The sequence below is a fragment of the Bacillus sp. DU-106 genome (assembly GCF_004799705.1).
GTDB lineage: Bacteria > Bacillota > Bacilli > Bacillales > Bacillaceae_G > Bacillus_A > Bacillus_A cereus.
On the sequence record NZ_CP026607.1, the window covers coordinates 637844 to 727500 of the forward strand.

Below are 89657 nucleotides of genomic sequence, written 5' to 3' on the forward strand. Positions count from 1 at the left end.
ATGACGAATCCTAAATTTGAGTCCATCGAGCAATATCGTGATGTGGAATCGTTAAATATATACGATATAAAGCTAAAAGAAGGGCTATCAAAAGAAGAGATTATCGGGATTTTAAAGCAAAAATCTCGTGACAACTCTCGCACTCCGATGCAGTGGAATGAAGAGATGAACAGTGGTTTTACAACAAGTACACCTTGGATTTCAGCGGCTGAAAACTTTAAAGAAATAAACGTAGAGAAGGCATTAGAAGATAAAGAGTCCGTATTTTATCATTATAAAAAGTTAATAGAACTTAGGAAAACGTATGATGTAATTACAGAAGGAGAATATGCTATTTTGGATAAAAATGATCCTAAGATTTGGGCATATACTCGTACTACAGAAAGTGAAGTGCTGCTTGTTATAAATAACTTCTATGGAGAAGAAATAACGTACTCTGTACCAGCGCACGTTCAATTAGATGGAATGAAACAAGAAATACTACTGTCGAATTATAAAGATGCTAGCAAGGATATTACAAAACTTAGCTTAAGACCATATGAATCAATTGTGTATCGATATACGAAATAAAAAGGTTGTATGCCCATGCGGCATACAACCTTTTATTTTAGGACACCACTGTACAAAATGTTTACCTCTACCTCAGGTTTGAATTTTACTTTTGCATAATCTTTATTCCAATTTTTCTTCTTCCATAAGTCAGGGTGGTAGGCGATAAGGTGTCTGCCGATACCGAAAGCATCACAGTTTGCTTTTTGTAACTTTTTCGTTATCTTTTTAGCTTCTTTCGTAAGTTGTTTAGACAATTCTTTATTTAGTTTTTTTCTTTCATCCATTTTGTAAAGATTATCTCTCGGAGCTTCAAGCGCTATAACTTTTAGTTGGAGCTTAATGTGAGCATAAACATTTCCTTTTTTATCTGTTGTTATTTTTAAGTCTCGTTTTAACTTTCGGTTGCTAATTTCCATTGTTAAATAATCAGATGTTTTCTCTGATTCATCGCTAGTAAGCTTCTGGGTTATACGGGCACTTGTTCCCATTTTTCCGGTTAATAATACGAATAAAACAGATTGTTTCAAAGGTAAATGCCCAGTTAATTTATCATTGTTAAATAAAGCTAGACCGTTTGTAATTACTTCTTTTCCTTTTATTTTTATAGAAGGGAGGGTAAAGTCTTTACCGGGATCTAACATTTTTGTAGCAGCTGTCTCTAAAGTTTCTTTTGGAAATACACTCATATCTTCTAAGCTTTTCACTTTTTTCTTTAGAAAATCTCCAATTAGTAAATTTCCTACTTTCTTTTTTTCTAGTATCTCGGATGTTTCACCATCTACTGCAATAAGTTTTACTAAAGCAGTTGGGTTTGTTGGGTCCCGAAAGCTGACATCTAAAAAAGGTAATATACCTTTTTTTAGGATTTTGGTTCCTAGTAATTGAACACCATATTTAAAATAACGAATATTCCCAGTAACATTTTTTTTTAGGGCATCGCTTGTATCCCTTATGTTATGCCCCGTTGCTGAATGTATTTCATTTTCGAATGAAGATTGCTCTCCGCTTGAACTTTTTACGAGCTCGATTGTTTGCTGGAGTTGATTCTCTTCCGTAATATCAGATCCAATACTATAAGCTAACCTTGCCTCCCTTAATGGTTCTTGATCCCAGCATCCAGAAAGGAGGGAACTAGTACATAATACAAAAAGTAATTTAACTCTTTTTTTGAACATACTGTTCTCCTTTCTTATTTCGTATCACAGAATAAAGTAGAAATAAAAGAGGAAGGACAACTATGAAAATATAGGTGAACTTATCAGTGAAAGTTGAGATTACTTTTAATTCTTCAGGTGTATCTATAAATAAGGCTACACTAAAAGCAATAATACCAATGATTGGAACAGCTTTTTTATGATTAGCAAGATTGAATATATGTCCTATTCCGATTGAAGCAGCGCAATAATAACTAGCGATAGAAGCTGCAACAGTTATCATCCAAATTGGTATAAATAGTAAATCAGTTCGGTCTATAATTCCGATATGTAAGGAGCGTAATAAGTAAGCAACTGGTTCTGGAATAAGCTCAATTTGTTTTGGACTAAATACGATAAAGCAAATCCAAACAGTAAAAGTATAAAAAAGTGTTACAAATCCATTAGCGATAGAAATGGCCTTCAGTTTTGCGACAGAACTGCCATTTACTTTTGGAAAAGCGATAAGAATGATTTCAAAACCATACATGGCTGTAATTGTTTCCTTGGATGCTTGAATTATATTCCACCAGCCGGCTTCTGTAATGGGAAAAATATAAGAGAAATCAGCTCGGGAAAGCCCTAGGGCAATTAAAAGGGCCATTGGAATAATGAGGATAGAGGCCATGACATAAAATCGTACGATGACTTTAAATGTATTATAGGCTATATAGCAGCAAGCTATCGTAAATAGCATGAGAATGGCAGACCAAGGAGTAGCTTGTAATATCCATACTTTAATGACATTACAAGCATTCAACATAACCGTCATACCAATAAGCGTAAAATAAAAAACATAAGCAAAACCTAATAGTTTTCCAAACTTATTACCAAATAGCATACAAACGCTTTCATACATATCTGCATCAGGAAATCGCTTTAAGAAAAGCCACATAAGTAAAATAATAAGTTGAATTGCAAGCCCAGCGACGAGAGCGGAAATCCATCCACCTCCTTTTGCTATTGGGTGAAGACGGTTAGGTAGAGAAAGGATACCAACTCCGATTTGGCATTGAATAACGAAAAAGGTAAATTGAACGAGCGAAATTTTACTTTGCGTGTTTGTCACCGTCCTCATCCTCTCTCGTTACATGTTGTCGTTGCATTTTTTTCGGTTTTGGATCATGTGGTCGTTCCCAAAACGACCAAATTGGAAGTCTTACGAAAGAATCTTTCATATCTTTTATCCGCATCGGGGCAACAGGAGAAAGATATGGCGTATGAAATGAATGTAATTGACATAAATGAACGAAAGTTATAATTAGACCGAATGATATTCCGACGTATCCGAATATAGCAGCAAGAATCATTAATGGAAAACGAAGAATTCGAACTGCTGAACTCATATCGTTTGATGGAACGAGAAAAGATGAGATGGCAGTTAAAGCTACAACAATAATCATCGTATAAGAAACAAGTCCAGCTTTTACAATTGCATCACCAATTACTAAACCACCTACAATACCGATTGTTTGTCCAACTCGGCTTGGTAAGCGAATACCAGCTTCCCGTAATAATTCAAAGATTAATTCCATTAAGAGAGCTTCAAAAATAGGAGGAAGTGGTACTTTCTCTAATGAAGCTTTAATTGTATACACAAGTTCGAGCGGCAATACATCAGGATGAAAGGCTACGGTTGCGATATATATAGCTGGTAAGAGAAAAGCAATCAAGAAACTCACTAAGCGAATCATTCGGACGAAAGAACCGACAATCCAGCGGTTATTATAATCGTCTGGTGATTGATAGAAAGCAAATAACGTAACAGGAACGATAAGCGCTGTGGGATCTCCATCAGATAAAATAGCAACTCGTCCTTCCATTAAATTTGCAGCGGTCCTATCTGGACGCTCTGTATTTAATTGCTGCGGAAATGGTGAGAAAGACGTATCCTCTATAAATTCTTGTATATATCCTGGAGGCATAAGTGCATCTGTCTTAATCGTTTCTAACCTTCTTTTTACTTCTGTAACTAAATCGTCATTCGCTATGTTTTGCATATAAGCAATTGCCACTTTCGTATGCATTTCTTCACCAAGTGTGAAATATTTAACGACGATATTTGGACTTTTTATGAGCTTACGAATCGAAGCTAAATTAGTTGCTAGATCCTCTACAAAACCAGTATGTGGACCGCGCACAATCCCTTCATTATCAGGCTCTGCTATATCTCGCTTTAAAGATAAAGCTGTTTCGAAAATAAAAAAACTGTCGACGTGTTCATGAAAATATAAGGATTTACCTTGTAATAAAAGCTGCACACCATAATTTAAATTCGTTTCTTTTTTCATATTTAATGTGGCAAAAGCTTTATCTAAAGCCAAATCCGACCGAGTTAATAAAGGCTCAAGAGCTAATTGGTGAATCAAATTTGGGTCTGCTAAAGATTCGATATATAAGATTGTTCCTTTTCCGTTTTGAAATGGGACATCTAATTTTTTTATATCATCTGAGTGACATAGCTTATTTTCAATGTAATTAATATTTTCCGGAAGTGATGGAAACATATGCTTTTTGTTATTATCTTGTTGTGAGTGCTTCTGTTCGGTCATACTTTCCATCTCCTTTACATTGAAATTACTTCTGTTAATTTTTGTTTTTTGTGAGAAATTTATGCTTGGATTATTTTTGACAAAGTAGCTTGAAAGTTACGTTACGTCATCTTTTATACTATAGAAAATAGGGTATAGGGGATGATATAAATGACTTTGAGGGATATGTGGGGATGGAAAGAAATTTTATATTTATTTATGTTTGTATTTGTTATTGTTCCAGTAACTATTGAATCTCTTTTTTATAAATATATTTTAGAAATAATAGGTAACTCACTATATGCTGGAGTATTAATGGGCTTTATAATGGCAGTGATATTTACTACTGTAGTTTATCTTTTTTGTATCAAAAGATATAAACTCTCGTGGAAAGATATTGGAATTCGGAAGCTTTCATGGAAAGATCTTTTATGGACAGTTGGAGCGGTTATTTTCTTAATTGTAGCTAGTATTGCTGTATTAGTGATAATGGAGAAAATGGGTATTTCCTTTGAAAATAGTAAGACGGAGACGGTCCAAAATGATAAATCAATCTATTCATTCTGTATCGTGGTAATTGGAGCAGCAATTATATCACCAATCTATGAAGAGATTTTATATCGAGGTGTTTTTTATACATTTTTTCGTGATAGATATGGCATGTGGGGCGGTATGTTTATTAGTTCCATAATATTTACCGTTGTCCATATCCCTACATATAACACATTACTGGTGAATTTTTTGAGTGGGGTAGTATTTGCATGGTTATATGAGAAAACAAATTCTATTTTATCAGCTATGATTGCCCACGCATTATTCAACTTCATAGCAGTACTTCTAACATTTGTGTCGAATTAAGAAGATATATAGGAGGGATATATATGGAAATAGCTGTAGAACGTGTTTTTACGAAAGAGATTTTAAAAAGAGCAGCGAATTTGTTTCATGTAACAGTAGAAGAAAAGCCACTTGGAGATTTTGAGAATTATATTTTTAAGGCGAAGGGTGATAATGATGAAGATTATGTATTACGTTTAACACATTCTTCTCATCGTTCTAAACAAGAGGTAGAGGCTGAACTAGATTTTTTACGATATGTTGCGGAGAATGGGGCAAAGGTAGCAGGACCTCTTTATTCAACGTCTCGAAATCTCGTAGAAGAAATCGTAGCAGAGGATGGGACTTTCTTTTTCGCTTCTTTATTTATATATGCAAAAGGTGAGCAAGTAAAAGGAGCAGAATCGCCTTATTGGGGAGATGCTTATTTTGAAGCGTGGGGAAAAGCGATTGGGCAACTGCATCGCCTTACAATGGATTATCCTAAAACAGACTACCGTGATACGTGGGAAGAAGACGAAAGTGGAATTGTTAATGAATTAGAAGATGGTCAAGTGAAAGAGATTGCAGCGGTATTAATGGATGAAATTAAGGCTCTTCCAGTTGAAAGAGAAACGTTCGGTCTTATGCACGGTGATATTCATCAAGGCAATTTTCATTATGATGGTAAAGAGCTAACAATCTTTGATTTTGATGATGCTGCTTATAATTACTTTATACATGATTTAGCGATGGTTTTATACTACTCTGTTCTATTTACACCGTGGACAGCAGAAGAGAAGACAGATTTTGCTCGTAAACAGTTACAAGTGTTACGAAAAGGATATGAGTATGAGCACAGGCTGGCGGATAGTTGGTATGAATCGTTACCACTATTTTTACGTTTACGTGATATAGGTTTATATGGAACGCTTCAAAAGAAGTTTAAAGGGAAAGATATGCCTGATAACTTCTTGAAATTATCAGAAGAGCTATACGAAAGAATTATTAAAAGAGAAGCAATTGTGAATATATAATACATTTAGTTCAAAACAAAGTATATAAAACAAATATATACTTTGTTTTTTTATACAAAAATATGTTTACTTTATTAAAATAATATTGTCCTAGATTCGGTATACACTTATAATTTTATATATATTCTGAATATTCTTTATAAAAAGGAGGGGGAATGTTGGAAGCTTTCGTAAATTGGTTAAATAATATTGTTTGGAGTCCAGCACTTGTTTATTTATGTTTAGGAGTAGGTTTATATTTTTCTATTCGAACGAAGTTTTTACAAGTAAGACATGTAGGAGAAATGGTGAAGCTGACATTTCAAGGGGAAAAATCAGAAGCTGGTGTTTCTTCATTCCAAGCGTTAGCACTTTCGTTATCAGGACGTGTTGGAACAGGGAATATCGCTGGGGTAGCAACAGCGGTTGCATTCGGTGGACCAGGAGCTGTATTTTGGATGTGGGCAGTAGCCTTTTTAGGAGCAGGATCAGCTTATGTAGAATCAACACTCGCGCAAATATATAAGACGAAACATCAAGGGCAGTTTCGTGGTGGACCTGCTTATTACATTGAAAAAGGTTTAGGTGTGAAATGGTATGCTTTAGTATTCGTTGCAGCGACAATTCTTGCAACGGGGCTTTTACTACCAGGTGTACAAGCAAATAGTATTGCTGTAAGTTTAGAAACTGCTTTTGGTATTAATACTACCGTATCAGGGGCTATATTAGTTGTCGTATTAGCTCTTATCATTTTCGGTGGAGTAAAGCGAATTGTTAACGTAGCGCAAGTTGTCGTACCGTTTATGGCAATAGGCTATATTTTAGTAGCTTGCGTCATTGTTGCTATGAATATTGAAAAATTGCCAGAAGCATTTATGTTAATTATAAGAAGTGCATTTGCATTAGAAGCTGCTTTCGGTGGTATTATCGGTTTAGCAATCTCTTGGGGGGTAAAACGTGGTATTTATTCCAATGAAGCAGGACAAGGGACTGGACCACACGCAGCAGCTGCAGCCGAAGTATCACATCCAGCTAAGCAAGGTTTAGTACAAGCATTTTCCGTTTACATTGATACATTATTTGTTTGTTCAGCAACAGCATTTATGATGATTATTACAGGCATGTATAACGTATTTGATGCAAGCGGAAAAAACTTTATCGTTAATAAACTAAACGGCGCTCAGCCAGGACCAGGATATACACAGGCGGCGGTAGAATCTGTTTTCCCTGGATTTGGAAATGGTTTCGTTGCAATCTCGTTATTATTCTTCGCGTTTACAACAATTATGGCGTATTACTACATTGCAGAAACGAATATCGCGTACTTAAATCGTGATAAAGATCGCCCTTGGATGTCCATGGTACTAAAGTTTGTATTTTTAGGAGCTGTATTCTACGGCTGTATAAAAACAGCAGCAACGGCTTGGGCTTTAGGCGACATTGGGGTAGGAATTATGGCATGGGTAAATATCATTGCGATTTTATTGTTACAAAAACCTGCATTAGTCGCATTAAAGGATTATGAAAAACAGAAAAAAGAAGGAAAAGATCCAGTATTCGATCCAGGGCCATTAGGAATTAAAAATGCTGATTTTTGGGAGCATGAATACGGGAAAGATAAGAAAGAAGAAGTATCTTAATCGAATAAAAATGAAGAAGCAAAGGGGAAACCCTTTGCTTTTTTTATGGACAAATTGAAGCTAAAAGTTATTTTTGGGACTATTTTTGAATATAAAAAGAATGTACATGCATTGTTAGGGGAAGGGGGAGTATGTTGATAGAATTTCGTAATGTAAATAAATATTATGGTAACTTTCAAGTTTTGAAAAATATTAATGTGCAAGTGAAAAAAGGCGAAGTGGTAGTAGTTGTCGGGCCTTCAGGATCAGGAAAAAGTACATTGCTTCGATGTATAAATCAATTAGAGGCAATTACAGATGGAGAATTAATTGTACAAAATACAGAGGTACACAATAAAAAAACGGACATGAATGAATTGCGGCGAAATATTGGGATGGTCTTTCAACATTTTTATTTATATCCACATAAAACGGTTCTTCAAAATATTACATTAGCACCGATTAAAGTAAATAAAGTTTCCAAAGAAGAAGCAGAGAAAACAGCAATGTTTTATTTAGAGAAAGTAGGAATCCCTGAGAAGGCTAACGTATATCCACATCAATTATCCGGAGGACAACAGCAACGGGTGGCAATTGCTAGAGGACTTGCAATGCAGCCGGAAATTATGCTATTCGATGAGCCTACGTCTGCTCTTGATCCAGAGATGATTGGAGAGGTACTTGATGTTATGAAAGCACTGGCTAAAGAAGGGATGACAATGGTCGTTGTCACGCATGAAATGGGATTTGCTAGAGAGGTAGCAGATAGGATCTTATTTATGGATGATGGCCAAATTATTGAAGATACAACACCGGCGAACTTTTTTGCAAACCCTGAACAAGAAAGAGCCCGTTTATTTTTAAGTCGGGTGCTAAATCATTAGAGGAGGAATTTCATGCTTAAAATGAAAAAGTTATTTACTTTAATCGTATTTTCATGTTTATTCGTGCTTGTTGTTGCTGGATGCGGAAGTAAGAAAGATGAGGCAAAGGAAACAAATACGAAGCAAGGCGGGGCTGTTGAGCAAATTAAGAAACGAGGGAAATTAGTAGTTGGGGTGAAGAATGATACGAATTTATTTGGATTAAAAAATCCTTCAACAGGGCAGGTAGAAGGATTCGATGTTGATGTCGCCAAGGCACTGGCGAAAAAGATTCTTGGAGATGAAAAGAAGCTAGAGCTGAAAGAAGTAACGTCTAAAACACGCATTCCAATGCTGAAAAATGGTGATATTGATGCAATTATTGCAACAATGACAATTACGGAAGAACGCAAAAAAGAAGTGGATTTTTCAGATGTATATTTTAAAGCAGGACAATCGTTACTTGTGAAAAAAGGAAGCAATATTAAGAGCGTCGATGATATAAAACAAGGCGTTAAAGTATTAGCTGTAAAAGGATCAACATCTACAAATAACATTCGTCAAAAGTCACCAGAAGCGACTGTATTAGAGTTTGAAAATTATAGTGAGGCATTTACAGCGTTAAAGGCAGGTAAAGGTGATGTGTTAACGACAGATAATGCGATCCTTTACGGAATGGCAAAACAAGATTCTAATTATGAAGTAGTAGGAAAAATTTTCACAGATGAACCGTATGGAATTGCAGTGCAAAAAGGGGCAGATGATTTAACGAAAGAGATTAATACTTTAATTAAAGACATGAAAGCAAGCGGGGAGTATGACAAATTATATGAGAAGTGGATTGGACAAAAACCAGAAAAGTAGATAGTAAAAGTGAGAGGATGAGAGTACTCATCCTCTTCTTGTAAAGAAAGAGGGGAGAATATGTGCCTGATTTTTCTATATTAACGAATAACATTGATATGTATTTAGAAGGGTTTAAATATACAGTTATGTCTAGTGTAATTGCATTGATAGGTAGTTTTATTTTAGGAGTAATTTTGGCAGTAATGCGTATTGCACCTATTCGCATTTTAAATTGGATAGGATCAGCTTTTGTGGAGTTTGTAAGAAATATTCCACTTGTATTAATTGCATTTATATTCTATTTTGCTTTACCTGTAATAGGAATTACTTTAAATGGTTTTGTAGCAGGAACAGTTACGCTTACGGTATATACGGCAGCTTTTATTGCAGAAGTAATTCGCGCTGGTATTTTATCAGTTGCGAAAGGGCAGATGGAAGCTGCTCGCTCTTCAGGGCTAACGTATGTGCAGGCGATGTATTATGTTGTCTTACCCCAAGCAGTGAAAATTGTAATTCCCCCTTTAGGAAACCAGTTTCTCAATTTAGTTAAAAACTCTTCAATACTTGGAATTATTGCTGGTGCTGATTTAATGTATCAAGGAGATTTAATTTCAACGAAGACGTTTGTTACGTTTGATGTTTATATATTTGTCGGGATGTTTTATTTAATATTAACAATTCCGCTCAGTATGCTAGTGCGTTATTTAGAAAAACGCTTAGCAAAGGAGGCGGTGTAAATGGATTTCAAGGGAGCAATTACAGGAGATCATATTCTATTTTTATTAAAAGGATTACTTATAACATTAGAGGTAGCGCTCATAGCAATTGTACTTAGTTTTATTATTGGAAGTGTAATCGGTATATTGCGCTACACGAAAATACCTGTCGTCTCACAAGTATTAGGAGTTATAGTTGAAGTGATTCGAAACTTACCACTACTGTTAATTATATTTTTCACGTATTTTGCACTTCCAGAAGCAGGCTTGAAATTAGAAATTATAACAGCTGCAATTGTTGCTTTAACAATATTTGAGGCAGCAATGATATCTGAAATTGTTAGAAGTGGTCTATTGTCTATTGAAAAAGGGCAGGTTGAAGCTGCAAGATCTTCGGGATTAACGTATGTTCAAGCGCTTTGGCATATTATTTTGCCACAAGCATTAAGGAGAATGGTTCCGCCGCTTGTCAGTCAATTTATTTCATTGCTGAAGGATACGTCGCTAGCGGTTGTTATATCACTCCCTGAGCTTATGCATAATGCTCAAATTATTAGCGGGCAAAATGTGAATTACATGATTCCGACGTTTATAGTAGTAGCTTGTATGTACTTTATCGTAAATTATAGTTTATCAATTTTATCGAGAAGATTAGAACTCCGTTGACTCTTACAATATATGTAAGGGTTTTTTCCTTGTTTATCCTTATTTTCCTCTAAATAGAATCTAAATCTTGCAATAATTCGATTTTTATATTGTTTTATCAGAAAAGTTTTAATTTTATATAGAAAATGTAATCGCTTTCGTGTATATTTTTATTATCAGAAAATTTTAACAGGATATAGGGGTATGGTAGGGGGAGGATTTAGATGCAGCAACCAACGAATGAGAAATTACATCGTACGATGAAGAGTAGACATTTATTTATGATCGCACTTGGTGGTGTAATCGGAACTGGTTTCTTCTTAGGTTCAGGTTACACCATTAATCAGGCTGGACCAGGGGGAGCCATCCTTTCATATTTAGTAGGCGGATTTATTATGTATTTAACAATGCTTTGTCTTGGAGAGTTAACGGTAGCGATGCCGGTTTCAGGATCTTTCCAAAAGTATGCGACGAAGTTTATTGGACCAGGAACGGGCTTTATGATTGGCTGGTTATACTGGCTCGGCTGGGCAGTAACAGTGGGTCTAGAATTAACGTCAATCGGTTTAATGATGAAAAGATGGTTTCCAAATGTTGATGTTTGGGTATGGTGCCTTGTATTCGGTGTTATTTTATATGCTTCAAACGCAATTTCGGCGAAAAGTTATGCCGAATTAGAATTTTGGTTCTCTAGTATTAAAGTAATTACAATTCTTGCATTTGTTGTGCTTGGTGGTAGTGCATTATTAGGATTTATATCATATGACGGAAAAGAAGCAGCACCTCTTTTCTCTAACTTTGTAAGCGATGGTGGACTTTTCCCGAATGGACTAGCTGCCGTATTACTTACAATGATTACAGTTAACTTCTCGTTCCAAGGAACAGAGTTAATCGGAATTGCAGCGGGAGAAAGTGAAAATCCAGAAAAAACAATTCCACGTGCAATCCGTAATACAGTATGGCGCATTATGTTATTCTTCATTTTAACAATGACGATTTTAGTAGGATTAATTTCTTGGAAAGAAGCAGGCGTAATTGAAAGTCCATTCGTAGTCGTATTTGATAAAATTGGTATTCCATACGCAGCTGATATTATGAACTTCGTTATTATTACTGCGTTATTATCTGTAGCGAACTCTGGATTATATGCAGCGACGCGTATACTATGGTCACTTGCAAATGAGGGAATGGCACCAACTTCCTTCCAGAAAGTAAATAAGCGTGGTATTCCAATTACAGCGCTAGTCGTAACGATTGCGGTAGCTGGATTATCTCTATTCACAAGTTTCCTTGCAGAAGATACAGTATACATGTATTTATTATCGATAGCTGGTTTATCGGCTGTTTCAAGTTGGATCATTATTGCTCTATCGCAACTTCGCTTTAGAAGTCAGTATATAAAAGGCGGAGGAAAGTTAGAGGACTTAAAGTATAGAACACCACTATACCCAATTGTCCCAATTTTAGCCTTAATTACAAATAGCATCGTTGTTATTAGTTTAGCGTTTATTCCTGAACAAAGAATGGCGTTATACTGTGGTATTCCATTTATCATTTTCTGCTATATATATTATTATATTAGTAAGAAACGGCAGAAACCGATGAAAGTGGAGATGGAAAAAACAAATGAAACTAACAATCAAACACGATGATATAGAAGCAGATTTATCGTATGGTCAATTAGTGATTGGAAAAGAAAACGGGTATTCACCGTTACAATTACTCATTTCTTCTATCGCAGGATGTAGTGCAATTGTCTTTCGAACAATTTTAGAAAAGAAACGTATTACATATGATACGTTTACAATCGAAACTGAAATTGGTAGAAGTGAAGCTTTATCGAAGCCAGTTGAAAGTGTTCATTTGCACTATAAAATTAAAGCAGAAAACATTACAGAAGAGCAGCTGGACAAGGCGCTGCAACTTGCAGTGAAAAATTGTACGATTGTTCAATCTGTAAAAGATAGTATAAAGGTTACGGAAACAATTGAACTAATAAAATGAAACATAAAAACGTGAGAATACGGCTCTCACGTTTTTATGTTTTTAATAAAGGGAGAAAGTATGATGGAATGTTTAGGTTGTAAATTAGCAAATGAAGAGGAAAAAATATATAGAGTATACGAAGATGAGTATGTAACATGTTTTTTAGATCATGAACCTTTCTATCCAGGTCATACTTTAATTGTGCCGAAGCAGCATGTTGTAGAAGTAGATGAATTAAATGATGTTGTAGCAAAATCTGTTATGGATGCTTCTAAGCTTATTGCAAAAGCGATTAAGGCATTATACAAACCAGATGGAGTTACAGTTTGTCAAAATGGTGGAGTATTTAACGAGTTAACACATTACCATATGCATGTCGTACCAAGATATAAAGAGCGCCCGTTTGCTGAGTTTTATATGGTACAATCGGGAGAAAAACAGAATCATAACTTTGAAGAGACAAAGCATTTGTTAAAAGAAGCGATAGAGCAAATAATACATATTGAAAAGGTGTAAAAGAATTTTTCTTAGAGATACAGTCAGGAAAATTCTAATATTAAAAAGCCCAATTTCTCAGTTAAAATAGAGAAATTGGGCTTTTGTTTATTCTATTATTAAATTTTATCTATAAAAAGATTTTGCAGTGTCACAAAGTTACAGTGCTCATTCGTTATATAGAGTGAGAGGAGGAATTATATGAAAGTTACAAACAAAGATTATGAAAAGATGGAAGAGCTATATGAGTTGTATGAACAAAAAATTTATTATGTAGCTTATTCTATTTTAAATAATATTCAACAGGCTGAAGATACGGTTCAAGAGACGTTTATTACTCTTTATAAGGACTTGGAAAAGCTCCATAGCTTGAGCACTGAAGAGCTTAAACGCTATATTTTGAGGATCGCGAAAAACAAGGCGATTGATAGTTACCGGAAAAATAAACGACATGAAACATTTTTAGAAGAATATGAAAGAGAATCAATAGAAGCAGTAGATGAAAATATTGAAGAGTGGGAAAAACGTAAAATGTCTGAGGTTCAAATTGATACATTGCTAAAAGAGTTAAATGAATCTAACAGACAGGTGTTTAAGTATAAAGTCTTCTATAACTTAACGTATCAAGAAATTTCAAGTGTAATGGGGATTACGGAGGCTAATGTCCGCAAGCAGTTTGAACGCGCTCGAAAACGAGTCCAAAATATGATAGGAGGTATACAACATGACGAATTCAAAGAACTCCAAAGAAATATATGAACTTGCTGAAAAAATTGCTTTAGATGATTTTGATAAATCCGAAGAACAACATGAATTTTCACATACATATACGCGCAAAAAGAAACTGTTTATGGAGGAAATGAAGCTGAAGGGCGAGCGACCACAGAAAAAGAGTAAAAGACATCGTATGTTAATCGCTGCTGCCTGCTTATTGATTGGTATGCCGACAACCGTTTTTGGTGCAGTAAAAGTCTATAATATGATTGTTCAAAAACAAAATTATGAAGTAAATGTTTCCTTAACAAATAAGGATTCGAAAAAGAGTGATCAGTGGTATAAGTTGAAGGTTGGTAAATTGCCAGAAAATATGGAAGCAATTGATGACTCTGCTATGAAATATTCATTTAAAGATAACTATGCAAATGGAGGCTTTTCATTCGTTCTTTGGAGAGTAGGGGGAAATTCAGATTTTCCAACTCTGTACTCGAAAAGTTATGAAGAAAAAGAGATAAATGGTAAGAAGGCAGTAATTGTCCATAGAGAAACTGGTAACAAAGATTTAATGATGGACAGGGTAGTTTTTCTATTCTTTGAGGAAGAAGGGATCATGTTACAAAGTTATATTGGAAACGATATAAATGAAGAACAAATGGTGGATGTGTTAGGGAGTATTTCACTTGAGCCTACGTCAAAAGAAAAGGCATCACATATAACAGATTATGATAAAAAGTATTTTAGCGACGAAAGTAAGCCTAAAAAAACTAAGGTGATTCCTTTGAAAAAAGATAGTAAACGACTATTTCATATAGGACAAAAAGTTCCAGTAACGATTATCATGGATAACAGCAAAATTGAATATGTGATAGAAAAGGTTGAAGTTTTTGATTCAATCAAAGATTTTAAACAAGAAAACTTTAATGAACTGGGCTTAGGAATACTAAGTAGGAATCAGGCTTTGGATCAAGCTGGACAATTGATACCATATAGACGGGATGAATATAAAGTTGGAAATGGTAAAGATTCAATTGATCAATTAGTAGAATCAAAATTAATTCATCCTAAATTTGTCTACCTGACAACAACAGTGAAAAATATAGGTAAACAGGCGACAGAAGAAATCTATATGCATCCATCCATACAAGTGCTTAAAAGTAAGGGGAATGTATGGAATTACGCTGAAAGAGATGGAATTACAGAAAAAAATATTATGACGGGCGAAGTTGATTATTTAGAACCTCACGGAGAAGGGAAAAGCTTTTACAATATTGGCAGTATCACACCAGGACAAACGGTGAAGGTTAACTTAGGTTATTTTGTAGATGAGGATAAGCTAGATTCAATCTTCCTTGATGCTTTCCGTTACAGTGGGTTTAGTGGCAATGAGAATATGAATGAGAAAAATCGTTGGTGGTTCGATATTCGTCAACAATCAAAATAATAGAAACAAATCGACGAAAAAGCTGCTTATATTTAGCAGCTTTTTTCGTCTCCATACATATGTAAAATTTCTTTCGCACGTATACGTAAACCATCTATCAATTCTGTCGGTTCTAAAACTTTTGCATTTTTTCCGAGTCTATAAAATAAAGGGGTAATAAAATTGATTTCTCCTTTATCAATTGTTGAATTTATATATCCTGTCCCATCCTCGTTTATTATAACGAATTCCTCAAGATAAGGGACGCTTTTACATTGGCGTACGCCTTCTGTTGTCAGTAAAACATGTAACTGAGTAGGGATGTGTACTACGTTAGAGTTAGAGGCAAACCACTCTTCTAAATTCATGAATGTATCCTCATTTTCTTCCGTTGATAATATGGAAAGAATACGATCGATGCGATATAGTAATACTTTTTTCCTGCCATAGTCATAGGACGGTAAGTACCATAGCCCGTCATGAGCATATACACCGATAGGATGAACATGTTTTGTTTTTAACCCCGATTTAGATTCGTATTGAAAGTGTAAATTTTTATTTTCAATAGCCGCGGTTAACACTTCGTTTAAAAGAGGTGTATCAATTGTGCGCTTCGGATTCCAAAAAGCGATGTAAGAACGTATTTTATCAACTTTCACTTTCGCATCATGTTGTAGGGAGCTATACAGTTTATGTGTAACGGAATTGATTTCTGTGTTAAAAGGTAAGTCGCGATAGTAACTTAAAGATTGAAAAGCAAAAAAGATAGAGACTGCTTCTTCTTCCGTAAATAAAATAGGCGGAATTACTCTATTCGTTAATACTTTATAGCCGCCGTTACGACCTTGTTCTGCGTAAATGGGCAACCCCATATCACTTAAATCTAAAATGTATCTATGAACCGTACGAACGGAAATATTAAATTCATCAGCTATTTCTTGAGCTGTAAATGTTTTTTTCGCAGAAGCAAATATAAGAATATCTAATAAGCGTTTAGCTTTTGACAAATGTATCACCTTTTCTTTTTAACGTGACATAAATTGTCATGTTTTATTGTTAGTATATTGTTTACATCATATGTTATCAAGATGAGATACAAGGAGGAAAAGATATGTCACGTGAAATAGTTTTATTTATAGCGGCGAGTTTAGATGGATATATTGCGAAAGAAAATGATGATTTAGAGTGGTTAATGGAAACGGAAGGAGAGGGAGATAATGGTTATACAGAAATGTACGAAACGATTGATACAATAATTATGGGAAAGAAAACGTACGATTATGTAGTAGAGCATACGGAAACATTCCCGTACTTAGATAAAGCATGTTATGTTTTTTCTCGTTCAGAAAAAGGTTCAGACGGAAACGTGGAATTTGTAAATGAAGATGTAGTGGAGTTTACAAAAAGGTTAAAAGCACAAGAAGGGTCTAAAATATGGATGGTTGGTGGAGGAGAGCTACTGAGAGAATTCTTTAAAAATAATCTAATTGATGAATATATTGTTACGATTACACCGCATATATTAGGCTCAGGTGTCCCATTATTTAAAGAAAAGAATCCAGAAATTAATTTAACTTTAACGGATACGAAACGTTTTGGGCAATTTGTAAATTTATATTATAAAGTAAAATGATAAAGTGAAACTTTAATCAGTGGGGGTTTTGTTCATCTCCCACTGATTATTAGTTGAACCAATCGGGCTTTTACGGGCAGTTGATCCCCCACCTAACTTCTTTGCTTCCGCTGAATTTTGATGTAGGGGGTCTTACTGCCCGTTAATGCGGGATAAAGAAACACGACTACTGATGGTAGTCGTGTTTCTTTACAGATGGTAATGAAATGATAAAACAAGATCCATGATCAACTTCACTCGTGACAGTAATCGTCCCGCCGTGTAGCTCTACAATTTCTTTCACGATAGATAGTCCTAAACCAGTTCCACCTGTAGCTCGTGATCTTGCTTTATCAACTCGATAAAAGCGTTCGAAAATGTGAGGGAGGTCTTCAAGCGGAATACCTTCGCCTTCATCTTCAATTGCAATGGAAATATGTTTATGTTCTTCTGTAACAGAAATGTTTATATGAGAATGCTCTTTTGAATGTCTATAAGCGTTATTTAAAATATTCACAACAACTTGTTCGAATCGTTGTTCATCTAAGTTTACTAGCAGTGTAGGAGGACAAGAGAAAGAAACTTTAATGTACCTTTCTTTATACATGGCGTTTACTTTTTCACATATACGCGTAAGGAAGGTGTGTAAATGCACTTCCTTTACTTGAATAGAAAAGTTATGTTGTTCCATTTGTGCAAGTGAAAATAAATCTTGAACTAAGTTTGTAATGTAATCAGACTCATCTTTTATAATTGATAAATATCGCAAACGTTGTTCAGAAGGGGTGCTTTCTTTTAAAGCAATGTCAGCATAACCTCTTACGTATGTTAACGGTGTTCGTAATTCGTGAGCAACACTTGCTAGAAATTCACTTCGCTCTGTTTTCATATAATGTAGATCATTTGCGAGCGTCTGAATAGATGATGCTAGTTCACCAATTTCATCATTTCGAGTAGTTGTTAATGAAACAGATAAATCACCTTTACTCATTTTTTCAGTGGCATGTTTCATGTGTAACAATGGTTTTGTTAATAATCGAGATAATAGGAAAATTGTGATGACTGTGAGTAGAAACGTGATGGCACCAGCAATAATGAATTGTTTCGTTAATCCATTAACTAACTTTTCAATTGATTCTGTTCCAAGAAACATGTACACATAGCCTTCATGTTTTCCATCTACTACAATGGGGCTAACTGTACATATATAATTAGATGTTTTCCAATGATTTTCTATAATCGCTCCATTATGGTCTGTTCGAGTTTGCATTTTACTAATATGATCGTTTATAGTCGTGTTTATTTCGTTAGATTTAGCTAGTATTTCTTTATTTGCATTTGTAATAACGACAGTTGTTTCAGCTTCAGATTCCATTAATGCTACGTGAGAGATGGTTTGCTCATCGTAATATTTTTCAAGTACATCTCGATGACTATTTCCTCGCTTTAATAAAGCTGTCATTTCTTCATTTACTCTAGTGTTTACAAGACTATAATAGAGCAAAATAAAGAGAACACTTTCAATTAAAAGTGTAACAATTAAAAAATAAAATCCGAATTGAATTGAAATTCGTTTCATCGTTTTGCCCCTTACTGTTCAGTATTAATCCATCGATAACCTACTCCATACACGGTTTTTAAATGATGATCAATAGGGAAATTTGCTTTTCGCAATTTATCACGTAAATTACGAATATGTGAATCGACTGTGCGATCTTCTGTATTTGTGTTTAACCCCCAAATTCGTTCGATGAGCTGATCACGGTTTAATACGTAGTTCACATGGCGTAAAAATAATCCGAGTAAAGAAAATTCAATTGGTGTGAGAAGGAGTTCTTCATTATGGACAGAAACGAAGTGTTTTGTTTCATCCCATACAATACCGTGATATTGGATTTGTTTATGTTCATTTGTACGTCTTAAAACGGCTTCAATTCTTGCGAAAAGTTCTTCTTCATGGAAAGGTTTCGTTACGTAATCATCGGCTCCAATTTTTAATCCTTGAACGACATCTACTGTTTGATCACGAGCTGTAACCATAATAATAGGAATGTTACTAAAAGATCGGATTTTTTTGCACGTTTCCCATCCGTCCATCTTTGGCATCATAATATCGAGTAAAACAAATTTAAAGTTTCGATTTTCTATATGTAAAATAGCTTCTTCTCCTGAAGTCGCACATACGCAGTTATATCCAATTGGTGTAAGATAAAGCGTTAATAATTCAAGCATTCTCGGTTCATCGTCTACGAGCAGTATATCAATCATAGAGAGCCCTCCATATTTATAATCGTTACTTAAAGTGTAATGCAAAATCATGAAGAAATGGTGCAGATTATGATGTGTCTGCATAATTTCTTCAGAATTGCTTGTTATTGTGGAGTTGAAATTACATTTTAGGTAATCATATTGGCTCAAAAATGATTAATACGGAGGCGGTATAGTGAAAAAAATGACCCGAATTTTTGGGATAACAATAATTACAGCAGTTGGTCTTGCTGCATGCGGACAAACGAATACAGACCATAAAAACCATGAATCTACAAAAGAGAAGAAAACAGAGCAAAAGGAAATGAAAATGAATCAGGAGGTAACGGCGCCAAAAGAAATGAACCAAGGTGCATCTAATGATTTATTAACGACAAGTTTAAAAAATGTAACGAGATTAAACACAAACGACCCTTTGCAAATGGCAGTATTAACTTCACAAACGATATGGCCAGTAACTCATAAGGAGAACCAGCCAGGTGCTGTTATTTTAGTACCAGCAAGCGAGTGGCAATTAGGTATTGCGAGTGCAGACCTTATTCATCATCCGAATAACGGGCCGATTTTATTTATAGAAAAAGAAAAGATACCGGAAATGACGTTAAAAGAAATAAAACGATTAAATCCAATCGGAACGAAAGATGGAACACAAATTATGGTGATGGGGGATGTAGGTACTAGCGCGCTTGAGCAATTAAAAGGTTATAAAGTAAAACAAATAAAAGAAACAGATCCAGCTATATTTGCGAAGGATGTTGATAAGGAGTATGCCGATATAACAGGAAGCTACCCAAATAGTGTTATTATTGGTTCGTCTGAAGAAGAAGGACGTTTATATACAACACCAGCTGTAAACTGGATTTCTCATATGCCAGAACCGCTTTTATATACAGAAAAAGATAAGGTGCCAGAAGCGACAATAGAGGCATTAAAAATGAGAAAAGATAAAGCAAATATATATGTATTAGGGCCAGAAAAAATTGTTTCAAAAGAAGTAGAAAAAGAGCTAAGCAAATACGGGAAAGTAACGCGTATTAGTGGAGAGACCCCTACAGAAAACTCGATTGCGTTCGCTAAGTTTAAAGATGAAAAAACAAAATTTGGCTGGGGATTCACAAAACCTGGTCACGGTTTATCATTTGTTTCAAGCAAAACACCAGATTTAGCAGTTGCTGGGGCACCTTTTTCACATATGGGTAAACACGCACCTGTTGTATTATTAGAAGAAGGTAAAGCTTCACAACCAGTGTATGACTTCCTTGCAAGCATTCAGCCGAAGTTTAAAGATGATCCAACACTTGGACCATATAATCACGGTTTCTTATTAGGAAGTACGAGTGATATTTCATTTGAAACACAAGGAATACTAGATGAGAGGTTAGAAATTGTTCAGGAAAGTGGTCAAGGACACGGTGGACATTAATGAAATGAGAAAAGATGCTACTGATATAGCGTCTTTTTTTATTTTCCTCGACAAAATATGACAAAAAAGTTGTAACTGTTTCTGTTATGATAGTTTCGAAAATCTTACATTTTACATAATCGGAGGAAAAAGAATGTATAAAAAATTGGGTACTATTGCTTTAACAGGTGCACTTGCTTTTAGTTTATCTGCTTGTGGTGAAACTGAAGTTAAAGAAGTGAGTAAAAACGATGCTCCTAAACAGGCTGAAAAGAAAGATAAAAAGGAAAAAGCTGAAAGCAAGATTTATAAAATTGGAGATACTGTAGAAGTTAATGGTCTACAACTTACTTTCAGTTCAGCTAAATTCGTTGAGCCTAACGAATACGTAAAAGCTGAAAAAGGGAAAGTACTAGAAATCGGTTTTAACGCTAAAAATAATGGCAAAAAAGATATATATTTTGGAACTTCTGAATTAAAAATTGCTGATACTAACGGCAACCAATTCAAAGAGTACTTTGGTGGGGAAAATACGTTTATAAATGAAAATATTGCGCCAGGTAACCAAATTACAAACAAAATGTTATTTGATGTACCAGAAGGCGATAAGTTTGTTGGTACATTTAAACCTACATTTACATTTGACGAGAAATCAGTGAAATTTGAATTTGAAGTTGCTAAATAAGGAGAGATTGAAATGAAAAGAACAGCTGAATTTGTATTAGGTCTTATTGGAGGTATTTTTGGTATTATTTGTGCATTTGTTGCTTTATTGATCGGCGGTATGGGAGCTGCTTTTGAAGCTGATGGAGCAAATACTGTTATTGGTTTAGGTTGGGGAGCTGTGGCTCTATCAATCTTAGGAATTGTTGGATCTGTTATGGTAAGAAGTAAAGCGAAGGTTGGCGGTATTATGATGACTGTGGCTGCTATCGGTGGATTTATTTGTATTTCTATAATTTACTTATTACCAGGCGTATTACTATTAATCGGTGGGTTAATGGGTATATTCCGTAAGGATAAAGCAACTGTATCTGCATAAAATGAGCACTCGAAAGAGTGCTCTTACTATTTTCATTAAATTAGTATAAACTCCTCTAACCCTAAACTATCCAAACTAAACCTCATATATGAAGTGGAAATATCTATAGAACTTTAAATGAACTAAATTACATGTGCATTTTTCATCCATCCAAACAAAGTTTTCTTCATTTGACATACTGTAGAATCCGAAATCATTGTACGTTAAATCAACAATAGGTGATAGTATATTTAAAGTTTCCTAAAAAAGAAGCTACGAAGGTAATATCATTTTTAGGAAACTTTTACATAGCAAAAAATCTTCTACTCGTTATATAATAGCTTTCGTGCAGTCGGCTAGATTTTCTTATGGAGAAAATCAAATTATAAAGGAGTAGAGGAGTGATATTTTGTTTCAAACGATAAAAAATGACTGGTTTTCTAATGTGAAAGGGGACGTGTTATCAGGAATTGTCGTTGCTTTAGCGTTAATCCCTGAAGCGATAGCCTTCTCTGTTATTGCAGGCGTGGATCCGACAGTTGGACTATACGCAGCCTTTTGTATTGCAGTTACCATTTCATTTGTTGGCGGAAGAACTGGAATGATTTCAGCTGCAACAGGTGCAATGGCATTATTAATGGTAACGCTTGTTAAAGATCATGGTTTGCAATATTTATTTGCTACAACAATATTAACAGGTATTGTCCAGATTATTTTTGGCGTGTTCAAACTGAGCTCATTTATGAAGTTTGTTCCGAAATCCGTTATGAGTGGTTTTTTAAATTCACTTGGAATTTTAGTTTTTACAGCGCAATTGCCACATTTTAAAAATGCAACTTGGCAAATGTATGCACTCGTTGTATTAGGACTTGCAATTATATATTTATTTCCACGTATTACAACGGCTGTACCTTCTACGCTTATTTCAATTATTATTGTGACGAGTATTGCACTTATGAGCGGATTACAGTTGAAAACAGTAGGAGATATGGGAAGCCTGCCGAAAGAATTACCGTTCTTTAGTATTCCTGACGTGCCTTTTACACTTGAGACATTAGGGATTATTTTACCTTATGCAGTTATGCTTGCAATTATCGGTTTACTAGAATCATTATTAACAGCTTCAGTTTTAGATGATATGACGCATACGGAAAGTAATAAGCATAAAGAGGCACGTGGACAAGGGATCGCAAACATTGTTGCTGGTTTCTTCGGAGGAATGGCAGGTTGTGCAATGATCGGTCAATCTGTTATTAATATTAAATCAGGTGGACGAGGTCGCCTATCAACATTTGTAGCGGGCGGATTTTTAATCGTATTACTATTCGTTTTAGGAGATTATGTCGTTCATATTCCGATGGCAGCTTTAGTTGCAGTTATGATTATGGTTTCAATCGGAACGTTTGATTGGAACTCTGTAGCAACGATTCATAAAGTGCCAAAAGGGAACGCATTCGTCATGATCGTAACAGTCGTGGTCGTTCTTATCACTCATAATTTGGGATTAGGTGTAATTATCGGAACAGTAATTAGTGCGGTTTTATTTGCATTCAATATGGCAAAGATTCACGTGAAACATTTATATATTGAAAATAAGAAAATATACGAAATTCACGGTCAACTCTTCTTTGCATCTACAGCAGATTTTATAAATGCTTTTTCATTGGATGAAGATATAAAAGAAATCGAAATGAACTTTACTCATGCGCACGTATGGGATGATTCGGCAGTGGCATCAATTGATAAAGTTATTATGAAATATGAACAAAGTGGCGTGAAAGTAAGTATAACAGGATTAAATGAACGTAGCTCAAAACTTGTTGCAAATTTAGCTACTTATAATAAAAGAATTGCTAGTTAAAAGCCTCCTTTTTAGGGGGCTTTATTATATAATACGAGTAGGATAACGAAAAGGGGATTCAGCATATGTACAAACAAATTATATTAGCATGTGATGGTTCTGAACATGCACTTCGAGCAGCGGAACATGCAACATATATTGCAAAATGTAGCGAAGAAACAAATGTTGAAGTTGTGTACGTAGTAGATAATAGAACGGCAAAATCAGATATTATACAAGGTCAAACAGATTTAGAAACAATATCAGCTAGTCGAAAAGATAAATTAAAAGAGATTGAAGGTTTATTAAAGAAAGAGAACATTTCTTATACAATTACGATATTACATGGTGATCCTGGAGATACAATTGTTCAATATGTGAATACAGGAGATATAGATCTTGTCATTGCTGGAAGTAGAGGGCTCAATACACTGCAAGAAATGGTGCTGGGAAGTGTAAGTCATAAAATAGCAAAGCGTGTGAAATGTCCAGTGATGATTGTAAAATGAAATAGAATGTAACGAAGACCTTAGTATAACTGAGGTCTTTTTTTATGTATAAATGACTCTTATTTGTGGAAATACTAGATATATAAGTTGAAAAGATGTTAACTTACAAATTTGTAAGTTAGTTGTTAGAGAAATCGATGTTATGAAATTTTTCCCATTGGTAAAATAAAAGTATCAAAGGGGAGATAGGGAGGATGGAAGTAATGAAATCATTTCAAAATTTGTCATATAGCCAAGGTGTCAGTCTTATTTGTTTAGGGGGATTTGCTGCATCTGTTACGTTAGCCGTTTTAATAAAGGTGTTTCATCAAATCTTTTAATCTTATAGTAGGGAAGGAATGGGTTGTTATCATTAGTAGGAACAGCAATGAAAATAAAAAATAGCTCTTAGCATGTATGTAAATGCTAAGAGCTATTTTTATGCTTGTTATATATTATTTAAGCTTGTTTTGATTTTACTGACCCTGTATTTAAAGTAAGAGCAAGGAAGAACATTGCAAGTACGCAAGATGCAAGTAATAAGATGAATCCGCCATCCCATCCGAATGCATCTACGATAAAGCCCATAGCTGCACTAGCGAAAGCTGCTCCGCCTAAGTAACCGAAGAATCCAGTTAAGCCTGCTGCAGTTCCAGCAGCTTTCTTTGGTGCTAAATCTAGAGCGTGTAGACCAATTAACATAACCGGTCCGTAAATTAAAAATCCAATTGCGACAAGTGCGATACTATCAACCATTGGATTACCAGGAGGGTTTAACCAGTAAACAAGAACTGCGATAAATACACCAACCATAAATAGAATACCAGCAGGTGCACGACGTCCTTTAAATAGTTTATCACTCATCCATCCGCAAAGAAGTGTACCTGGAATACCAGCCCATTCATATAGAGCGTAAGCAGTACGTGAGCTACTATGAGTAAAGCTTTTTTCTTCTACTAAATAAGTAGGAGCCCAGTCTACAACGCCGTAACGTACGAAATATACGAAAACGTTCGCAATAGCGATGTACCATAAAAACTTATTGTTTAATACGTATTTAAATAAAATTTCCTTTACTGAAAGTTCGCGTTCGCGATCTTTTACTTTTTCATCTGGTGGATATTCCCCAGTATGTTCTTCAATAGAAGGTAGTCCACAAGATTGAGGTGTATCTTTCATCGTAATTAATACATAAATACCAACTAAAATTGAAAGAATACCTGGGAAGTAAAAAATACTTTTCCAGTCATCTGCGAAGAAGTATAAGCCTAATGTTACAAGGGAAGGCATAAGCGCTCCGCCAACATTATGAGCGACGTTCCAAATAGACATTTTTGTACCACGTTCGCTAATAGAGAACCAGTGCACCATCGTACGACCACAAGGAGGCCATCCCATACCTTGTACCCATCCATTTAAAAACTGAAGTACAAACATAAGTATAATGCTCGTTGTAATGAAAGAAAATGAGCCGAAAATAATATTAATGATACCTGATAAAAATAGCCCAGCTGCTAAAAAGTAGCGAGGATTACAACGATCGGATACGATACCCATAAGAAATTTACTTAATCCGTAAGCAATAGAAACTGCTGAAAGGATAACCCCAAGTTCCCCTTTACTAAAGCCTTGCTCGATTAAGTATGGCATTGCTAGTGAAAAGTTTTTTCGAACAAAGTAGTAGCCTGCATAACCGATGAAGATACCTAAGAATACTTGTAAACGTAATTTACGGTATTCGCTATCAACGCGATCAGCTGGTAAGCGTTCCGCGTGGGGCGCAGGTTTAAATAATTGTGTGAAAAACATAAAATGAAAATCCTCCCCTAATTAATTCGAAGCGTTTTAAGACAGAGAATATAAAAAGGCCATGAAATATAAAAAAGTTTCCTTTTTTATGATTCATAGCCGTGTACTCCGTTTCTCCGTGACTGTCAATATTAACTTCGTCGAAAATTATACAACTTTGTGACAAAAATGTAAACGTTTTTATGAATAAAAGTATTGACGGATTTTGTTCGCGGGATTAATATTTAAATACGTTAAATATTTTATTGTTTAAATAAGAGGTGGATAACATGCCAAATGATATGACGCATATCGATAAAATTCAAGCTCTTGCCTTTTCGATTGGAAAGAAAATGCAGACGGAGTTATTAGAACAAATGCAAGCAACAGGACTTACACCACCGCAGTTTTATATTTTAAAGATTTTAGATCATTATGGGGCTTCAAGAGCGACAACATTAGCAAAAAAGATGTATGTGAAGCCTAGCGCGATTACAGTGATGATTGATCGTCTAATCGATCAAGAACTTGTAGAACGCTATCACGACAAAGATGACCGTCGTGTTGTCATCATCGAGTTAACGAAAAAGGGGAAAGCTAGAGTAGAAGAGGCAATGACAGCTCGCAACGAGCATATTGCAAAATACTTTTCACATTTAGAGTTGCAAGAAAGAGAAGATTTATTACGTCTCTTTGAGAAGTTAGAAACCATTATTTGCGGGACACAAGAGAAAAAAGAGAATAACTAAGAGGAATTGAGGAGATTACATGGAGCAACAAGAAAATCAAAATAGAAAGTTGTTGTTAATCGGTTTAGTAATCGCGATGCTATTTGCTGCATTAGATGGAACAATTGTTGGTACAGCAATGCCACGTATCGTCGGTGACCTAGGCGGATTAAGTTTAATGACATGGTTAACGACAGCTTATATGTTAACATCAACGACAGTTGTACCAATTGCAGGTAAATTAGCGGATTTACTTGGTCGTCGTAACGTATATATAACAGGGCTAGTTATTTTCATGATTGGTTCGGCGTTATGTGGTATGGCGAATGGTATGACAGAATTAATTATTTTCCGTGGTATTCAAGGTCTTGGTGGCGGTATTATGATGCCAATGGCTATGATTATTATTGGAGATATGTTCACGGGAAAAGAACGTGCGAAATGGCAAGGTATTTTTGGTGCGTTATACGGTCTTGCTTCTGTAATTGGACCGCAAGTTGGTGGTTGGATTGTAGATGCAGTGAACTGGAGATGGGTATTCTACATTAACTTACCGGTTGGTATTTTAGCAACAATCTTTATTGCAATGGGATTAAAATCACATAAACAAACAGGACCAATTAAAATTGATATCGCTGGAATCTTTACGATGATTCTAGGTGTTGTAAGTTTATTACTTGCGCTAACGTTTGGCGGAAAAGATTATGCATGGGATTCTTGGCAAATTATCGGTTTATTCGCACTAGCTGTAATTGGTATCGTTAGCTTTGTTATTGTTGAAACGAAAGCTGAAGAGCCGATTTTACCAATGCATTTCTTTAAAAATCGCACATTTACAATACTGAATGCGATTGGATTCTTTATGAGTATTGGAATGTTCGGCGCGATTATGTTCGTACCATTCTTCATGCAAGGTATTGTAGGAGTAAGTGCTGCTGAATCAGGAACAATTATGACTCCAATGATGATTACAATGATTGTAATGAGTATTATCGGTGGGCAACTTGTATTAAAAGTTGGTGTAAAACCACAAATTATCGCAGGTATGCTTATTATGGCCGGTGGTTTTTGGTTATTAACAACGATGGATATGCACACAACGAAGCTTACAGCTACTTCTTATATGATGGTTATCGGTTTAGGAATGGGTCTTGTAATGCCGACATTAACATTAGCGTTACAAGAAAGCTTCCCGAAAAAAGACCTTGGTGTCGTAACGTCATCAAGTCAGTTCTTCCGTCAAATTGGTGGAACATTTGGTATTACAATTTTAGGATCAATTATGAATAACACTTCAGGTACAACGTTAACAAATAAATTAGTACCTGTATTAGATACATTCCCGAAAGAAGCGGGACAAATGGTAACGAAATTTAAAGATATGATTCACACAGATCCACAAGGTTTATATTCGATGCTATTTAGCCCAGAGGCATTAAAACAAATGCCAGAAGCGTTTGCTAACAGCATTGTACCTATTTTGAAAAACTCTTTAGTAGACTCGCTTCATACTGTATTCTTAACAGGATTAGTATTTATCGTAGTAGGTGCCATCTTTACGATTTTCTTACAAAAAATTAAACTATCAGATCGTAAAAAAGATGCTGAAGAGCCTGCTGTTGAAGAAAAAGAAAAAACTGTATCATACTCGTAATGAAGAAGCATCGCCTTATGGCGGTGCTTTTTTGAGTATAACCTTAAAAGCTTTTTAGTGAGAAATGATTGACGTATTTTTAGAAATACGTTATATTATTTTCTGTAAACGGTTACATGAAATGAGGAGAAAAGAGAATGAGTACGATTAAAGACGTTGCGAAATTAGCGGGAGTATCTGTTGCGACCGTTTCCAGAGTTCTAAATAAAAATGGATATGTTCATGAAGATACATTAAAAAAGGTAGAGCGTGCAATAGAGATGTTAGATTATAAGCCTAGTACAGTAGCGCGTTCACTGTATAATAAAAAGTCTCGTTTAATTGGCTTAGTTGTTCCGAATATCGTGAATCCGTTCTTTCCAGAAGTTGCACGTGCCGTAGAAGATGTAGCACATAAACAAGGTTACACAGTTGTTCTTTGTAACTCTGATGAAAGTTTAGAAAAAGAGAAACAATACATTGATGTACTTAGACAAAATAATGTAGATGGATTTATTGTAGCAACGAATCCACAAAATAGTGTTAATTACATGAATTTATCTGTTCCGGTTGTTGCGATTGACCGTATGTTTAATGAGCGTATTCCTACTGTATATGCAGATAACTATGCAGGAAGTCAGGCTGCGACAAAGTTGTTACTAGATAAAGGATGTAAACATATTGCACATATTCGCGGACCACGTGATGTGAGTACTGCAAATGAACGTTTTGAAGGTTTTGTAGACGTTATTACGCAAAATAATCTTTCGTATATGATTGCGGAGAGTACGTTTGAGCCAGCAAATAGTGAGCGTGTAGCGATGGAATTATTAGAAGAATACCCGCATATTGATGGTATTGTTGCTGGGAATGATTTAATTGCGATTGGTATTGTAAAGGCTGCACTTCAAAAGGGGATTGCCATTCCAGATGATTTACAAATTATCGGATTTGATGGCATTTCTTTAACGGAAATGATGTATCCATCTATTACAACAGTTGCACAACCGATATATGAAATGGGGAAAATTGCAACAGAGTTGTTGTTAGAGCAAATGGAAGGAAATACATTAGAAGAGAAACACTATCGTTTGCCAATTGAAATTATAGAACGAAATACAACGAAGTAAGGAGATGAAACAGATGCCAAATATTGCAGTAGTAGGAAGCATTTCAATGGACTTAGTGGCTGTTTCAAAAAAACGGCCGAAAGCGGGAGAAACAGTAATTGGTGAAGCGTTTCATACAATCCCAGGAGGGAAAGGGGCAAACCAAGCAGTTGCTGCAGCTAGGTTAGGAGCAAATGTAGCAATGGTTGGAGCGGTAGGAAATGATGATTATGGAACAGTAGTTAGAAAAAATTTAGAGAACGAACGCATTTTTATCGATTATGTGGTACCGGTTACAGATAGAACGACAGGAATTGCTCATATCGTTTTAGCAGAAGAAGATAACAGTATTGTTGTCGTACAAGGGGCAAATGCTCTTGTAAATAAGTCAGTTGTAGATCGCTCCAAAGACCTTCTTGTAAAAGCGGATATGGTTGTTCTTCAACTAGAAATTCCACTTGAAACAGTAAAATATGTATTGGCTATTTGTGAGGAACATAATATTCCTGTTATGTTGAATCCAGCGCCAGCACAAGTTTTATCAGAAGAAATTTTAGAAAAAGCAACTTATATTACGCCAAATGAACATGAGTGCCGCATCGTATTAGATGATTTTACATCACCAATTGAAGATTTATTGGCGAAGTATCCAAATAAATTATTGATGACAGAAGGTTCTAACGGTGTTCGTTTCCATAATGGAACAGAGATTGTACATGTTCCTAGCATTGCTGTTGATGTAGTGGATACAACTGGAGCTGGTGATACATTTAATGGTGCGTTAGCAGTTGCACTTTCTGAAGGAGAGACACTTCAAAAAGCAATTCGTTTCGCGAATATTGCCGGTGGTCTTTCTGTAACGAAACTTGGGGCACAGGGCGGTATGCCAACGAGAGATCGAGTACGTGAAGTGCAGGTGATTGTTGGATGAAAAAGCATGGTGTATTAAACAGTGAAATCGCGGCAGTCCTTGCTTCACTTGGGCATACAGATACGGTTGTAATTGCTGATTGCGGTTTACCAATTCCTGACGGAGTAAAACGAATTGATTTAGCTGTTGAGATTGGAAAACCGAGTTTTTTAGAGGTGTTACAAGTTGTAGCTGATGATATGGCAATCGAAAAAGTGACGTTAGCAGAAGAAGTCATTATAAATAATGCGGAAGTAAATAAAGAGATCGAACAGAAATTAATAGAGCCAGCATTTGAGTATGTATCTCATGAACAATTTAAAGAGCATACAAAGAAAGCGAAGGCAATTATTCGTACAGGCGAGGCTACGCCTTATGCAAATGTAATTTTACATGCAGGCGTGATTTTTTAATAAAGGGAAGTGATGGGAATGCATATTGAAATGAAAAACATTTCAAAGGCGTTCAATGGCAATCCTGTTTTGAAGAATGCACAGTTTATGATTGAAACAGGAGAAGTCCATGCATTGATGGGGGAAAATGGAGCGGGTAAATCAACGCTCATGAAGATTTTAACAGGTGTATACAAAAAAGATGGTGGGACAATCAAGATTGATGGGCAAGAGCGCACCTTTAAAAATGCGAAAGAAGCTGAAGAGTACGGCATCGCATTTATACATCAAGAACTAAACATATTGCCGAATTTAACAGTAGCTGAAAATATGTTTCTCGGTAAAGAGTTAATGTATGGGAAAACAGGTATTTTACGCACTCGACAAATGAACGCGATTGCGCAGCAGCAACTAGCAGAGCTAGGGCTGCATGTAAGAGGCGCTATGTTAGCAGAGGAATTATCGGTTGGACAACAGCAAATTATCGAAATTGCGAAAGCATTAATGACAAACGCGAGCGTTATTATTATGGATGAACCTACTGCGGCACTGACGGATCGTGAAATCGAAACGCTCTTTACAGTAATCAATAAGTTACGTAAAAAAGGTGTTTCATTCGTGTACATTTCGCATCGTATGGAAGAGATTTTCTCAATATGTGATGCTATTACGATTTTGCGTGATGGAGAATACGTGGGAAAGAGATTAATTCCAGAAACATCATTTGATGAAGTAGTGAGTATGATGGTGGGGCGCAGCATTGGTGAACGTTACCCAGAGCGAAATAGTCAAATTGGTGATGTCATTTTTGAAATGCGTAATGGAACGAAGAAAGGGAAATTTGAAAATATTTCGTTTCAAGTGAGGAAAGGTGAAATCCTTGGTGTAGCTGGTTTGATGGGGGCTGGTCGCACTGATATTATGAAAGCGATATTTGGTTATGAACCTTTAGACTCTGGACAAATTTTTATAAATGGACAAGAAGTAAAGATTGATAGTCCAATAGATGCAATTAGACAAAGAATTGCTTTCATTACAGAAGATAGAAAGTCTGAAGGATTAGTGTTAGATTTTTCAATTCGAGAAAATTTAGCTTTACCGAATTTAGAAAATCTTTCAAAGGGAAGTGTTCTAAGCAATGAGCTAGAACAACAGTTTACAGAGGATATGATGAAGCTTCTTAATGTGAAAGCATCTAGCGGAGAGCAGGCAGTGAAATCTCTTTCTGGTGGAAATCAGCAAAAGATTGTAATCGCAAAATGGCTAGGCATTCATCCGCAATTACTCATTTTAGATGAGCCAACAAGAGGTGTCGATGTTGGAGCGAAAAAAGAAATTTACTCTATTATGAATAAGCTTACAGAGCAAGGCGATGCCGTTATTATGGTATCATCTGAGCTTCCGGAAGTTTTAGGGATGAGTGATCGAGTTCTTGTTATTCATGAAGGAAAAGTCGGCGGAATTTTAGGGAAAGATGAGGCATCACAAGAGTCTATTATGGCACTAGCTACAGGGGGAGAGTAAGGATGGCTAAGAAGGGGAATGTATTACAACAACTCGGTTCTTTAATCGGTTTAGTATTAATTATCGTCGTAATTACAGCTTTAAATCCAGCGTTCATTGAAATTCCAAATTTATTTAATATACTGCGTCAAGTATCGATTAATGCGCTTATTGCATTTGGAATGACCTTCGTAATTTTAACAGGGGGTATTGACTTATCGGTAGGTTCTATTTTAGCATTATCAAGTGCACTTGTTGCTGGAATGATGGCAAGTGGCATGGATCCGTTCCTTGCAATGGTAGTTGGACTATTAGCAGGTCTTGTAATGGGAATTGTAAACGGTATCATCATTGCGAAAGGAAAAGTAGCTCCATTTATTGCAACTTTAGCAACAATGACTATTTTTCGTGGGTTGACGCTTGTTTATATGGACGGACGTCCGATCACTGGTCTTGGTGATCATTTAATGTTCCAAATGTTTGGCCGCGGTTATTTTCTTGGTATTCCGGTACCCGCTGTTACAATGATGATCGCTTTCGCAGTACTGTACTTCATTTTGAAGAAAACGACATTTGGTCGCCGTACATTTGCAATTGGTGGAAATGAAGAAGCAGCAGCACTATCAGGTATTAATGTTACGAGAATTAAAGTAATGATTTACGGTCTTTCCGGAATTTTGGCAGCGCTTGCAGGTATTGTCTTAACATCACGATTAGATTCTGCACAGCCGACTGCAGGTACTTCTTATGAATTAGATGCAATTGCAGCAGTTGTATTAGGTGGAACAAGTCTTTCTGGGGGAAGAGGATGGATTGTTGGTACATTCATCGGTGTACTTATTATCGGTGTACTAAATAACGGTTTAAATTTATTAGGTGTATCTTCTTTCTTCCAACAAGTTGTAAAAGGACTTGTAATCTTATTAGCTGTATTAATTGATCGTAGAAAAGAAGCGTAATGGAGGGACAGTTCATGAAGAAATGGTTACTTATACTCGTTGCATGTATTATGGTCATTACTGCTGGTTGTTCAATGGAACCGCCAGAATGGGCAAAGGATTCTAGCGATAAAGGTCGAAATAAAACTATTAAAGTTGGATTCTCTGTTTCAACTTTAAATAATCCCTTCTTTGTAACTTTGAAAAAGGGGGCAGAAAAGAAAGCGAAAGATAGTGGCATCGAATTGATTGCTGTTGATGCGCAAAATGATGCAGCAAAGCAAACGAACGATGTTGAAGATTTAATTCAAAAGGGTGTCGATGTAGTTGTTATTAATCCGACCGATTCAGATGCTGTTGCTTCAGCAGTAAGTGCAGCAAACGCAGCAAATGTTCCTGTTATTACAGTAGACCGCGTTGCGAATTCAGGTAAGGTTGTTTCTCACATTGCATCTAATAATATCGAAGGTGGTCAAATGGCTAGTGATTACATTCGTGAATTAGTCGGCGAAGGAGCAAACGTTGCTGAGTTAGAAGGAATCCCTGGATCGTCTGCTGCTCGTGAACGTGGGAAAGGATTCCATAACGTAGCCGATAAGTCTTTAAAAGTAGTTGCCAAACAAGCGGCTGATTTTGATAGAGCGAAAGGATTATCTGTTATGGAAAACATTTTGCAAGCAAATAGCGATATTAAAGCCGTGTTTGCTCATAACGACGAGATGGCATTAGGTGCACTTGAAGCATTGAAGTCTGCTGGAAAAACAGATGTAGTAGTTGTTGGATTTGATGCAACAGAAGATGCTGTGAAAGCGGTTAACGATGGGCGTATGGCTGCAACAGTCGCTCAAAAACCAGAATTAATCGGAGAGAAGGCGATGCAAACAGCAAAAGAGATAACACAAGGTAAAAAAGTGGACAAATCTATTCCGATTGAATTAGAGCTTATTAAGAAAAATAAATAAATATAAAATGAAAATTAGGAAGGAAGAACAACAAATGAAATTCTTTATTGATACAGCAAACATTAACGAAATTAAAGAGGCAAATGAATTAGGCGTATTAGCTGGAGTAACGACAAATCCATCACTTGTAGCAAAAGAAGGCGTAGATTTCCACGAGCGCATTCGTGAAATTTGCAACGTTGTAGAAGGACCTGTAAGTGCAGAAGTAATTAGCTTAGAAGCTGATAAAATGATTGAAGAAGGAAAAGAATTAGCGAAGATTGCTCCAAACGTTGTTGTAAAAGTTCCAATGACAACAGAAGGTTTAAAAGCAGTAAAAGCGTTCTCTGATTTAGGAATTCGTACAAACGTTACATTAGTATTCTCAGCAGTTCAAGCATTACTTGCTGCTCGTGCTGGTGCAACGTACGTTTCACCATTCTTAGGTCGTTTAGATGATATCGGTCATAACGGTATGGATTTAATTCGTCAAATCGCAGAAATCTTTGCAATTCATGGTATCGAAACAGAAATCATCGCAGCATCTGTACGTCACAGCGTTCACGTAACTGACGCAGCATTAAACGGTGCACATATTGCAACAATCCCAGCAAACGTAATTGCTTCATTAGTGAAGCACCCATTAACAGATCAAGGAATTGAGAAATTCTTAGCTGATTGGGAAAAAACACAAGAGAAATAATAGAAAAGTAAGAATCCTAGTTTAATTGACTAGGATTCTTTTTTATTTAAAAGAATTTTCATGCAATTTTGCATATTGTCTTTTAAATTTGTTATATAAGATATTTAATATATATCACATAACTCTTTATTTTTAATATTTCGACATAAAGTGAAACTTTAATCAGTGGGGGCTTTGTTCATCCCCCCACTGATTATTAATTGAACCAAGGGATAAAAAGATAGAGGGTCTGACCAGAAAACTGGAGGGCATGATTCTATAACAAAAAGCTTAATGTTTATAGAATTATGTCTTTTTATATAGGGAGGGTAGTAAACAGAGATTTGGACAAAATGCACCGATTTATCTGAATTTTAAGTTTTATAAAGGGGAGAAATGGAATGAGAAGAAAAGCACCATTTAAAGTGTTGTCATCATTAGCAATTGCGGCAATTATCGGATGTACATCTGTAATGAGTGCTCCGTTAGCATATGCAGAAACGGTAGCAAAAGAGAAAGATAGTGTATCTACAACACCAATTGATTACAATTTAATTCAAGAAGATCGTTTAGCGGAAGCTCTGAAAGAAAGAGGAACAATTAATCCAGCATCTTCTAAAGAAGAGACGAAAAAAGCTGTTGAGCAATATATTGAAAAGAAACAAGGAGATCAGGCGAATAAAGAAATTCTTCCAGATGCTCACTCACAAGAAACATCTGATTTCACAAAAAAAGTAAAAGAGAAAAAGATGGAAGAAAAGGAAAATGTAAAAAAGGCTGAAAAAAATGTTAGCCTTGAGCAAAAGCCAGAACCAAATAAAAAGCAATTGAATGGGCAAGTTCCAACTTCAAAAGCAAAGCAAGCCCCATATAAGGGATCTGTTCGATCGGATAAAGTATTAGTGTTACTCGTTGAATTTAGTGATTATAAACATAATAATATTGATCAAACACCAGGTTATATGTATTCGAAAGACTTTAGTAGAGAACATTATCAAAAGATGTTGTTCGGTAATGAGCCGTATACTTTATTTGATGGTTCAAAAGTAAAAACGTTTAAACAATACTATGAAGAGCAGTCTGGTGGTAGTTATACGACAGATGGATATGTAACGGAGTGGCTAACTGTTCCAGGAAAAGCATCTGATTATGGAGCTGATGGTAGCAGTGGTCACGATAATAAAGGTCCAAAGGGTGCACGTGATTTAGTGAAAGAAGCTTTGTATGCAGCTGCTGAGAAAGGACTAGATTTATCTCAGTTTGATCAATTTGATAGATATGATACAAACGGGGACGGGAATCAAAATGAACCTGACGGTGTAATTGATCATTTAATGGTAATCCATGCTGGTGTTGGTCAAGAAGCTGGTGGCGGTAAATTAGGTGATGATGCGATCTGGTCACATCGTTCAAAATTAGCAGTAGATCCAGTAGCGATTGAAGGTACGAAATCAAAGGTAGATTACTTTGGTGGTAAAGTAGCAGCACATGATTACACAATTGAACCAGAAGATGGAGCTGTAGGTGTGTTTGCACATGAATTTGGACATGATCTTGGATTACCAGATGAATATGACACGAAATATACTGGAAATGGTTCACCAGTCGAAGCTTGGTCATTAATGAGTGGAGGTAGTTGGACAGGGAAAATCGCAGGAACAGAGCCGACTAGTTTTTCACCACAAAATAAAGACTTCTTACAAAAGAATATGGGTGGCAACTGGGCAAAAATATTAGAAGTAGATTACGATAAAATTAAGAGTGGTGTGGGAGTTCCTACCTATATTGATCAAAGTGTTACGAAATCAAATCGTCCAGGCGTTGTACGTGTTAACTTACCAGGTAAAAGTGTTGAAACGATTAAACCGGAGTTTGGAAAGCATGCATATTATAGTACAAGAGGCGATGATATGCATACAACGTTAGAGACACCATTCTTTGATTTAACAAAGGGAACAAATGCAAAATTCGATTATAAAGCAAATTATGAGTTAGAAGCAGAGTGCGATTTCGTCGAAGTACATGCAGTAACAGAAGATGGAACGAAAACATTAATTGATAGACTTGGGGAAAAAGTAGTCCAAGGAGATAAAGATACAACAGATGGGAAATGGATTGATAAATCATATGATTTAAGTCAATTTAAAGGCAAAAAAGTGAAACTACAATTCGACTATATTACAGATCCGGCTGTAACATATAAAGGTTTTGCGATGGACAATGTAAATGTAACTGTTGATGGACAAGTTGTATTTTCTGATGATGCAGAAGGACAGTCTAAAATGAATTTAAATGGTTTTGTTGTTTCTGATGGGACAGAGAAGAAAGCTCATTATTACTACTTAGAGTGGAGAAATTATGCGGGATCAGATAATGGTTTAAAAGCAGGAAAAGGTCCAGTGTATAATACAGGTCTTGTCGTTTGGTATGCAGATGATAGTTTCAAAGATAACTGGGTTGGGGTGCATCCAGGTGAAGGATTCCTTGGTGTTGTAGATTCTCATCCAGAAGCGCTAGTTGGTAATTTAAACGGAAAACCAGCATACGGTAATACAGGCATGCAAATTGCAGATGCAGCATTTTCATTTGATAAAACACCAGCATGGAGTGTAAATTCATTAACACGTGGTCAGTTTAACTATTCTGGATTACAAGGTGTTACAACTTTTGATGATTCAAAAGTATATAGTAACAAGCAAATTGCAGACGCAGGAAGAAAAGTTCCAAACCTTGGACTTAAATTCCAAGTTGTTGGACAGGCAGAAGATAAATCGGCAGGCGCTGTTTGGATTAAACGTTAATAACATAAAAGCACATTCTTCATATGAAGAGTGTGCTTTTTAATTTGTACAGTAAGTTATTATTTTAGTTTATCCCGCATTAACGGTCAGTAAGATCCCCACCTCAAAATTCAGTGGAAGTAAAGAAGTTAGTTGGGAGATCAACTGCCCGTAAAAGCCCGATTGGTTCAACTAATAATCAGTGGGGAGGAACAAAACCCCCACTGATTAAAGTTTCACTTTATGTAATACAAGTGTTTATTCATGTGTACTGTATCAAATTATGTGGGGAAAGGAAATATTTCCGAGGAAATTGTCGAAGTATCGTCAGTATTTATAAACTTTCTGTTTAAAAGAAGAGATGTATTATTGCCTTTACGGCTCAATTTATTTACATTGTTATTTGGTTATACACAAAAGTAATATATTGGGCAAAAAGAGTTCTATTCGATAGGGCTCTTTGGTTTTGTATTTGATATACAAATATTAACCTCGATTGTTTGGAAATGTATCTTCTTGTTTAGCGTCAGTTGGACTTTAACTGCAGTTTTTGTTTTTCGTTTATATGAAGAGCGAGATGAGCCATTACCTTTTATATTTATATTAATTGGCATTATTCCAACGCTTCCATTGTATTATGGATTATATAAATATGCATTTTAAAAAAGACAACGATGGATTATCCCATCATTGTCTTTTTTACTTTGCTTCTTACATAAATCATCCCAGCAAATGTTAATAAAAATGCTGTCCCGATAATGAAGCTGATGCTAGGTGATGCTCCGATTGCGCCGACTGTAAAGGAGCCAGCAACAACTCCTAATGAGAAGAAGGCATAAAATAATCCGAATGCCTTTCCGCGATTATCGTCTGTAGTATTTTCAACAAGTAAAGCGTTAATAGACGGAAAGAGGATTGCGAATCCAATTCCATAAATCATCATTACGATAAAGAGCATACCTTTTGTAGCAAATAATCCGAGTAAAGATAATGCGAATGCCATAACTGCAATTCCGATTAGCATTAGTTTCGAACGATTAAATCGATCATAAATACGATTTGTTGGAAGCAAGAAGAAGAGGATAGCAGTTATACCAAATACACTTAACATCATGCCTGTTGTAGATGCTTTAAGCGCTAATGCCTCAACTTTTACTGGTAACATATAAGTGACAATTCCTTGTGAAAACATTAATGTGAAAGCACCAATATATGCTTGTAATAACGGTTCTGATTTTAAAAGTTCAACCATATCTTCTTTGTTCATCATTTGTGTTCTTGATGTATCTTTTCTTGATACGTTATTTGGTAAGAAGAATAGAGATACGATCGTACCAAGAGCCATTAAAATAGAAATAGTAATGAAGACCCACTCTACGCCAGCTGTTGCTTTCATAATACCGCTGAAAGCAGGTCCTACGATTGCGGCTGTTCCAACAGCAGCACCAGATAGAGCCATTGCTTTTCCTTGTCTTTTTGCATTTGTTTGTTTTGATAAAAATGTAAAGGCAGCAGGAATTAAAAAGCCATCACTAAATCCATGCATAAAGCGCACAACTAATAGTTGTTCACCACTTTGAACAACGGTGTATAACAAGACTATGAAACTCGTAATTCCCATGCTTATATAAAGGATTTTTTTTGCACCAAATTTATCGACAGCGGCTCCAGCAATAATATTACCGATCATATTAGCGAATGAGTACATACCGACAACTAGCCCGATAATAAGAGGAGTTCCTCCAAGGCTTTGAGCGAAAGTACTCATAATAGGTAATTGTGAAAATGTATCTAAAAATGCCACGATAACGATAAAGTAAATAAAATATTTCAAGCGATATTCACCTCTCCTATGCTATTATGGCACAATGCTAATTTCACCTGCAATGAAATTGAATTAACAGATGTGGAAAAAAGTACAAAGTGACAAAATATTGAACGTTATTTGTAAAAAATTAGTGGGGATGTGATTGTTTTTTTGAAATATATGGATAGAAGTATTATAATAGAATTGTAAACTTCACCAGGTTAAGTATATACATAGAGAGGGATGTATAAAATGAAAGCACTACTTTGGCATAATCAACGTGATGTACGAGTAGAAGAAGTACCAGAACCAACAGTAAAACCAGGAACAGTGAAAATCAAAGTTAAATGGTGTGGTATTTGTGGGACAGACTTGCATGAATATTTAGCAGGGCCTATTTTTATTCCAACAGAAGAACATCCATTAACACATGTGAAAGCACCTGTTATTTTAGGTCATGAGTTTAGTGGTGAGGTAATAGAGATTGGTGAAGGAGTTACATCTCATAAAGTGGGAGACCGCGTTGTTGTAGAGCCAATTTATTCTTGTGGTAAATGTGAAGCTTGTAAACATGGACATTACAATGTTTGTGAACAACTTGTTTTCCACGGTCTTGGCGGAGAAGGCGGCGGTTTCTCTGAATATACAGTAGTACCAGAAGATATGGTTCATCACATTCCAGATGAAATGACGTATGAACAAGGTGCGCTTGTAGAACCAGCAGCAGTAGCAGTTCATGCAGTACGTCAAAGTAAATTAAAAGAAGGGGAAGCTGTAGCTGTATTTGGTTGCGGTCCAATTGGACTTCTTGTTATCCAAGCAGCTAAAGCAGCAGGAGCAACTCCTGTTATTGCAGTTGAACTTTCTAAAGAACGTCAAGAGTTAGCGAAATTAGCAGGTGCGGATTATGTATTAAATCCAGCAACTCAAGATGTGTTAGCTGAAATTCGTAACTTAACAAATGGTTTAGGTGTAAATGTTAGCTTTGAAGTAACAGGTGTTGAAGTTGTACTACGCCAAGCGATTGAAAGTACAAGCTTCGAAGGACAAACTGTAATTGTTAGTGTATGGGAAAAAGACGCAACAATTACTCCAAATAATTTAGTATTAAAAGAAAAAGAAGTTATTGGTATTTTAGGATACCGTCACATCTTCCCAGCCGTTATTAAATTAATTAGCTCTGGTCAAATTCAAGCAGAGAAATTAATTACGAAAAAAATTACAGTCGATCAAGTTGTTGAAGAAGGATTTGAAGCACTTGTAAAAGATAAAACACAAGTGAAAATTCTTGTTTCACCTAAATAAGATAGAATCGAATAGAGTAGCCCTTTTCTAGAAATAGAAGAGGGCTACTTTTTTTCTATACTGAAAGGTGATAGACTTTCCTTTGACTCAATGTATTTTTGTTTGGAAGGGAGAATCTAATGCTTTCATTTTTGTTAACTTTAAAGCGAATGTTAAGAGCCTGTTTACGAGCGTGGAAAGATAAAGAATTTCAAGTATTATTTGTATTAACAATTTTGACTTTAATATCGGGTACGATTTTTTATAGTACAGTTGAAGGATTACGTCCTATTGACGCTTTATATTTTAGTGTGGTCACGTTGACGACTGTCGGTGATGGGAATTTTAGTCCGCAAACTGATTTCGGAAAGATATTTACAATCTTATACATATTTATTGGGATTGGACTAGTGTTTGGATTTATTCATAAGTTAGCAGTTAATGTACAATTGCCAAGTATATTATCGAATAGAAAAAAAGAGTAAAGCATTCAGATGCTTTACTTTTTTTTTACATTAGTTTAGACAAGCCTTAATAATAGTTTATTAAAATGAAAGTGTATTCATTCATTATATTCACTGTGTATAAAGTTATAATGATATGAACATTTGCATATTTTAATTTATTGATAGAAATTTCATGAAAGGTGGGATATTCTAGTCATAGGTTAACCGGACGACATCATAGGATCCTAACAAAATGTTTACAATAATTCAATTATAAAATGGAGGATTTTATATGAAAAAGAAAGTACTTGCTTTAGCGGCAGCTATTACATTAGTTGCTCCATTACAAAGTGTTGCATTTGCTCATGAAAATGATGGGGGACAGAGATTTGGAGTTATTCCGCGCTGGTCTGCTGAAGATAAACATAAAGAAGGCGTGAATTCTCATTTATGGATTGTAAACCGTGCAATTGATATTATGTCTCGTAATACAACACTTGTAAAACAAGATCGAGTTGCACTATTAAATGAATGGCGTACGGAGTTAGAGAACGGTATTTATGCTGCTGACTATGAAAATCCTTATTATGATAATAGCACATTTGCTTCACATTTCTATGACCCTGACAATGGGAAAACTTATATTCCGTATGCAAAGCAAGCAAAGGAAACAGGAGCTAAATATTTTAAATTAGCTGGTGAGTCTTATAAAAATAAAGATATGAAACAAGCGTTCTTCTATTTAGGATTATCTCTTCATTATTTAGGGGATGTAAACCAACCGATGCATGCGGCAAACTTTACGAATCTATCGTATCCACAAGGATTCCATTCTAAATATGAAAACTTTGTAGATACGATAAAAGATAATTATAAAGTAACGGATGGAAATGGATATTGGAACTGGAAAGGTACGAATCCAGAAGATTGGATTCATGGAGCGGCAGTAGTTGCGAAACAAGATTACGCTGGCATTGTAAATGATAATACGAAAGATTGGTTCGTGAGAGCTGCTGTATCACAAGAATATGCAGATAAATGGCGCGCTGAAGTTACACCAATGACAGGTAAGCGTTTAATGGATGCACAACGTGTTACTGCTGGATATATTCAGCTTTGGTTTGATACGTACGGAAATCGTTAAGTATTTAAAAAAGGTCAAATCTCAGAATAGAGTATTTGGCCTTTTTATCACTATACAATACATGGAGGTATGAAACGTGAAAGGTAAATTGCTAAAAGGTGTACTTAGCTTAGGTGTTGGTTTAGGAGCTTTATATAGCGGAACGTCAGCTCAAGCAGAAGTGTCTACAAATCAAAATGATACATTAAAAGTGATGACGCATAATGTATATATGCTATCAACAAACTTATATCCGAACTGGGGACAAACTGAGCGTGCTGATTTAATCGGGGCGGCAGATTATATAAAGAATCAAGATGTAGTTATATTAAATGAAGTGTTTGATAATAGCGCTTCAGATCGTTTATTAGGGAATTTGAAGAAAGAATATCCAAATCAAACAGCAGTATTAGGTCGTAGTAGTGGAAGTGAATGGGATAAAACGTTAGGAAACTATTCATCTTCAACTCCTGAAGATGGTGGCGTTGCGATTGTGAGCAAATGGCCAATCGCTGAAAAGATTCAATATGTATTTGCAAAAGGATGCGGGCCAGATAATTTATCGAATAAAGGATTTGTATACACGAAAATTAAGAAAAATGATCGTTTCGTTCACGTGATTGGGACGCATTTGCAGGCTGAAGATAGTATGTGCGGAAAAACTTCACCAGCATCTGTACGTACGAACCAATTAAAAGAAATTCAAGATTTTATTAAAAATAAAAATATACCAAATAATGAGTATGTGTTAATTGGTGGTGATATGAACGTAAATAAGATAAATGCAGAGAACAATAATGATTCAGAGTATGCATCTATGTTTAAAACATTGAACGCTTCTGTACCATCTTATACTGGACATACAGCGACTTGGGATGCAACGACAAACAGTATTGCAAAATATAATTTCCCTGATAGTCCTGCCGAATATTTAGATTATATTATTGCAAGCAAAGACCATGCGAACCCATCGTATATAGAGAATAAGGTGTTACAGCCGAAATCTCCACAATGGACTGTTACATCATGGTTCCAAAAATATACGTATAATGATTACTCTGATCATTATCCAGTAGAGGCGACTATTTCTATGAAGTAGTTTCAAAAAGTTTCTTCGTAAAGAAGAAACTTTTTTTATTTGCAAACAGGAAAATCATACTTTCTTTCCAATATGTATAAGACATATTGAAAAGAGGAGAGAAAAACGTGGATCGAGGAATTTTTAAAGAAGTTCCATTACCGTGTGCATTTTTGGATGAAGTGGCTTTAGATAGAAATATTCAATCGATTATAGAGTTAAGTGGAAATAAGAAGATTCGTATAGCGAGTAAATCGTTACGTTCTGTTCCGATTATGCAAAAGATTTTAGCTACAAATGATCGATTTCAAGGTATTATGTGCTTTTCACCTAGAGAGGTTTTATTTTTAATAGAACAAGGATTTAATGATTTATTGCTCGGATATCCTGCTTATGATGAAAGAGCTTTGTGTGAAATTAGTTTGCTAACAAAGAAAGGTTTCATTATAACTTGTATGGTGGATTGTGAAGAGCATATTGTGTATTTAGAAAAAATTGCTGAGAAATCTAAAGGATGTTTTCGTGTTTGTTTGGATATTGATATGAGTAGTCGTTTCTTTCAATTTCATTTTGGTGTACAAAGATCCCCAGTAAAAAATGTGCAGGATGCGTTGAAAGTAGTAGAAAAGGTGAGAAGGTCATCATATTTAATGTTAGATGGTGTGATGGGTTATGAAGCTCAAATTGCTGGGGTGGGAGACCATATACCGAATCAATGGCTGAAAAGTAAAGTGATTTCGTATTTAAAGCAGAAATCAGTGCTAGAAGTGAAAGAAAGAAGAGAACATATTGTAAAAGCAATACAAAAACTTGGTATTGAGCTAAGGTTTGTAAATGGAGGCGGAACAGGAAGCATAAAAACAACTGAGAAAGATAATTCAGTTTCAGAGATTACAATAGGTTCTGCTTTTTATTCTCCGAAGCTGTTTGATTATTATAAAGAGGTGAAATTTCATCCAGCGGTCGGATTTGCTTTACCAGTTGTGCGTAAACCAGTCCCGTTTATTTACACTTGCCTAGGTGGTGGATATATTGCTTCAGGAGCAGTTGGAAAAGATAAAGAGCCTGAAGTTTGGAGACCGAAGGGTGCAAAACTATTAGCTTTAGAAGGTGCTGGCGAGGTACAAACGCCAATTTTTTATAGCGGCGAGGAACGAGTGGATATAGGAGAGTCCATTTTGTTTCGTCATAGTAAGGCTGGTGAATTATGTGAGCGCTTTCCTTTTTTGTATCGTGTTAAAAAAGGAGAGATTGTTGGGGAGTATTCAACATATCGGGGGGATGGCCAATGCTTTCTATAAAGGGACAAAAGTGGAGGAATTGGACAGGGAATGTAGAAGGAACGCCGCATTATACGATGTATCCAGAAAGTATACAAGATGTAGTAGAAGTAGTGGGGCTTGCACGAAAAAAGGGGCGGAAAATTCGTGTTGTTGGTTCAGGACACTCGTTTACACCCCTTGTGCAAACCGAAGAAGTTTTAGTTTCTTTAGATGAATTGAAGGGCATTGTGAATATTGATGAAGAGAAGATGGTCGCTGAAGTGTGGGCAGGAACAAAGTTATATGATTTAGGGAAGTTACTTGAGGAAAAAGGCTATGCGCAAGAAAATTTAGGGGATATTGATTCACAATCTATTGCAGGAGCGATTAGTACGGGGACTCATGGAACGGGTATTACCTTTGGGAGTTTATCAACACAAGTTATAGAGATTACGGCAGTTTTATCTAATGGTGAGAGTATAGTTTGTTCGGAAACTGAGAACGTAGAATATTGGAGAGCGTTTCAGTTGTCACTTGGAATGTTAGGTATCATTGTAAAGATAAAATTAAAGGTTATTCCAGCGTATTCACTCGTTTATGAAAGTGAAAAACAGTCATTATCCACTGTAATGAACAAACTAGAAGAATATAAGAAGCATCGTCATTTTGAATTTTTCGTTTTTCCTTATTCTGATGAAGTACAAGTAAAACTTACGAACGAAACAACGAATACAGGCAGTGATTTGAAATGGCATAAATTAAAGGTGGAGTTACTTGAAAATAGGATGTTCTCTTTACTATCTAAAGGGTGTAAATGGTTTCCTTCTATAAGTAAAGGAGTGAGTCGATTATCAGCTAAAGCTGTACCAAACACAAAAATAATTGGCCCGAGCTATGAAGTATTTGCTACATCACGTACGGTACCATTTTATGAAATGGAGTATAGCATTCCTTCAAAGTATATGAGGACGGTTGTAGAAGAAATCTCAAATCTTATTGAAAAGAAAAAGTATAAGGTGCACTTCCCGATCGAATGCCGCTATGTGAAAGGTGATGATATATGGCTTAGTCCAGCCTATGGAAGAGATTCAGCGTATATCGCTGTTCATATGTATAAAGGTATGAAATATGCTGCTTACTTTGGCGAAGTGGAAAAAATTTTTCTGAAGTATGAAGGGCGTCCGCATTGGGGGAAAATGCATACATTATCGTATGAGCAATTACAAGATATATATCCAGAGTTTCATTCGTTTTTACAGGCGAGGAAGTCTCTAGATGAACTTGGAATGTTTTTTAATCCTTATGCAGAAAAGTTATTTATCCCGCTATTTGCCGGGCAGTAAGACCCCCACTGATTAAATTTTCACATTATGTATATAAAAAAGCTGACAAATAATTATTTGTCAGCTTTTTTTAGTGTAATTGCATTTCTTGTATGACTAATATGTTCATAAAATAGTAGTTTATCACGGCTAAATACATGCAGTAAAACATGAATAATGAATAGGCCGTTAATGATAAATAGGAATAACAATGTAACGAGTAATACTAAAGGTTCTGTATGATTTAACATAGAGCTACTAGAAAGAATATAATTGATTCCGCCTAACGCAAAATAAAATATACCGTAGCGAATAAATAGTTCTTTTAATGTAATACGATCTGATTTTCCTTTCAGATGAATGCGAAGCAATGCTTTCCCAATTGTTTTTCCATTTGTAAAGTATGGAATAAGAATAAAATAAATAAGGATTGAACACGTAATGAAAATGAGTTCATACATATTCGTGTAAGATTGCATATTAGAAACGAAGAAAGAATTTCCTTTGTTTTTAACGACAGGTACGACGATAGATAAGAAAATCCAATCAATTTGCATCGCGATAAGGCGACGAATGAATCCGACTGGTTTCGTTTCCAAATCAATATGACTATCTAACTCGTTTGTCTTCGGAAGGAAGTACGTAAATATTGGTGCAATGATAAAACCAATTACGCCACCTAATGTATTTAAAAACAAATCATCGATATCAAATAATCGGTATGCACAATTGTATATACCGTATAATCCAGTCACTTGTGTTAGCTCGAAAAATAGTGAAAGGAAAAAGGAAATGCAAATTGTTTGTAAGAAACTACGTCGGAAATAATAACGTAAGTAAATACCGAATGGAACAGTTAATAGAACATTAAATGCAACTTGTAAAAACGCAGACTCTTTTAATAAGTAGAAATAAGTAGTTGGTTTCGTTAAAACTGCCGATGTATGACTACTAATCTCTTGTATGAAATAAAATGGTGAGAGTTGCATGTGTTGTGTATTAGCTGGTTGTAGGCTACAAGTATCAAACGTTTGTGGTAACGGCAAAATAACAAGAAAATAGGCATTTAATAAGTAAAGTAATAATGAGTATAAAATAAATGAGCGCCATTTATTTAAATAACCGTATTTTCGATAATTAAATATTAAAAAAGGGATTAAAAGAAACATTGCTAAAAAGGGGAATAAAATAAATGCTGTTTTTACTGGAAATAAATATGCAGTCAAAGTAAAACTCCTTTCAATGAAAATTCGTTTATCATTATAGCGCTAAAAATATTTAAATACAAAGTTAAAATCTTTCGAAATAGAAATAATTACTAATTTTATAGGAATTAAGTTATAATAAATTTAATATAAGGATATTATGATTATGTAAGTTGAGAGAGGGTACAAGAGATGCGATATGAACTTTTTTCTGTAAGTGGGGATCATATTACGACTTTTGAAAGTGCATGGCGTTTTCAGGAGGGAGAACAGATTTTTGTTCATGATGATCAAACAAAAAGAAACTTTATTATTATTCGTCTGACGCATGATGTATTTCAACAAAATAAACATGTTATTCGTTTGTATTGTCAAGAGAAGAAAGTGTATGCATAAGAGAAGCCCTCTTACAGTATGAAAAGTAAGAGGGTCCTTATCTTGTTATTTGTGAACAGCCCGATTGATGAGGGCTGATTAAAGTTTCACTTTATCATTTTGCCCCTCGTAAGGAATAAAAAGAGAAGGGTTAATGCACATAGGTAGCATTTGATTTGGAAGAAAGTATATAGCCTTGTATTTTGTGCTTCAAAGTTACATGGCCTTCTCTTTGAGAAAGCCATGTATGGTAATCTTGTTGTGTTTTCCATAACAGACGAATCATATATTCTGCCTTATCATTTGTACGATGAACATGTGAAAACTCTATGTTAATACAACCGTTCGTTCCAGGGGAAAGATAATATTGTTTAAGCCCATAAAGTAGCTCATTTTCATATTCGTACTTAATGTGAATAAGTTTAGTAACTATAAACATATAAACACCTCTTTTACGATAATAGTAGGAAAGATAGAATTACTGTAATAGTAAACTTAAATAATATTATACTATTCAGAAAATTCTGAGTAAATAATAGATTTTAACTTAATAGAGGTATAAAAAAGCGAGTCATTCTATTACACTAGATGACTCGCTTTCAATTTGTAAGTTTTACTTTATAAGAAAATAAGAGTAAGTACACCTACGATAATACAATAGAAAGAGAAATATTTTAAATTTCCTTTTGCCATAATGTTCATAAACCATTTTAGTGAAATATACGTCATGATAAATGTTGCGATGAATGCAACGACATATGGTACGAATAATGTGTCTAGATTTGGATCATTTGCAATGTCTGTAATGCTTAACAATAAGCCACCTAAGCTAACAGGAATGTATAGTAAGAATGAGAAGCGAAGTGCTGTTTCTTGCTTCATACCAAGTAACATTGCTGCTACGATTGTGGCACCAGATCGGCTTATTCCGGGAATCAGTGCGCAAGCTTGTGCTAATCCGACGATGATTGCATCTTTCATAGAAAGGTCGCCATCATTTTTACGACCGCGTAAATTTCTAATAATCCAAAGGCCGACAGCAGTAATAAGAAGGGAAATTCCAACCATCTTCACACCTTTTAAGTACTGATCGATGTAATCTTTAAATAAAACACCAATAACACCTGCTGGAATGGTTGCAATAACAAGATAAATAATAAAGAAGAAATCTGATTTTGCGTCTTCTGCTCTTGTAAATATATAAGAGAGACCATTCTTTGTTAGACGAATTAAATCATTTCTATAAATAAGTAATACAGCTAATAATGAAGCTGAATTAACAAGTAGTTCGAAGCTAAACCCTTCTATTTTTAGTCCTAGCAAATGTTGTGCTAAAACGAGATGACCACTTGAAGAAATCGGAATTGGTTCTGTTAGTCCTTGGAACAGACCGAGAATTAAATATTTTAAAACGTAGTAAAATTGTTCCATAATAACCTCCTTGTTTATTAGTTGAAAGAAACAACTTTTCCATTATAACAAAGATATGGATGAATATTGAAAAGAAATAAATATTCGAAATAAAATAAAAATCCCTTATAGAAGTATAAGGGATTTTTATTTTTAATTAAGAAGTTACTGTTTCTTGAAGACTTTTAGACAATTGAACATCGACTTTTTCAGCATCATGAATATGATTCATAATAGTAGTATTTAATTTTTGGAACATTTGTTGTGTGTTAGCGAATTCTCGTAATATGTCATCATTACAAGACTTTTGGTTTTCGATAGCCTTAATAACATTTGTAGCACCATTTTGTAACGTTTGAATCATAACTAAAATATTTTCAATTCTAGCATTTGTATCGGCGCTCATTTCTACACCTTCATCGACTAAATGTAAATTATCTTTTGTGTTATCATATGCTTTTTCAATTTCTTCTTGAATTTTTTTCGTTAAGTTGCCGATGTTTTTTGTACTTTCTGCTGTACTTTCCGCTAGTTTTCTTACTTCATTGGCAACGACAGCGAATCCTTTACCGTGCTCTCCAGCACGTGCGGCTTCAATACTCGCATTTAATGCAAGTAAATTTGTTTGTGCTGCAATGTTTTGAATGACTTCTACAATTTGCTCGATTTCCTTTGAGCGTTCGCTTAGATGATTCATACTATTAGACGTGCGTTGAGATTGTTCACCTAATTTATTAATTACAATAAGTAAGCGGTGAACGGATTCTTTTCCTTCATTAGAGCAGTCAATAATTTCTGCAATAGACTGAATTAAGCTTTGTTCCTTTTGTAACATTTCATTATTTAACTCATTGGAATGTGTCGTACGTGTTGAAACATTTTCGAAACATGAACTTAATTGTTGAACTAAGCTTTGAAGTGTATTGTGTTGGTTATTTACAAGTTGATGCTCTTGGACAACGCTTTGTACACGATCGTGGATAGTAGAAATAGTCTCTTGCTTTTCAATATCTTTTTGTTTTAATTCTGCTTCTAATTCTTGTATACGCTCTTCTAATTGAGCAATTGTATGTTGGAGTGATTTTTTTTGAGTAAACATGTATTTATTTCAACCGCCTTCGAAAGTTATATTTTCTCTATATTTGGATTTTAGCATCTTTTGTATTTTTTAAATATAGGAATTGTTAAATATTTAAGAATCTATTACATTTTATTCATAATTCTCTTTTTTTTGTCACGAAAAATAAACTGTATTTAATCGTTTTGTAAACAAACTGTAAAATAAATCATGTATAACTGTATAAGAAGGGAGTCGGATTATGAACTATTTTAAGCGAATCAGCTGTCTAGTATTAGCAGGAATTATCGGTCTTTCTAGTACAGTCGCTGTTAAAGCAGAGTCAAACGACGAGAAACTTAACAACATGCAACAGCAATTGCAACAAAACGATGCAGAAATGCAAAAGAAAGAGCAAGAAAAGCAAGCTGTTAGTAAAGAAATTAAAGGTATCGAAAACGAACTACATAATTTAAATAATACAATTGCAAAAAATAAAGAGGATCAAGCTGCTATTCAACGTAAAATTGATGAAACACATAAGCAGATTGAACAAAAAAAGGAAGAAATTATCGTTTTAGAGGATAAAGTCCTTGCTCGTAAAGATATTATGAGAAAACGTATGGTTTCTGTTCAGAACAGTTCAAATACAAGTTTAGTAGTAGAAGTTGTAGTAGAGTCAAAAAACTTTGCAGACTTCTTACAACGTATGAACGCAGTTTCTACTATTCTAGAAGCTGATAAAGAAATTTTACGTCTACAAGAACAAGATCTTCGTCAAATTGAAGAGGACAAGAAAACAATTGACGAAAAAGAAGCATCTTTAGTAGTAGATAAACAAAAATTAGCAAAAGCGCAAGCTGAACTGCAAGATAACTTGAAAAAACGTCAAGATAACTTACAAACAGTTCAAGCTAAATATAATGAAGTGGCAAGCCAACTTAATTTAGCAGCGGAAGAGAAAGCTAAAATTGAATCAAATATGAAGGCAGTACAAGAAACAATTGCTCGTGAACAAGAAGCAGCAAGAATTGCGGCAGAAGAGCGTGCAAAAGCAGAAGCGGCTGCAAAAGCAGAGCAAGAAGCTTTAGCGAAAGCGCAAGCGGAAATTGCTGAAAAGCAAAAGCAAGAAAAAGCTAGTAAACCGGCTGAACCAGTTGCTAATAATAATTCGAAGGTAGAACCTGCACAACCTGAACCATCTTCTAAGCCAACTGCTGGTGGGAAAGAAATTTATGTAGAAGCTACAGCTTATACAGCTGATCCAGCGGAAAATGGTTATGCACCAGGTCAACAAGTATTTTCTGCATGGGGACACTATAACTTAACTGCAAACCCAGGAATGAAATTAATTGCTGTAGATCCAAAAGTTATTCCATTAGGCAAAACTGTAAATGTTGAAGGGTATGGAGTCGCAATTGCAGCAGATACTGGTGGAGCGATTAAAGGTAACAGAATTGATGTGTTAATGCCTGATAAAGGGTCTTCTAGTCAATGGGGAAGAAAAATTGTTAAAGTTACAATTTTAAACTAAAACGTAATCCAACTTTACAATACGTAGAGTTGGATTTTTTTATAATAATAATGTTAAGTTGAGTTTACATTTTGTTAAGGGTAGCATACAATAATGGTGAGAGGTGGTAAATTTGACCATTTTAAACAGAGTAAAAGAATTAAGAGCTCGTTTTAACTTTACGCAAAGTGTATTAGCAGAAAAGGTTGGAGTAACGAGACAAACAATTGCTGCAATTGAAAAAGGGGATTACGTTCCTTCTTTGTTATTAGCACTTACGATTTGTGATGTGTTCCAGTTAAAGATGGAAGACGTGTTTGTTTTAAATAAGGAGGAGGAAGAGGATGAATAGAATTGTTTTTTCTTATATTATAAATGTACTCTATACTGCACTAGCATGTTGGACATTTGTTGAATTTTATAGTGTTATTACAGAGTTAGCAGATATAATTAAAAACGACAAATTCCCATTTGAAGTATGGTTTAATGGAGTACCATTCATTTTATTATTTATTGGAGCAATTATAGTTACAATTTTTTATAGAATTCAAAAGAAAAAATATAAGAATTTATCTTTTTGGATGTATCCATTATTATTTCCGCTAGAAGATGAACGTGAAAAAGCGATTACGGATAAAGCTTGTCGAACAACATTTGTATCGTTATGGTTTGTGTTACCTTGTGCAGTTGGATTTTTAACTTTTTCGCCTATTATTAATGAATATCTTCCTGGATACCCATTATATATTCTATTTTCTATTTTCTTTATTCAAATGACAGTATTTCACGTATCACTATACAGAAATAAATTAGCTTGAAAAGAAACCTTCTTGCATCGGCAAGAAGGTTTCTTTTCAAGCTAATACTTGTACATATAGCGATATTATTTTATCATTTTATATAGAGTAAGATTTTGTAAGGGAAAGGAACTGTGTATGAATAAGCAAAGAATTTATAGTATAGTAGCAATTCTGCTATTTGTTGTAGGTGGCGTGTTAATTGGAAAGCCATTTTATGATGGATATCAGGCTGAAAAGAAACAGACTGAAAATGTGCAGGCTGTTCAAAAGATGGATTATGAAAAGCATGAGACGGAATTTGTAGATGCTTCCAAAATTAATCAACCAGACTTGGCGGAAGTAGCGAATGCATCATTAGATAAGAAACAAGTAATTGGTCGTATTTCGATTCCAAGTGTTTCAGTAGAACTGCCTGTTTTAAAAGCTTCTACTGAAAAAAACTTATTATCAGGTGCAGCGACAGTAAAAGAGAATCAAGTTATGGGAAAAGGAAATTACGCATTAGCAGGACATAACATGTCTAAAAAAGGTGTTTTATTTAGTGATATAGCTTCTTTGAAAAAAGGCGATAAAATTTATTTGTATGACAATGAAAATGAATATGAGTATGCGGTTACTGGTGTATCTGAAGTGACTCCTGATAAGTGGGAAGTTGTAGAGGATCATGGGAAAGATGAGATAACGCTTATTACATGTGTATCTGTAAAGGATAATTCTAAGCGTTATGTTGTTGCTGGTGATTTAGTAAGAACGAAGGCGAAGAAGTAAAAAAGAAGGTGAACTCTTTAAAGAGTTCACCTTCTTTTTTACTAATGTTGAGAAATAATAGAATATTTCGGTTTTGTATTTAAATATTATTCTATTTATGTATAATAAAGTTAGGATTCTATATTTTGGGAGGAACAAGAGTGAGACAACAGGTGAAGAAACTTCTTTTAACAACGAGTATAGCGTTATTGGTAGCTCCGATTTCAGCTTATGCACATCCAGGGCGTACAGATGCTAATGGCGGACATACGTGTCGTACAAATTGTGAGAAATGGGGATTACAGTACGGGGAATATCATTATCACAATAAACCAGCTCCTAGCCAGAATAATAATAGTGCTGTAGAAGCTGAGAGACAAGCAGAAGCACAGCGCAATACCGAGGCGGAAAAACAACGTGCTGCAGAAGTGCAACGCAACGCTGAGGCGGAAAAACAACGTAATGCAGAAGCACAGCGTAAAGCTGAAGAAGAGAGACAACGTGTAGCCGAGGAACAAAGAAAAGCTGAAGAGGCACGTAAGCAAGAGGAAGCGCAGCGCCAAGCTGATATGGAAAAAGGTCAACTTGAAGGTCAAAAGAATGGAGAAACTGATTTTAAAGCAGGAAAAAATGATGCAGAAGTGCATGTAGCTGGAAAATCTGATGCATATAAACAAGCGTTTAAAGCGACTTATGCAGCCGTATGGTCTTTAGAAGAGCAGAAGAAAACGCATTTTGAAAAAGGAAAAGAACAAGGTTTAGCACAAGAGACGATGGACGATAGTCAAGTTGCTCCAGAGTTTAAGGTAAACTTTGCAGACGGATTCAAAGTAGGGAATAAAGAAAGAACAGAAAAAATTGAAAAAGAGCAAGCTGAGTTAGGGGAAAAGACAGGGAAAGAACTAGCTGAAAAGAATCCTGGAAATAGAGAGAAAGAAGTATACGTGAAGGCATATGAAACAGCGTATGAAAAAGGCTATAAGTCTACAAAAAAGGTAGTAGAAAAGGCTGGCTATAAGTATGCATTTGAAAACTATGATTTAAAAGTTCCTGCTAAGTATGAAAGAAATGAATTGTTAAAGAAATGGTTTACTGAAGGATTTAAATCGAATAAAAAAGCAGCGGAAATTCGAGAAGAAGGGTATAAAAAGGGAGACAGCTGGTTCTCATTCTTCTATAAGAGTTTCGTACCAAGTGAATATAAAGAACATAAAGAGCTGTACGAACAAGCAATTGAAAAAGGTAAAACAGCATAAAAAAAGATGAGGAGAAATTCCTCATCTTTTTTAATCCATCCATTTCACTAATTTCTTAGAAATTAATAATAAAACACAACCTAGTACAATTGCCACAGCGCCAATAACTGTGAATACTTCAGCGTATCCAAGTGAAGTTGTGAAGCTTGCAAGTTGTCCGCCTAAAATGTTGGCGATACCTGAACTTGCTAGCCATACACCCATTAGTAAAGATGCTAATTTTACCGGAGCAAGCGCACTAACCATTGATAGTCCGACAGGTGATAAGAATAGCTCACCTAACGTATGGAAAAGATACGTAAAGACGATAAACAGTAAGTTTGCTTTTTCTGTAATGTTATGTTCATCACTACCTGTTTTTAATGTAGCGATAACGAGAATGATATAACCAATACCGAGCAAAATCATACCAAGTCCCATTTTAGTTGGGATTTTTAAATCACCCTGCTTGCGAGTTGCAAGTTTTGCCCATAATGCAGAAATGACTGGAGCAAGTAAAATAATAAATAATGGATTGACCGATTGGAACCAAGATGTTGGAACTTCCCATCCGAACACAGAGCGGTCTACAAATTTGTTTGTATATAATGTTAATGAGCTACCAGCTTGTTCAAAGCCAGCCCAGAAGAAGACAACGAAGCATGTTAAAATGACGATAACTGCGGTACGTTGTTTTTCTTTTTTTGTTAATGGTGTATCTCCTACTGATGGTTGTCCAGCAGCTGTTTGTAAATCGCGAGTTGGTTTTTTACCGATATTACCAAGGAAGCGATTTGATAGTGTTGTAAATAAAATTTGTCCAATGATCATTCCGATTGAAGCGGCTAAGAAACCGTAACGGAATCCGTAATGTACAACGCCATCAACTGTTGTTTTGAATAAATTTTCTGATAAAAATCCGCAAACGAGTGGAGCTAAAAATGAACCGACGTTAATACCCATATAGAAAATGGTAAATGCACTATCACGTTTTGGATCGTTCTCTTCGTATAATTCTCCAACCAGTGTAGAGATGTTCGGTTTGAAGAATCCGTTACCGATAATAATAAGCGCTAATCCGAGGTATAGGCCTAATTGGTTTTGCAAGGCAAATAGTGTAAGGTTACCGATTGCCATTGTTATACCACCAATTTTGATTGCTTTTCGTCTACCTAGAAAACGGTCTGTTAAGTATCCACCAATCATTGGTGTGAAATAACAGGCTCCAGTATAAAATCCGTAAATAGAGAGTGCCCATGCGGGACTAAACCCAAGACCACCGCTTACTAAAGCTGTCGTTAAATATAATGTTAATAATCCTCGTAATCCATAGTAACTAAATCTTTCCCACATTTCTGTAAAGAAGAGTAAGTATAAACCTGGAGGATGTTTCTTTTTTCTTTGTTGTTCTCTTTCTAGTTGTATCGCTGATTCCATGTTATTTTCCTCCTGACACAAACAAAAAACAAAGTTAATAATTTTGTACATTTAATATTTTACTTTATTAACTATTATAAGTCAATAAAGGTTGATTTTTCAGAAGAAATTGGAAAAGAGGAATAGCTATAGAATGGGTGTTTCTTTTGTGATAGACTATGGACTATGTTTTCTTTGTAAGGAAGCGGGTTATTGTACTTTTTTATATGTGAAATTGATTTCATAAAAGATGAAATTAAAGAAGGAGAAAGAAATGAAATTGTTACAGAAAAAAGAAATTTTACTTATTAGCCTTATGTTATTCTCTATGTTCTTTGGAGCAGGGAATCTGATATTTCCACCTTTCCTTGGGTATGAAGCAGGAGAACATGTTTGGATTTCATTAGTAGGGTTTATTATATCAGCAACAGGTCTTCCTATATTAGGTGTTATCTCTATTGCAAAAGCAGGAAGTTTTCAAACGTTAGCGGGTAGGGTTCATTCTTCATTTGCAATTATTTTTCCATGTATCGTGTATGTATTTATTGGACCTGGGCTTGGTATACCCCGTGCGGGAAGTTTAGCTTTTGAAATGGGGCCAGGTCAGTTATTCCCTGAAGCAGGAAACGGATTATTATTGTTTTACACAGTTATTTTCTTTAGTATTGTTTACTGGTTAAGTTTATCCCCATCTAAATTAATGGGGTTGTTTGGAAAAGTCTTGACGCCGTTATTATTATGTATGATTGCACTCATTTTTATAAAGAGTATGTTTACAACAGTAGGAGATATGAAAGAACCAATAGGGAACTATGGCCAAGCTCCTATGTTTCAAGGGTTTTTAGATGGATATTTAACAATGGATGCGTTAGCTGCTTTAATCTTTGGAATTGTTATTGCAAATGCATTACGTGCAAAGGGTATTGAAGATGATAAAGGTTTAGCGAAATATATGAGTATTGCTGGAATTGGGGCAGGACTATTATTATCTATTATTTATGTCATCCTTGGATATGTGGGGGCAATTAGTGGCTCATTAGGAACATTTGATAACGGTGCGAAAGTGTTAGCACAAGTTATGATTACATTATTTGGACAGGGCGGAGTCGTTTTATTAGGTCTTATTTTTACTATCGCGTGTTTATGTGTTTCAATTGGACTTGTTACGTCTTGTAGTCAATTTTTTGCGAGTGCATTTCCGAAAGTATCTTATAAATTGTGGGCATTTATAGTAAGCGTTGTTAGTATGATTTTAGCTAATTTAGGGTTAACGCAAATTTTAAAAGTATCAGTACCAATTCTTGGATTTATTTATCCAATTGCGTTAACGCTTATTATTCTAGGGTTATTCCATCAGTATATTGGAAAGTATGCATACGTATATGCAGTAACTGTTTTGGTTGTAGCGATATTTAGTGCAATTGACATTTTAAATAAAAATGTAATGATGAATCAGTGGACGTCAGCATTAAAATACATCCCGTTTTATACAGAAGGTGTTGGGTGGATTGTTCCAGCTATTGTAGGCATGTGTCTTGGTTTTATCGTTAGCATTTTTCTAAATAAGAATAAATGAGTAAAAAGGTGTTTTCCTATTTTGGGAAGACACCTTTCTTTTTTTGGAAAAATACTATTGAAAATGAATAGACTAAGAGTATGATAAAGATAATTGGTAATATATAGGTTCAATGAGAGTTACGAATAAGGGGGGAGCGTATGAAGAAGGATTTGGATAAGAAAATAGAAGCACTCGAAACGGCAATTGAAACAATTCAAGAAGCACTTGCTGAATTAAAAGTAAAGCAGAGGGAAATAGAAGTAGAAAACGCTCAGCAACATGTTAGTAAGAACAAGAAAGAATATATTGAAACGGTAATGGAGGAAAAGCCAAAAGAAGAAATAGTTAAGATAAAAGAGCCTTTGCAAGAACCTGAGTTAAAACAAGTAGATATATCGGCTTTTAAACCAGAGCCATTTAATATTATTAAGTTTTGTCAGACGTGGTTACCGCGTGTATTTGTCGGTATTATGTTGCTTGGAGTGATCTGGTTATTTAAAGCAGGGGTAGATGCTGGTTTATTAACACCAGCGATACGAATTGTGTTTGGTATCGCATTATCTATCGGGTTGTATTATATAGGAGATATTCAAATTAAAAGAGAGCGGCAAGCGTTAGGATTAGTATTAGCTGGAGGAAGTATTACCGGGATTGTTCTAACGACGTTTGCAGCACATTATTTATATGGATTTATTCCGGCAAGTGTCGCGTTTCTCTGTAATATTGCATGGGTTATTTTAGGGATTTATTTAGCGAAAAGATATCAATCGGAATATCTCACTATTTTCGTAGCGGTCGGTGCGTTCTTCGTACCATTCTTGTTAAATAGTACGACTCCTAATCCTTATATTTTCTTTGGATATGAGACAGTATTAACACTTAGTTTATTATGGTATGCGTTGAAAAATCGTTATAAATACTTATATATGATTTCTTACGCTGTTGCTGCCATTGTCCTTTTCGTTTTCTTTGCTGTTATGTCAATGTTAGTAGAGAACTTGCAAATACAGTTAACGATTGTATATGGTTTGATTCATTTACTATTATTTTGGCATATGTTTACGGAGAGAAGTTTTATACTAGAACCACGTTTGGCGATATTTAGTGCGAATGCAGTGTTCTTTATACTAGCTATTTCAAAAATACCTGATTTTACAACATGGGGATTAATTATTAGTGCACTCGTGCATGCCGCTATGTTCGTATGTGAATATAGGAAAAATAGACATTCTACATTTACAAATCTCTTATTTGGTTTCGCAATGGGAGCATTTAGTTTAGCAATTTTATATGAGTATAGTTTAGTGAATGCAGCGATTGTACTATTGTTACAAGGTTTCCTCGGCATGGTCACTTCTATTAAAGTAAAACAACAGATAAAATTGTATGTTAGTGCGACGGTTTACGCAATTGGAATGATACAGACTATTTTTAGCCCGTTTGATCAATTTATTTCGGCAGGCTTTGTTGCTCATCTTATTTTAATAGGAACGTTCTATTATTGCATGAGAGAAGCGAAAGAAGTATTAGCGAGCTTCGGCAAATATATGTATTCTATAGTGCTCTATTGGTTTATGATAATTGTATTTATTACAATTACGAGAATCGGTGAAGTTTTATCTGCAGATGGAAGCGTAATTAGTGTATCAGTATCGTTATTATGGATGGTATATGCATTATTTGCGGTTTGGTTTGGAAGAAATAGAAATATGGATGAAATATTATATGCTGGTTTAGTCGTTTTAGTCGTAACGGTAGGGAAGTTATTCTTACTTGACTTACCAGAGGTATCGATGATGATTAGGGCAGTGTTATTCCTAATCGTCGGTAGTATAGGTATCGTTATTTCAAGAATGTTTTTCTCGAAGGAAGAGAAGTGAGAAGAAGGCAATCCATGTATGGATTGCCTTTTTTATTATTTCTTATTAATCGTTACAGTTTCATTATATTTCGTTGTTGTATTTTGGCGTAGACGAAGCGTTGCTTGTCCAGTTGTATTTGAATCAATCTGTACATTTACAACTTTCTCAGCAGAGCCTAAGCTGTTTGTTGTGAAAGAAAATGCACTACTATATCCGAAAGTAGATGGCCAAGTGCCGTTTGCATTTTGTACTTTAGCCACTTGTGTTCCACCAGTAGTGAAGATACCTAAAGAATAGTTGTTATACGTTGTATTAGGTAGTAAGTTATTTACTTGAATCTTCATTTGGAAAATTTCATTGTTTGGTAGAATGCTAGGGTGTGTAACGACGTAGTCGCTTGTTGTTACCGCACCGTTATAACCGTATGAACCTGGTTTAAAAGTATTTGTATTAAACCATTGATAACCTGCATTTGGTGCACTCCAAGGTTCAGGTTGTGGTTCTGTTGATAAGCTTGGCTGTTCAAATGTTTGTAGAGCTGTAGGTGAATCAAGTTGTAAACCATTTACTTGATCTAAACTTGTAAATGTCTCTTTATTTGATAACCAATTTACGATGTTTTCTAATAAAATCGCATCGTTTTCTTCTTTATAACCATCGTAAGTTTTCTTTGTTTGGCCAGAATCTTCACGAACGTATTTTGGCGTAGCATCTTCAACAGGAGAAGAGTCACCAATAAAGGCAGCTTTTCCAAGTCCTACTTTTGCGATAGCAGCATATGGGCCTTCTGCAATACCACCGCCATTATAAACGCCACTATCAACAGCGTTATTCCATTTTGATGGATTTTCTGGAAGGTAAACAAGTCCTTTTGCTAGTTTTGGGTTTGTAATTGCTAGAGTAGAACCAGCATGCATTGCTACAGACGAAACACCTTTTGTAATTCCGAAAGATTGTTCAGGCGATACAATTGTTTTCGCTGAAACATCACCAAGTGCATTGTAGCGGAAGCGAATACCGAAGTTGTCAGAGAGCCAATCAGAGCTTTCTACTCCTTGCATAGCTTGTGAATTAGCTTCTTCATTAGACATTCCTTTTGCTGGATTATCCCAAGCACCGCGTCTATATCCATTAAATACTTCAGAAGAGTCCCAGCGATTTTTATTACGATCTGCATTGTAATGATCAGCAATAAAGAAGATACTACCACCATTTTTTACATATTGTAACATAGCGTCCTGCTCAGATTTTTTGTAAGGAATATTAGCTTCTGGAACGATAAATACATTGTAATCTTTTAAGTCTTCGTACGTAATAGGTGTTGATTTACGAAGTTCCTTTACGTGATATCCGTTTTTTGCAATGCCGTTTCCGAAGTCAGAAAAGCCGCCGTCAATAACCCAGTCAGCTGTCCCAGCAGTTTGACCGTGTGTATTATCGAATAATACTTTCTTCCCATTGTTTTGATTTACAACTTTTGCAGCAATTTCAGGAGCTGGGTCTACAGAGCTTTCGGCATAAGTAGACGATATGAACGAGGTCCCTATACTTAGTGTAATTGCTGTTGCTAAAGAAAATGTAATCCATTTTTTATTCTTCATAGAAGAATCCCCCTAATAATAAATATATGTGCTTTAATAATGTAATTTATTTTTCTGTAAAAATAAAGACGGAAAACATAAAAAATATTAAAAAATTGTAAAAATACCGTGAATTTTGTTGAGAAATATTTATATAGATATAAAAACATCCCTTCCAAGTAATAAGGAAGGGATGTTTTGCTTAACTAATTTTTGAGTTAGGTGTTTCATCAATCTTATGAAACCCTTTCATGTAATATACGATTGCTAAGCCGATAAGCCAAATTGGGCCGACAATCAATGCAATTCGTGTATCTTCTGAATACGCCATTATACCTAATACTAATACAAGGAAAACGAGTGAGAAATATGAGCTTAATGGGTATAAAGGCATTTTATACGATAACTTTTGTTTATTTTGAGTAGGCAAGCTTTTACGGAATTTAATTTGAGCGACTAATATAATTCCCCAAGTCCAAATTGCACCGAAAGTTGAAATGCTAGTAAGCCATGTAAATACCTTTGCAGGTACGAGATAGTTTAATATAACACCAATTAGTAAAACGATAGCAGTTGCTACAATTCCTTGGCTTGGAATGCCATTTTTATTTAAACGACCAAATCTTTCAGGAGCTTTTTTCTGCTGAGCTAATGTATATAGCATACGGCCTGTACTAAATAAACCACCGTTACAAGAAGAAAGAGCTGCTGTTAATACGACAAAGTTAATAATACCTGCTGCTTTTGCGATACCAATTTGTTGGAATGTTAATACGAATGGACTGCCTTTCTCACCAAGTTCGTTCCATGGATAAATTGCCATCATAACGAATAATGCCCCAACGTAAAAGAGTAGAATTCTCCAAAATACGTTATCGATTGCCTTTGCGAGTGTTTTCTTCGGATTTTGAGCCTCACCAGCTGTAACACCGATTAATTCAACGCCTAAATAAGCGAATAGTACCATCTGCATGGAGAGTAGTAACCCAGAAAATCCATTTGGGAACCAGCCACCATGTGACCAAAGATTTGAAATACCAGTAGCGATACCACCGTTTCCGAATCCGAATAAAATAATACCAGCTCCGACTACTATCATACAGATAATTGTGACAATTTTAATGAGAGCAAACCAAAACTCAAGTTCTCCAAATACTTTTACCGATAAGAAGTTAAAAGCGCTCATTAATAATAGAGCAAGTAATGCCCAAGTCCAGCGCGGGATATCTGGGAACCAGTACTGCATGTAAATACCAGCTGCTGTAATTTCAGCCATACAAGTAACAACCCATAAGAACCAGTAATTCCAACCAGTAATATAACCAGCGAGTGGTCCAATATAATCATATGCATATTTACTAAAAGAACCAGCAACAGGTTGTTCAATTGCCATTTCCCCAAGCGCTCGCATAATGAAAAAAATAACGAGACCGGCAATCATATAGCCTAGCAAAATAGAAGGACCTGCTAGTTTAATGGCGGAAGCGGATCCTAAAAATAGCCCAACGCCAATAGCTGAGCCCAGTGACATTAAAGTAATATGTCGTTCTTTTAAACCACGATTTAAAGTTCCAGATTTGTTTGTGTGCTGCATAAGAAGAATCCCCCTTGTAGAGTGAACGATATTTGAATGCGTTTACTAAATATTTAACTATTTCAAATTATAAAACATTTCTATCTGTTATGCTACAAAAATAATCATAATGAACTGTACTACATCTGTACTTGTCAGACTTAAACTTAAAATTCTAACTATTAGGGAATATATTGACTCTTCTTTTTATTGATTGTTAAGATTAAGTATTATATTTTCTCACATACTAGTAAGAAAAAGAATGTGTGATAATAATTCAGGTGTAGGAAGGGTACATAAGCATGTTTCAATTACAAAAATATAACACTTCTGTGAAGCAAGAGTTTTTAGCTGGCATCACAACTTTTTTTACATTTGCGTATATTCTTGTCATCAATCCAAAAATATTATCTGATGCAGGTGTACCATTTGACCAAGCGTTTACAGCAACAATTATTGCAACCGTTGTTGGAACAGTAGGTATGGCGATTTTCGCGAATTACCCGATTGTTATTGCTCCAGCTATGGGAATGAATGCATATTTTGCTTATTCTGTTGTACAGAAGGCAGAAGGGATTACATATGTAGTTGCCTTTTCATCTGTATTTGTAACGGGGATTATTTTTCTTTTATTATCTTTTACTTCGTTTAGGCAAAAGTTAATTTTAGCAATTCCTGATAGTTTAAAGCATGCAATTGCAGGTGGAATTGGACTATTTATTGCTTTTATTGGATTGCGCCTTTCTGGAATTATCGTGGATCATCCGTCTAATTTAGTTACGATTGGTGATTTTCATTCTCCAGCTGTTATTTTAACTTTAATTGGTTTAATATTAGCGGCGGTATTAATGACATTGCGTGTGAGCGGTGCATTATTTATTAGTATGATTGTGACAGGAATTATTGCCTTCTTTACAGGGCAATTGAAGTTTGCTGATAAAATTGTGGCGATGCCTCATTTACCAGAGGGTATCATCGTTTCAAACCCAATCAATGCCTTTTCAGATGTAATTGAATACGGATTATACGGCGTTGTATTTTCATTTTTACTTGTACTTTTATTCGATACAACAGGTGCATTACTTGGTTTAATTAAACAAGCAGGTTTAATTACAGACAATACAGAGAAGCGTTTTGGTAAAGCGTTTATTGCAGATGCAATTGGCGGGACTACAGGTTCTATCTTTGGAACAAGCCCAACAGCAGCGACGATTGAATCGTCAGCAGGTATTGCTGCAGGTGGTAAAACTGGGTTAACAGGGATTGTAGTTGTTGGTCTAACAATTATAACGGCATTTTTTAGTCCTGTTATTGCTTCTTTATCAAGTGTAGCCGCTATTACAGCTCCTTCATTAATTATAGTAGGTAGTTTAATGGCACAAAGCATTCGAGATATTAATTGGAATGAATTTGAAGATGCGTTACCAGCATTTTTAATTTTTATAGGTATTCCGTTAACATCTAGTATTGCGAATGGAATTGCAATTGGATTTTTAGTGTATCCAGTCTTGAAAATTGTGAAAGGGAAAGGGATGGAAGTGCATCCGTTACTCTACTTATTTACAATTTTATTTGGATGTCATTTATTCTTATAATATAGGAGAGGGGGCTTCTTATGAGGGGCTCCTTTTTTGTGTATAATAAAGTGAAACTATAATCAGTCACGCAAAATATAAATTACTTAATGGAATATATATGTTACAATATGGATGGAGGGGGAACATGAATGGCTGTAAGTAAAATAAAAGTCGCGCGTGTTCAGTTAGATTTAACACAGCAACAATTAGCAGAAAAAGTAGGCGTTACAAGGCAAACGATTAGTTTAATTGAGAAGGGCAAATACAATCCGTCTTTAGATTTATGTTTGAAAATTTGTTATGCAGTAGATAAAACTTTGAATGATTTGTTTTGGGAGGAAAAGGAGTGATTCGATGAAAATTGTGAAAGATGAACGTTTAATGATTGAGGGGTTAAAACATATTAGATTAGTTTTCATCTTACAAAATATTTTCATACTAGGTATTGTTTTTTATCGCTACGTTTTGCAAGATGCAGGATATGAAAGTGTTTCGGATTTATTAATGGTATTTATGGGTGGGATTGTAGTTATTAACTTTTTAAATCTGAAAAATTCAGTGGAAGTGTATGAGCATACAGGGGGAGTATCACGTAGCTATTTCATGAAACTATTATTAATTCCTGTAAGTATTGTTATTGGGATTTTAGCTATTTGTATCGTTGTAACACCAGATATTTCGATAAAGGAAATTAGTATGACAGGATTTATTATGTTTGCTTGTTTTTTAGTTCCTAGTCTGTTTATATACATATATATGAAAAAGATAAAAAGTGAAGATTGAAATATAAGAAAAGCTTTCCCGTATTGCGGAAAGCTTTTCTTATATTCTTTTATACAGTACTTTATGAAGGCCAATTGGTTCAATTTCAAAGATTTCACCATGTTCTTGGAAGCCTAAGCGCTTGTAATAGTCAGCTACAGTAATTCGGCCATTACACCATAGCATATTTGCTTGACGCTCTTGTAAGATTTGTTCTGCTTTCTGAATTAAGGAGCTTCCAGCGTGGTTGTTTCGAAACTCAGGCAATGTGGCCATTCCTCGTAGACGATAATGCATACCTGCTTGTAAGTCGGGATGCATTTCCTTTGAGAAAGAAGCGATACTAATAAGTTGATCGTTTATAAATGCGCCTAAGTGAAAGGTATCTGTTTCATAATCGGAAGGGTATTTACAATCTGCTAATGTTTGATTGGGGCGTAAAATTTTTTGACGTAATACGTAAGTTTCAGATCCCTCAATATTTTTCACGGTAATCATATTAACATCCTTTCTTATAACGCTTTTTCTGTTAATTGTATAAAGAAATAGGCAGGTGCGGCGAGAAGTCCGAGTATGCTAGCAGTTCCAAGAAGGAGTGAAAGTAGGAGGCAAGAATATTTTATTCCATTCGATTTTTTCCATCCGTAACTACAAATCTCAATACTAACACCGATGAGAATAATGGCAACGAGTATTTCGGCTAATAATAAGAGAGCTAAAGTTATAATAGACATAATGTAATCCATCCCCATAATATGTGATAGTAACATTTTACCATATGAAATGGAAAAAATGCCCCTCAATTATGTGAGGGGCATTTTTTTATTCTAATATGTTTTTTAGTGTATCGATATGTTCTTTTGAGCCTGTTACAAGTAATGTATCACCGTGTTGTAGTCTTGTATCCCCATGTGGGATTAATGCTTTATTTCCACGATAAATTTGAATGACTAGTACATCACCTAAAAACGGAAGGCGACGAAGTGCAACGCCGTTATATTTATTGCTCCGTAGTTCAACTTCACGGACTGTTTCGTTTGCTGTTGTAATTAAGCGAACGAGACTAGGTTTATCAATAAGCGCACGTAATAAAATACGTGTAGAGTTAATTGTTGAGAATACAGCGATATGTTCTTGCGTTGCTTTTTCTTGTAGAAGTGGATCTTCTACACTTGCAATAACATGTTCAACACCTAGCTCTTTTGCATGTTCTGCCAATAATAAGTTTTGTTCATCATCACTTGTTGCAACAACGACGCGATCTGCATCAAATGCTGTTTGTTCAGTTAATGATGCGATTGTGATGTCATCTAATTTCACGATAGGGAAGTCATGTGATGTCGCTTCTTCATCATTTATTTTGTTTTGACGCATCATATATAGCGTTACGTCATAATCTTCTCGTTTTAAATCTAGTGATAACGGAAGGGTAATTCTGCTCGCGCCAATAATAGCTACTTTTGGTTTTGGTGTTTCTACTTTTGGGAACATTTTTTTAAACAATATAGGTGCAAAAATACAAGTAATAACTGCGCTTAAAATAAGAGAGGCAGATAAACTTGGACTGATGATCTCCAGTTTTTCACCAATTTGTGCAGCCGCAATAACTAAAGAAAGTGTCGATGTTAATAAGATTGCACTTCCAAGTACGATATTACGTGGATACCATTTTCTTAAGACGAGTGATGGTAAGAGTTTCGAAATAAAGAGTCCTACAATTAAGATTGGAATCATTAGCATGCTAGAAGGTTCTTTGAAAATAGACCACACCTCTAGATTTACACCAACCATTACGAAGAAAATAGGGATGAAGAAACCATAGCCGATAGAATCAAGTTTTTCCACCATATCTTCATTTGGTGATAATAACGATACAAGTACACCTGCTAAGAAGGCGCCTAAAATATTTTCTGCTCCAACAGATTCCGATAACCCAACTAAGATTAAAATGAGTGCAAAAACAGCTCGTGTATCAATTTGTACACTACCAGCTTTTAAACTATCTAAGTATGGAATGTTTTTAAAACGTTTTGCAACGAAGTAAATAACAATACCAGCGCCGAATAGAAGAAGAAGAAGCCACATGCTTTGGCCGCTTTCGGAATTTAATCCGACGAATACAGCGAGTAAAATCATTGTAACTAAATCCGCAATAACAGCGACTAATAAAATGATTTGCCCAATTGCTGTTTTTCCTAAGTTATTCTCTTTTAATGTTGGTACAACAACACCTAAAGAAATAGTTGAAATAATTAAAGTCATGAACATTGCATTATCTACGAATCCTAGCCATACGAATAGTAATGATAGGGCATAAGATAAGATGAAAATAAATAAGAAGATAATGCTTGCTGCCTGAAATGTATTTGGTTCGTTTGTCGTATTTTTTTTCCCTTTTTGTTTAAAGATAGAAAAATCAATTTCTAAACCGCTTAAGAACATGAGGAAGATAAATCCTAATGTTGATAAAACTTGAAGCCATATATCTGGCTCAATAATATTAAACCCACTTTTACCTACAAAGATTCCTGCAATAATTTCTGCAACGACCACAGGAAGTGCTTTTAATTTAAAGCGTTGTAACAAAAGGGGAACGAAAAACGCGATTGCAACGACAACCATAAGTGATAGAACAGAAGTATGATGTTCCATTGCGTTCTCTCCCTTCAAATAAATATAGTACCTATTTAGCCATATAATAGGTAGAAAAGCAACGCATATGGATTCGATTTCATAAAGAAAGACTTTTCTTAACATTTGTCATAATAAGTATATTTTTCATGATTATGCTGTTAATTCCGTAATGTGGATGTAATAGAGGGGATAAAAAAAGACTGCTGAGGAATCTCAGCAGTCTTTTTCATGTACATTACATTGAGAAGAAGATCCATACAGTTAAACCAACTGTTGCAGTTGCAACGAAGAAACTGTATATCATTGTAAGAATTTGAACTCTTCCTTCTCCTTCTTTTAAATGCATGAACATAATTAATTGTAACAATGCTTGCGCAACAGCCATTATGATAATAGTTGTTAAGACTGTTGAAAGTGGCAATGTTGTGTAAAGTGCCACGTATAACGCTAGAAACGTTAATGCAAGCGATAAAATAAATCCGAAAACGTGTGACCAAGGGAATCCGCTATGCGCATGTCCGTTTGCTTGATTGTTGTTTTGAGCCATTTACGCCACCATCCCGTTCAAGTAAACTAGTGTGTAAATAAAGACCCAAACAAGATCAAGGAAATGCCAGTATAAGCTGATAATGAATACTTTACGAGCTGTAACTGGTGTTAAACCTCGTTTTAAAATTTGGATAATAACACAAATTGCCCAAATGATACCGCCTGTTACGTGGGCTCCATGCGTTCCAAGAAGAACGAAGAATCCAGATAAGAAAGCACTTGTTTGAATTGTTGCGCCTTCACCAATGTACATAATGAACTCTTCGATCTCGAAGAATAGGAAACCTGCACCTAAAAGTAATGTAAGGACGAACCATCCAAGCATCGCTTTTTGGTTATGCTTACGCATTTCATGAATTACGATACCGCATGTAAAACTACTTGTTAAAAGTAGTAATGTTTGAATTAAAAGCGTTTTAAGTTCAAACAATTGCGCTGGTGTTGGGCCATCTGCCGTACGACCAGCAAGGACTAGATAAGAGGCGAAAAGTGTTGCGAACAGCATAATTTCAGCCCCAAGAAAAATCCAGAATCCTAGGATATTCAATCTGCTTTGTTCGGATTGATATTCCAAAGGTAAGCTTTTATCTAAAGCCGCCATGTCATTTCACCTCTCATGCTATATGTTCTGTTTTTTTAATTTCATCAACACTGATATAGTAGCCTTCATCATAATCGAATGAACGATAGATTAAGCAAGCTAAAATACCAATACCACCGATTGCTGCAAGCCAGAACCAGCTAAATACTAATGCGAAACCTGCAAGACCGAAGAATCCAGACGCAATAATAGGCACACCAGAGTTACTTGGCATGTGAATTGGTTTAATATCTTCTGCTGCTGGTGTAACTGTTTCTCCGCGTTTTTTCATGTACCAGAAAGCATCAGCTTCTTTAATTTCAGGAAGCTTCGCGAAGTTGTAATGTTGTACAGGAGAGTGAGTTGCCCATTCAAGTGTACGACCATCCCATGGATCTCCAGTTGTGTCACGTTCACCGTGACGTGCACTCCAAATTACGTTGTAGCAAAGAAGTAGGAAGCCGATACCCATCATTACCGCACCAACAGATGCGATTTGGTTTAGCCATCCCCATCCAAGACTTTCAGAGTAAGTGTACATACGACGAGTCATACCGTCTAAACCTAAGAAGTACATTGGGAAGAAACAGATGTTGAATCCGCTCATAAAGATCCAGAATGTCCATTTACCTAGGCGTTCATTTAACATATGACCAGTCATTTTTGGATACCAGAATGTGAATCCAGCAAGCATAGCGAATACTGTACCTGCGATTAATACGTAGTGGAAGTGAGCGATTAGGAAGTAGCTGTTATGGTATTGATAATCAGCTGCTGCCATTCCAAGCATAACCCCTGTAACCCCACCGACTACGAAGTTTGGAATAAATGCCAATGACCAAAGCATTGGAACTGTAAAACGAATACGTCCTTTATACAGTGTAAACAACCAGTTAAAGATCTTAACCCCGGTTGGAATCGAAATCGCCATTGTCGAAATCGAGAAGAATGAGTTAACCGCTGGACCTGCACCCATCGTGAAGAAGTGGTGAAGCCATACGACGAAACTTAGTAAAGAAATTGCAACCATTGAGTATACCATTGCACTGTAACCGAATAGACGTTTACGTGAGAATGTACTAATGATTTCAGAGAAAATACCGAATGCCGGTAAAATAACGATATATACTTCAGGGTGACCCCATACCCAGAACAGGTTGGCCCATAACATTGGCATACCGCCGCTCGCCATCGTAAAGAAGTGAGCATCGAATAGACGGTCAAATGTCATTAATGCAAGAGCAACTGTTAATACTGGGAAAGCGAAAATAATGATAATTGTTGTAATTAAGATTGACCAAGTAAACATTGGCATTCTCATTAAAGTCATACCAGGTGTACGCATTTTTAAGATAGTAACAAGGAAGTTAATACCGGTCATTAGCGTACCGAGACCTGAAATCTGTAATGCAATTGCGTAGTAGTTATTTCCTACGCCCGAAGTAAACTCTGTACCTGCCATTGGGAAGTAAGAAGTCCACCCAGCGTCTGGAGAACCACCGATTACGAAAGCGATGTTGAATAACATTGCTCCGACAAAGAATAACCAGAAACTTAAAGCATTTAAGAACGGATATGCAACGTCACGAGCACCAATTTGTAATGGTACTACAAGGTTCATTAATCCCATAACGAATGGCATTGCCATGAAAAGAATCATTACTGTACCATGTGTTGTAAAGATCCCGTTATAGTGTTCAGCGTTTAAATAAGTTGTTTCTGGGAATGTTAACTGTGCACGGATCATTAAACCATCCATACCACCACGGAATAACATGATAACCGCAGAAATAATATACATAGCTCCGATTTTTTTATGGTCAACAGTTGTTAACCATTCGTCCCAAAGCCATTTCCATTTTTTATACTTTGTTAGTACGAAAATGATTGCTAATGTCACAAGAACGATAGAAGCGTCTGCACCGTAAATAATCGGGTCACCTGTGACAAAGAATTCATCAAGCTTCACTGTGTTCACTCCAATCTGTTGGAATAATAGCTATTATTTTTTGTTTTTGTAGTAGTTGTAATCACAATATTCAAGTGATTTTGGATCTACATAACTTAAGTGGTGACTAGAGAATGTCATACGACCAACTACACCAGGTTTAACAATTTCGTTGTACTTAGCTTCTGTTAGTTTAGGAGCAGTTTCTTGTACTTCTTTAACCCACTTGTCATATTTCTCTTTAGTTTTTGCTTCAACTTCGAACTCCATGTGTGTGAATCCTTCACCAGAGAAGTTCGCACTACGGCCTAGGTAAGAACCTGGCTTATCAGCTTGTAAATAAAGATCCATAATCATGCCATCCATTGTGTACTTCATACCACCAAGTTCTGGTACCCAGAAAGCATTCATTGGGCCGACAGAAGTCAGTTTGAATTGAATTGGTACACCAGCTGGGATGTTTAAATAGTTAACGGTTTCAATTTTTTCCTCTGGGTAACTGAATAACCATTTCCAGTTTGCAGATGTAACATAAATTTCAACTGGTTTAATATGTTTGGACTCTTTCGGAACCTCTTCCGAAGCATAAGTTGCTTTTACTGTTGGAATCGATAATGCGATAACGATAATAACAGGAACAAGCGTCCAAATAATTTCTAGTAATGTGTTACCGTGTTGTTCAGGTGGCTCATAGTCCATATTCTCTGGTTTTTCACGATAACGAATCAAGATGACTGTAAACAGAATGAATACAATTGCGATAATTAATGACATAAGCAAGAATGACCAAACAATTAAATCATACTGTGCTTTTGCAACAGGTCCTTGCGGATTTAATACTGCGAGTTTTTTATCACAGCCACCGAGGAACAGAAGTAATGATAACGGAAGAAGCGAAGCCAACTTCCAAAACGCTTTCTTTAGTTGCACGATTGAAAATCTCCTTTCTCCTTGGATTGAAACTATGCCAATAAAACAATATAAACCTATTAATTTATAGAAGGCAATAGTTTTTGATATATTGTTAAAAAATAGACACAAATGCACACTTTTTAAGGTGAATATCATTTGTAACTTGATTACATTGTAAACTATTTTCCAGGGAAAAACGTGATTGTGAAAATTTTAAGATAAATAAAGTTATACCAGGATATCCAAGAAATAGAAAAAAGCTATCTTATCATAAGAAAGATAGCTGAATATTTTGTATATTTAGTTTATTTCTCGTATGACAGTTCGTGGCTGTTCAAGTGTGACAATTTTTTTATATTTAACTTGATATAAAATGTAACAAATAATCATAAATGGAATGCCACAATAAAGAGCAATTCTTTGATCTGGAATGAAAGCCAAACTAACAAATGTAATGAAATTCAGCGAAAACGCTACGATTGGAACTAGTGGATAGAGCGGTGTACGATATTTTAAATCATTTATGTTGCCACCGTTTTTCACGAAATTTCTACGGAAGAAAAACTGTGAAGCGGCGATTGACATCCAAACGACAACGGCAGCCATTGCTGCAATAGATGTTAAAACTAGAAAGACAGTATCTGCCGCAAATACACTTGTTAGTAAGGACAGGCTAGCGAAAATTAGGCTGAAAATTAATGCATTTAGCGGTACACCTTTTTTAGTTAATTTCGTAAATGCTGGACTTGCCATTCCTTGTTTTGCCATCGCCCACAGCATACGAGAATTTGCGTAGAGACCAGAGTTAGCAACGGATAATACAGCTGTAATAATAACAAAGTTCATAATGTCTGCTGCATATGGGACACCGGCTACATCAAATACAAGTACAAAGGGACTTTCGACTAGATTAGCCTCTTGCCATGGGAGTAAACCTACAACAACTGATATCGCTAAGACGAAGAAGAAGAGAGTTCGCCAAATTGTGTTTTTAATTGCTTTTGGAATTGTTTTTTCAGGATTTTCACTTTCGCCTGAAGCGATTCCGATTAATTCTGTTCCTTGGAAGGAGTAATTTACTGTAATCATCGTAAGAAGAACAGCTAATGCACCATTTGGAAATAGCCCGCCATTTTCAGTGAAATTATGAAGCATTGGAGCTGGCTTTCCATTAAAGTCTAGTAGACCGAACATAACAGCGCCGCCAAGTACGATGAAAATAACAATTGTTGCGACTTTTACACTTGCGAACCAAAACTCTGCTTCTGCATATGCTTTTGCTGATAAAGCGTTTACGAGGAAGAGTGCTGCTGCAAATGTAACGCACCAAATCCAGGAAGAAACGTCTGGAAACCAGCGTTTCATTAAAATACTTACAGTTGTTAACTCTACGCCAACTGTAACAGCCCAATTTAACCAATACATCCAACCGACAACAAATCCAAAACCAGGTGAAATGAATTTGCTTGCATAACTTTGGAATGAACCTGCTTCTGGCATAGCGACGGATAATTCACCAAGACATAACATCGTTAAATACATAACAAATCCACCGACTAAAAATGCAAGAATAGCACCACCAGGTCCGGCATTATGGACAATTTGACCAGATCCCATAAATAACCCGGTTCCGATAACACCGCCGAGTGCAATCATAAATAGGTGTCTACTTTTCATTGTTCGTTTTAAATCTGTTTGTTCAATTTGTTGATTCATATGTCCCTCACCCCGTATTTTCTTGAATGTGTGAACTTCGTTTTATTCTGAGTTTTTAATCATTAGTGGGGGATGCAACACACACTCGGTTTATTTGCTATGAAATGAATGGAGTATGTAAAAAAACGAACTATGACTAAATACTCTAAGAATGTTTGTTAACATGGTGATATCTTCACTATGTTAACAATTTTGATTTTAGCAAAATATTCTGTAAATGTATATTTATTTTTCTTTTTATTAAAAATAATTAGAATTTTTATAATTAATTCTATGAGCGATAATTCACATGATCTTTCTAGCAAACTAGTAAGAAGAAGGGTACAATGATAAGAGGTGTATCTGTAAAATAATAATTAATGGAGTTTTGTTTATAATGAAAAAGTTAAAATATCTTTTTGTTTTTGGGATTATACTTGCTGCTGCATTTTTTATAGGAAAAGATAAAATCATGCAAAAGGCGCAAGTTCTACGCTTAGAGTTTCTATCTGAAATGAAAGAAGCAGCTATGATTGAAGATGTTCCGTTTATTAAACAATTACCAGAATTGCCTAGAGGGTGTGAAGTGACAAGTTTAGCTATGTTGCTGCAATATAAAGGTGTACAAGTAGATAAGATGCAACTTGCTAGCGAAATTCATCGTGTTCCATTTGAACAAAATGGTTTGCGTGGAAATCTTTACGAGGGATTTGTAGGAAATATTTATACAAAGGCAGAGCCTGGATATGGTGTATACAATAAACCAATCTTTGATTTAGCAGAAAAATATGTTCCTGAAAAAGTAATTAATTTAACAGGTAGAGACATGCAAGATATATATAAAGTAATTAGTTCTGGCTCTCCGGTATGGGTCATTATTAATACGACGTTTAAGCCGCTAGCTGAAAGTAGTTTTGAAACATGGAATACGAGTTCAGGCGAAGTGAAAATTACATATTATGAGCATAGTGCAGTAGTAATTGGATATGATCAAAACTTTGTATATGTAAATGATCCTCTTAAAAATAATCCACGTTTGGCTGTTCCGCGAGCAGAATTTGAGAAAGCTTGGGAGCAAATGGGAAAACAAGCAATTACTATTTTATAATAATGAAAAAGTCATCTTTGGGATGGCTTTTTCTTTTTGGTTTATTAACACTGAAAATTCAGAAGATTCTTTTAAAAGTTAACGATTCACGTTATAATAACATTTAACTTGGTGAAGAAGGGGAGAAGAGAAATGGATGTTGCAAAGGAACTTGTTTTGTCAAAAAATCAGTTAGTTGAGTGGAGAAGGCATTTTCATAAGTATCCAGAGTTATCTTTTCAAGAAGAGAAAACATCGCAGTTTGTGTTCGATATACTTCGGAAATTCCCATATTTAGAAGTGTCACGGCCGACTAAATATAGTGTGATGGCAAAGTTAGTAGGTAAACATCCGGGCAAAACAGTTGCGATTCGAGCCGATATGGATGCTCTTCCTATTCATGAAGAAAATGAGTTTGATTTTATTTCTACATATAAAGGTGTAATGCATGCATGTGGTCATGATGGACATATAGCGATATTACTTGGGGTTGTACATAAGTTGGTAGAAGAAAGAGAGAAGATTAAAGGGGAGATTCGTTTTCTATTCCAACATGCTGAAGAGAATTTTCCTGGTGGTGCAGAGGAGATGGTTGCTGCAGGTGTAATGGAAGGTGTGGATTATATTATTGGTGCTCACCTTTGGGCGTCGTTAGAGGTTGGGAAAATAGGTGTTATTTATGGTCCTGCAATGGCTGCACCGGATGTTTTTAAAATTAAGATAGAGGGGAAAGGTGGACATGCTGGAATCCCTCATGAAACGGTGGATAGTATTGCAATCGGAACACAAGTCGTTTCGCAACTTCAGCAAATTGTATCTCGCCTCACGAATCCATTAGATTCTCTCGTAATATCTGTTACGCAATTTCATGCTGGGACAACTCATAATGTAATACCAGAGCAAGCTGAGATTGAAGGGACAGTAAGAAGTTTAAGACATGAATTACGAGGTGAAACAGAGAAGAAGATTGAGCGGATTGTGAAGCATATTACGGAATCTTACGGAGCGAAATATACATTTTCATATGAATATGGATATCGACCAGTTGTAAATGATTATGAAGCTACAGAGCTTATTGAACAAACGGCATTACAACTTTATGGAAGGGATAGAGTTGTTCGTTTACAGCCGACGATGGCTGGAGAAGATTTTTCAGCGTTTTTACAAAAGGCACCGGGGACATTCTTTTTTATTGGAGCGGGAAATAAAGAGAAAGGTATTATATATCCTCACCATCACCCTCGTTTTACGATTGACGAAGATGCATTACCGATTGGAGTGGAAGTCTTTGTATCAGCCATTATGAACTTTATAAGTAAAGGAGAATGAGATGAAGAAAATACACATTCTAGCGCTTATCCCAGTTCTTTGTTTAGTAGTTGGGCCAATATTTGCGAATTCAGTTACTCCTTACGTATTAGGGATGCCATTTTTATTATTTTGGGTATTATTATCAGTGTTTATTACATCTTTTTGTATGGGGCTTGTGTACGTGTTTGATCCTGCTAATAAGGAGGATGTAAAATGACTGCATTACTTATCATTATTTTATTTTTGTTTCTCGCACTATTTTTAGGGATTCGGGCACAACATGGAAAAGATATGAATTTAGAACAATGGTCAGTTGGAGGAAGAGGATTTGGCACTATTTTTGTTTTTCTCCTTATGGCAGGTGAAATTTATACGACGTTTACATTTTTAGGGGGAAGCGGCTGGGCATATAGTAAAGGAGCACCTACCTTTTATATTTTGGGATATGGTGCTTTAGCTTATCTTTTATCGTATTTTTTATTGCCACCCATTTGGAAGTATGCGAAAGAGCATAACCTTGTTTCACAGTCAGATTTTTTTGCGAAGAAATATAGAAGTAAAGCGCTTGGACTTATTGTTTCGATTGTTGGTGTTGTTTCCATCATCCCATATCTTGTTTTACAGTTAAAAGGACTGGGAATTATCGTTTCAGAAGCTTCTTACGGAAGGGTGTCACCTGTTGTTGCAGTATGGATCGGTGCTATTGTTATAACTATATATGTAATGGTTTCAGGTATACATGGTTCGGCTTGGACGGCTGCTTTGAAGGATATTATGATACTGTTTATCGTTATGTTTTTAGGTATATATTTGCCGTATCATTATTATGGAGGATTTCAGCCGATGTTTGAGGCTGTAGAGGCAGCGAACCCGGGATTTTTATCTTTACCTGAAGAAGGAATGAGTATTTCTTGGTTTGTTTCTACTATTATATTAACGGCCCTCGGTTTTTATATGTGGCCTCATACATTTGCTTCTGCTTTTTCTGCAAAAAATGAAAAAGTATTTCGTAAAAATGCAGCAATTATGCCATTGTATTCTTTAGTTTTACTTTTCGTATTTTTTGCAGGATTTGCTGCTATATTGCAAGTTCCTGGGTTAAAGGGAGCGGATGTAGATCTTTCGTTATTCCGTCTTGCTTTACAAACTTTTGATCCTTGGTTTATTGGAATTATTGGTAGTGCGGGAGTATTAACGGCATTGGTTCCAGGGTCTATGCTTGTTATGGCGGCTTCTACACTGTTAGCAAAAAATATTTACCGAACGATAGTCCCGTCTGCTTCAGATAGACAAGTTGCTAAGATGGCAAAATTATTTGTGCCTGTAGTAACGCTCGTGGCAGTTTTATTTACATTTAAAGGAGGAGAAACAATAGGAGCACTTCTATTAATGGGATACAGTATCGTTACACAACTTTTCCCTGCACTTGTATGTAGCTTGTTTCCACGTCAAATTATTACGAAGCAAGGGGCGATTGCAGGAATGGGAGTTGGGCTATTAGTGGTCGCATATATTACCTTATCTGGTTCAACTATAGCCACGATGTTTCCGAGTTTCCCGCAGTATATAAAAGATTTGAATGTAGGTATAGTCGCATTGTTAATTAATATAATTGTGATGTTTGTAGTTAGTGGATTTACAAAAGGTGTATTTATAAAGAAAAACACTATAATAGTAGAAAAGTAATTCGTTTATCCTGCATTAACGGGCAGTAAGACCCCCACCTCAAAATTCAGCGGAAGCAAAGAAGTTAGGTGGGGATTAAACTGTCCGTAAAAGCCCGATTGGTGAGGGGTGATTAAAGTTTTACTTTATTAGAGCTATCTTTGAAAAGAGATAGCTCTTTTTTTGTATATATTTCCTTCTATTAGCGGAATCTAACTAAAAACTTGTTGAAAAGGAAGCTAGGTGGGGAAATTGTTAGAGCTTGAAGGTAACTTATTTGAAGTTATGAAAGAAATTAGGGATGAGTTAGGTTCACCTAATGATTTAACAATTAGAGAAGTTGCTCTTGCTGGGAGTTTTACACGTTGTGCGGTTGTGTTTTTATGTGGATTGACAGATAAGGATAATGTTTATAAATATGTCATTCGCACACTGCAATACGAAGAAATTATAAATGAGGAAGCTGTTGTTCAAACGTTATTGGATCGTTTTATTTCTATCGCAGAAGTGGGTGTAAAGACGAAGTTTCCAGATATTATGAATGCGATATTAGCGGGAGATACAGTTATATTAATTGATAATATTCAAACCGCTATCGTTATTAATAGTAGGGCCTGGGAGAAGCGAAGTTTAGAACCACCAGTGACAGAAGATTTAATACGCGGACCGAGAGTTGGATTAAATGAAGATATTAATGTGAATAAAATGTTAATCCGACGCAGTTTACGCGATCCAAAGTTGAGGTTCCAATCTTATATTATGGGGAAGCGATCGCAGAAAGAAGTAACCCTAGTATATATAGAAGATATTATTAATCCTCACATTGTAAAAGAGTTAGATCGCCGTCTTCAATCAATAGTGACAGATGTCGTTTTGGAAACAGGTACGATTGAACAATTAATTCAGGATAATAATTTATCCCCATTTCCACAGTTTTTGAATACAGAGAGGCCTGATAATATTATAGCCTCATTAGCGAAAGGGAAGGCAGCCATTTTAGTAGACGGATCCCCGTTTGCTCTTATTGCACCACTTGTGTTTGTTGATATTTTTCAATCTGTAGAAGATCATTACGAGCGCTGGGTGATTGGAACGTTATTAAGATTTTTACGTATGGGTTCAGGCATAATTGCGGTTTTGTTACCAGCTATGTATGTAGCACTTGTATCTTATCATCAAGGACTTATTCCTTCTAAACTGGCTTATTCAATTGCAGGTGCGAGGGAAGGTGTTCCGTTTCCTGCATATATTGAAACGTTAATGATGGCCTTGACTATGGAATTAATACGAGAAGCTGGAATCCGATTGCCGAAACCGATGGGACAAACGATAGGGATTGTAGGAGGTCTTGTAATTGGAGAAGCTGCGGTAAATGCAGGGATTGTAAATCCGTTTTTAGTTATTATTATTGCAGTTACTGCGATTGCTACGTTTTCGCTTCCTGTATATAGTATTACGATTACGTTCCGAATTTTACTTTTCGTCTTTGTATTAGCTGCAACGGCTTTTGGGCTGTATGGGATCATTCTAGCTCTGATCGCACTTGCTATTCATATTACAAATTTAACAAGTGTTGGTATACCGTATACAACTCCAATTGCTCCTGCATTTTATAAAGATTGGAAAGAAGAATTTATTCGCATGCCAAAATCGATGTTGAAAGATAGACCAGAGTACTTACAAACAAAAGATTCTACAATACGTCCAAAGGAGCGAAAATAAGTGAAACCATTTGAGTATGGCGATGAAGAGATTGGATCTCGTGAAATTGGGTTTGCGGTATCATCGACCATTATTGGTATAGGGGCATTGTCTATGCCAAGAGATATCGCTAACCAAACTTTATTTTCGGACGGTTGGATTATCTTGCTTTTGGGTGGATTGATCTGCGCGGTTTTAGGTTGGTTTGTGACGAGAGTGGCTATCTTATTTCCAAAACAAAATTTTGTTCAATATACGAGTGCGCATTTGACGAAGCCTGTTGCATACACAATTAGTAGTATTTTAGTATTAACGTTTGCTGCTTTGACAGCATATGAATCGCGAATGATTTCAGTTATTTCTCAAACGTATTTATTTAGTGATACACCAATACAACTACTGTCTTTCTTCTTCTTATTAGTTGTTATTTATGGAATAGCAGGATCAAGAGCAGCCTTATTAAGGTTAAATGTTTTATTCTTACCTATTGTTTTAATTGCGATAGTACTTCTTTCTTTATTGAATATAAATTTAATGGAAATAAATAATTTACTACCAGCTTTTCAAACAAAAGTAAGTCAATATGCTGTTGGAGTTAAAAATTCTATTTTTACGTTTATTGGATTTGAAGTAGCGTTATTTTATGCGGTTTTGCTGAATGATAAGACAGCGAAAAAAGCGCCAATGGCAGTCGCGAAAGCGGTGATGGTAAACGTGCTGTCATACATTTTAATTTATGTAACTTGTATTAGTGTTTTTACTTATATGACAACACGTGGATTGACATATCCAACAATTGAATTAGGGAAAGAAATTGAAATTGGTGGAGGATTTTTAGAAAGGTTTGATGCGATTTTTTTTACGACTTGGATTATTACTATTTATAACACTACAGCAATGTATTATGATGTCGCATCTTTATTGTTTTGTGCTATGTTTCCGAAAGTGAAGAAACATATTTTTATTTTCGTAAGTGCCCCTATTATTTTTATGGTGAATATGATACCTAGTAGTTTAAATGCTTTATCAAGTTATGGGACTTATTTAGCTTGGATAGATATGGGGTTTGTTGTGTTAGCGCCTTTGCTCGTTTTAATTGTATATAAAATAAAAAGAAGGAATGGTGGAAATGAAACACCTTCTTAAAATTATAATGGTTATGGCTTTAACTGGATTTATGAGTGGGTGTTCTGAGTTAGAAGAGATAGAAGAAAGAGGATTTGTAGTAGGAGCGGCTTACGATATCGTAAAGGAGAAGAAAGCGAATCCAATTATGAAAGGAACCTATCAGATGGTACTCCCTAGTAAATTGTCTCAACAGGGTGGACAAGGAGGTGGGGATAGCGAAAATTATATTAATGTTAGTGCAAAAGCAGATAGTGTATTTGAACAAATAAGAATAATCGCCAAAAAAATTAGTCGTACATTATTTTTCCCTCATATACAAGTGATTATTTTCTCTGAAGAATTACTTTCACATCCATACATTTTGCAAAATACGTTAGATGTATATATTCGCGATCATGAGATGAGAAGAAATATTCGTTTGTTCGTTTCTAATAAAAATGCCGAAGCTATTTTAAAACAAAGTGCCAAGCCTGAAAATTTACCGGCGCAGTATATTGATATGTTAGCTGAACACCCTCCAAAAAATGCCCAAATGATTGAGGCTGCAAGAATTGGTGAGGTGCAGGAAAAGATGATCTCTAACCGAAGTTTTGTATTACCTATTCTTGAACTAACAAAACAAGGGGTACAAATGAACGGTGCAGCATTGTTTCGTGGAAAGGATAATAAGTGTGTAGGCAATTTGAGTGGGGAAGAAACATTAGGGATGAATTATATAATAGGTAAAAAAATTGGAGGTTTTTTTACCATTCGTAAAAAGGATCAACTTATTACATATGAAATTCATAAGTTACGTCGAAAAATTAAAGTATCCACAACGAATGCTACAAAACCGAAATTTAATATTCATTTATCTCTGGAAGGTACAATAGCTGAGTTGCACTTTAGTGATCATAAAAAGGTTTTGAATGAAAAACGTTTAGAGAAGGATATATCGGAAGAAATGGAGGAGCGTATTCAAAAATCGATTAAGCTTGTTCAAAAAAAATATAAGGTAGATGTATTAGAGTTAGGGGAAGTGTATAAGAGACATAATTATAAAGAATGGACAAAAATAAGTAAGAATTGGGATCAAGGCGAAAATTACTTTAGTAATGCTGAAATTACTGTTCACGTTCATCCAACAATTGAACATTCAGGTTCAGCTTTACCGAAAAGAGTGAAATAAGGTGATGAAAGTTGTTTACTGGATTAGGAATTAGTTGCACGATATTAATGGCGGTGCTGCCGGGGGCTATATATTTCATTCATAAAAAACTCACAACGTATGGAGCGCAGCCGTGGAATACTGATGTACAAAAAAAGAAGCCTGAATGATTTTCAGGTTTCTTTCGGACAAAGCATATGTGAAGGGGGATGCCTTCTATGTATGCTTTGTTTTATACAAGCCCTAACCAATGTACCAATTGTGTAGAGAGGAATGTAACAACAATGGCGATAACGGTAGGGATTGCAAACGATAAGAATGTCCATTTTGCACTTTTTGTTTCTTTGTATATGTTAACCAGTGTTGTTCCGCACGGGAAATGAAGAAGTGAGAACAACATTGTGTTTAACGCTGTTAACCAAGTCCAACCATTTTCTAGGAATAGATTTTTAATTTGATTAAAATCATCTATTTCAGTTAAAGCCCCAGTTGATAAGTAAGACATTAATAAAATTGGGATTACAATTTCATTAGCAGGTAGTCCAAGAATGAATGCAGCTAGAATAAACCCGTCAAGTCCTAACATTTTAGCAAATGGATCTAGGAAGTTTACAAAATACATAAGTAAGCTTGTGTCACCAATAAAAATGTTAGCAAGTAACCAAGTTAATGCAGCCGCAGGGGCAGCAACAACTATAGCTCGTTTTAAAACGTAGATTGATTTATCGAGTGTTGCGCGAACAATTGTATTCCAAACTTTTGGCTTGCGGTACGGAGGTAACTCAAGTGTGTAGTGAGTTGGAACCCCTTTTAAGGCTGTTTTTGATAGTACCCAAGAAACAGTTAATGTCATAATAACACCAAGTACAACCATTCCAACTACAACGCCAGCAGTAACCAATGTTTGCATACTGCCTGTATAACCAGCAGCCATAAATAGTGAAGCCATTAAAATTAACATAGGCCAGCGACCGTTACAAGGAACGAAGTTGTTCGTTAAAATTGCTAGCATACGTTCACGTGGTGATTCAATGATACGTGTTGACATAATGGCTGCTGCATTACAACCAAATCCCATTGCCATTGTTAAAGATTGTTTCCCGTGTGCGCCGGATCGTTTGAATAAGCGGTCCATATTAAACGCGACACGTGGTAAGTATCCGTAATTTTCTAATAGCGCGAACATAGGGAAAAAGATTGCCATAGGTGGTAACATAACGCTAATAACAGCACCGATACCACGGAACAAACCAAGTATTAAAATGCCATGTAACCATTCAGGTGCATGCGCTGCTTGGAACCAAGATGTTAAATATCCTTCGGCCCATCCGAAGAATTCGGCAATCATATCAGATGGTACGTTAGCGCCTGCAATTGTAAGATAAAAAATAATAGATAAAATACCGAGCATAATTGGGAATCCCCAGATTGGAGATGTGAAAATTTTATCTAGTTTTTCGGAACGATATAATTTATCAGTATTTGTATATTGGACAGATTCTTTACATATGCTTGCAGATGTTCGGTAAATATCTCCGACTATATCATCTCGTATATCTTCTTTTGAAAGTGTTTGTGCATGTTGAATAATATAGTCTAATGGAAGAGCTTTACTGGCTGAGTGAGATTCCATTAATTACGACCTCCCTTACAAGTGGTTCATTATGGTGTTTTTGAAGTGTAGTTAAGAAATTTTTATCTCCATCTAATATACGTAACGCAATCCAACGTGCTGGATACGTATCACCGAACACTTTATAAATTTGTGGTTCTAATTCCTGAATCATATTTTCGATTTTTTCGCTGTAAGTAATTTTAATTGGTGTTGGAATTAGTTTTTTATTTGCTACTTTTGCAATAACATTTAGCAAATGACCAATACCTACTCGGTTACGTGCTGAAATTTTAACGACAGGTACACCAAGTGATTTTGCTAATTTCTTTTCATCGATAACAATCCCTTTTTTCTCGGCTTCATCAATTAAGTTAATGCAAATGACTACATTGTTTGTCATCTCCATCACTTGAAGTGCTAAATTTAAATTTCTTTCCATAGCAGTTGCGTCTATAACAACTACAGTTACTTCTGGTTTTTCAAATATAATATAATCCCTCGCTACTTCTTCGTCTGCGGAATTTGAGTATAGTGAGTAGGTTCCAGGTAAATCTATTAATGTATAATTACTTCCGTTATGTTCATATTCTCCTTCAGCTTTTAAAACAGTTTTTCCCGTCCAGTTTCCAGTATGTTGTTTTAAGCCTGTTAAAGTATTAAATAATGTACTTTTCCCTGTATTCGGGTTACCAGCTAAAGCGATACGATGTTTGCTCATCTGAAATCATCTCCTATTAATACCCCGAAAATAAGGGAGCTTTCTTCTTTACGCAGTGCAATAGTTGTGTTACTCACTTGATAAGCGACCGGATCTCCAAGTGGACTGCGTTGCAATACTTTAATCGTCGCCCCCGGGATAAATCCCAAATCTAATAAGCGTCGTTTCATAGTTCCTTCTAATTGTATCTTCTCAATTTGTACAAACTCTCCTATTTTAAATTCGGAAAGTGGTTTTATATTAGCCGATACCATAAAAGTTACCTCATCTCTATATTTTTAGTTTGAGTTTAAAAAGTTTCCTAAGGTAAACTTTTTGTTAGTAATATAGTAGACTACATTGGATTATGTTGTCAATTAGTACTTTAAAAATATTCATTTATTTTTAGAATTGTTCCAATTTATTTAGTTGTACTAAAAAATATTACTGAAATTATTTTTAATGTGCATAAATTAGGTGTGTGAAAATTACAAAATACAGCGGAATTGTAAATGTAACTTTAACGAAAAGGGAAAAAGAGAGAAAAACATTTACATTGAATTTACATTGTTAAGAATATATTTACATTGCAGTGTAGTTAGTGTGGTTTTTGTTTGGTTATTTAACTATAAATGTTGGGATTTCTAGCTTTTAAGGATTATTATCGTCATTTACTTAAAATTAAAAATTGCTTAACACTCACATAATATTGTTGTCCTACAATGAATTTGTGTTCGAAAGAAAATGAATTCGAAAAGTGATAATCCAAATGGGGGTACAAGACATGGTTATGAAAAAAGGTATTAAATTTTCTTTAGCAGCTTTAGTGGTAGCAGGAGCATTAGTTGGTTGTGGGAAAGCAGAAGATACAACTAGTAAAGACACTGCTAAAGGAAGCGATAATACAAAACAAGAATTATCAGGTACGATTGCAGCGGCTGGTTCTACAGCTCTTCTACCTCTTGCGGAGGAAGCTGGAAAGAAATTCATGGAGAAAAATTCAAAAGTTTCTATTCAAGTTCAAGGTGGCGGTAGTGGAACTGGGATTAACCAAGTAGCATCTGGTGCAGTACAAATTGGTAATTCAGATGTTCCGTCCGGAGATAAAATAAAAGATGCTGAAAAGGCGAAAGAATTAGTAGATAACAAGGTAGCGGGTATTGCATTCGCTCTTGTCGTAAATAAAGATGTAAAAGTTGATAACTTAACAATGCAACAAGTACAAGATATCTTCACTGGAAAAGTAACAAACTGGAAAGAAGTAGGCGGAAAAGATGAAAAAATCAATGTAATTAATCGTCCGGCTTCATCTGGTACACGTGCTACATTTGAAAAAACGATTATGAAAGACGCGAAAATTAATGATGGAACTGGTACAACACAAGATTCTAACGGTGCAGTAGAGCAAGCGATTAACTCTACTCCTGGTTCGGTGAGTTATTTAGCAATGTCTTACATGGTGGGCGAGAAAAAAGGCGCACTACAAACAGTGAAAATTGATGGTGCTGAACCGAAAGTTGAAAACATCGCGTCTGGTAAATATCCATTCTGGTCTTACGAATATATGGTAACAAAAGGTGAAGCGAAGGAAGCGACGAAAGCTTATATCGATTATGTAAAAGGTAAAGATTTTGAAAAGCAAGTAGAAGATATGGGCTACATTCCAATGTCTAAATTAAATAAGTAATAAAATTTTATGGGGCTGGCTGCAAGGCCAGTCCTGTTCATTTCAATCTGTGAAGTGGGGTCTGTCCTGTGATGAAGGGGAAAAAGCAAATTAATTACGTGAAAAGTGAATATATAGGAAGATCACTTGTTACGTTTTGTGGTATTTTTATTGTTTTAATTACATTAGCTATTATTGCGTTTATTTGTGGTAAAGGTATTCAATCTTTTACACAAAGTGGTATCTCATTTACTGAGATGTTAACATCGACAAAATGGAATCCAAATGCTGATCAAGGATCCTTCGGGGCTTTAATTTTCATTGTAGGTTCAACGGTGGTTTCGTTAGGTGCGGTTATTATTAGTGCACCAATTGCTATAGCTCTTGCTATATTCATGAATTTAATTTCGCCAAAGTTTGGAAATAAAGTATTGAAGCCTGTTCTAGAATTGTTAGTTGGTATTCCTTCGGTTGTATACGGATTATTAGGTGTTACGATTTTAGTACCACTATTACGTGATTCGTTTGGGGGAGTAGGCTTTAGTTTAATTGCAGGTATTGTTGTATTAAGTATTATGATTTTACCTACTATTGCTAGTATCGCTTCTGATGCAATACGTTCTGTTCCATTTGATTATTTAGAAGCTTCTTATGGTCTAGGATCAACGAAATGGCAAGCGATTAGCCGAGTGATTGTTCCTGCTGCGAAAAAAGGGATTTTAACAGGTGTTGTTTTAGGCTTAGCGCGTGCTTTCGGTGAAGCGTTAGCGGTTCAAATGGTAATCGGGAATACGATTAAATTACCAGAAGGAATATATAGTCCGACAGCGACGTTAACTGGTATTTTAACAATGGACATGACGAATACATTGAACGGAACTGCTTGGAACAATGCGCTATGGACTTTAGCGATGATTTTACTTGTTATTTCATTCCTGTTTATTTTAGTAATTCGAGCGATTGGGCAAAGAGGTGAGCGATAATAATGAATGCAAGAACGGTAAATAAAGTTTGGACGGGTATCTTTTATGCGGTTGCGGCTTTAGTTGTAGCTTTGCTAGTGTTCTTAGTATTTGAGATTTTACAAAAGGGATGGGGATTTTGGGATCCTAATTTCTTGTTTGGAGAACCAAGCAATACAAGAGCTGGTGGTGGGATTGGTCCGCAGTTATTCAATTCCTTCTACATGCTTGTTATAACGCTTATTATATCTATTCCTCTTGGATTAGGTGCTGGAATATATTTAGCGGAGTACGCAAAACAAGGACGTTTTTTAAATTTTGTTCGTCTATGTATAGAGACGATGGCGTCTTTACCTTCTATTGTTGTTGGTTTATTTGGTTTGTTAGTGTTCGTTACAATGACAGGTTGGGGATACACAGTAATGGGTGGTGCTCTTGCTTTAACTATTTTAAATTTACCAGGTTTAACGCGTGTTTGTGAAAATGCGATTTCAGAAGTTCCTCAGAATGTAAAAGAGGCAAGTCTTGGATTAGGTGCAACGAAGTGGCAAACAATCGCTCGTATTATTATCCCATCGTCATTACCACAAATTATTACAGGGATTATTTTAGCGGCGGGTCGTATATTTGGGGAAGCGGCAGCATTAATTTACACAGCGGGTTTAACATCCCCGATTTTAAATTCAGCAGCGGATTTCTCAAGTCCTGCGCATCCTTTAAATCCATTTAGACCAGCTGAAACATTAGCAGTTCACATTTGGAAATTAAATTCTGAAGGAGTTATTCCAGATGCGAAGTTGATTGCGACAAAATCTGCAGCTGTATTAATTATTATGGTATTACTATTCAATGTTATTTCACGCTTGATAGCATCTATATTACACAAGCGCTTTACAGGAACGAAAAGAAAAAGTAAAACAACGAAAAAGGTAAAAGCGGCATAAATTATAAAGAAGAACTCTCTATTTATAAGTAGGGGGTTCTTTTGTATTTTAATATAGAAGGAATGGATGTAATGATTGTTGAATTTGTGATTAATTATAAAGAAGAACAGATGTAATTTAGAGAGGAGCTTTAATTTGTTTTTTCTGCAAATGTCAGGTTTTCCTGGGTCAGGAAAATCGACAGTTTCTAAGTATATAGCGAAATTAACAGGTGCTGTAATTATAGATCATGATGTTTTGAAATCCGCGTTGTTAAAATCATTAAAAGTAAAAGGAATTGAATCAACGATTGTTGGTGGGCTTGCGTATGATGCCGAATGGGTATTGATTGATTCTTATTTAGAACAAGGGCATAGTGTTATATTGGATAGTCCGTGTTTATATGAGGGAATGGTTGAAAAAGGGATTGAACTATCAAATAAACATGGTGTGAAATATAAATATATTGAGTGTTATCTTAATGATATGGAAGAGATTAATAGGAGACTGCAAACACGTAAGCGTATGATCAGTCAAATTGAAAAGGTGGAATCGGAAGTAGGTTTTAAAAAGTGGTTAAATGGTAGTAAAAGACCTTCAAATAATGAATACCTTATTGTGGATTCTAGTAAACCTATAGAGCAATATGTGGAAAAAATGATGGATTATATGACTAAATAGAGAAAAGGCGTTATCTTCATTTGTGAAGATAACGCCTTTTGTTTTTAAATATCAGGTGTTTCTGTAGAAGTGCTTATTTTCCTACGGGAGCGTCTTTTTCTCCCGATTTTATCTAGTAGTTCATACATAACTGGAACGACTACTAATGTAAGAGCAGTTGAGACTGCCAAACCGCCGATGACAACGACGGCTAAACTTTTTGATACCATACTTCCTGCTTGGGATTGGCCAAATAGGAGTGGGAGCATAGCAACGATTGTTGTAATAGCTGTCATAATAATTGGGCGTAGTCTAGTAGAACCTGCTTCAAGTAAGGCTTCTCTAGTTTCCATTCCATGTTCCCGATTTTGTTGGACTCTTTCTATTAATACAATAGCGTTTGTAACAACAATCCCGATTAACATTAATGCGCCGATCAAGGAATTTACATCAACAGGTGTTCGTGAAATGATTAATCCTAAAATACCACCGACAGCAGCTAATGGTAAGGAGAATAGGATTGCAAAAGGAGCACGTGCTTGCCCGAAGGTGATAACCATAATTAAATATACAATCCCGATTGCAATCCCCATAATTTTGAATAAATCTGTAAAATTCTCTTGCATAGATTCAGTAGCTCCTGCGATATTTACTTTTGCACCACCAGGTAAATCTAAGTCAGTCATCGCTTTATTTACTGCTGTGTTTACTTTACTCAAATCTTCATTTGAAGCTTCGGCTGTAATTTGGATTGTTTCTTTTCCGTCTTTATGGAAAATTTCTGTTTGTGTTTGTTTTTCTGAAATAGTTGCAATGTCTTTTAAAGGTATTGGTCCATTAATAGGTGATAGTATGTTTGTATTTAAAATATCTTCTTGTTTATTAATGTTTTCTTTTTTGTGTTCTATCATAATAGTAGCTTTTTCATTATTAATTGTAATTTCGCCAATAGGTGATTTCTTCATAAGGAATGCTACTTGTTGCGCAGCTATTTCTGGTGTTAAACCTAGTTGTTCAGCCTTTGTTTGATCAATATGAATTTGCCATTCTTTCTTAGAGTCTTCTAAATTTGTTTTTACTTTAGAAAGATCATCCATGCTTTTTAGTTTTGTTTCAACGATAGTAGCCGCTTCTTTTAAATCCGCTTCGTTAGTAGCTGTTACGTTAAATTGTAAGTTATTGCCGCCGCCAGAGCTTGAATAACTTGTTTTTATATAATCAAGTTCAGCAGGCTCAAAAGTTTTATGTTCCTTTTTTAACTCTTTAATATATTGATCAATATCAGAACCTTTTTTAAAGACTACGAATATACTAGCGAGGTTATTTTTAGTTGTTTGCCCCCATTGTGCATCTTCTGCGCTAGATCCCATTCGTAAAATAACGTCTGTTATATCTGAATTAGAAAGTAATTTCTTTTCAAAATCAAATGCTTTTTGTTTTTGAGATTCAGCATTATAATGGGCTGGAAATGTCATGTTAATAGATAACATTGTGTCGTCTTCAGATTTTATGTTTGCTTTCGGTAGTAATATATAAGCTGCAATTGATCCTACAAATAATAAAAATGCAGTAAGTAGAATAATGAATTTATGAGAAAGAGCCCACTTTAATGTAGCGACATATCGTGATGAAGAACTTGGCTTTCGATGCTTTGTTTTTTTGAGTAGTAAAAAAGCCATAAGTGGAACAACTGTTAGTGCAACGATTAAGGATGATAATATAGAATATACAACTGCTAATACCATAGGTAACATTAATTTTCCGATTGCTCCTGATACGAGGCCGATAGGTAAAAAAACAGCGACCGTTGTTAAAGTAGAAGAAGTAATTGCGACTGCGACTTCTTTCGTTGCATCGAGAATGATATCTTTAGAGAAAGAATCTTTTTGTAAACGGCGGAAAATATTCTCGATGACAACGATACTATCATCGACGAGACGTCCAACCGCAACAGCTAAACCACCGAGGGTTAAAATGTTAAGCGTAATGTTAGATTGATGTAGTAAAAAGAGTGTTAATAAAATGGATAATGGAATACTGACAACAGCGATGAGTGTTGTTCGGAAGTTACGTAAAAAGATTAAGATAATTAGAGTTGCAGCGATTGCTCCAAGTATTACTTCTTTTCCCATGCTAGTAACAGCATTTTCAACTTGTTCATGGGTTGAAGCCAAAAGTTTAATGGAAAATTGATCTTTATATTCCTTATCTATCTCTTTAACTTTTTTATCAATCTCTTTTCCAATGGCAACTGCATTTTTACTCGGTTCTTTCATGATGATTAATCCTGTGCCTTCTTCTCCGTTTATATGTGAGATTGTATCGTAGTGTTGTT

86 protein-coding genes and 1 pseudogene (2 of these 87 running past the window's edge) are annotated in these 89657 nt (G+C 35.5%); 60 read left to right on the forward strand and 27 right to left on the reverse strand.

The window, feature by feature from the left end; all coding sequences use genetic code 11:
• A protein-coding gene (treC, locus tag C3Y97_RS03280; protein ID WP_136363022.1) for an alpha,alpha-phosphotrehalase crosses the window boundary here: on the forward strand, positions 1–570 show its final stretch. 1092 nt of this gene lie to the left of the window's left edge; 570 of the gene's 1662 nt are visible here — the last part of the coding sequence; the start codon falls outside the window, past its left edge; its stop codon occupies positions 568–570.
• A 32-nt stretch (positions 571–602) separates the two neighbouring features.
• Here the strand turns inward: treC and gerKC are convergent, their stop codons facing one another.
• Genes gerKC through gerKA form a run of 3 tightly spaced genes read right to left on the reverse strand, consistent with a single transcriptional unit; the run spans position 603 to position 4297 of the window.
• Entirely contained in the window at positions 603–1727 is a 1125-nt protein-coding gene (gene gerKC, locus C3Y97_RS03285) for a spore germination protein GerKC (protein ID WP_000474042.1), read from the reverse strand.
• Complete coding sequence (locus C3Y97_RS03290; RefSeq protein WP_000185798.1) at positions 1708–2814, reverse strand: GerAB/ArcD/ProY family transporter; 1107 nt, start codon at positions 2812–2814, stop codon at positions 1708–1710. The genes gerKC and C3Y97_RS03290 overlap by 20 nt, the downstream gene beginning before the upstream one ends.
• Positions 2795–4297 (reverse strand): spore germination protein GerKA, encoded by a 1503-nt coding sequence (gene gerKA, locus C3Y97_RS03295; protein ID WP_000139277.1) that lies wholly within the window; start codon positions 4295–4297, stop codon positions 2795–2797. Before gerKA ends, C3Y97_RS03290 begins: the two co-directional genes overlap by 20 nt.
• 150 nt (positions 4298–4447) lie before the next feature.
• Here gerKA and C3Y97_RS03300 point away from each other — a divergent pair, with 150 nt between their 5' ends.
• The 12 genes from C3Y97_RS03300 to C3Y97_RS03360 all read left to right on the forward strand — a co-directional run bounded on the left by C3Y97_RS03300 (position 4448) and on the right by C3Y97_RS03360 (position 15436).
• A complete protein-coding gene (locus C3Y97_RS03300; RefSeq protein WP_136363024.1) occupies positions 4448–5134 on the forward strand; it encodes a CPBP family intramembrane glutamic endopeptidase in 687 nt (228 codons plus the stop codon).
• A gap of 23 nt (positions 5135–5157) precedes the next feature.
• Complete coding sequence (locus tag C3Y97_RS03305) at positions 5158–6129, forward strand: phosphotransferase enzyme family protein (protein WP_000401644.1); 972 nt, start codon at positions 5158–5160, stop codon at positions 6127–6129.
• 158 nt (positions 6130–6287) lie between these two features.
• Entirely contained in the window at positions 6288–7748 is a 1461-nt protein-coding gene (locus C3Y97_RS03310) for an alanine/glycine:cation symporter family protein (protein WP_000387160.1), read from the forward strand.
• A gap of 131 nt (positions 7749–7879) precedes the next feature.
• Positions 7880–8611, forward strand: a complete 732-nt coding sequence (locus C3Y97_RS03320; RefSeq protein ID WP_006917993.1) for an amino acid ABC transporter ATP-binding protein — start codon at positions 7880–7882, stop codon at positions 8609–8611.
• A gap of 12 nt (positions 8612–8623) precedes the next feature.
• Positions 8624–9454, forward strand: coding sequence for a glutamine ABC transporter substrate-binding protein GlnH (glnH, locus tag C3Y97_RS03325; RefSeq protein ID WP_000916491.1), 831 nt, complete (start codon positions 8624–8626; stop codon positions 9452–9454).
• Between the two features lie 62 nt (positions 9455–9516).
• Positions 9517–10173, forward strand: coding sequence for an amino acid ABC transporter permease (locus C3Y97_RS03330; protein WP_001112667.1), 657 nt, complete (start codon positions 9517–9519; stop codon positions 10171–10173).
• Positions 10174–10818 carry an amino acid ABC transporter permease gene (locus tag C3Y97_RS03335; protein WP_000345960.1) on the forward strand — a complete coding sequence of 215 codons (645 nt, stop codon included), beginning with the start codon at positions 10174–10176 and terminating at the stop codon, positions 10816–10818.
• Between the two features lie 203 nt (positions 10819–11021).
• The gene (locus tag C3Y97_RS03340) at positions 11022–12449 is read left to right on the forward strand and encodes an amino acid permease (RefSeq protein ID WP_001187097.1); all 1428 of its coding nucleotides are present in this window, start codon (positions 11022–11024) and stop codon (positions 12447–12449) included.
• Positions 12424–12801 carry an OsmC family protein gene (locus C3Y97_RS03345; protein WP_000778843.1) on the forward strand — a complete coding sequence of 126 codons (378 nt, stop codon included), beginning with the start codon at positions 12424–12426 and terminating at the stop codon, positions 12799–12801. The genes C3Y97_RS03340 and C3Y97_RS03345 overlap by 26 nt, the downstream gene beginning before the upstream one ends.
• Before the next feature lie 60 nt (positions 12802–12861).
• On the forward strand, positions 12862–13299 hold the full coding sequence (locus tag C3Y97_RS03350; RefSeq protein ID WP_225989760.1) for an HIT family protein: 438 nt from the start codon (positions 12862–12864) through the stop codon (positions 13297–13299).
• A 180-nt stretch (positions 13300–13479) separates the two neighbouring features.
• Entirely contained in the window at positions 13480–14037 is a 558-nt protein-coding gene (locus C3Y97_RS03355; RefSeq protein WP_136363025.1) for an RNA polymerase sigma factor, read from the forward strand.
• A complete protein-coding gene (locus tag C3Y97_RS03360) occupies positions 14003–15436 on the forward strand; it encodes an ECF-type sigma factor negative effector (protein ID WP_000185128.1) in 1434 nt (477 codons plus the stop codon). Before C3Y97_RS03355 ends, C3Y97_RS03360 begins: the two co-directional genes overlap by 35 nt.
• 32 nt (positions 15437–15468) lie before the next feature.
• On the opposite strand, the gene C3Y97_RS03365 is transcribed toward C3Y97_RS03360, so the two are convergent.
• Positions 15469–16422 (reverse strand): helix-turn-helix transcriptional regulator, encoded by a 954-nt coding sequence (locus tag C3Y97_RS03365; protein WP_000030256.1) that lies wholly within the window; start codon positions 16420–16422, stop codon positions 15469–15471.
• Between the two features lie 104 nt (positions 16423–16526).
• On the opposite strand from C3Y97_RS03365, the gene C3Y97_RS03370 reads away from it, so the two are divergent.
• Positions 16527–17048: a dihydrofolate reductase family protein gene (locus C3Y97_RS03370; protein ID WP_000085779.1), complete on the forward strand. Its 522-nt coding sequence runs from the start codon at positions 16527–16529 to the stop codon at positions 17046–17048.
• Between the two features lie 166 nt (positions 17049–17214).
• Here C3Y97_RS03370 and C3Y97_RS03375 read toward each other — a convergent pair whose 3' ends face one another.
• Both C3Y97_RS03375 and C3Y97_RS03380 read right to left on the reverse strand, forming a co-directional pair.
• A complete protein-coding gene (locus C3Y97_RS03375) occupies positions 17215–18606 on the reverse strand; it encodes a sensor histidine kinase (RefSeq protein ID WP_000822528.1) in 1392 nt (463 codons plus the stop codon).
• 11 nt (positions 18607–18617) lie between these two features.
• Positions 18618–19295, reverse strand: coding sequence for a response regulator transcription factor (locus C3Y97_RS03380; RefSeq protein ID WP_000565476.1), 678 nt, complete (start codon positions 19293–19295; stop codon positions 18618–18620).
• 175 nt (positions 19296–19470) lie between these two features.
• Between C3Y97_RS03380 and C3Y97_RS03385 the strand changes: the two genes are divergently transcribed.
• From C3Y97_RS03385 to C3Y97_RS03410, 6 genes are all read left to right on the forward strand, one after another.
• Positions 19471–20718: a cell wall-binding repeat-containing protein gene (locus C3Y97_RS03385; protein ID WP_136363028.1), complete on the forward strand. Its 1248-nt coding sequence runs from the start codon at positions 19471–19473 to the stop codon at positions 20716–20718.
• A 133-nt stretch (positions 20719–20851) separates the two neighbouring features.
• Positions 20852–21382, forward strand: coding sequence for a DUF4352 domain-containing protein (locus C3Y97_RS03390; RefSeq protein WP_000277063.1), 531 nt, complete (start codon positions 20852–20854; stop codon positions 21380–21382).
• A 12-nt stretch (positions 21383–21394) separates the two neighbouring features.
• Positions 21395–21739 (forward strand): DUF4064 domain-containing protein, encoded by a 345-nt coding sequence (locus C3Y97_RS03395; RefSeq protein ID WP_000831286.1) that lies wholly within the window; start codon positions 21395–21397, stop codon positions 21737–21739.
• Between the two features lie 388 nt (positions 21740–22127).
• Positions 22128–23579, forward strand: a complete 1452-nt coding sequence (locus tag C3Y97_RS03400; RefSeq protein ID WP_000487893.1) for a SulP family inorganic anion transporter — start codon at positions 22128–22130, stop codon at positions 23577–23579.
• A gap of 65 nt (positions 23580–23644) precedes the next feature.
• Positions 23645–24067 (forward strand): universal stress protein, encoded by a 423-nt coding sequence (locus tag C3Y97_RS03405; protein ID WP_000277999.1) that lies wholly within the window; start codon positions 23645–23647, stop codon positions 24065–24067.
• Positions 24068–24270: 203 nt separating this feature from the next.
• On the forward strand, positions 24271–24387 hold the full coding sequence (locus tag C3Y97_RS03410) for a DUF4027 family protein (RefSeq protein WP_000834733.1): 117 nt from the start codon (positions 24271–24273) through the stop codon (positions 24385–24387).
• A gap of 118 nt (positions 24388–24505) precedes the next feature.
• On the opposite strand, the gene glpT is transcribed toward C3Y97_RS03410, so the two are convergent.
• A complete protein-coding gene (glpT, locus tag C3Y97_RS03415; RefSeq protein WP_000466385.1) occupies positions 24506–25855 on the reverse strand; it encodes a glycerol-3-phosphate transporter in 1350 nt (449 codons plus the stop codon).
• 269 nt (positions 25856–26124) lie between these two features.
• On the opposite strand from glpT, the gene C3Y97_RS03420 reads away from it, so the two are divergent.
• From C3Y97_RS03420 to C3Y97_RS27995, 11 genes and pseudogenes are all read left to right on the forward strand, one after another.
• Positions 26125–26583: a MarR family winged helix-turn-helix transcriptional regulator gene (locus C3Y97_RS03420; protein ID WP_001132365.1), complete on the forward strand. Its 459-nt coding sequence runs from the start codon at positions 26125–26127 to the stop codon at positions 26581–26583.
• A 19-nt stretch (positions 26584–26602) separates the two neighbouring features.
• Positions 26603–28216, forward strand: coding sequence for an MDR family MFS transporter (locus C3Y97_RS03425; protein ID WP_000437647.1), 1614 nt, complete (start codon positions 26603–26605; stop codon positions 28214–28216).
• A 137-nt stretch (positions 28217–28353) separates the two neighbouring features.
• Entirely contained in the window at positions 28354–29325 is a 972-nt protein-coding gene (gene rbsR / locus C3Y97_RS03430) for a ribose operon transcriptional repressor RbsR (protein WP_000104051.1), read from the forward strand.
• A gap of 13 nt (positions 29326–29338) precedes the next feature.
• Positions 29339–30235: a ribokinase gene (gene rbsK, locus C3Y97_RS03435; protein WP_001132865.1), complete on the forward strand. Its 897-nt coding sequence runs from the start codon at positions 29339–29341 to the stop codon at positions 30233–30235.
• Positions 30232–30627: a D-ribose pyranase gene (gene rbsD / locus C3Y97_RS03440; RefSeq protein WP_000716151.1), complete on the forward strand. Its 396-nt coding sequence runs from the start codon at positions 30232–30234 to the stop codon at positions 30625–30627. The genes rbsK and rbsD overlap by 4 nt, the downstream gene beginning before the upstream one ends.
• Before the next feature lie 18 nt (positions 30628–30645).
• On the forward strand, positions 30646–32130 hold the full coding sequence (gene rbsA / locus C3Y97_RS03445) for a ribose ABC transporter ATP-binding protein RbsA (RefSeq protein ID WP_000546779.1): 1485 nt from the start codon (positions 30646–30648) through the stop codon (positions 32128–32130).
• A 2-nt stretch (positions 32131–32132) separates the two neighbouring features.
• Positions 32133–33068: an ABC transporter permease subunit gene (locus tag C3Y97_RS03450; RefSeq protein WP_001074646.1), complete on the forward strand. Its 936-nt coding sequence runs from the start codon at positions 32133–32135 to the stop codon at positions 33066–33068.
• A 14-nt stretch (positions 33069–33082) separates the two neighbouring features.
• Entirely contained in the window at positions 33083–34009 is a 927-nt protein-coding gene (gene rbsB, locus C3Y97_RS03455; RefSeq protein ID WP_000758976.1) for a ribose ABC transporter substrate-binding protein RbsB, read from the forward strand.
• Between the two features lie 34 nt (positions 34010–34043).
• Entirely contained in the window at positions 34044–34691 is a 648-nt protein-coding gene (fsa, locus tag C3Y97_RS03460) for a fructose-6-phosphate aldolase (protein ID WP_000667670.1), read from the forward strand.
• A gap of 380 nt (positions 34692–35071) precedes the next feature.
• Positions 35072–37471, forward strand: a complete 2400-nt coding sequence (gene inhA2 / locus C3Y97_RS03465) for a M6 family metalloprotease immune inhibitor InhA2 (protein WP_001252988.1) — start codon at positions 35072–35074, stop codon at positions 37469–37471.
• Positions 37472–37900: 429 nt separating this feature from the next.
• Positions 37901–38113, forward strand: a pseudogene (locus C3Y97_RS27995) (hypothetical protein); the annotation flags it as partial.
• A 16-nt stretch (positions 38114–38129) separates the two neighbouring features.
• On the opposite strand, the gene C3Y97_RS03470 reads toward C3Y97_RS27995, so the two are convergent.
• The gene (locus C3Y97_RS03470) at positions 38130–39284 is read right to left on the reverse strand and encodes an MFS transporter (RefSeq protein WP_000873271.1); all 1155 of its coding nucleotides are present in this window, start codon (positions 39282–39284) and stop codon (positions 38130–38132) included.
• Between the two features lie 225 nt (positions 39285–39509).
• Here C3Y97_RS03470 and bdhA point away from each other — a divergent pair, with 225 nt between their 5' ends.
• From bdhA to C3Y97_RS03500, 6 genes are all read left to right on the forward strand, one after another.
• Positions 39510–40562 carry a (R,R)-butanediol dehydrogenase gene (bdhA, locus tag C3Y97_RS03475; protein ID WP_000645827.1) on the forward strand — a complete coding sequence of 351 codons (1053 nt, stop codon included), beginning with the start codon at positions 39510–39512 and terminating at the stop codon, positions 40560–40562.
• Positions 40563–40681: 119 nt separating this feature from the next.
• The gene (locus tag C3Y97_RS03480) at positions 40682–41026 is read left to right on the forward strand and encodes a potassium channel family protein (RefSeq protein WP_000948210.1); all 345 of its coding nucleotides are present in this window, start codon (positions 40682–40684) and stop codon (positions 41024–41026) included.
• 253 nt (positions 41027–41279) lie between these two features.
• Positions 41280–42131 (forward strand): phospholipase CerA, encoded by an 852-nt coding sequence (gene cerA / locus C3Y97_RS03485; RefSeq protein WP_000730997.1) that lies wholly within the window; start codon positions 41280–41282, stop codon positions 42129–42131.
• Between the two features lie 76 nt (positions 42132–42207).
• Positions 42208–43209 carry a sphingomyelinase C gene (gene sph / locus C3Y97_RS03490; RefSeq protein ID WP_000676803.1) on the forward strand — a complete coding sequence of 334 codons (1002 nt, stop codon included), beginning with the start codon at positions 42208–42210 and terminating at the stop codon, positions 43207–43209.
• A 107-nt stretch (positions 43210–43316) separates the two neighbouring features.
• Positions 43317–44489, forward strand: a complete 1173-nt coding sequence (locus tag C3Y97_RS03495; protein ID WP_000373761.1) for an amino acid deaminase/aldolase — start codon at positions 43317–43319, stop codon at positions 44487–44489.
• On the forward strand, positions 44477–45793 hold the full coding sequence (locus tag C3Y97_RS03500) for a D-arabinono-1,4-lactone oxidase (RefSeq protein WP_000948959.1): 1317 nt from the start codon (positions 44477–44479) through the stop codon (positions 45791–45793). The genes C3Y97_RS03495 and C3Y97_RS03500 overlap by 13 nt, the downstream gene beginning before the upstream one ends.
• Positions 45794–45846: 53 nt before the next feature.
• On the opposite strand, the gene C3Y97_RS03505 is transcribed toward C3Y97_RS03500, so the two are convergent.
• Entirely contained in the window at positions 45847–46998 is a 1152-nt protein-coding gene (locus C3Y97_RS03505; RefSeq protein ID WP_136363030.1) for a VanZ family protein, read from the reverse strand.
• Between the two features lie 171 nt (positions 46999–47169).
• Between C3Y97_RS03505 and C3Y97_RS03510 the strand changes: the two genes are divergently transcribed.
• Positions 47170–47373: a hypothetical protein gene (locus C3Y97_RS03510; RefSeq protein WP_001268332.1), complete on the forward strand. Its 204-nt coding sequence runs from the start codon at positions 47170–47172 to the stop codon at positions 47371–47373.
• Positions 47374–47503: 130 nt separating this feature from the next.
• Here the strand turns inward: C3Y97_RS03510 and C3Y97_RS03515 are convergent, their stop codons facing one another.
• The 3 genes from C3Y97_RS03515 to C3Y97_RS03525 form a co-directional block, all read right to left on the reverse strand.
• Positions 47504–47791, reverse strand: a complete 288-nt coding sequence (locus C3Y97_RS03515; protein WP_136363031.1) for a hypothetical protein — start codon at positions 47789–47791, stop codon at positions 47504–47506.
• Positions 47792–47970: 179 nt separating this feature from the next.
• On the reverse strand, positions 47971–48783 hold the full coding sequence (locus tag C3Y97_RS03520) for an undecaprenyl-diphosphate phosphatase (protein WP_000434794.1): 813 nt from the start codon (positions 48781–48783) through the stop codon (positions 47971–47973).
• 136 nt (positions 48784–48919) lie between these two features.
• Complete coding sequence (locus C3Y97_RS03525) at positions 48920–49861, reverse strand: methyl-accepting chemotaxis protein (RefSeq protein WP_000495035.1); 942 nt, start codon at positions 49859–49861, stop codon at positions 48920–48922.
• Positions 49862–50081: 220 nt separating this feature from the next.
• Here C3Y97_RS03525 and C3Y97_RS03530 point away from each other — a divergent pair, with 220 nt between their 5' ends.
• From C3Y97_RS03530 to C3Y97_RS03550, 5 genes are all read left to right on the forward strand, one after another.
• Positions 50082–51353 (forward strand): 3D domain-containing protein, encoded by a 1272-nt coding sequence (locus C3Y97_RS03530; protein ID WP_070179719.1) that lies wholly within the window; start codon positions 50082–50084, stop codon positions 51351–51353.
• A gap of 103 nt (positions 51354–51456) precedes the next feature.
• A complete protein-coding gene (locus tag C3Y97_RS03535; protein WP_011109823.1) occupies positions 51457–51684 on the forward strand; it encodes a helix-turn-helix transcriptional regulator in 228 nt (75 codons plus the stop codon).
• Complete coding sequence (locus C3Y97_RS03540; RefSeq protein WP_001080038.1) at positions 51677–52150, forward strand: DUF2178 domain-containing protein; 474 nt, start codon at positions 51677–51679, stop codon at positions 52148–52150. The genes C3Y97_RS03535 and C3Y97_RS03540 overlap by 8 nt, the downstream gene beginning before the upstream one ends.
• 117 nt (positions 52151–52267) lie before the next feature.
• Positions 52268–52900, forward strand: coding sequence for a class A sortase (locus C3Y97_RS03545; protein WP_001041726.1), 633 nt, complete (start codon positions 52268–52270; stop codon positions 52898–52900).
• 140 nt (positions 52901–53040) lie between these two features.
• Positions 53041–54135: a YHYH domain-containing protein gene (locus tag C3Y97_RS03550; RefSeq protein ID WP_086401971.1), complete on the forward strand. Its 1095-nt coding sequence runs from the start codon at positions 53041–53043 to the stop codon at positions 54133–54135.
• A gap of 30 nt (positions 54136–54165) precedes the next feature.
• On the opposite strand, the gene C3Y97_RS03555 is transcribed toward C3Y97_RS03550, so the two are convergent.
• Positions 54166–55551 (reverse strand): peptide MFS transporter, encoded by a 1386-nt coding sequence (locus C3Y97_RS03555; protein ID WP_136363032.1) that lies wholly within the window; start codon positions 55549–55551, stop codon positions 54166–54168.
• Positions 55552–55804: 253 nt separating this feature from the next.
• Between C3Y97_RS03555 and brnQ1 the strand changes: the two genes are divergently transcribed.
• Together brnQ1 and C3Y97_RS03565 are read left to right on the forward strand one after the other, a co-directional pair.
• On the forward strand, positions 55805–57106 hold the full coding sequence (gene brnQ1 / locus C3Y97_RS03560) for a branched-chain amino acid transport system II carrier protein BrnQ1 (RefSeq protein ID WP_000771689.1): 1302 nt from the start codon (positions 55805–55807) through the stop codon (positions 57104–57106).
• A gap of 140 nt (positions 57107–57246) precedes the next feature.
• On the forward strand, positions 57247–58968 hold the full coding sequence (locus C3Y97_RS03565; protein ID WP_000710918.1) for a DUF2339 domain-containing protein: 1722 nt from the start codon (positions 57247–57249) through the stop codon (positions 58966–58968).
• 35 nt (positions 58969–59003) lie between these two features.
• Here the strand turns inward: C3Y97_RS03565 and C3Y97_RS03570 are convergent, their stop codons facing one another.
• Together C3Y97_RS03570 and C3Y97_RS03575 are read right to left on the reverse strand one after the other, a co-directional pair.
• On the reverse strand, positions 59004–60551 hold the full coding sequence (locus C3Y97_RS03570; protein WP_000791522.1) for a hypothetical protein: 1548 nt from the start codon (positions 60549–60551) through the stop codon (positions 59004–59006).
• Between the two features lie 181 nt (positions 60552–60732).
• Entirely contained in the window at positions 60733–62124 is a 1392-nt protein-coding gene (locus C3Y97_RS03575) for an amino acid permease (RefSeq protein ID WP_001164897.1), read from the reverse strand.
• Positions 62125–62405: 281 nt separating this feature from the next.
• Between C3Y97_RS03575 and C3Y97_RS03580 the strand changes: the two genes are divergently transcribed.
• The 3 genes from C3Y97_RS03580 to C3Y97_RS03590 all read left to right on the forward strand — a co-directional run bounded on the left by C3Y97_RS03580 (position 62406) and on the right by C3Y97_RS03590 (position 64463).
• A complete protein-coding gene (locus C3Y97_RS03580; protein WP_136363033.1) occupies positions 62406–63698 on the forward strand; it encodes an NCS2 family permease in 1293 nt (430 codons plus the stop codon).
• Positions 63699–63829: 131 nt separating this feature from the next.
• Positions 63830–64030, forward strand: a complete 201-nt coding sequence (locus C3Y97_RS03585) for a helix-turn-helix transcriptional regulator (protein WP_000301182.1) — start codon at positions 63830–63832, stop codon at positions 64028–64030.
• A gap of 4 nt (positions 64031–64034) precedes the next feature.
• A complete protein-coding gene (locus tag C3Y97_RS03590; protein ID WP_000706637.1) occupies positions 64035–64463 on the forward strand; it encodes a hypothetical protein in 429 nt (142 codons plus the stop codon).
• Between the two features lie 39 nt (positions 64464–64502).
• Here the strand turns inward: C3Y97_RS03590 and C3Y97_RS03595 are convergent, their stop codons facing one another.
• The 8 genes from C3Y97_RS03595 to C3Y97_RS03630 all read right to left on the reverse strand — a co-directional run bounded on the left by C3Y97_RS03595 (position 64503) and on the right by C3Y97_RS03630 (position 72781).
• Positions 64503–64940: a GNAT family N-acetyltransferase gene (locus C3Y97_RS03595; protein WP_000633769.1), complete on the reverse strand. Its 438-nt coding sequence runs from the start codon at positions 64938–64940 to the stop codon at positions 64503–64505.
• A 14-nt stretch (positions 64941–64954) separates the two neighbouring features.
• Entirely contained in the window at positions 64955–65212 is a 258-nt protein-coding gene (locus tag C3Y97_RS03600; RefSeq protein ID WP_000926991.1) for a DUF4022 family protein, read from the reverse strand.
• Between the two features lie 52 nt (positions 65213–65264).
• The gene (locus tag C3Y97_RS03605) at positions 65265–67094 is read right to left on the reverse strand and encodes a monovalent cation:proton antiporter family protein (RefSeq protein WP_000399966.1); all 1830 of its coding nucleotides are present in this window, start codon (positions 67092–67094) and stop codon (positions 65265–65267) included.
• A gap of 217 nt (positions 67095–67311) precedes the next feature.
• Positions 67312–67623, reverse strand: a complete 312-nt coding sequence (gene qoxD / locus C3Y97_RS03610; protein WP_000068425.1) for a cytochrome aa3 quinol oxidase subunit IV — start codon at positions 67621–67623, stop codon at positions 67312–67314.
• Positions 67624–68226 (reverse strand): cytochrome aa3 quinol oxidase subunit III, encoded by a 603-nt coding sequence (gene qoxC, locus C3Y97_RS03615; RefSeq protein ID WP_000729317.1) that lies wholly within the window; start codon positions 68224–68226, stop codon positions 67624–67626. It abuts the gene before it with no gap.
• 13 nt (positions 68227–68239) lie between these two features.
• Entirely contained in the window at positions 68240–70174 is a 1935-nt protein-coding gene (gene qoxB / locus C3Y97_RS03620; protein WP_000762366.1) for a cytochrome aa3 quinol oxidase subunit I, read from the reverse strand.
• Positions 70175–70207: 33 nt separating this feature from the next.
• Positions 70208–71083, reverse strand: a complete 876-nt coding sequence (locus tag C3Y97_RS03625; protein WP_001176165.1) for a cytochrome aa3 quinol oxidase subunit II — start codon at positions 71081–71083, stop codon at positions 70208–70210.
• 282 nt (positions 71084–71365) lie between these two features.
• Complete coding sequence (locus C3Y97_RS03630) at positions 71366–72781, reverse strand: amino acid permease (protein WP_001075759.1); 1416 nt, start codon at positions 72779–72781, stop codon at positions 71366–71368.
• A 376-nt stretch (positions 72782–73157) separates the two neighbouring features.
• On the opposite strand from C3Y97_RS03630, the gene C3Y97_RS03635 reads away from it, so the two are divergent.
• From C3Y97_RS03635 to C3Y97_RS27685, 8 genes are all read left to right on the forward strand, one after another.
• A complete protein-coding gene (locus C3Y97_RS03635; RefSeq protein ID WP_136363034.1) occupies positions 73158–73868 on the forward strand; it encodes a C39 family peptidase in 711 nt (236 codons plus the stop codon).
• Positions 73869–74000: 132 nt separating this feature from the next.
• Positions 74001–75176, forward strand: a complete 1176-nt coding sequence (locus C3Y97_RS03640; RefSeq protein WP_000382128.1) for an amidohydrolase — start codon at positions 74001–74003, stop codon at positions 75174–75176.
• Between the two features lies 1 nt (position 75177).
• Positions 75178–75375, forward strand: coding sequence for a DUF3311 domain-containing protein (locus C3Y97_RS03645; protein ID WP_000719833.1), 198 nt, complete (start codon positions 75178–75180; stop codon positions 75373–75375).
• Positions 75372–76844 carry a sodium:solute symporter family protein gene (locus C3Y97_RS03650; RefSeq protein WP_000125939.1) on the forward strand — a complete coding sequence of 491 codons (1473 nt, stop codon included), beginning with the start codon at positions 75372–75374 and terminating at the stop codon, positions 76842–76844. Before C3Y97_RS03645 ends, C3Y97_RS03650 begins: the two co-directional genes overlap by 4 nt.
• 222 nt (positions 76845–77066) lie before the next feature.
• The gene (gene gerLA / locus C3Y97_RS03655; RefSeq protein WP_002023287.1) at positions 77067–78545 is read left to right on the forward strand and encodes a spore germination protein GerLA; all 1479 of its coding nucleotides are present in this window, start codon (positions 77067–77069) and stop codon (positions 78543–78545) included.
• A complete protein-coding gene (gene gerLB, locus C3Y97_RS03660; RefSeq protein WP_000802005.1) occupies positions 78546–79670 on the forward strand; it encodes a spore germination protein GerLB in 1125 nt (374 codons plus the stop codon). It begins immediately after the preceding gene.
• Positions 79654–80820 carry a spore germination protein GerLC gene (gene gerLC / locus C3Y97_RS03665; RefSeq protein ID WP_000681629.1) on the forward strand — a complete coding sequence of 389 codons (1167 nt, stop codon included), beginning with the start codon at positions 79654–79656 and terminating at the stop codon, positions 80818–80820. The genes gerLB and gerLC overlap by 17 nt, the downstream gene beginning before the upstream one ends.
• A gap of 11 nt (positions 80821–80831) precedes the next feature.
• On the forward strand, positions 80832–80969 hold the full coding sequence (locus C3Y97_RS27685; protein WP_000493991.1) for a hypothetical protein: 138 nt from the start codon (positions 80832–80834) through the stop codon (positions 80967–80969).
• 62 nt (positions 80970–81031) lie between these two features.
• Here the strand turns inward: C3Y97_RS27685 and C3Y97_RS03670 are convergent, their stop codons facing one another.
• From C3Y97_RS03670 to C3Y97_RS03680, 3 genes are read right to left on the reverse strand one after another with little or no spacing between them, the layout of a single operon-like run.
• Positions 81032–82432 carry a nucleoside recognition domain-containing protein gene (locus C3Y97_RS03670; protein ID WP_000443605.1) on the reverse strand — a complete coding sequence of 467 codons (1401 nt, stop codon included), beginning with the start codon at positions 82430–82432 and terminating at the stop codon, positions 81032–81034.
• A complete protein-coding gene (locus C3Y97_RS03675) occupies positions 82410–83132 on the reverse strand; it encodes a FeoB small GTPase domain-containing protein (RefSeq protein WP_000033865.1) in 723 nt (240 codons plus the stop codon). Before C3Y97_RS03675 ends, C3Y97_RS03670 begins: the two co-directional genes overlap by 23 nt.
• Positions 83129–83386 carry a FeoA family protein gene (locus C3Y97_RS03680; protein ID WP_000252982.1) on the reverse strand — a complete coding sequence of 86 codons (258 nt, stop codon included), beginning with the start codon at positions 83384–83386 and terminating at the stop codon, positions 83129–83131. The genes C3Y97_RS03675 and C3Y97_RS03680 overlap by 4 nt, the downstream gene beginning before the upstream one ends.
• Positions 83387–83895: 509 nt before the next feature.
• On the opposite strand from C3Y97_RS03680, the gene C3Y97_RS03685 reads away from it, so the two are divergent.
• From C3Y97_RS03685 to C3Y97_RS03700, 4 genes are all read left to right on the forward strand, one after another.
• Positions 83896–84798 carry a phosphate ABC transporter substrate-binding protein PstS family protein gene (locus tag C3Y97_RS03685; protein WP_000245108.1) on the forward strand — a complete coding sequence of 301 codons (903 nt, stop codon included), beginning with the start codon at positions 83896–83898 and terminating at the stop codon, positions 84796–84798.
• 71 nt (positions 84799–84869) lie between these two features.
• The gene (pstC, locus tag C3Y97_RS03690) at positions 84870–85760 is read left to right on the forward strand and encodes a phosphate ABC transporter permease subunit PstC (protein WP_000676676.1); all 891 of its coding nucleotides are present in this window, start codon (positions 84870–84872) and stop codon (positions 85758–85760) included.
• Positions 85761–85762: 2 nt separating this feature from the next.
• Positions 85763–86683 (forward strand): phosphate ABC transporter permease PstA, encoded by a 921-nt coding sequence (pstA, locus tag C3Y97_RS03695; RefSeq protein WP_000994141.1) that lies wholly within the window; start codon positions 85763–85765, stop codon positions 86681–86683.
• A gap of 135 nt (positions 86684–86818) precedes the next feature.
• Positions 86819–87343, forward strand: coding sequence for a P-loop nucleotide/nucleoside kinase family protein (locus tag C3Y97_RS03700; protein ID WP_000465755.1), 525 nt, complete (start codon positions 86819–86821; stop codon positions 87341–87343).
• Between the two features lie 44 nt (positions 87344–87387).
• Here the strand turns inward: C3Y97_RS03700 and C3Y97_RS03705 are convergent, their stop codons facing one another.
• Positions 87388–89657, reverse strand: the 3' portion of a protein-coding gene (locus tag C3Y97_RS03705) for an efflux RND transporter permease subunit (RefSeq protein WP_000375549.1). Its footprint extends 775 nt past the window's final position; 2270 of the gene's 3045 nt are visible here — the last part of the coding sequence; its start codon lies beyond the right edge, outside the window; it ends in the stop codon at positions 87388–87390.

What these genes read in the sequence shown, in the direction of transcription:
- C3Y97_RS03370 (WP_000085779.1), top strand. Translation starts at nt 16,527, where the DNA reads ATGTCACGTGAAATAGTTTTATTTATAGCGGCGAGTTTAGATGGATAT.
- C3Y97_RS03605 (WP_000399966.1), bottom strand. Translation starts at nt 67,094, where the DNA reads ATGGAACATCATACTTCTGTTCTATCACTTATGGTTGTCGTTGCAATC.
- C3Y97_RS03635 (WP_136363034.1), top strand. Translation starts at nt 73,158, where the DNA reads ATGAAAAAGTTAAAATATCTTTTTGTTTTTGGGATTATACTTGCTGCT.
- inhA2 (WP_001252988.1), top strand. Translation starts at nt 35,072, where the DNA reads ATGAGAAGAAAAGCACCATTTAAAGTGTTGTCATCATTAGCAATTGCG.
- C3Y97_RS03590 (WP_000706637.1), top strand. Translation starts at nt 64,035, where the DNA reads ATGAAAATTGTGAAAGATGAACGTTTAATGATTGAGGGGTTAAAACAT.
- C3Y97_RS03345 (WP_000778843.1), top strand. Translation starts at nt 12,424, where the DNA reads ATGAAACTAACAATCAAACACGATGATATAGAAGCAGATTTATCGTAT.
- glnH (WP_000916491.1), top strand. Translation starts at nt 8,624, where the DNA reads ATGCTTAAAATGAAAAAGTTATTTACTTTAATCGTATTTTCATGTTTA.
- cerA (WP_000730997.1), top strand. Translation starts at nt 41,280, where the DNA reads ATGAAAAAGAAAGTACTTGCTTTAGCGGCAGCTATTACATTAGTTGCT.
- C3Y97_RS03420 (WP_001132365.1), top strand. Translation starts at nt 26,125, where the DNA reads ATGCCAAATGATATGACGCATATCGATAAAATTCAAGCTCTTGCCTTT.
- rbsB (WP_000758976.1), top strand. Translation starts at nt 33,083, where the DNA reads ATGAAGAAATGGTTACTTATACTCGTTGCATGTATTATGGTCATTACT.
- C3Y97_RS03525 (WP_000495035.1), bottom strand. Translation starts at nt 49,861, where the DNA reads ATGTTTACTCAAAAAAAATCACTCCAACATACAATTGCTCAATTAGAA.
- C3Y97_RS03450 (WP_001074646.1), top strand. Translation starts at nt 32,133, where the DNA reads ATGGCTAAGAAGGGGAATGTATTACAACAACTCGGTTCTTTAATCGGT.
- C3Y97_RS03650 (WP_000125939.1), top strand. Translation starts at nt 75,372, where the DNA reads ATGACTGCATTACTTATCATTATTTTATTTTTGTTTCTCGCACTATTT.
- bdhA (WP_000645827.1), top strand. Translation starts at nt 39,510, where the DNA reads ATGAAAGCACTACTTTGGCATAATCAACGTGATGTACGAGTAGAAGAA.
- C3Y97_RS03305 (WP_000401644.1), top strand. Translation starts at nt 5,158, where the DNA reads ATGGAAATAGCTGTAGAACGTGTTTTTACGAAAGAGATTTTAAAAAGA.
- C3Y97_RS03670 (WP_000443605.1), bottom strand. Translation starts at nt 82,432, where the DNA reads ATGGAATCTCACTCAGCCAGTAAAGCTCTTCCATTAGACTATATTATT.
- C3Y97_RS03375 (WP_000822528.1), bottom strand. Translation starts at nt 18,606, where the DNA reads ATGAAACGAATTTCAATTCAATTCGGATTTTATTTTTTAATTGTTACA.
- C3Y97_RS03360 (WP_000185128.1), top strand. Translation starts at nt 14,003, where the DNA reads ATGACGAATTCAAAGAACTCCAAAGAAATATATGAACTTGCTGAAAAA.
- C3Y97_RS03565 (WP_000710918.1), top strand. Translation starts at nt 57,247, where the DNA reads ATGAAGAAGGATTTGGATAAGAAAATAGAAGCACTCGAAACGGCAATT.
- C3Y97_RS03425 (WP_000437647.1), top strand. Translation starts at nt 26,603, where the DNA reads ATGGAGCAACAAGAAAATCAAAATAGAAAGTTGTTGTTAATCGGTTTA.
- C3Y97_RS03390 (WP_000277063.1), top strand. Translation starts at nt 20,852, where the DNA reads ATGTATAAAAAATTGGGTACTATTGCTTTAACAGGTGCACTTGCTTTT.
- C3Y97_RS03320 (WP_006917993.1), top strand. Translation starts at nt 7,880, where the DNA reads ATGTTGATAGAATTTCGTAATGTAAATAAATATTATGGTAACTTTCAA.
- brnQ1 (WP_000771689.1), top strand. Translation starts at nt 55,805, where the DNA reads ATGAAATTGTTACAGAAAAAAGAAATTTTACTTATTAGCCTTATGTTA.
- C3Y97_RS03515 (WP_136363031.1), bottom strand. Translation starts at nt 47,791, where the DNA reads ATGTTTATAGTTACTAAACTTATTCACATTAAGTACGAATATGAAAAT.
- C3Y97_RS03600 (WP_000926991.1), bottom strand. Translation starts at nt 65,212, where the DNA reads ATGTTACTATCACATATTATGGGGATGGATTACATTATGTCTATTATA.
- C3Y97_RS03500 (WP_000948959.1), top strand. Translation starts at nt 44,477, where the DNA reads ATGCTTTCTATAAAGGGACAAAAGTGGAGGAATTGGACAGGGAATGTA.
- qoxC (WP_000729317.1), bottom strand. Translation starts at nt 68,226, where the DNA reads ATGGCGGCTTTAGATAAAAGCTTACCTTTGGAATATCAATCCGAACAA.
- C3Y97_RS03300 (WP_136363024.1), top strand. Translation starts at nt 4,448, where the DNA reads ATGACTTTGAGGGATATGTGGGGATGGAAAGAAATTTTATATTTATTT.
- gerLC (WP_000681629.1), top strand. Translation starts at nt 79,654, where the DNA reads ATGAAACACCTTCTTAAAATTATAATGGTTATGGCTTTAACTGGATTT.
- C3Y97_RS03675 (WP_000033865.1), bottom strand. Translation starts at nt 83,132, where the DNA reads ATGAGCAAACATCGTATCGCTTTAGCTGGTAACCCGAATACAGGGAAA.
- C3Y97_RS03410 (WP_000834733.1), top strand. Translation starts at nt 24,271, where the DNA reads ATGAAATCATTTCAAAATTTGTCATATAGCCAAGGTGTCAGTCTTATT.
- C3Y97_RS03580 (WP_136363033.1), top strand. Translation starts at nt 62,406, where the DNA reads ATGTTTCAATTACAAAAATATAACACTTCTGTGAAGCAAGAGTTTTTA.
- C3Y97_RS03520 (WP_000434794.1), bottom strand. Translation starts at nt 48,783, where the DNA reads ATGGAACAATTTTACTACGTTTTAAAATATTTAATTCTCGGTCTGTTC.
- C3Y97_RS03680 (WP_000252982.1), bottom strand. Translation starts at nt 83,386, where the DNA reads ATGGTATCGGCTAATATAAAACCACTTTCCGAATTTAAAATAGGAGAG.
- C3Y97_RS03405 (WP_000277999.1), top strand. Translation starts at nt 23,645, where the DNA reads ATGTACAAACAAATTATATTAGCATGTGATGGTTCTGAACATGCACTT.
- C3Y97_RS03350 (WP_225989760.1), top strand. Translation starts at nt 12,862, where the DNA reads ATGATGGAATGTTTAGGTTGTAAATTAGCAAATGAAGAGGAAAAAATA.
- C3Y97_RS03335 (WP_000345960.1), top strand. Translation starts at nt 10,174, where the DNA reads ATGGATTTCAAGGGAGCAATTACAGGAGATCATATTCTATTTTTATTA.
- qoxD (WP_000068425.1), bottom strand. Translation starts at nt 67,623, where the DNA reads ATGGCTCAAAACAACAATCAAGCAAACGGACATGCGCATAGCGGATTC.
- C3Y97_RS03630 (WP_001075759.1), bottom strand. Translation starts at nt 72,781, where the DNA reads ATGAATCAACAAATTGAACAAACAGATTTAAAACGAACAATGAAAAGT.
- C3Y97_RS03510 (WP_001268332.1), top strand. Translation starts at nt 47,170, where the DNA reads ATGCGATATGAACTTTTTTCTGTAAGTGGGGATCATATTACGACTTTT.
- C3Y97_RS03645 (WP_000719833.1), top strand. Translation starts at nt 75,178, where the DNA reads ATGAAGAAAATACACATTCTAGCGCTTATCCCAGTTCTTTGTTTAGTA.
- gerKA (WP_000139277.1), bottom strand. Translation starts at nt 4,297, where the DNA reads ATGACCGAACAGAAGCACTCACAACAAGATAATAACAAAAAGCATATG.
- C3Y97_RS03640 (WP_000382128.1), top strand. Translation starts at nt 74,001, where the DNA reads ATGGATGTTGCAAAGGAACTTGTTTTGTCAAAAAATCAGTTAGTTGAG.
- pstA (WP_000994141.1), top strand. Translation starts at nt 85,763, where the DNA reads ATGAATGCAAGAACGGTAAATAAAGTTTGGACGGGTATCTTTTATGCG.
- fsa (WP_000667670.1), top strand. Translation starts at nt 34,044, where the DNA reads ATGAAATTCTTTATTGATACAGCAAACATTAACGAAATTAAAGAGGCA.
- C3Y97_RS03480 (WP_000948210.1), top strand. Translation starts at nt 40,682, where the DNA reads ATGCTTTCATTTTTGTTAACTTTAAAGCGAATGTTAAGAGCCTGTTTA.
- pstC (WP_000676676.1), top strand. Translation starts at nt 84,870, where the DNA reads ATGAAGGGGAAAAAGCAAATTAATTACGTGAAAAGTGAATATATAGGA.
- rbsK (WP_001132865.1), top strand. Translation starts at nt 29,339, where the DNA reads ATGCCAAATATTGCAGTAGTAGGAAGCATTTCAATGGACTTAGTGGCT.
- C3Y97_RS03530 (WP_070179719.1), top strand. Translation starts at nt 50,082, where the DNA reads ATGAACTATTTTAAGCGAATCAGCTGTCTAGTATTAGCAGGAATTATC.
- C3Y97_RS03355 (WP_136363025.1), top strand. Translation starts at nt 13,480, where the DNA reads ATGAAAGTTACAAACAAAGATTATGAAAAGATGGAAGAGCTATATGAG.
- C3Y97_RS03340 (WP_001187097.1), top strand. Translation starts at nt 11,022, where the DNA reads ATGCAGCAACCAACGAATGAGAAATTACATCGTACGATGAAGAGTAGA.
- rbsR (WP_000104051.1), top strand. Translation starts at nt 28,354, where the DNA reads ATGAGTACGATTAAAGACGTTGCGAAATTAGCGGGAGTATCTGTTGCG.
- rbsA (WP_000546779.1), top strand. Translation starts at nt 30,646, where the DNA reads ATGCATATTGAAATGAAAAACATTTCAAAGGCGTTCAATGGCAATCCT.
- glpT (WP_000466385.1), bottom strand. Translation starts at nt 25,855, where the DNA reads ATGTTTTTCACACAATTATTTAAACCTGCGCCCCACGCGGAACGCTTA.
- C3Y97_RS03380 (WP_000565476.1), bottom strand. Translation starts at nt 19,295, where the DNA reads ATGATTGATATACTGCTCGTAGACGATGAACCGAGAATGCTTGAATTA.
- gerKC (WP_000474042.1), bottom strand. Translation starts at nt 1,727, where the DNA reads ATGTTCAAAAAAAGAGTTAAATTACTTTTTGTATTATGTACTAGTTCC.
- C3Y97_RS03545 (WP_001041726.1), top strand. Translation starts at nt 52,268, where the DNA reads ATGAATAAGCAAAGAATTTATAGTATAGTAGCAATTCTGCTATTTGTT.
- rbsD (WP_000716151.1), top strand. Translation starts at nt 30,232, where the DNA reads ATGAAAAAGCATGGTGTATTAAACAGTGAAATCGCGGCAGTCCTTGCT.
- C3Y97_RS03575 (WP_001164897.1), bottom strand. Translation starts at nt 62,124, where the DNA reads ATGCAGCACACAAACAAATCTGGAACTTTAAATCGTGGTTTAAAAGAA.
- C3Y97_RS03585 (WP_000301182.1), top strand. Translation starts at nt 63,830, where the DNA reads ATGGCTGTAAGTAAAATAAAAGTCGCGCGTGTTCAGTTAGATTTAACA.
- C3Y97_RS03685 (WP_000245108.1), top strand. Translation starts at nt 83,896, where the DNA reads ATGGTTATGAAAAAAGGTATTAAATTTTCTTTAGCAGCTTTAGTGGTA.
- C3Y97_RS03395 (WP_000831286.1), top strand. Translation starts at nt 21,395, where the DNA reads ATGAAAAGAACAGCTGAATTTGTATTAGGTCTTATTGGAGGTATTTTT.
- C3Y97_RS03595 (WP_000633769.1), bottom strand. Translation starts at nt 64,940, where the DNA reads ATGATTACCGTGAAAAATATTGAGGGATCTGAAACTTACGTATTACGT.
- C3Y97_RS03540 (WP_001080038.1), top strand. Translation starts at nt 51,677, where the DNA reads ATGAATAGAATTGTTTTTTCTTATATTATAAATGTACTCTATACTGCA.
- C3Y97_RS03570 (WP_000791522.1), bottom strand. Translation starts at nt 60,551, where the DNA reads ATGAAGAATAAAAAATGGATTACATTTTCTTTAGCAACAGCAATTACA.
- C3Y97_RS03555 (WP_136363032.1), bottom strand. Translation starts at nt 55,551, where the DNA reads ATGGAATCAGCGATACAACTAGAAAGAGAACAACAAAGAAAAAAGAAA.